The sequence below is a fragment of the Mesorhizobium sp. YR577 genome (assembly GCF_900116595.1).
Taxonomy (GTDB): domain Bacteria; phylum Pseudomonadota; class Alphaproteobacteria; order Rhizobiales; family Rhizobiaceae; genus Mesorhizobium_M.
Genome location: NZ_FPBI01000013.1, coordinates 115344 through 215929, shown reverse-complemented (window position 1 = coordinate 215929; position 100586 = coordinate 115344). Strand labels below are relative to the sequence as shown.

The window sequence follows — 100586 nt, the reverse complement described above, 5'->3', positions numbered from 1 at the left end:
GGCAGTCCAAGTCCAAGGCCGAGCGATTTGGTGGTGAAAAACGGCTGGTAAAGTTCCTTGATCGCTTCGGCCGGGATGCCGTCACCGGAATCGACGACACTGATCCGAAGCATGGCATCGCGCCGTTCGCTTTTGATGAGCAGAAGGCGATCCTTGGCAGGTTTTCCATTCATCGCCTCACAGGCGTTCATGATCAGGTTGAGAAGAACCTGTTGAATCTGGACGGGGTCGGCGTCGATTTCCGGAAGATCGGCAGCAAGCCGCTGGGAAACGGGGACACTTTTCAGGATGAGATCGCTGTGGCAGATCGCCAGACTGACAGTGATGAGATCGTTGACCTGGATGCGGGTTCTGATGGCGCTGTCTTTCTTGAGCAGCGAACGCAAATGCTGGATGACGTGGCCGGCCCGTTTGTCGTCGTCGACGATATCCTGAAGGATCTGCCCGATCTCGATCGCATCGACCGGGTCTCGCGCGATCAGCCGCACGGCTGCCTGCGCGTTGCTCAATATGGCGGTCAGCGGCTGGTTGAGTTCGTGTGCAAGCGCGCCCGACAACGCGCCCACCACCGATACCCTCGTCAGATGCGCCAGTTCCTGACGGTGCCGAACCGCTTCAGACTCTGCTTGCCTCAGCTCTGTAAGATCGCGCCCGACCCCTTGAATTTCGACAGCCCCGCCATCGGCGTCGAGGATCACCCTGTCGGTCCAATGCTGCCATCCTACTGTGCCGTCCGGCCTCTGCACCTCATGCTCATATGACACGGTACGAGCGTGAGCAATGATCGACTTCACATGGCGCAGAACTGCAGCACGAGCGGGCTCCGGAATCAGGTCGACCCATTTTGCGCCAACGAGGTCCCTGCGACTCCGGTTGAAGTATCTGCAATAGGCATCATTGACGAAGGTCAGCGTCGTATCCGGCCGATATCGACAGATCAGCTCCGACTGTGTCTCTACGACATTGCGGTAGCGTTCCTCGCTCTCACGCAGTTCCTCTTCGGCACGCTTGCGGTCGCTGACATTTCTCACGATCCCGGTGAAACGACGCTCGCCATCGCTAACATATTCGGCGAACGAGAGCTCAAGTGGAATGATGCTTCCATCCTTGTGAAGCCCCGGCAGTTCTACCCCTTCCCACGATATGTGCCGCTCGCCATTCCCGAGATATCGATCCACGCTGACCTGGTGAACACGCCGCAAATAGTCGGGCATCAGCATAGTCAGATCGTTACCGAGCATCTCGGAAACGGCGTGACCGAATATTTTTTCGGCTGCCGGATTGGCGAATAGAATGACGCTCTTGCGGTCGATCGTGATTATAGCGTCTGAGGCCGTCTCGGCCAGGACACGGTACCGCTCCTCAGACTCCCGGATTGCATCTTCGCTCCGCTTGCGCTCGGTTATGTCCATGACAACGCCGAGGATATGGTCACGCGGTCCCTTGTCCTTGTAACCGCCTTTGGCCAGAGCCCGGCTCAAAATCCAACGCTCGCTGCCGTCCGACAGGTCGATTGGATATTCGGCGATGCATGGCAACCCCGATGCCAGGGCGTCGGCCATTCGTTTCAGGGCGAGTGGACGATCGGGCGCTCTCAAGCGGCCTATGAACTCATCGCGCGTCAACGAGGCGCGGTCGTCCAGCATGAGCAGTTCCTTGCAGCGATCCGAAGTCCAGACCGTGTCTGATTTCGCATTCCAGTTCCACAATCCGATGTCGGCGCTGGCGACGGCCAGTTCCATACGTTCCTTGCTCTCGGCTGCCAGTTGGCTGGCCAGCTTGCGGCTGCGGATTTCACCGAGGATGAGCAAGGCTGATTGCAGAAGCAGTACCGCCGTAAACGCCAATATGTAGGTCTTGTACTGGCCCCAGACCGAGGGCTCCCTGAACCGGATCTCGGTGCCCTGCGGCAGGTTCGCGGCATTCAACTGCCAGCGCGACATCTGGCGCCAGTCGACAACGAATTTATGCGTTTCGGCTTCGCGTATGGCGCCGCCGGTCGGTTGCTCCCCCGCCAGAATCTTCTGAACCAGCGAGCCAACGGCAAGGCCGACCGCATCGAAGGTATCCATATAGCCGCCGACAATGCCTTGCCCGATGTAGGTGTCGTACACCGAATAGACCGGGGCATCCGCAGCCGAAGCAATCTTGCCTGCGACCTCGCGGGGCACGAACGTCCGGCCGGTACCGTCCTCGAACATCGAGAGGTGAATGATGATCGAATCCGGTGGCAAGGCCGAAACTCTTTCAAGGACGCTCTCCAACGGCAATCCCGCAAGAAAGGTAAGCGACAAACGAGGCTCGAAAGATGCGAGTTTGGTTCGCGCAATTGCTTCCCAGGATTTGTCAAACGAGGCCGATCCTGTAATCACGTAGCCTTGCCGGGCCTTCGGCTGCAGATGCAGCGCCAGTTCGAGCGTTTCGACCGGATCGAGCTTGCTGACGATGCCGAAACTATCGGGCGGGAGAACGAGTGCATTGGCGCGTTCTTCCCGTATGCCGGCGAAGACCAGCTTGGCATTCGGGAAAAGCTTCGCCTTGCGTTGAAGCACAAATTCCAGAGCCGTCGGACCGAGCGCAACGATTACGTCGACGGGGCGGCCCGAGTATTTCGCGTCCAGAAGCGAGGCCATCGCCTCCAGATGGGCTGGTCCAGGAAATCGAGCCGCGTCGAGATATTCCTCATACAAATCCGGGCCGCTGTCCTCATTCGGATGCAGGATGGCTCGAAATCCGCGGCGGATGGCTTCGGTTGCGGGCAACCCCGTATCGCTTGAATAGAGCACGACGACTTCGGATTTCGGCTCGGTACTCACGGCGACCGAACTGGAAATTAGCCAGCAAATGACCGACAATACGCACCCCAAAATACGGGATGTGTGCCATTGAGGGTTCATTGTGGTTCACGTCTAACGGATCGACACATGGCTTACCCCAAAATTCGGGCATTCAAGCAGCCTGAAACTCATCGGCCACTCAAGATCTACATCGCAAAATTCGACGCCAGTGCTAGGTAAAAAATCGAGAATAGACTAAAATTTCCATAAACAAAACCGCCTGTTTTACCTCAATATCTTAGATAACTGGCCGACCTGAATTGCCATCCCACCAAATACAACTTTCGGTTACTGGAGATTTGCAGCGAGGAATGAGCTGATTGCGGCTGATATTCCGTCACGATCAAACGACCGGAAAATGGTGAGGATGATGCGCAGAGCCACGACTGGCGTTCGCGCCCTCTGTATCGCTCTGGCACTGACAGCCTGTGCCGGCCGTCCCGAAGGTGTGCTCAAGCCCGTTGCGACCGGCAGTCTTTCGCCGGCTGCATCCACCGTCACGATGCTGGTCGCTACCAGCAGAAAGCCTTCGGGCGATCCTGGTACACTTTTTTCCGGTGAACGCAGCCCGATGCTCTCACTGACCGACATCGCCATTTCGATACCACCTGGACGTGCATCTGGCACAGTGCAGTGGCCCAAGAAATTGCCAGCCGATCCAGCCAAGGACTTCGCCGTGATCCGGGCTCGTAGCCTTTCGATACCGGAAGCGCGCACCTGGCTTCACGCTTACGACAATGACGGCCATGTGCTGGTCTTTGTGCATGGATTCAACAATCGGTACGAAGACTCCGTTTTCCGCTTCGGGCAGATCGTCCACGATTCCGGCGCCAAGGTCGCGCCGATCCTCTTCACCTGGCCATCGCGCGCCAACGTATTCGACTACAATTACGATAAGGAAAGCACCAATTTTTCGCGAACAGCACTCGAACGCTCGCTAAAAGCGCTGGTCGACGATCCGTCGGTAAAGGATGTGACCGTCATGGCGCACTCCATGGGTACCTGGCTGGCCATGGAGTCTCTGAGACAACTGGCTATCCGCGACGGGCGCATACCCGCCAAGATCCACAATGTCATCCTCGCCTCGCCCGATCTCGATGTCGACGTCTTCGCGCGACAATGGACGGAACTTGGACCTGAAAAACCAAAGTTCACAATCTTCGTTTCACAAGATGACCGGGCACTCGCGGTGTCGCGCATGATCTCCGGCGATGTCGCCCGAGTAGGCCAGATCGACCCTTCCAAGGAACCCTACCGCAGCAAGCTGGAGCAGGCAGGCATCACGGTGATCGACCTCACCAAGGTCAAGACCGAGGATAGCCTGCACCATGGCAAATTCGCGGAGAGCCCCGAGATCGTGCAACTCATCGGCTCCCGGCTGATCGGCGGCCAGAAACTTACCGATTCGAATGTCACCCTGGGTGAGAGCATCGGCGCAGTCGTTGCCGGAACCGTCGATACGGTTGGCAAGGTCGCGGCAACGACCGTGAGTACGCCGATCACAATGATGGAAGGTCGCAGCCGGCCTGCCGCGTCGGAGGAAATCGGGATGATCCTCAAAGGGGATCCCGAAGATCAACCGTAATCATCACCTGCTATTTGCAGACCAATCTCAAATCAAATCCGCGCCTCGCTGAACGTGTCATCGATCCTGACTGAATTGGCGAGCAGGTCCGGCGCCTTCGCGACAAGGCATTGGAATAGAACCTCGGCAATGCCTGCCGCCACCACGCGATCCAGCACTTCAGCGCTGCCGGGCAAGCCTCCACCCGTGGGCAAGAGAATGCGCAGGTCGGCGTGTTTGGCTAATGCCGAGTTTGGCGTTCCCGTAACTGCCACGAGCCTTGCGCCGTTCTGCTTCGCAGTCTGCGAAGCCCACATCGTCGATTTGGTGCCGCCGGAATACGACACCGACAGCGCGACATCGTCAGGTCCCATCAGAGAGGCCAGTGTAACCTGCGTATGATACTCGTCGGCAAAATTGACGGAAAGTCCGAGGCGCACGAGGCGCATGTAAATCGCGCTGCATGTAGCCGCTGATTCACCGGCGCCAAACAAATTGATCGTCCGCGCCTTTACGAGCCACCCCACCAGTGTGTCGATATCTCCGTTGTCGGCGAGGCTTCGTGCCATCGCCTCAGCGCGCATCGAAATCGCTGACATCACCCGCCTTGCAATGTCGCCGGAACTTTCGGCATCGCCATCCTCACGGGGACGGCTTGACTGGCGGGCCTCCTGCATCAGCAGCGCCTTGCGCATCTCCTTGAGCCCGGGATAGCCGAGCTTGCGCGACAGGCGATCGATGCTGGAACGGCTGGCGCCTGACCGTTCCGAAAGATCGGACGACGTCATGATGCCGAGCTCGTAGGCAGGGATGGCCAGCAGGTGATCGACAATGCGCTGCTCGGCGGGAAACAGGTTCACCGCTTCCGCACGTTCCCTGAAGGGCAGTCCTTCCTCGAAGGACATCGGCTTTTCAGCGCTCAAGAACCAACCTCCAACAAAGAAACAAGATGTCCCGTGAGAATCTTGAAAATGTCTCTTGCGGGACGTTTTGTATCATACTAGGTTGCGCCGACGGTATCAAGGCCGTGCCTATCGACAACAAAAGACCATCGGTTCGTTCTGGAGGAAATTCACCATGAGACACTTTGCGTCAAGGGTTTTGACCGCTTGCCTGCTCGCAACCACGCTTGGAGTTATGCCGCAGGCCGCTTCTGCGAAAGATTTGAAATCGGTCGGCGTCACCGTCGTCGATCTTGGCAACCCGTTTTTCGGAGCTATAGCACAGAGCATCGAAGCCCAGGTCAAGGAAATCGCCGGACCTGACGCGAAGACCTTGGTTGTTTCGGGTGACTACGACCTTGGAAAGCAGTCGACGCAATTCGACAACTTCATCCAGGCCGGCGTCGACCTCATCGTCGTATCGGCTGTGGACTCCAAGGCGATCGGCGCGGCGATCAAGCGCGCGGAAGCTGCAGGCATTGTCGTCGTCGCGGTCGACAACACAGCCGACGGCGCGCAGGCAACCATCACCACTGACAACGTGACTGCCGGCAAGCAGGCTTGCCAGTACATTGCAACCAAGCTTGGCGGAAAAGGCAATGTCCTCATCGTCAACGGTCCGCCGGTGTCGGGCGTCATCGACCGCGTCACGGGCTGCAAGGCAGTGTTGGCCGCCAGCCCGGATATCAAGATTCTCTCCGACAACCAGAACGGTATCGGCACCCGCGAAGGCGGCCTCAACATCACGACCGGCCTGCTTACCGCCAATGACGACGTCAATGCGATCTTCACGATCAACGATCCGTCCGCCATCGGGGCCGATCTCGCTGCCAAGCAACTCAACCGCACGGGCATCATCATCACCACGGTCGATGGCTCCCCCGATATCGAATCGGCTTTGAAGGGCAACACGCTCATCGAAGCCTCCTCGGCGCAACTTCCCTCAGCCCTTGCTGCCGCCGCAGTGAAGGCAGGTGTCTCCCTTCTCAAGGGCGAGACGCTTGCCGAACCCTCCATTCTCGTCGCCCCGGAACTGATCACGCGCGAGAATGTCGGGGACTACAAGGGCTGGAACAGCGGCAAGTAGCCAACACCCTCCCAAGCAGTGCCAGCCGGGTTTCCCGGCTGGCACCCCCGTGTTTTCTCAGACGGGCGTCCCGTCTCCTACAAGGATATCATCATGCCGATTGCCTCCCTCGACCGCCTCCTGCAACATGCCTCCGACAACAAATACGCGGTCGGTGCATTCGTCTCGATGAACATCGAAATCATCCAGGCGGCCATCGCTGCCGCTGAAAGGAAAAATTCTCCGGTCGTTATCCGCATCCACCCGGACTCGCGCCAGATAACCAGCTTCGAGACGCTGACAAGCGTCGCCAAGCAACTTGCAGCCAATGCTTCGGTGCCGGTCGGGCTGAGCCTCGATCACGGCAACACGCTTGCCGACACGGTCGATGCCATTCGCGCTGGCTGCACCAGCGTCATGCTGGACGCAGGTGAGGAGCCGCTTGAAGATAATATCCGCCTCGTCAAGCAGGTCGTCGAGGTCGCCAAGCCGCTCGGCATCCTCGTCGAGGCGGCAATCGGCCATATGGAGCACGGTGCCGTGCAGACCGACGACGATCTTGCCAGTGTCGAAGAGGCCGTGCGCCTCGTGCGCGAAAGCGGTGCAACGATCCTCGCTCCTGCAATCGGCAACGTGCACGGCTCGGCGCATGGCGAGACCAAGGCGAAATCCAACCTCGCCATCGACCGCATCCGCGAACTGCGCGAGGCGACCGGGGTGCCGATCTGCATGCACGGCGGCTCGGGGACGCCCCGCGACCAGATGCGGGCTGCGACGAAGGCAGGCGTGGCGCTGGTCATCCTGTTCTCGGACATCATCACCGCCTACAACAGGGAATTGAAGCGTGTGCTCGACGAGAACTCGATCGGCATCGCCATCATCGACGCGCTGGTGCCCGCACAACATGCAGCGCAGGGCGTCATCGAGGAAAAAATGGACGATCTTGGTTCGGCTGGTCAGGCCGGCACCTTTAACGAATGGCTGAGGGCATCGGCAGGCTGATGAGCGCATCGGACGGCCTACTTGTCGGCATCGATATCGGCACGACCAATCTGAAAGTCGTGGCGGCGCGGCCTGGCGGCCGCGTCGAAGCTGTAGTGCGGCGTTCGATGGTCATCGACCGGCCCGCACCGGGTGCGGCGGAATTCAACCTCGATGCGCTTGACCGCGACATCGTCTCGGCGCTGTCGGAACTGGTGAAGCTGCTCACCGATCGCGGCATCGCGACCGGCTCGATCGCCGGTATCGGCATAGCCAGCATCGGCGAGAGTTTCGTCGGCCTCGACGGGCAGGATCGGCGGGTTACACCCTGCCCTACGTGGTATGACCGGCGCACGGCCAATCGCCGCCGCGATTGGGGACTGAGCGAGCATGACTGGTTCGACATTACCGGCATGGTCGACGACGACATATACACGGCCTACCGGATCGCGTGGTGGCGCGACGCTGGAGCTAAGTGGTTCACAAAAGTCCAGACATGGTTGATGGTCGCCGATTATGTGACCTTCAGGCTCTGCGGCAGAAAGGTCACCAGCCCGTCGCTCGGCGCCCGCAGCGGCATGGCCGACCGCCGCAGTGGTGCGTGGTCTGAGAAAATTCTCGATCATGTCGGCTTGAAAGCCGATGCACTTGGCACGCTCTTGCCATCGGCAACTGTGGCTGGTGGGCTTCTCGATGAAATCGCGTCGGCAACGGGCCTCATCGCCGGTACGCCGGTGGTCAATGCCGGGCATGATCATCCCTGCGCCGGCCTGGGTTGCGGATTGGTAAATCCAGGCCGAATGATCGATTCGACAGGCACTTCGGAAGCGCTGAAGACCGTCGTCACTCGCCCGTTGACCTACGATGAAGTCGGCAACGGACGATATGATTGCTATCCGCATGTCGTTCCCGACCGGTCCCTGCTCTCGGGCCACATTCCTTCATCGGGCGGCCTGATCGATTGGCTGGTGAAGATCCTGTCCGGGCCAAATCCTTCGGCTGAAACTGCAGACCTTTTGTGGCGCGACGCGGCTTCGGTTGCACCGGGCGCCGGCGGCATCAAGATCGGTCCGTTTCTGGAAGGCACCGGCGCACCGTGGAACGATCGCGGTAGGCGAGCCGACATTTCGTTCCTTGGTACCCAATCGACCTCTGGCGCCATCCTGCGGGCCGGAGTGGAGGGACTGGCGGGCTGGCTGCGCATCAATCTGGAGCAGTTCGAGGCGATTACCGGGACGCGGCCGGACGTGCTGACGCTGACCGGCGGCGGCGCGCGTAACATGCTGGCCAACGGCATCAAGGCGGCAGTGCTGGAGCGGCGCTTTGTCGTGCCCGATATCGAAGAAGCGGCAGGCGTCGGCGCCGGCCTGGTCGCCGGGCTGGCAACCGGTGTGTTTGCCGACGCGACGCAGGCTGCCGAGCTAGCGGATGTGACCTGGCGCGATGTCGAGATCGATCCACAGCTGGTCGAAGCCTATCGCAAAGTCCGCGCATCCATCACAGCGCATCTCGTGCCGTCACAGTGCGAGGCAAGCCGTGACTGAGGTCGGTTCCTTGCTGGAAATGCGCAACATCGCCAAGACCTTTGGTCCGATCAAGGCGCTGCGTGGCGTGGACCTCAAGGTCCGGCCGGGCGAGATTCATGCGTTGATGGGCGAAAACGGCGCCGGCAAATCGACGCTGATGAAGATCCTGTCCGGCGCTTTGCGGGCCGATACCGGCGGACAGCTGATCTTCGAGGGCAAACCGGTCACTATCGCCGGCCCGACAGACGCGCGTCGACTGGGCATCGCCGTCATCTATCAGGAGCTCTCCCTCGCGCCCAATCTGACCGTCTCGGAAAATGTAGGCCTGGGACGAGAGGCGCGTCAGGCCGGGCTGATCGATCGCAGCGCCATGCGGCGTGAATGTGCAGCCGTCCTGAAACGGCTGGGCGCGCCATTCGGTCCGGACACGAAAGTCTCGGAACTCTCCATCGCCCAAAGGCAGCTCGTCGAGATAGCGCGTGCCCTATCGGTGGACGCGAAAATCCTCGTCATGGACGAGCCGACGACCGCCCTCTCCTCGCGCGAGACGGACAAGCTCTTCGCGCTGGTGCGCCAGCTGCGCGACGAGGGACTGGCCATCATCTACATCTCGCACCGCATGGCCGAGGTCTATGAACTGGCAGACCGATGCTCGGTGCTGCGCGACGGCCGTTATGTCGGCACTCTGAAGCGGGACGAACTTTCGTCCAAGGCGCTGGTCGGCATGATGGTCGGGCGTGAGCTGTCGGACTTCTACAAGAAGGAACACGGAAGCAGCCAGAGCCCGGGCACGCTGATCCTTGCGGTTGAGAATATCTCGGATGGTGTTCGCGTGCAGCGCTGTTCGTTCGAGGTGCGTGCCGGCGAAGTGGTAGGCCTTGCCGGTTTGGTTGGATCGGGCCGCACAGAGCTTGCCCGCCTGATCTATGGTGCGGAGAAGCCGCGCACCGGCACGATCTCAGTTTCCGGCAGCAAGGTTGCGATCACCGGCCCGGCCGATGCGATTGCCGCCGGCATTGTCTATTTGACAGAAGACCGGAAGGGTCAGGGCCTCTTTCTGGATATGAGCATAGACGACAACGTCAATATCGGCGTTATGGCGCGGGACGCAGCGCCGCTCGGCCTCAGACGTTTCAGCATTGCCCGAGAGCGTGTTTCCCGCTCCATGGCGAGGCTCTCGATCAAGGCCAATTCGCCGCGCACCCATGTCGGCAGCCTTTCGGGTGGCAACCAGCAGAAGGTGCTGCTGGCACGCCTCCTCGAAACCTCGCCGAAAGTGCTCATCCTCGACGAGCCAACGCGCGGCATCGACATCGGCGCGAAATCCGACATCTACAAACTGATCGATCAACTCGCGGCCAACGGCGCTGCCGTACTGATGATTTCGAGCGAGTTGCCCGAGATTATCGGCCTTGCCGACCGGGTGCTGGTCATGCGGGACGGCCAAATCGCCGGAGCGCTCCAGGGTGCGGACATAACACAGGAAGCGATCATAGAAATCGCGACCGGAGATGACAGGGTGGATGGACAGGCATGAGCCAGAACAACAATTCTCTTGGGGTCGCGGCTTCGTTGCAGCCTGTCTCGAGCAAAGCGGAGACAACACGCGCTTTGGTTCGCGCGCTCGGCATGCTGCCGGTGCTGCTGGTGCTCTGCCTCGCCTTCGCCATAGCCAGCGACCGTTTCGCCTCGGTCGGCAATCTCATGATTGTGCTCCAGCAGGCGTCGATCAATCTTGTACTTGCCTGCGGCATGACATTCGTCATCCTGACTGCCGGCATTGACTTGTCGATCGGTTCGATTTTGGCAGCATCTGCAATGGCAGCGCTGATCGTCTCGCTCGATCCTACCTATTCCAGCCTCGCCATTCCGGCGGCACTGCTTTGCGGACTCGGCTTCGGTCTCTTGAACGGCATGCTGATAGCGGCTGTGCGCCTGCCTCCCTTCATCGTGACGCTGGGTGCGCTGACGGCCATTCGAGGCGCAGCGCGCTTGATGGGAAAGGATACGACGGTCTTCAATCCCGATCTCAGCTACGCGGTGATCGGCAATGGAAACCTGCTCGGCATCCCTTGGCTGGTCATCATCGCGCTCGCGGTCGTCATTATTTCCTGGTTCGTGTTGAGACGCACCGTGCTCGGCGTTTATATCTATGCTATCGGCGGCAACCCCGATGCCGCTCGGTTGACGGGCATCAAGGTCGACTCCGTCCTCGTCTTCGTCTACGCGGTGTCTGGCCTGCTTGCCGGCCTCGGCGGTGTCCTGGCCTCGGCGCGGCTCTACGCGGCGAACGGCCTTCAGCTTGGTCAAGCCTACGAACTGGATGCGATCGCAGCCGTCATCCTTGGCGGCACTTCTTTTGTCGGCGGCATCGGCTCGGTGTGGGGCACACTGGTCGGCGCCCTGATCATAGCCGTCCTGTCGAACGGGCTGATCCTGACCGGCGTGCCGGATGTCTGGCAGTACATCATCAAGGGACTGATCATCATCGGTGCCGTGGCGCTCGACCGCTTCAGGCTCGAAGGCGGCGCACGAACCTGACGGGGTACGGCCTCGCGCAGCAAGATACCCCCGACACGATGCGTGACCTGTCTCCCGTTCGCCTAATGCTGTCAGGCGGCGGCGATCGCTTCGATTTCGATCAGCCAGGCGGGGTCGTAGGGGCCGGCGATGACGGTCGAAAGCGCGACCATCCGGTCGCCCATGATCTCGAATCGAACCTCGGCGTTTTCATCGCGATACTCGTAGCTCGCCAGGAACACCGTCACCTTGACGAGATCGTCGAGGCTCATCCCTGCCGCTGCGAGCTGCCGTTCGACGTTCCGCCAGGCAAGTCGGGCCTGCGCCTTGAAGTCGCTCGGGCGGGCACCGTCGGCCTCAACAGGAATCTGCCCGCTGATATAGAGCGTGCGGCTGACATTTCTGATCTCAATGCCTTGCGAATAGCGCCGATGCGTCGTCCGCGGTGCATCGGGCGCATCGATCTCGTGTCTGGAAAAATCCTGTTTCATCGGTCCTCGATGTCTCTCATGCAGCACGCGCCCGAATGTGGCAGGCAGCCAGCCTCTGCGCGCCCACCGACACCAGCGGTGGCTGCGTCTCGTGGCATATGCTCTCGGCCAATGGGCAACGGGTCACGAACTTGCAGCCCTTTGGCGGGTTGGCCGGGCTGGGCAGATCGCCTTTAAGCACGATGCGGCGGCGCTGGCGCTGCAAGACGGGGTCAGGCAGCGGCACCGCCGAAAGCAAAGCCTCAGTATATGGATGCACCGGATTTGCGAAGACCGCGGTGGTCGGGCCAGTCTCCACCAGATGGCCGAGATACATCACAGCCACCTTGTCCGCGAAATGCCGCACGACCGACAGGTCATGGCTGATGAAAAGATAAGACAGCCCGAGCCTTTGTTGCAGTTCGAGCAGCAGGTTGAGTATCTGCGAGCGTATAGAAACATCGAGTGCCGAGACCGGCTCGTCCAGTATGAGCAGCTTCGGATTGAGTGCGAGCGCGCGGGCAATCACAATGCGCTGACGCTGGCCGCCGGAAAAGGCATTGGGCTTGCGATCTGCATGCTGCGGATGCAGCCCAATCATCTTCAACAGTTCGGCTACACGCTCCTTCCGCTCGGCTGCCGATCCGACATGCTGGATATGCAACGGCTCGGCGATGCTCTCACCGATGGTGAGCTTGGGGTTCAGCGCGGAAACGGGATCCTGGAAGACAATCTGCACGTCGCGCGACAGCGAACGCCGCGTTGCCGCGAGCCCATGCACGATCGGCTTACCTTCGAATGTGATGCTGCCAGCAGATGGCGTGATCATGCCGAGCACGGCCGCGCCCAGAGTGGACTTGCCGCATCCGGATTCGCCTACCAGCGCGACGCTTTCGCCCCGGCGGATGTCCAGATCGACGCCATCGACTGCCTTGACCCAACCGGCAGGCCGGCCAAGCAACCCGCCCCGAATGGGAAAATGAACCTTGAGATCTCTCACGGAAAGCAGGATGTCGCTCATGCGATCTCTCCCACACGGTCCGCGTGCCAGCAGGCGGCATTGCCCTGGTCGCTCCGTGCCGCAAGCGGCGGCTGGCTTTCGAGGCAGGGCTTGTCGGCCAGTGGGCAACGCGGATTGAAGCGGCAACCGACAGGCCATTGGCCTATGTCGGGGACCAGGCCCTCGATGGTGGGCAGGATGCTTTTGGGTTCGTCGTCGAGCCGCGGGATGGTCGACAGGAGAAGCCGGGTATAGGGATGCTCCTGCCTGGCAAACAGCGCGTCCACCGGCGCCTCCTCGACCACGCGACCGGCATACATTACCGCCACGCGGTCGGCCATGTCAGCCACCACGCCCATGTCGTGGGTGATCAGCAGGATCGCCGTGCCGGTCTCGTCACGCAGGCGCTTCATCAGTTCCAGTATCTGTGCTTGAATGGTCACGTCGAGTGCGGTTGTCGGTTCATCTGCGATGAGCAATCTCGGCTGGCAAATCAGGGCCATGGCGATCATCGCACGCTGGCACATCCCCCCGGAAAGCTCGAAGGGATATTGTCCGAAGCGGATTTCCGGTTCCGGAATGCCAACTTCCTCCAGCATCGCGATTGCCGCCATACGAGCTGCCTTGCCGTTCAGGCCGCGATGAACCACGAGGCTCTCTTCTATCTGATGCCCGATCTTCATCAGGGGATTGAGCGAGGCGACCGGCTCCTGAAAGATCATGGCAAACTCGTTGCCGCGCATGCGCCGCCGCTCGCGTTCGCGCAGCGTCAGCATGTCCTTGCCGCCGAGATTGATCGAGCCACTCGCGACGCGCGCGACTTTCGGCAAGAGCCCCATGACTGAAAACGCTGTCATCGACTTGCCGCAACCGGACTCGCCGACGAGCGAGAGGATTTCGCCCTGGCTGACATGGAAACTGACGCCATCGACCACCGGGTTTCCGCCGATGGTCACGCGCAGGTCGTTTACCCTAAGAAGAGGTGCCGTCATGCGCCCTCCGCCCGCACAGCCGCCCAAGGATGGTTCGGGTGGGCCATGCCGACATTCTCCTTTCCATCACGCAGCACTGCCGAAGGCACGGCGAACTTCACGGGGTAAAGCGTGTCGGCTACGATTTCCACCGGAAACTCCTCGCCGAGCCGAGCAGCAACGTCGGGCCGAGCATTGTCATTCACCTTGATCTGAACGCCGCTGGCATCGATGCGCGGGGCGTGCATGGCTTCTTCCAGCGACATGCCGAAGGCGGCGACGTAGGAGAGTATCTGCGTCACCGCCGGCATGATTTGCCGTCCCCCAGCCGCGCCCAGAGCGAGTTTCGGCCGCCCGTCCTTGAGGACGACGATGGGGCACATATTGGCAAGCGGCTTCACGCCCGGCGCGATCGAGTTCGGCTGGCCCCGCCTTGGATCGAACCACATCATCCCGTTGTTCATCAGAAGGTCGAGCGACGGCAACACCACCTTCGAGCCGAAGCGTGACAAAAGCGTGTTGGTCAGCGAGACCATATTCCCGTTTCGGTCGACCACGCTGACATGGGTGGTGCAGCTCTCGCCGCTGGCATGGCCGAGCGTCTTCAGCCTGCGTTCGGAAGCACGGCGAATGGCCAGCGCAAAGGCAAGTGCGGCGCGACCCGACAATGGCCCCTCGGCAGGGAGTGTCGCATCGAGCTCGCGGAGCGCCTCGAGCATGGTCGGTCCGCCCGAAAGCCCTGGCATGGCGTTGACTTCCAGCCCGCGATACTCAGCCTTGATCGGTGCACGCCATTCCGGCTCGTAAGCGGCAAGTTCCTTGCCGTCTATCTCGCAACCGCCGGCGTTGAGTTCTGCGACCAATGTCCGAGCGATTTCACCCTCGTAGAAATCCCGCGCACCAGCCGCAGCCAGACGTTCCAGCATCGCTGCCTTGCGTGGCATGGGAATGGTGCGCACCTCACCTAGCTCCTGCACGCGCGGTGCTCGACCGTCCTTGAGGAAAAGTGCCGCCGACGCCGGAAAACGCCCCAACCCCTCGGCGTCCATGGCCAGGCACAGAACCGTGTACCAGTCCAGCACAAGACCATTTCGTGCATGTTCGATGGCCGGCTGAAGAGCCTCCGTGAAGCTGATCTTGCCGAAGCGCTGCAACGCTTCGGCAAGACCGGCAACCGCACCAGGAATGCAGATCGAACCATAGCCTATAAGGTTACGGTCCTCCCGTACCTGTGGCCAGTCGAACCAGTCGCCGTCGCGTCCCGGAACGATCGGATAGTCGGCAGGATCGATGTTGCGGGATGCGCGTACATTGAAATCGAGCGTGTCGACTGCGCCCGTGGCACCATCCGCATGCAACAGGAAGCCGCCGCCGCCGATGCCCGACAGCCATGGTTCCACCACGCTGAGGGTCAGCGCGGTGGTTACGGCAGCGTCCATCGCATTTCCACCGCGAGCAAGTACCGCCGCTCCAGCCTCAGCCGCCAGCCAGTTCTGGCAGGCAACCAGCCCCGAAGTGGTGCGCAGTTCGCGCTTGCGGACGTTCCAATGCTCACCCATGATCGCGTCCGAACCTCCGCGTTCCGATAGCCTGTGGGATGGCGCTTTCCACGGCGAAGCGGCCACGGTTTGCGGAAGCAACGTGGTGCTTTGCTATCTCCGCACCGGTCGCCACCCAGGCCGACTGTTCTGCGACTATTGCCTCGAGCAGCTCTTCCAGAAGTGCGATGCGCTGTGCTCGACCCGAGATCCAGTCATGCACGGTCAGCGTGAACAGACCGCCGAAGCGATGCAGCGTGCGCCATTCGCTGAGCCAGTCCTGCAGCACCGCCCGGCCCGACTGATAAGGCCACTTGTCACGGCCCCCGCCTTCGAATTTGAAGAAGATGGCGTCGTCGATTGCCCATTGCACCGGAATCTCGAGGACGCCATCGATCTCATAAGGATGGTCGAAACCGGACAGCGAGGAATCATAGGCCAGCCCGAGCCGCCTCACCTCGCGCAGCATATGCGGCGTCATCTCCCAGGCAGGCGAGCGGAAGCCTACCGGCCTGGCGCCCGTCTGCCGCACGAACAGTTCCATGCTCGCCTCAAGCGCACCGGTGAACTCGTCGTCGGAGACTTCTGAGACGATCTCGTGGAAGTAGCCGTGCAAGCCTATCTCATGGCCACCCTCGAGAATGGCCGGCAGGATTTCCGGATTTGCCTCGACGGCAAACGCGGGCACGTAGAAGCTTGCCTTCACGCCATAGCGGGCGAAGAGATCTAGCAATCTGTAGAGCCCGGTGCGCGGGCCGAAACGGCGGATTTCCAGTGTGCCGAGCCGGTCGGGCACGCTGTCGCGCTGCGCCCACATATAGGGTACCTGCGCATCGACATCGACCGACAGCAGCGTTGCCGAGGTCTTTCCGCCCGGCCATTCATAAGCGGGCAATGGGATTCGGGTTTGCGTCATTGTCGTCCCCTCACAAGGCCTTCTTCTTGGCCTGAAAGACGGCCTGCGATCCGATGGAATTGCCGCCATCCACCGTCAGCGTAGCACCGGTGACATATCCGGCTGCGTCCGAACTGAAGTAGAGGACTGCCGACGCCACGTCTTGCCTGGAAGACGGGCGGCCAAGCGGGATTGAACCCAAGACCGCATCGACATGCTCGTCCGGCAGGCTGCTGACTTCGCTGCCGGCAATGAAGCCGGGTTCAACCGCATTGACGCGAATACCGAATTCGGCGAGTTCGATGGCAAAACCCTTGGTCAGCCTGTCTAGCGCGGTTTTCGAGGTGCAGTAGGGCACCACCGTCGTGCGCATCTTGCGAGCGGCACCCGAGGAGATGTTGACGATCGAGCCGACCTTGCCGGCATCGATCATCTGTTTTGCAAAGAGCTTAGAAAGCAGGAATGGCGCGCGCAGGTTCACGCCCATGATGGCATCCCAGTCTTCGATCGAAATGTCGAGCAGGAAGCCGGATGGGTAGATACCGGCATTGTTGATGAGGATGTCCGGTGCGCCCCACACGTCAGCCACGTGGCCGGCGAAGGACGTCATCGAGGCAGCATCCGTCAAATCCGCAGCAAGGGCGAGATGCCCTGCACCGGGAAGCCCGTCGCGTATCGCCTTGAGGCGGTTCTCATCGCGGTCGGTCAGGCAGAGCGCGGCGCCCTCGGCTGCGAAGGCCGCCGCGATCCAGCCGCCGATGATGCCTGCAGCGCCGGTGACCACTACCTTCTTGCCGTTGAACTCAGTGCCGAAATTCACGAAATGTCTCCTAACGCGAGCGCGGATCGAGGCGGTCACGCATGTGATCGCCGATGAGGTTGATGGCTAGGACGAGCAGGAACAGGGCAACGCCGGGGAATGTGGCGATCCACCAGGCTGTGCCGACATAGTTACGGCCGGTCGAAAGCATCGCGCCCCAGCTCGATGTCGGTGGCTGCACGCCAAGACCGAGGAAGGACAGGCCCGCCTCAAACAGCACCATCAGGCCGAATTCCAGCGTGGCCACCACGATCAACCCTCCAGCGATGTTGGGCAGGATGTGCCGCGAGAGCAGTCTGAACCACCCCGCACCCATGAAACGGGAAAGCCGAACATAGGGCATGTTGGCGATCGATAATGTCTGCCCATAGGCAACGCGGGCATAACGCGGCCAGCGCGTCAGCGCGAGTACGATGACCACATTGGTCAGGCTCGGGCCCAATACCGCAACTGTGATGATGGCAAGCAGGATCGCCGGCACAGAAAGCACGATGTCGACCAGCCGCATAAGCACGGTTTCGACCCAACCGCGATAGAAGGCAGCGATCATGCCGAGCGTGCTTCCGAAAACGCCCGATAGCGCAACCGAGGCGAAAGCCACGAGCAGCGACACGCGCGCGCCATAGATGATGCGGCTCAGAACGTCGCGGCCGAGCTCGTCGGTGCCGAGATAATAGACAATGCCGCGGCTGGAGAAGCCTGGCGCCTTGAGCCGCGCGAGCAGGTTTTGAGCATTAGGATCGACCGGCGAAACGAGCGGCGCGAAGATCGCCATAAGCACCAACCCGGCCAGGATCGCCAGGAAAGGCACCGCGGTCCATGGAAGGCGCCTCGCCTTTACGGGCCGCACCACGGCAGCGGATGAGGAAACCATCAGGCGTTTCCTTCCAGCCGAATGCGCGGGTCGATGATGCTGTAGAGTAGGTCGGCGATCAAGTTGAGCACGATCGCGGTGACGGCGCCGAGCAGAACGACGCCTTGTACAAGCATGAAGTCGCGCGCGTTGATCGCCTGCACGGTCAATTGGCCAAGCCCCGGCCACGCGAAAACGGTCTCGACGATGACCGCCCCTGCCAACAGATTGGCAATCTCAAGGGCTGCCACAGTCACGACCGGGATCGCTGCATTGCGCAGCAGGTGGCGCGCGACGATGCGGTGCATCGGCAAGCCCTTGGCATGACCGGTGCGGACATAGTCCTTCTCGAGCTCGTCAAGCACAGCGGTACGTGCAACCCTGGCGAAGGTCGCCATCGACAGCAGGCCCAGGGCTATCGACGGCATGATGAGGCTCGACCAGCTTCTTGCCCCTGATGGTGGCAGCCAGCCGAGCCAGACCGCGAAGACGATGATCATGAGAATCGCGCTCCAGAAGGTCGGCATCGACTGGCCCGCGAGCACGAAACCCATCATGGCCTTGGCTTCCGGCTTGCCGCGCCGAATGGCCATGGCCACGCCAAGTGGAATGCCGACGCCAAAGGCCACCAGCAGCGCGCCTCCGGCAAGCATCAACGTGTAGGGAAGCCGGCTCAGGATCAACGTCCACACAGGCACGTTCTGGACGTAGGAACGGCCGAAGTCGAACATAATCAGGCCGAAGAGATAATCGAAATACTGAACCGCCAGCGACCTGTCGAAGCCCAGCGAGGTGCGCATCGCTTCGATGTCGGCCTGGGTGGCGTTTTGCGGAACGAGCAGCAGGACGGGGTCTCCCGCTAGCCGTTGCAGAAAGAAGATCAGTGTGATCACGCCCAGCACGGCAACGAAGGCCTGCAGGGCGCGCTTGAGAAAGAATGCCGACAACGCTTGTTGTTCCCCTTGTTATCGTTGAGGCCGGCTGGCGGCCCTACGTTGCGGTCAGTCCTGCCACTTCATGCGATTCAGGAAGAGGCTCTCGTTGGCAGTGGGCTGCCACTCAAGGTTCTTGGCTGCGCCATAGATGATCGCGGCCTGGTAGAGCGGCACCAGCGGCACGTCCTCGGCAACGTGTGTGCTAACCTTGCGATAGGCCTCCAGCCGCACCTTTTCGTCCAGCGTATTGCGTGCCTCGTCCAGCAGCTTGTCGATCTCCGGGCTGGAACCAGAAGCCCAGGAACTTGACGAATGGAGCAAAGGAACGAGCACGCCATCAACGTCCTGGCAGGCGCAGGACCAGCGACCGAAGGAGATGGCAGCCTGGCTCGTCGGCGCACTCTGTGCACGCTTGAGATAGGTGGCCATATCGGTCATCTCGATGTCGACTTTGAGCCCGGCGTCGGTGAGCATCTGGGCTACAGCCTGCACGATGCGCTGATCGAAAGCCGGTGCGGTGGCGAAGCCAACCTGCTTACCGGCGGCGCCGGCTTCGGTGATCAGTTTCTTGGCGTCTTCTGGATTGTAGTCGTAGTTCTTGATGCCTTCGACATAACCGAAATGCGCGGGCATCGCCATTTGCGTTGCCGGCTTGTCGACGCCTCCGAGCAGGCCGTCGACGATCGTCTGCTTGTCGATCGCTTCCGCCACGGCCTGGCGCACGCGCTTGTCGTCGAATGGCGGCAGATTGGGGTTGAGTTTCACATAGCCGATCCGTTCGGTAAGGACGGACAGCGTCTTGGCGCTAGTGGAACTTTCAAGCTGGGCGGCAAGATCGGTATCAAGCCCCACAGCGAGATCGGTGGTGCCGGCCTGAAGGTTGGCGACGCGCGTGGCTGCATCGGGAACGGCCCGGAATTCCACAGTCGGAAACACGCCCTTCTCGCCCCAATAATCATCATTGCGTTCAAGCGCGACCGCAACACCCTTCTGCCAGCTCACGAACTTGTAGGGGCCCGAGCCGATAGGGGCGGCGTTGAAGGCATCGTCGCCTTTCGCCTCGACCACCTGTTGCGGCACGATCGAAAGCTTCACGAGCTGCGCAAGCAGCACCGGATAGGCGCCATCCGTCTTGATCGTCACCTCGTGATCGCCGGTCGCCTCGGCCGAGACGATCTTGTTGAACTGGCCGAGTTGCGGGCTGGCAAAGGCCGGTTTGATGATACGGTTGACGCTGAAAGCGACATCCTTGGCAGTCAGTGGCGTGCCATCGTGGAATTTCACATCGTCGCGGATCTTGAAGGTCACTTCTGTATCGGAGCGATAGCTCCATTCAGTAGCAATCTGCGGCACGATCTTGCCCGCGTCGTCGCGCGTCAGAAGATTGTCGAAGATGTTGCGGTAGACGTAGTAGCTGTCCGGATTCCACTGCTTCTGGGGATCGAGCGAGGAAGGCTCGTTGGTCAGGTCGACTACGAACTGATCCTTCGCCTGCGCCGGCTGAAGCGCCAGCGGAGAGCAGGCCAGGACTATGCCTGCCAGAAGCGAGCGGAACGGATGGCTGACTGTTTTCATCCTCGCAAGGTCCTTGACTTGTCGGTTGCGGATTTGTGTTGAGAGCCACTGGACTTGCCCTTGCCGGCAGAGCGGCGGGCGGACTTGCCGCCCACCATGGCCTCGGACTCCAGGAAGCGGTCAAGCAGATAGGTTTCCAGGGCGGTGTTGGCAGTGGCGAGATGCTCAAGTGCATCGGCCTTGCGCCCTTCGACGATCGCCTCCACCAGCCGCGAGCGGTTGGCGGGGATAAGCCTGACGCGCCCGCTGACTTCGAAGAAATTGACGAGACGCACTGCACGGTCCCACAGATCGGAAAGCCAGCCGTGGACAATCGGCATTGCGAGCCTGCCCGCGAGCAATTCGAGGATATCTCGCTCACAGCGACGGATAGTCGGGACAATGTCGGTACCCAGCGCCTGGCGCTGGGTAAGCGCGATATGCATCTCGGCAAACCCCTTTAGCCGCTGCCGATCGCTGTCATCGAGCATCGCCGAGCAGATAAGCGGCTCCAGCTGGCGCCGCGCGGCGCTGAGCTCACGGATTTCACCGGCCGAGACTGGCGTGACCGACCACCCGCTGCGCGCGCTGGAGGAGACAAGGCCGCTCGCCTTGAGTTTCGCCAGCGCCGAGCGTACCGCGCCACGCCCCAATGCGAATTCTTCGGCAAGCGCTGCCTCCGACAGGCGTTCGCCAGGCGCCAGCACGCAGGTCACAATTGCGTTGCGCAATGCGGCTTCCGCAATCTCCGCTTTTCCGGTCACGGGCAATGGAGATGCGTATGTATCGTTATCCAGCATGCGAAACTAACCTCTTAGTTTTTTATTTTGATATCTCTGGATGAAAAGGAAAGGGTTCATTTTCTCTCTTTCCTTCCACCAGGAGAAATTTATCTCACCATCGGATGCCCAGCGGAATGAACAGCAAGGCAAATGCCGGAATTGCGGCGATCCTGGCATTTCTTTCGCGGGGACGGAAAGGTCGGAATGGCTTTTCAATGTGGCTGCAAGTTTTAGAAAAACGGGCTGTTGCACTGTCATGAAGCCCATGTCAGGATTGAGACTTGATATTGCAATACAAGCATCTGAGATGTCAGATTGCAAGGTCAAACTTGAGCACATGCTCACTCCGGAAGGTGGTCAACTTTTAAAGTCGGGGGAACCGACGCGTCTGTTGGAAGAAAGATAAACCGATGCGCCTGAAGAATCTTGTACTTGCCGCGATGCTCGCGGCTTCATCGCTCACAGCATCACCATCCCTGGCCGCGGCCAAGGATCTGCTGGTGGTGGATTTCATTGCCGAGCCGAGTTCGCTCGACCCGCACGTGCAGTGGAACACCGATAGTTTCAATGTCTACCGCAATATCTTCGATAATCTGCTGACGCGCGACGATCAGGGCCAGATCGCGCCGCAGATCGCGACCGAGTGGAAATACCTGTCTGACACCGAGGTCGAGTTCAAGATCCGCGATGGCGTGAAATTCCATGACGGCAAGCCTCTTACGGCCGAGGACGTCGCGTTCAGCATCAAGCGTATTACCGACCCGGCCTTCGCAAGCCCCCAGCTCGGCCAGTTCAACCAGATCGCCGAAGCGGTGGCGAAAGATCCCACCACGGTGGTGGTGACGACCAAGGGGCCTTACCCTGTTCTGCTCGCACAGCTGACCAAGTTGTCGATCGTGCCCAAGCACGTGGTGGAATCCGTCAGCAAGGACGAGTTCAATCTCAAGCCGGTTGGCAGCGGTCCTTACAAGTTCGAAAACTGGAACCGTGGCGTCGAAGTGGTGGTGGCCCGCAACGACGACTACTGGGGTCAGAAGGGCGCATTCCCGAAAGTGGCCTTCCGCGCTGTGCCGGACGGCTCGACGCGCATCGCCAACCTGCAGTCCGGTACCACCGACCTTGCCAGCAACTTCAACAACGACCTCGCTGCACAGCTGGAATCTTCCGGCCAGGGCAAGGTGTTGCCGGTCAAGGGCGAACGCATCGCCTATTTCTCGCTCAACGTGAACAAGCCGCCGCTCAACGACAAGCGGGTCCGCCTTGCCATCGCACACGCCATCGACAAGCAGGGTATCACCGAAGGCATTCTCGGCGGTTTCGACACACCGTTAGACGAACTGACTTCGCCGGTTTCTTTCGGTTTCGTCGAAGGCATCAAGGCGCCTGAATACAACCCCGAAAAGGCCAAGGAAATCCTGGCCGAGGTGGGCGAAGCGGCCAAGGCCGAGATCACGCTCCTGACCACCCCGGTCTATGACCAGCGCGTGGTTCAGGCGATACAGCAGATGCTGACGGATGTCGGCCTCAATGTGAAGATCGAGTCCACGGACATGGGCAACTGGATGCAGCGTATGCAATCCGGCCCCGACACCATCCCCTCTTCTTCATTCGGCCGTTGGAGCTGCGGCTGCCAGGATGCCGACGGCATTCTCTATCCGCTTCTGCATTCGTCCAGCAATTGGGCAAACATCAAGGACGAGCGGATCGACAAGGCGCTGGATGAGGCGCGTTCCACAATCGACCAAGCCAAGCGATTGGAACTCTACAAGACGGTCCATCAGATCGTCGCCGACGAGAACTACGTCATCCCGCTTTACCAGGCTTCCGTGATCTACGGCGCGGCAAAGGAAGTCGAGTTCTCACCCTTGCCGAACGAAAACCTGTTCCTGAACCGTATCGGCTGGTCGGGCAACTAAAGCATTCACAACACTTGCGAACCGGGCGCTTCAGCGCCCGGTTTTGCCGTTTGAGGAGGAGCGCAGATTTATGAAGGGCCAGTCCGTGATTACCGTCATTGAAAACACCAATGTCGTCGATGTCAGCTCAGCTACCATCCTTCCCGACCGTCATGTCGTTCTGGAAGACGGGTTGATCAAGGCAATCGACGAGGGCAAGGCGCCGGCCAGCCTGGAGGCCCAACGCATTCCGGCCAATGGCGGCTTCGTCATTCCTGGACTGATCGACGCCCACGTTCACGTGACCGCTTACACGGCCAATCTCGGCGAGTTACCGCAGCAATCGCCGATGTACGTTGCCGCCCGCTCCGCGCAGGTGCTCCGCAGCATGATGAAGCGCGGCTTCACCACCGTGCGCGATGTCGGCGGGGCGGACTTCGGCATAGCTCGGGCGGTCGAGGAAGGGTTGTTCGCGGGGCCTCGCATCCTCTATGGCGGCAAGGCGCTGTCCCCTAGCGGCGGCCATGGCGACCATCGCGCGATGGGTGTCGACCGCGTCGACGAGGCCTATGCGCAGGTGAGCCTTGGTCGCCGCTGCGACGGCCTGGACGAAGTCCGCCGCGCTGCTCGCGACGAGATCCGCCGCGGCGCCCATCACATCAAGATCATGGCGAATGGTGGCATTTCCTCGCCCACCGACCGCATCAACTCAGATCAGTTCTCGGAAGACGAAATCGCGGCCATAGTCAACGAAGCAGCCATGGCCGACCTCTACGTCGTCTCGCACACCTACACGGCCCGTTCGGTGGCACGCGCAGTGCGCAACGGCGTGCGCTCTATCGAGCATGGCAACCTGCTCGATGAAGAGACTGTCGCACTGATGAAAGAAGCCGGCAGCTTTCTGACGCCGACACTGTCCTGCTTTCGCGCTCTTGCGGAGGTCGGGGCCGAAAGCGGCTTCCCGAAGGACCGGATGGACAAGATCAAGCTTGTGCTGGATTCAGGCATTCGCGCGGTGGAACTCGCCTACCGCGCCGGCGTGCCCATGGCCTACGGCACGGACCTCATCGGCCCCATGCACGACCGTCAGCTTCACGAATTCCAACTGCGCTCGGATGTCGTGCCACCAGCCGACCTCCTCCGGTCTGCAACAAGCACGGCGGCAGAGTTGGTCCGGCGGGAGAGCGAGATCGGCCATGTACGCCCGGGTTATCGCGCAGACCTCAACCTTCTTTCCGCCAATCCACTAGACAAGGGCGTCCTAGAGAACTTCGCCTCGTATCTGCGCCATACCATCAAGGGTGGCGTGGTCCAGGATTGATGCGGCCGACCGTCAGCTCCGGTGGAAAGCGATCTTGCATTCCGCCGCCACCTGCCGGTCCCATTCCGCCTTGTCGAGCTCTGCGAGTGGCAGGATCGTTGTGGCGCGCCGCGTAAAGGGAAAACGCCGCGCATCCGTCGAGGCATAACCGCCGCTGTCCACCACGAACACGCCCTGTTCAGCGAGTGGGGTGAACGACGTGCGGAAGTGGTTGCTCGACTTCACGTGGATGATCGCCTTGCTTTCCAGATTGATGCCCTGGCTGCGGAAGGCCTGCGTATCGTAGGCCTGGATGCGTTCGGTGACGACCGCGATATGCCCCGCCTCGCCCACGCGCAGCACAGCGCCCAAGCCGCCCTCAAGCAACTCACCATGCAGATTTGCACCTTCATTACGGTAGTGAACGTCCTCGACACGCTCCACCACGACGTCGGCGACGAAAGGCTTGCCGTCCCGCATCGCCCCCATTGGCACGCGACCGCGATTGCCAACGCCGATCGATTTGGCAGTCAAGACGGCGTCGCCGTCGACCATGAAACCAGCGGCAAACGGCAGCGCTTGCGCGGCGAGCGCGGCAAAAATGTCGGCGACATTGGCAACCCCGCCCGAGCCGGGATTGTCGCCGGCATCGCCGATGACGACGCGTCCCTGGGCAGCGCGCGCAAAAATCTCCGCCGCCGCTTCCTCGAAGGACGGCGCGGGCTGGGTGACCGCCTCTCGCCGCTGCCAGACCGCTTCCGCCATGTCCCGATAGGCCTGCCGCATGGCATCCTCGTCTGTTCCAGTCACCAGAACCGAACTGCCGACCTCGTCTGAATCGACATAGGGAAAACCACCCATGACGACGACGTCGGCAAGGCCCGGCCGCTGTTCGACTTCGTTCGCCAGCGACACCAGTTCAGAAAAAGGAAAGGCGTCGCTGGTCTGGGCGCTCATAGGGGCCGCGACCGGCAACCGGAAACGCCGCGTGCGCCAGGGCGTGGGATCAAGCGTGAGCTGCATGAGCTTCTTGCCGCGTGCATGGGTGTCGGCGTGCGGATAGAGCTTCCCGCCAATCACGACATCGACCACGTGAGGCAATTCCGGCTCGACATTGGCGTGGAAATCCAGCGGCACGGCAATGCGGACATTCGGCCCCACCACCGCCCGCACCTTCCGGGCCAGGTCGGTTTCCGGCGCAGCCACACCCTCGACCACCAGCGCACCGTGCAGAAGTAATGCCACCACGTCGACCGGGCCGCTGGTGGCGATTTCCTCGAGCGAGGCTATGATCTCCTTCACCAGCCGATGGTAGCCCGCGTTGTCCAGCGTCCCGCCTGGCAGGCAACCGGTACAGACGCCATAGGCAATGTCGTACCCTGCCTCATCGAGCGCCTGCGTGACGCCGCCGAGCCAATTGCTGGTGGAACCGAATTCGCGGCGCACATCCTCACCACGGAAATACTGAGCCGACAGGAAGCCTTCGTAAGATGCCTTGACGGGCGTGAATGCATTGGCTTCGTGGAAAAGCTGAATGACGGCGGCGCGGGGCATGGCGGAGCTCTTTCTTGCAATACTCAGATTTCGCGGCTGTCCTGCCAGCGCAGATAGGGCAGGATAAGGCGTGCTGTGCGGCTGACAAAGGGATGGTACGGCACAGGCTTGAGCGGTGTCGGACGCAGTGCCAGCTGTTCATCAGGAACGTCGCAGACCGCATCCGCAAGCACTTCGGCCATGGCACAGGCAAGCGCAAGCCCTCGCCCGTTGCAGCCGATCCATGTAGTGAGACCATCTGGCGTGCGGTGCAGGTGTGGCAGACGGTCGACCGTCATCGCAATGCGTCCACCCCAGAAGTCCGTCATGGTTGCCGCGGCGAGATCCTGCCTGAATGCGATCAGCTTCCGATAGATGAGACGCGGCAGGCGTTTGCCGGCAGCAAACTGCAGGGCGAGTGCTCCGCCGGAAACGATACGGCCCTCGCGGTCCTTGCGCATGTAACGCAAATCCTGCCGCGTATCGGAAAAGGCCTCGTCGCCGGGAAGCACCGTCTCGGCCAGCTTGCCCAGCGGCGCGGTCGCCGCCTGGTAGGAGGTGACCGGCACGATGGTCTGCGCGAGACCCGGCCAAAGGTTACCGGTATAGGCGGCGGTGGCGAGCGCTACCCGCGGTGCGCGCACCCGTCCGTCGGGTGTTGTGACGCTCCAGAGCCCGCCCTCGCGGGAAAGGGCAAGGGCCGGGCTGCGTTCGTAAACTGCAACGCGTTCTGTGGAAGCAGCGCGAGCAAGACCAAGCGCGAAGGCATAGGGATTGATGTGTCCACCGCTGCGATGCTCCCAGCCGCCGAAATAGGCTTGCGAGCCTATGCGCGCAGCCATGGCTTCCTTGTTGAGCGGACCCGCGAGGGCGCCGACCACCGCCCATTGCTCGGCCATTTTGCGTGCGCGCAGCTCACGCCCCGGCGAATGCGCCGGCTGCAACCATCCGGTTCGGCGTGCATCGCATTCGATGCCATGTTTTTCGATCAGCCCGAAGAGGCGGTCGGCCGCTCCCGCTAGCAGATCCAGGAACGGTTGCCCCAGCGTCTTGCGGATCGCATCGGGTCCGTGGCGGGTTAGTGCCGCGATCACCTGTCCGTTGGCGCGGCCAGATGCGCCGGCGCCAATCGTGGCGGCTTCGAGCACCACGACGCCGCGGCCACGCCGGCTGAGCTCCAGCGCTGTCGTGAGCCCGGCAATGCCGCCGCCGATGACAACAACGTCGGCATCCCGCACACCTTCGAGCTTGGGGGCAGAAAAGCGCTCGGCCGAGAGACGCTGCCAGAGCGGTGATGCCGGGTCTCTCGGCCAGGAGTTCATGATGCCTGCGCTTCCTCGATCAGAACGCCCGTAGCTTTATGGATAGCGGCCAGAGCCTCCCCCGGAACCGGACGGTCGAAAGCAATCGTAATCCGGCCCGGAGCACCCTCGGACACCGGCAAGGCAGGCCAGTTTCCGCCCATGAATGGCTCAAGTGCAGCACCTTGCGGGACCACAGCTGCCGTTATGCTCCGCGCTCTATTGGCATGCTGCAAGGCATGCGGCGACCACAGCAGTTCCGGCGTATGGTGCTGGCAGTACAGGCACTGGAGACCCGGTGTCAGATCAGGCGAGAGACGAATGACCGAGAAGCCAAGCTCTCCCTCAGGAACGGCCCGGGAAAAACGCCGTACCGGATCGGCTGCAAGGCCGCGCTGGGAGAGTTGCGTTGCCGTTTGCTCGATGTCGCTCGTGCCGAGAGCAATACCCTTGAGCCCCGGACCCGACTTGAGAAGCCTGCCCCATGCATCGCTGGCCGGCGTCTGCGAAACGATGCCCATCAGCTCGATATAGACTTGCGGCAGAACAATGCAGGTATTGGCCGTGCCGGAAGCCGCGCTGTGGCGGGTAATCGGCGTTGCCGTAAAACCCGCGTTAAGACAGGCTTTACGCGCCGCTTCCAAATCCGGGACGAGCACGACGAAATGATCGACGCCAAGCAGCATGCGGACCTTAACCCTTCAGGCTCGCGACGGTGCGAACGAAATCATCTCTCGCGTCAGCCTTCGCCTGCTCGTCCGCTCGTGCACGCGGGAACCCTTCCGGCAACTGGCCCAGCGTTTCTGCGAAAATATCGCGGCGGTATCTTTGGCGCCGCGCAAGCGGAAGCGTCAGGAGATACGCGTTGAGCGTATCCATTGCGCCAGCATCGAAGACGTCGTCCCAAGCCGCCCTCTCCGGACCAAAATCAACCACCCGCTCCTCGGTTGTCCATGCCGCACGCAAAGCCAGGGTGGCTGCTTCATCGACGGCATCCGCGACGATCACCACACCGTAGTTCTGCCGCGCGCCATCGATCGTCACGAAGCCGTTGAGCACGTCCGACAGGACCGAGGCGGGATCGCGCTCTCGCGGATTGCCCCAGCCGCCAGCGCCCGGTGTGCGGAAAGTGACGATGTCACCTGCGCCGACGTCCAGCACGTCGATCTTGCCAAGCCAACGTTCACCAGGGCTTCCTTCGTTGACCACAAGGCTGCCGGGCAGGCCCGGCCGTCCGCCGTTCCGCCCCCACGGGCGGAAAAGCAGACGCTCCATGCCGCGGCCGAGAACATTGGTCCCATCCTTCAGGATGCGGAATGACAGTTCCATTCCGCATCCGCCACGCCATCTGCCGGCACCGCCCGAATCCGGACGCAGGCCATAGCGCAGAATCTCAATGTCGAGTTCGGCTTCCACGGTCTCGACCGGATTGTTGGCAAGATTGGAAATGCCGGAGTCGCGGCCGTCGATTCCGTCCACGCCTTGCCGTGCACCGGTTCCGCCGATCATCGGCTCGACCACCTGAACGTTGCGGCCGCCCCTGTCGTTTGGCTCGGCGACGACCACCGGAATGACCGTACCGGAAGACGCAGCCGGCATAGCCGCAGGCAAAGCCAGACCCAGAGCACCATTGAGAACGTCGTTGACGCGAATGGCAGCAGCATGCCGCACCCCTGTTGCGGCCGGCTCGTCCGGATTGACGATCGTCCCGGCCGGTGCGGTGATGCTGACGGGACGCAGAAGTCCGGCATTGAGTGGCGCCGTGGGATCCAGCGTATGGATCATCGCTAGAATCCGCAGCGTCAGCCAGGCATGCGGGCGCCCGCGCGACGGTATGTTCATCGCGGCGGCGACCTGCGGGTCCGATCCGGTGAAGTCGAGATGGATCGTTCCGTCCCCTATCGTCAGGGCGAGCGAGAGCCGCACCGGCAAGGCACTGACGGCATCATCGTCGAGGTAATCCACGAAGCGGTATGTTCCGGCAGGTATCCGGCCCAACACGTCGCGCGCTTTCTTCTCGGCATAGGCGGTCAATTCCGCCTGGGCGTCCAGCAAGGTCTGCGCGCCATGCTGTGCGATTATCTGCCTGATGCGACGGCTGCCCGTATCGAGCGCGGCAAGCATCGCACGTATGTCACCCATATTCGCGTCGGGAGTCCGGCTGTTCGCGTTGAGAAAGAGGGCAACATCCCCATTCAACTCGCCCCCACGCATGAGCTTGACCGGAGGGATGCGTAACCCCTCCTGATAAATCTCATGGTTGGTGGGCGAGATCGACGACGGCACGCGGCCGCCAATGTCGGAGCAATGCACGAAGCACCAGCCATAGGCGACGATGCGGTCATCGTGAAAATAGGGCGCGATCAGCTGCAGATCGGGAAGGTGGGTGGCCAGGCCATGCGAATAATAGGGATCGTTTGTCAGTATGACGTCGCCCGGCTCGAGGTCGCCAACGGCCTCGATGGTGGGTGCACATTCCAGACCGACAAAACCGGAAACACCTATGGAACGCGGATAGGCGAAGAACCGACCATCCAACCCGGCAAGGGCACATGCGAAGTCAGCAGTCTCCTTGACATAGAGCGTGCGGCCCGTGCGTTGCAGGGTGACGCACATCTCCTCGGTGACGGCGGCAACCTTGTTGTTCAGTATCTCGAGCGTGACTGGATCGAGCTTCATCGACGTGCCTTCTCAAGATGCAGGTTGCCGAGAGCATCCACGCGGCCCGACCAGCCTGGCAGCACGACCACCGTGGTATCCTCCTGCTCCACCACGGCCGGACCCGAGAAACGCAGATCTGCCTGAAGCGCGGCGCGGTCGAGGACCGACGCTTCGATCCATGCACCTTTGTGAAAAATAGAACGGGCGCCCTTCACGGAAGCGGATGAGCCGGACACTGCAATGGGCCGATCGGGCATTTGTGGTGTGATGCCGATCGCTGCAAGCCTCACGGTGCCGAGTTCGATCGCGGCAGCGGCATCGCGAAAGCCGTATATACGCTCATGTTCTTCGTGGAATGCATCTGCAAGCCGGGTGGCATCAAGATCGGCACCAGGCAAACCGACCCGAAGTTCGTAAGCCTGTCCGGCGTAGCGCATATCGGCTGAATGTTCGAAACTGCGGGCCTGGCCTGCCCCTTCCGCGTCGAGCCAATCCGTTCCGTCACGGGTCAGGGATTGAAATGTCTCTGCCAGGCGTAGCGATGCGACCCCTTCGAGCGGTAGCCGCAGGCTGCGGACGAAATCCCGCCTGAGATCCGCGGCGGCTGCCCCCTGCGCACAGAATGTTCCTGCGGCCAGGGGGATGACGATGTGGGAGAGGCCGATCTCTTCCGCCAGCAAGCTTGCATGCGTGGGTCCTGCACCGCCGAACGGCATCAGGACAAAATCGCGCGGGTCCAGGCCTCGCTGCGCCAGAACCTTGTAGATGGAACTCGCCATCCCGGTCGTCGCCAAAGCGAGCGCGCCTTCCGCGGTCCTGGATGCGATCTCGGAAGCCGAACCGTCAAAGCCGAGTCGGCGTCCTGTCTCGGTGAGTGCCGCCTGTGCCGCATCGGAATCGAGAGACATTCGGCCGCCGAGAAAACCGGCAGGATTGATATAACCGAGTGCAACATAGCAGTCCGTTACAGTCGGCTCGGTACCGCCAAGCCCATAGGAAACCGGGCCGGGCTTTGCCCCGGCACTGCGTGGGCCGACCTTGATGATGCCGTGCGGATCGGCCCAGATGACCGATCCCCCACCGGCACCGATGGCGCTGACATCCACGACGGGAAGCACAAGCGGCAATCCCCCGACATATGTCTGGGTGGCGAGAGCCGGCGAGCCGGCCTTGGCAACAGCGATGTCGGACGACGTGCCACCCATGTCGAATGTGATGATGTCGGTCAAACCGACCTTCTGTGCGAGCCGGACAGCCGCCATCACCCCCGAGGCTGGACCCGAAAGGATAGTCTCGACGGGCCGCTCCATAGCCGAGGCAACATTGAGCGAGCCGCCATTGGATGCCGTCACGACTATCGGCGCCGTTATGCCCTCGGAGGCGAGACCATGGCGCAGATTTTCGAGATAGCGCTTGATGAGGGGCTGGACATAGGCATTCAGGCAGGCGACTAGCGTACGTTCATACTCACGGATCTCCGGCCAGATCGCAGCGGCAGACGAGACCGGCACGCCGGCTGCGAGAGAAAGCCGCGCTGCGATATCCGCCTCGGCTTGCGGCGCGGTATAGCCGTTGATCACAACAAGGGCTGCCGCCTCGACGTCGAGTGCCGAAAGCTGCGCCGCCACCTTTTCGATTTCCGCTTCGCTCGGCTCAAGCGTCATCTGCCCTTTCGCAGAGAACCGAGCCGCGATTTCGATTACCCGCGACCGCGGCACAAGCGGAACTTCCTTCGATGCGTGGAGATCGAAGGATGAAGGCATGCGTGAGCGCGCAATCTCCAGCACGTCGCGATAGCCTTGCGTGACAACAAGGCCGATACGCGCGCCCTTGCGCTGTATGATTGCGTTCAAGCCGATCGTGGTGCCGTGCATAAGGGCGGAAATGTCCTGGGGCTTCAGGCCAGCCTGACCCAGAAGTGCCTTCAATCCGACGATGAAGGCCCGAGACGGATCGTCCGGTGTCGATGGTTCCTTGTAGAAGACAAGCCGTCCGTTCCGCGGATCGGACAGCACGAAATCGGTGAACGTGCCGCCGACGTCGATCCCTATCCGCACAGCTGTCGACGATATGGGTGTGACCGACTCGGCCAACGGAGCACGCGTCGAGTTCAACGGAGAGCTCCGACCGGACAACTGGCTTGCATTGTGAATCTTGCCTGCGAAGGGTTTTAGGGTGATTGTAGCGCTACAATAGTTCTGACTTTCTAGAAGTCAACGCGCCGGAAAGATAGCCTCGCCTTTGCAAAAGACGGCCTGATTCTGGAAGAAATGCTCGCAATTGACGGAGAGAAGAGAACATGGCTTCTAGCGACGGCTTCCGGCGGATGGTGACGATGCGCGAGGTGGCGGAGGCGGCGGATGTATCGCCGATGACGGTATCCAATACCTTCCGCTATCCGGACCGTGTGCAGGAAGACACTCGCCAGCGCGTTGAGGACGTCGCGAGACAGCTCGGCTATGTGCCCAACATGTCAGCCGGGCATCTGGCGGCGGGAACGAGCCGCCTGATCGGCAGCACGATCCCTTCGGTAAAGAACTCCAGTTTCTATCAATATATCAGCGGTCTGGAGGAAGCGGCTGATGCTGCAGGAAAGAAGCTCGTCTTCATGCTGGTGGAATCGCCGGAGCAGGAATTCGAAGCGGTGCACGCCCTCATCGGACTGCGCGTATCCGGCCTGATCCTGATCGGCAATGAACACACGCAAGCCACGGTCGACCTGCTGCGACGGTCGGGTATCCCTCTGGTCGAGACCTGGCTGCTGCACGATCCGATCGACAAGGCAATCGGCTACGATATCGCCGCTGCGGTCCGGGCTGCTTGCCGGCATCATATAAAGGCCGGGCGACGGCGGATCGGTCTCGTCAGCCACGACGACCCGGCCTCGCGGCGGTTTCGCGAACGCCCGCCTGTCTTTCGTGCGGAAATGCACGCGGCGGGATTGCGCGACGACCTTATCGTGGATGTGGCCGAACCGCATGGATTTGAGGCCGGAAGCGAAGCACTGGATAGTCTTCTAAGTCTTGACAGCGAACTGGACGCAGTGATCTGCCCGACGGACATCGTCGCAGCCGGTATCATATTCGAATGCAATCGCCGCAGTATCGCAGTACCTCAGAAAATCGGCATAATCGGTTGGGGTGATTACGAAATTGCCTCGGCAATTGCGCCGAAACTGACGACGGTAAAGCCCAACCCAAAGGAAATCGGTTCAGGCGCCGTCGAGTTGCTTTTCCGGCAGGATGCTCAGTTGCCAGGACAGAGTGTGGACACCGGTTTTGACCTGATCGAGCGGGAGACCGCGTTATAGGAACTCACCGCGATATCGGGATCAACGGCAACTCGGTATCGTTGGCGTTGAACCCTAATACTCAAAACGCGACGCCGAGCTTTGCCTTGAAGCCGTGTTCTTGTGCACCTGAGCCGTATTGACCGGTGTAGGAGGCACTGATGCTGGCGTTGTCGGAAAGCTTGAGGTCGAGCCCTGCTTCGATAAGGGCGGCATTCCGGGCGATGGGAGTGCCGGCCACGGTGAAGGCATTGCTACCGGCAAAGGCCGCTGTGGAAAGCGGGGTAACGTCGCCGAAGGCGTGCCGCCACCCGAGCATGCCCTTTGCCGTTACTTCGACCGAACCGAGGCTGAAGGCCGATGCGGCATGCACACCCAGCGTGGTGAAAGTGACATCCGTGGTCTGGCTGGCGCCGGTCAGCGCTGCGGCAGCACCCTGCTCGGCAAAGCCTCGGCTGTTGAGGTTGACATAGGCGAGGTTGGCGAAAGGTTCGAAGCTGAACGCTCCAGTCTCGATGCCATAACCGAGCTCGCCGAAGAGCTGCGTCGTGCCGGCGCGGTAGTCGCCCTTGAGCTGATCGCTAAAGCCGGCAAACGCGACATCGCGACGGGTCTCGATGTCGTGCCGGCTACGGGCAAGGCCGGTGCGCAAGGCGAGCGCGCCCCACTGTGTGCCGCCATAGACGCCAATATGGTAGTTGTCGCTGTCGCCGGAAGAAGCACGGTCCTTGACGTCGAAGCTGGTGCGGCTGTAGCCGGCGAGCAAGCCAAGCCGCCAGTCACCCAGCATCGCATCGCCGCCGACGAGCAGGCCGCCGGTCGAGTGGTCGAGCCGGGCGGCATTGCCGTCGCTGCCGGCATGGCCCCAGGCGCCGAAGGCATTGCCCCAGACGGCAAGGCCGTGGCCGGAGGATGCGGGTGCCAAGTGCTGGCCGTCCGGCCCATAGGCCAGAACCGGGACTGGTGCTGCACCGACGCTTTCGAAGGCCGCGCGGATGCGGTCGTTGGCGGCATTGCGGATATGGACGGTATCCTCGATCAGCGCGGTCTTGGCCGAGGCATGAACCTCGCCCGAGAGACCGTCGAAGGCGGCACGCGCCTGCCCCGCGTCGAGCACGAGCAAGGCGTTGTAAAGCGCCAGCGATGCACCGCTCTGCTGCAAGCTGTCGAGCGCACCGGCGGTTGCAAGCTGGTTGCGGGTATCGGCAACCGTTCCGAACAGCGGCGGCCCCCCCGGCTCTTCCGGTTCCTCAGGCTCTTCCGGGCTTGTGCTCTTGATCTTGACGGTCAGATCCACCGTCTTGGCCTTGCGGTCGAGCGTCAGGTCGAGGAAGGCGGACTGGGTGAGCGGCGCGGCGAATGTTCCGCTGACGCCGTCATCGGCATTCAGGATCCGATATGTCTGGCCGTTCTGGTAGCTGACCTTAGGGTCAAGCGCCATCACCGAGACATTGCTGCCGGCAACTGTTGCCTTGCCGCTCACGTCGATACGGTCGGAGGTGCCCGTGCCGGCAATCTCGACCTGATAGGTCGAGCCGGCAGCCAGAGTGAGATCGCCATTGACCTTCAAAGTGCCGATCGAATTGCCCGGCGCGATAATGCCGCCGCTCTGGACAAGCATCGTTCCCAATGTGCCTGAGCCACCGAGGTAGCCGCCGGCGTCGACGGTGATCTGAGACGAAGAGGCGACCGAACCGTTGACGATCAGCCGACCCTCGGAGACGATGGTGTCGCCGGTATAGCTGCTGGTACCCAAAAGGGTCAGCGTGCCGGCGCCGACCTTGACGAGGGAGCCGCCTGTCAGGCCGCACCCGCACATGGGATCCTCATCAGCTATCTCGCCGGCGAACTCAGTCGAGGCGCCGCTGCCGCCGACGATGAGACGGTTTTCGCCAAGGAAGAACGTGCCGGTGCTGGTACCGGCGATCGAGCCGGCGGTGACGACGCCATCGCCATCGGCGCCATACGTGCTGCTGAAGTCGAAGAAGCCGCCATTCGCGATGAGAGCCGCGTTGCCGGCTGTAGCATGATCGCCGAAGTAGACGCCGTATGAAGCGTCCGTCGCGGTGATGGTCGCGTTGCCGGCGCTGCTCGCGCCGACGAAAACGACCATGCCATTGTTGGTGATGGCCACATTTCCAGCGCTGCTCGTGTCGTAGAAGCCAAGCGCACCATTGTTGGCGATGATCGCATTGCCAGCACTGCTCGTGTCGATAAAGAAGACGCCTCCATCGTTAGTGATGACCGCGTTTCCGGCGCTGCTCGTGCGCCCGAAGAAGACCACGTCACTGTTGACGATGGCCGCATTACCGGCGCTGCTGGTGTCGTAGAACATGATCCAGCCATTGTTTGTGATGGTGGCCGTACTCGCCGACGTGTGATTGTGGAAGGAGATCCCGTCGTCATTCTTAATTGTCGTAACACCGGTGAAGTCAGCGTTGACGATATCGATGATGCCATTATTGACGATCGAGCCGAGGATTGTTGTCTTCAGGCCACCCGGACCGCTCAGCGAACCGCCGACCGTCGTGCCCAGAACTAGCGTGCCATCCGAGACCGTCGTGCCACCCTGATAGCTGTTGATGCCTGTGAGGATGAGGGCTCCTTCGCCGACGACATCGAGGCCGCCGACGCCGTCGATACCAGCGTCGAGCGTCAGATTCGTCCAGTAGGCGGGGGCAAAGCTGCCGCCCGAAGCGCCGAGCGAGATGGCCCGGTCCGTTTCGATGTCGGCGAGCGTCCCCAGCGTGCCGCCATTGAGGATTAGCCGGCCGGTGGCTGCGCCGAGATTAGCGTCATCGGATATCGCGATCTTGCCCTGCGAAATGGTCGTGCCGCCGGAATAGCCGTTGGTGCCCGAAAGCTCCATCGTGCCCTCACCGGTCTTGGTCAGCGTGCCCGACCCGGAAATCATATTGGCAACCGTGAAAGTGTCCGAACGGTCGAAGACAAGCTGGCTGTTGTTGACGATGTCGCCCGAACCAAGCTCACCCGTCGTTCCGCCATCGCCGACCTGCAGCACCCCAGCCTTGATTGTCGTGGTGCCGCCATAGGTGTTGGCGCCGGTCAGGATCAGCGCGCCAGAGCCGGTCTTGGTGAGTGTGCCGCCGGCTCCGGCAGTGTCACTGACCACGCCGCTCAACGTCAGGTCAGCGTCAGTATCGACCGTAAGGTGCCCATTGACGGCACGTTGCAGAATTATGTCGTTGTCAAGCGTTACCGCCTTGTTCGCGCCCAAGGTTGCGTTTGGCCCAAGGGCTGTCAGTGTGCTGCCCGAAAGCGCCTTGTCGTTGCCGACAATCAGTGTTGCATTCCGCAAAAGCGTGGCGCCGCCATAGGTGTTCGCGCCGTTGAGAACCAGTGTCCCGCCTTCGATGCCAACGTGCCCGCCACTGATCGTGCCGTTCATGGTCAAGGTTCCGGTGCCCTGTTTCGTCAGGACACCAATGCTGCCGCTGTTCACATTGCCGTCGAAACTGGTGTTGATGCTTTGGTCGACGGTGAGGATGCCGTTGCCCAAGTTTACCGTTCCACTGCTGGTTCCTTGCAGAGAGGAGACGGCCTGCGAGTAGTTGCCCATGGCGAAAGTGCCATTGACGGCTAGCCCGCCACTGCCGGCTGCATTGTTCTGCCCCAGCAGCACCGTTCCGGCGGTGACGGTCGTACCGCCGGTATAAGTGTTGGCGCCCGACAGCGTCAGGGTGCCAGCGCCATCCTTTGTGAGCGTGCCGGACCCTGAAATCGTATTGGTAACGGTGAAATCGTCCGAGCGGTTGTAGACAAGCGCGCTGTTGTTGACGATATCACCCGAGCCAAGCTGGCCGGTCGTTCCACCATCGCCGACCTGCAGGACGCCTGCCGAGATTGTTGTTGTTCCGTCGAAACCCGTGAGGTTCCGGGTGATGATGATCCCATCGAGCGCTGCCGATGAGATGCCCGTCCAATAAGTGCCGGAATCAAAATTTGAGAAGGCAGTCGGAACCAATACATACTCGGTCGACGAGGACAGCCCCAGGCTGAAGAATGAGTTTAAGTTACCGCCGCTGTCGTCATCGGCGACCAATACATTGGACAGGGGGGCGGCAGGGTCAAAGCTGCCGGAATAAAGCACCAAGAATGGGTCACTAAGCGATTGGGCGCCCATTCGAAAATCAGTCGCACCATCGCCCAACGTCTTGAAGAAGAGTGTATTATATCGGATAGCGGATCCTGTGGTACCCGGGCGGTTGAATACTGCGCCGCCGGTCGTATCGCCCTCAAAGCGGATGTTTGTCTGCGCAAGGGTTGGGACAGAAAACAGACCGGAAAATGCAACGGTGCAGAAAAGCATCCGCATGCGGCGCCTGCTGACTGACGCATCGCAAATTATGGGCCGGTTCAGCCCTCCGGCCAGTTGGGGACGCTGCCCCGAAAGTCCCGCATTCCCTGCTATCCGCCGCCGCGGACGGCTCTCCCCGTCAGATACCATCGATAAAATCCCCTAAGCCCGCTTCAACCCATACAACTGATTTGGCGTCCGGCACAGCGGAAAAACAACCTTTCCGCGATTACTGCACATTGCCGGGAATTGAACCGTTTGTGGCTCAGGCTAATCTTGCGTTACTCGCGAAACTCGCGGTCAGTCGAGACAAACCGCACCGCCTCATCACGATCAGGCAATAGGCTGCGCGTAATAGACCCCGATTCGCTTGCCACCGATCTGCTCCACGGTGATATCGAGATCGTAGATTTCGGCCAGGACGTCCGGGCGGATCATTGCCTCGGGCGAAACCCTGATGGATCACCTTGCCGTCGCGCATGGCGACAAATGTGGTCGGAGTAGCAGGAGGCGAAATTGATGTCGTGCAATACCAGAACGACGGTCTTGCCAAGCTCGTCCACGGCGCGGCGCAGAAGCTTCATCATCGAAACCGCATGCTTCATGTCGAGATTGTTGAGCGGCTCGTCCAGCAGCATGAAGTCCGTGTCCTGGCACAGCACCATTGCCACGAAAGCGCGCTGGCGCTGGCCACCGGACAATTCGTCCAGGAAACGGTCGGCCAAGGTTTCGAGCCCGCGATAGGTGATCGCACGCTCGACGTGGTCGCGGTCCTCGACTGTTGGCCGGCCCTTAGAATGCGGATAGCGGCCGATGGTTGCAAGTTCACGCACGGTAAGCCGCGACGAAACGGAATTGTCCTGGTGCAGTATCGAAAGTGTACGTCCCAGCACGTCGCCTGCAGTGCCCTTCACATCCCAATCCGCCCACGACGATCCGGCCTCGATCCATTGGCAGAAGCCGGCTCACCATCGACAGCAGCGTCGATTTTCCAGCACCGTTCGGGCCGATGATCGAGGTGATGCCGCGCCTGGGCAGGTTCAGCGCGACATCGTCGACGACGACCGACTGGCCATATGCTTTGACTACATTCTCGATCTCGATCATCGCTTGGTCCTCAAAAGCAGAAGAATGAAAGTGATCCCACCCAGGAATTCTATGATGACACTGAGCGCGGTATTGAAGGCGAACAGGCGCTCCAGGACGGTCTGTCCGGCAACCAGGCATATGATCGCCAGGAGAATCGCCATGGGAAGGACAATGCTGTGCCTGGATGTGCCGGCAAGCTGATAGGCGAGATTGGCGACAAGTAGCCCGAAGAAGGTAACGGGGCCAGCCGTCTGGTTTGACAGGGCCCGTGATATACACGCGTCCCAGATCGTTATTGCGACGGCTGCGCTGGCCTTGATGACCGTTGAGAAGGCCAACGATGATAAATTCGAGCCATGGTACCGAAAAGCCGAGGCGTTTTGGGACTCGCGCTTGGAGTAATTATCGCGCAACGGCTCAGCGCAGGCCTCTCACCTTGATCAGAATATCTTCGGAAAGCGCCGAGACAAGCGCCCGGTCGGCACCCTTGCTCGGAATGAGGACGAACTCCACATCTTCCAACTGCGGCAGATGGCCGGAAGATATCTCCTTCAGGCCCGAGGGAGACATGCTCTGCGGCTGCACCAACACCCCCATGCCGGCGCGAGCGGCGGCGGTCAGCCCGCTGAGGCTTCCGCATGTGCAGACGATGCGCCACGGCATGTGATGCCGTTCCAGCACCTCCAGGGCGATGCTCCGCGTGACGCTCGGCGGCGGAAAGGCGATCAACGGCAAGGTCGCAAGCGACAGGACACGGTCTGGATCGCGGGCGAGCCAGACAAGCGGCTCCCGATAGACGAGCCGGCCGCGGGTGTCGCCGAGCCGGCGTTTCGCCAGGACAAGGTCGAGTTCGCCATTGTCCTGCATCTGGTAGAGCGCACCGCTGAGCCCGACAGTCAGCTCAAGGTCAACAGAAGGGTGAGACTGGATGAAGTCTTCCAGCACCGCCGGCAGGCGGCTGGTCACGAAGTCTTCCGACACGCCGAGCCTTAAGGTGCCGCGCAATTTTGTTGCGGTAAAGAGCGCCTGCACCTGGCCTTCTATCGACAGTATGGTCCTGGCGTGACCAAGCAGGGCCTCACCGTCAGGCGTCAGCACCACCTTGTGCGTATCCCGTGCCAGCAGCTGCCTGCCAATCGCCGTTTCCAGCTTGCGGATGTGCTGGCTGACGGTGGACTGCCCGAGTCCCAGCCTCTCTGCTGCGAACGTGAAGCTTCCCATCTGCTGAACGGTTACGAAGCTGCGAAGTTGGGCCAGGTCGAGCATAGATATCTCAAATCGCGATAACTGTTATTTCTTGTATCTCATTTCGTAATGATGGAAAAGAAGGTCATCCTTAGCTTTTGGAAGATCTCATGCGCCGCTTTCTGCCGGATACCTTTCTGATCCTGCTCTTGTGCACCGTCGGACTTGCCTCGGTTGTACCGGCAAGCGGGACGTTCGCGGCGTGGTTTGCGATCGCGACCAACCTGGCCATAGCGCTTCTTTTCTTCCTTCATGGTGCCAGGCTTTCGCGCGACGTGGTCGTTGCCGGCCTGCTGCACTGGCGCCTGCATCTCGTCATCCTCCTGACGACGTTCGGCCTGTTCCCTTTGCTAGGCCTGGCGCTAGGCTATCTGCCCTCCTCGATCCTGCCGCAGCCGCTTTACTTTGGCATTCTTTTCCTTTGCGTCCTGCCATCGACGGTGCAATCCTCGATCGCATTTACTTCGATGGCCGGCGGCAATGTCCCGGCAGCCATCTGCTCGGCATCCGCTTCCAACATCTTCGGCATGTTCCTGACCCCATTGCTCGTCGGGCTGCTTTTTTCCATGGGCGGACGCGGCGGGTTCTCATGGGATGCGGTGAGCCAGATCCTGGTGCAACTGCTCCTGCCCTTCGCGCTCGGCCAGATCCTCGAACCGAAGATCGGCAACTGGATACGCTCAAAAAAGAAGCTGCTGATGCCCGTCGATCGTGGCTCGATCCTGATGGTCGTCTATCTTGCCTTCAGCACGGCAGTGGTCGAGGGGCTGTGGCACATGTTCTCGCTGCGTGACATCGCCGTGGTGGTTGTCGCCGACATGGTGCTGCTCGGCCTGGTGCTTCTGTTCACGACCTATGGCAGCAGGCTCCTCGGCTTCAACAAGGCGGACCAGATCACGATCACCTTCTGTGGCTCGAAAAAGAGCCTCGCGAGCGGCGTGCCGATGGCCAATGTCATCTTTGCTGGCCAGGGCGTCGGCGCGATCGTTCTGCCGCTGATGCTTTTCCACCAGATACAGCTCATGACGTGCGCCATGATCGCCCAGAAATACGCCAAGGCAGCCCATCGATCTGCCCTGCCGCAAGCCGAGCCAGCGGTCTCAACGGTTTAGAGACCGATCACCGAGTCTCAGCGGTAACTGAGAAAAGCGGCTGGCCGGTCATCTTCTGGGGCCGTTCTATTCCCATAAGTGCGAGAATGGTCGGCGCGACGTCGGCAAGAATGCCTTCGTTCAAGCGCAGCACGTCGCTCCGCCCGAACAGAATGACGGGAACCGGATTGAGCGTGTGGGCTGTGTGGGGCGCACCGTTCTCCGGATCGATCATCGTTTCGCAATTGCCGTGGTCTGCGATGACCAGCAGGAATCCGCCCGCACGCTCGACACTCTGGCAAATCACACCCAGAGCGGCGTCGACGGTCTCCACCGCCGTTATGGCCGCTTCGAGGCTGCCGGTGTGCCCAACCATGTCTGGATTGGCGAAGTTCACGACAATGAAGTCGTATTCGCCGCCATCTATCGCTGCCACTACCTTGTCCGTGAGTTCCGGCGCGGACATCGATGGTTGCAGATCGTAGGTAGCTACCTTGGGCGACGGCACCATCAGGCGTTTTTCACCGGCATGGGGTGTTTCGCGCCCACCGTTGAGAAAATAGGTGACATGCGGATACTTTTCCGTCTCCGCCAGATGAAGCTGACTTCTGCCTGTCTTGGCGATCGTCTCGCTCAATCCGTCGTCGAGCGATTGAGGCAGAAAAAGCGTCTTCATCACCGCATTGAGTTCAGTTCCATAGGACGCCATGCCGATTGCCATCGCGATCCCGGGCTGGTTGTTCTTGCCCTGGAAGCCGCACGAGTCTGGGATGAGAAGCGCTGACAGGATTTCCCGAACCCGGTCGGACCGAAAATTGGCGCACAGGATAGCGTCCCCTTCGCCAAGACCGGCATAGTCGCCGATGACGCTCGGCAGTATGAACTCGTCTGTTTCGCCGCGCTGAGCAGCTATCTCGACTGCCTGCTGGGGGGAGGAAGCAGCAACGCCCTCACCGTCTACAATTGCCGCATATGCAAGTGAAATTCGCTCCCAGCGATTGTCGCGGTCCATGGCGTAGAATCGGCCGCTGACGGTCGCAATCGACGCGTCAGCCGGAAGAGCCTCGGCGAGTTGCCGAAGGAAGTCCCCAGCCTGTCCCGGCTGCGTGTCGCGTCCGTCCGTCCAGGCGTGTATGACCGAACGTATCCCAAGACTGGAAAGCGCTCGGGCGAGTGCCGCGATGTGATCCTGATGCGAGTGAACGCCGCCCGGGGAAACCAGCCCAAGGATATGGCAAGCGCCGCCCGTCCGAGCCAAAACTTCCGGCAGGCCGGTTTCAGCAATGAGTTTGCGCAAGGTGCCGTCCGCTACTGCAGCGTCAATGCGAGGCAGATCCTGCATGACGATACGCCCGGCACCAATGTTCAGGTGGCCGACCTCGGAATTGCCCATTTGCGCTTCCGGCAAGCCGACGGCTGGACCATGCGTCGTCAGGAAGGAATGTGGATGACGTGACCACAAACCATCGAAATTTGGGGTCCTCGCTTGCAAGACGGCGTTGCCGTGCACTTCCTCGCGCCAGCCCCATCCATCCATGATCATGAGAACAGTCGGTTTTTTGTTGGTCAATGTCTGTCTCTGCTGCTTGAAGCTTTCAATCCCTCCAAGCGCAATAACCACCGCAACTGTGGTTGTCATCCACAAAAGGGCGGTTCGCGCCGTTAGTGGCAAAGCTGCATATGCTGTTCCAATATCTGGATCGGCTCATTGGCGAGCGCGAGACCTTCGCTTCCACCTCATCTGCAATCGTAATTTTCGCTACCTAAACGATGGGCATTTTAAGGCAAGGCATCCGCTCACCAGCGAGCCTTCCGCGCATTCGCGGCCTCAATCCGAAACCATCGAGGTGACACCGCTGTTCGATGTGAGATCAGTCCCGCTCGCCCGACGGAAGATGCACACCTGCTGCATCTTCGCGACGGATCCTTGCAAAGCCGAAAGTGGCGATAAAAGGCAAGGCGGCGGCCAAGGCAAAGACGATTGAGAAGTGCTCATGCGTCAGCTTGGCACCGCCGATGAGTGCAAGCGCTGCCGCGCACCATGCCACCGCCATGCCCATGGCAAGCTGGTGGATTATGCCGCCAAGGCTGGATGCGGCACCGAGACGTTCCTGGCCGACCTCGGCGTAGGTGATGATGTTCAGCGTGTTGTACTGGATTGTCTGCACCGCACCGATCGCGATGATGTGACAGCAAAGCAGCCACAGCGGCATGTGACTGCCCTGAAAAGCGAGGCCCAGAATCAGAAGCGCTCCGAGCAGCGCGCTTCCCGCCAACGTTCCGCGAAAGCCAAGGTGCCGCACAAGACGGCCGTTGAAAGGCTTCGCAGCCAGAGAACCCAGAATTGCCATGGCGACAATCGTTCCCGATGTGCCCGGACCGTATCCCAGGACGAAATGCAGATAGAGCGGCAACAGGAAGGGAACTGCATTGAATCCCATCCGGCTGAGCCCGCCCACAACGCTGCCTGCCCGAAAGCTACGGCTTGAAAACAAGGTGATGTCCAGAAGCGCGTTTGCCGCCTTTCGTCTGGCATGCAGCCAATAGCCGATTAAAAGGACAATTGCGGCAACGGCCGGCACGACCACAAATCCACGCGAGGTGGCTGGCGCGTCAAGCATCTCGATTGCGATCTGCATAAGCATGACGCCGGGCGAAAGAATCAGGAAACCGCGCAGATCGAAACGCGCGCGCCGCGCGACCGCAACATCCGCCGGCACGATGATGAGCGCGGCCACCAAGCCGCCGACGACGATCGGTATGTTGACCACAAAAAGCCAGCGCCAATCCAAATGCGCGCTGATTAAGCCGCCGACCAGAGGACCGAGCAACGGACCAAACAATACGGGCGCGGTCATCAGGCCCATTGCAGCAATCAATTCATGGCGTTCGAAGCTGCGCAGCATGATCAGGCGGCCAACGGGCGTCATCATCGCGCCGCCCATGCCCTGCACGACGCGAAATGCGATCAGCGCCTCAAAACCCGGCGCAAGCGCGCATCCTACGGAACCCGCAGCATAAGTTGCGAGCGCCACAAGGAATATACGCCGCGTGCCAAAGCGGTTCGCCAGCCATCCGCTCGTCGGCATGAACAGCACCACGCCCAGCACATAGGCGGTAACCAGAAGCGAGAGCCGCAGGGGCTCTACACCAAGATCGTTCGCGATGACCGGAACGGAAATGATCAGCGCCGAGGTGTCGAACTGTTCGATGAAGAAGGCCAGCGCGACGATCAGAGGAACAATCCAGCGGCGGGAGTTCGCAGGTGCCGCTTTGGCGAGCGGATATGTCATTTTAAGCCTAATAAATAGGCAGTCTTATAAAAAGACCGCAATTTGTGCAAAAGTCGATTGACTGGATAGGAGATTCCATTAAACAATACAACTATCGTTTTTTATCTCATTTAGTGAGACGACTTTGGATAATTCAGACGCATCTCGCACCCTCGGACGGGCGCTCAGCGTGCTGCACGTCATCGCTGCAGACTCCCCCGAGCCAAAGAAGCTTGCCGAGGTGACGCAGTGCGTGGGCCTGCCCCGTGCCACCGTGTACCGGCTTTTGAACTGGCTCGCGGCCGAGGGTTTGATCGAGGCCACGGCCGCCGGTTATGTGATCGGCTCGACATGTTGGTCTCTCGGGCTGGCGGCAGAGCGACGCTTCAACATCGTCGATGTCGTGCGTCCGTCTCTGCAGCGCATCGCCGATGAGACGCATGACGTTGGGCTGTTCTCGGTGCGCATTGGTGCGTTAACGCGTTGCACCGCGCGGGTGGAGGGTGACTATCCGGTACTGCCGACCTCGGTAAGGCAAGGCTCCGTCCGGCCGCTGGGCGTAGGCGCACATTCCCTCGCCCAGCTCGCAGCCCTCGATGACGAGGAGATTTCGGCCGTTCTGGCTCAGACTATTACCGAGCGAGCGAGCGACTACCCCACCAACACCGACGGCTATCTCCTGGCGAAGGTCGCAGAGACCCGCCGGCAGGGCTTTGCCATTGCCGAAGGCGATATTGTTGCAGGCTGGGGAGGCCTTGCGCTTCCAGTGCGCGATCGATGGTCGAAAGTCATCGGGGCAATCAGTTTTGTAGCAGTTTCCGAGCGCCTTCTCCCTGCCAGACGCGGTTTTTTGCTGGAGCTGCTCGACGAGGAGCGGCGCCGGATCGAGACCGCGCTCGGCAAATCCGACCAACCAGCGCCGCCCTCGGCCATCTCAAATGAACACAAAGAGGTCGAACTCGATGTCGGCCCGTGAACCGCTTGGCGCGGCCGACGCCCTGATGCCCGGAGTATCCCGCTCCGTTTGAATAACACCCATTCTCTACCGCTTCACCTGCCTCCCCGGATGAAGCGGACGCAAGGATAAATGACATGATGGTTTCACCGCAGGCGAGCTTTTCGCCACCGCCAAATTCCGTACCTATTGCCGAAACACGCGAAGCCATCGTGCGCTTCGAAGGCGTGGAGAAGGCATTCAACTCCACCAACGGTCCTGTCATCGCCGTCCGCGACCTCAACCTTTCCGTCTATCGCGGCGAAATCCTCACGGTGGTCGGTCCGTCCGGCTGCGGCAAATCCACGATCCTGAACATGACCGCAGGGCTTTTCGCGCCGACGAACGGAACTGTGCGCTATGCCGGGGATAAGGTCGACGGCCCGAACCGCAAAACGGGCTACATGACGCAGAAGGATCACCTGCTGCCCTGGCGCACGGTCGAGGACAATATTTCCGTGCCGCTGGAAATACGCGGGTGGGACAGGAAGAAACGCGCCAACCGCATTGCCGAGCTTACCCAGCTCGTCGGCCTTGCAGGATTCGAGAAGGCCTATCCTTCCCAGCTCTCGGGAGGAATGCGCAAACGCACCGCGCTCGCGCGGCTGCTGGCCTACGACCCCGAAACACTGCTGCTCGACGAACCATTTGCAGCACTCGATCCGCAATTGCGCGCCAAGATGCAGTCCGAACTCGTGCGCCTGTGCCGGACCATGGCGAAGACCGTGATCTTCGTCACCCACGATCTCGACGAGGCTGTCGCGCTTGGCGACCGCTGCGCGGTCTTCACCCCCCGCCCCGGAACCATCCGGGAGATCGTGGATGTGCCGCTGCCAAGCGATCGTAACATTCTGCGCCTGCGCAACAACGAGACCTTCACGAAGCTCGCCGCCCGCTTGTGGGACATTATCGTTCCCGAAGAAGGAGAAGGCCTGTGAACCGTAATCTGCGACTTTTTGGGCTGCGCCTTCTCATCGTGCTGGTCACATGCGTGTTGTGGGAACTGAGCTCCGGCACCTTGTTCAACCCGTTCTTCATCTCCAGCCCAACAGAGGTCTGGGGCAATTTCTGGGGCTGGCTGTCCAGCGGTGCGCTGCTTCTTCATGCCGGCATTACAGCCACTGAGGCGTTTACGGGCTTTCTGCTGGGGTCGCTGGCTGGCATCGTGGTCGGCATCTCGCTCGCACGCGCACCGCTGCTTGCGGAGGTGCTCGATCCCTTCATCATGGCTTTCTACAGCCTGCCGAAAGTCGCGCTGGCGCCGCTATTCATCCTGTGGTTCGGGATCGGGATGGAGATGAAGCTCATCCTGGTGGCGACGACCGTCTTCTTCCTTGTCTTCATCAACACCTTCACCGGCGTGCGGCAGGTGGAGAAGGAATTGATCTCGATCCTCAGCCTGATGGGCGCAGGCGAAAGGCACATCCTCTCCAAAGTGGTGATCCCTTCCGCCGTCACCTGGGTGTTCGCCGGCCTGCGCATTTCGGTTCCCTACGCCCTCATCGGAGCAATCGTTGGCGAGATGATGGCCTCGAACCGCGGCCTGGGCTACCTGCTCGCCGACTCGGCAGGACAGTTCAACACCGGCGGTGTTTTCGCGGCGCTAGGGGCGATCGTGATCCTCGCTTTCATTCTCAACTACGTCGTCAGTATTGTCGAAAAGCTCGCTATGCCTTGGCAGTCGAGTAGCGAGCTGCGGGAGGTGGCGGTCTGACAAGACTGCCAATCGGCCAAGAAGAATGGGCAAAGCCCACATGTCTCCACGCAGTCAATTCTCCAGAAGCGGAACAAAAAATGAATCGCAGAAAATTCCTCGTTGGCACCTCGGGGCTTCTCGCCACGACCGTGCTTCCCCTTCCGTCATTCGCGCAGGCGGCGACGAAAATCAAGATCGTCCAGTCGACCTATGGCTTCCTTTTCGTGCCGGCGATGGTCGCGCAGGAAATGAGCTTTTTTGCCCAGAACGGCCTGGATGCGGAATTTACCGTCAACCTGGGCGGCACCGAAGCGCTTGCCGCCGCTCTTTCGGGCGATGTCGACATCGCAGTTGAAGCTTCGTCAAGCGCCATGCGTTCTCGCGAACGCGGCACGGAGGCGAAAATCTTCGGCTGCTCCTGCACCCGCTACGCATCCAATGTCGTGATCTCGAAGGCGCTTGCCGAAAAGAAGGGTATCGACGAGAAGAGTTCAGTCGAACATAAGATCGAAGCGCTCCGCGGCGCGCGTATAGCAGTCATCGGCTTGGGCAGCGGCACTCATCAGCTGCTGCTGTATCTGCTGGGCCGTGGCGGCCTCAACCCAGACAGGGATCTCGAGATTCTCGGCATCGGACAGGTCAGCGGCGTTCTCGCCTCATTCGAACAGGGCAGGATCGACGGCTTCGTCGCCTCCAGCCCCAACAGCGACCTCGCCGTGCTCAACTACAACGGCATGATGCTGTTCAACATGTCCGAGGGATCCATCCCCGAACTGAACGACTATCCTTACATCAGCTACATCACGCGCGAGAGCTGGCTGAAGGAGAATCCGGAAACAGCGGCCAAATTCCGCAAGGCCATCGATGCATCGCTTGTTGCGATACACGATCCTCAGCAGGCTGATAAGATACGCGACGTCATACATGCCAAATATCACGAGAAGACCGACAAGGCGCTTTTCGACACTGTTTGGTCTGCAATGTCCCAGGCTTGGCCGCAAGACAGCCGGATCACGCGCGAGATGGGCGAGAAGGCGCTGGGCTTCCTCAACAAGGTCAGCCCCGAGCCTTTCCCGACCACGCTGCTGGACTCCGCGTTCCACTATGCATGAACTGGAGTGCTGGCGGGTTTGATCCCGCCAGTATCCCCTCAACACCGAGACTGAGACTGGATCCAAGAGAATGTCGTCCGAGACGATTAGCCGAGAAGATTTTGCCGTGCTCATTGCCCGGGCCGGGCTGAAACTTGATGAAAGCCAGTTCGAGGCAATGCGCCAGTCCTATAAACACGTTCGCGCGTTAACAGATCTGCTGCGTGTCCCGCGCACCCGCAGCGTGGAGGGCGCTCATGTCTTTCACGTGCCACGGCCTGACAGCCGGAGCTGAAACGCACAGGACTCGCCTGCGCGGCGGGTTAGCGGCAATATACAATCGAAAGAACAGACTTATGTCGGAAATCTGGGAACTCGGCCTGGCGAAGGCCGCTCGGCTGATCGCGCAAGGCGAGCTTTCGCCTATGGAAGTGGTGGATCACTATCTCGAAAGGGCCAATGCACTCAATCCAGCGGTGCAATGCTATGTTCGGATCGAGGAGGAGACTGCCCGCGCCGATGCCCGCACTGCTGAAGCCGAGATCGTCGCCGGGCGATACAAAGGCGGGCTTCACGGCATACCTTATGCGCTGAAGGACATCATCGACGTCGCGGGGCTGCCGACGACGAATGGATCACGCCTCACGCTTGACGATATAGCACCCACTGACTCTGCTGTGGTCGAAAGACTGCGCGCGGCAGGCGCTATCTTGCTGGGCAAGGCCGAAACCCAGGAATTTGCCATCGGAGGGCCGGATTTCAGCCTCCCGCACGGCCCGGCACGCAATCCATGGAATCTCGACCATTTCACCGGCGGTTCTTCCAGCGGTTCCGGCGCGGCGGTTGCTGCAGCAACCGTGCCCCTGGCGATAGGAACCGATACGGGCGGCTCCATCCGCACACCCTCCGCCTATTGCGGCCTTGCAGGGATGAAGCCGACATATGGCCGCGTCAGCCGCCAGGGCATGACCCAGCAGGCCTATTCTCTCGAAATGGCCGGGCCGATGACCTGGACGGTCGAGGACAATGCGATCGCTCTGGAAGCGCTTGCCGGTTATGATCCGTTCGATCCCTCCTCGGTGGAAGTCGAAGCTCAGAAGTGGTCCGAGGCGCCGGGCAAGGGCGTTCGCGGACTGAAGATCGGATTGGTGCGGAATTTTCACGAAGAGGAGCCGGACGGTTTCTCTGACGAAATCGTAGCCGCGTTCGAGACGGCCGCACAAGTATTGAAGGACGCCGGAGCCCAGATTGTCGATGTGAAGCTCACCCCGCTTCGGCACTACTTCGCCGCACAGCGCGTCATCATGTATGGAGAAGCGGCCGCCGTTCATGAACATGACTTCAAGAACAACCTTCATCTCTACGGTCCTTACGCCATCGAGCGGTTTCTGCCTGGCTTCCTTCTGACGGCGACTGACTATGTCCAGGCGGTCCGGCGGCGGGGAGAATTGACACGCGAGTTGAGTGAGGCATTTCGCGAAGTCGACCTGCTGCTGGTCGTTGGAGCGGTGGGCGCTGCACCTCCCCTCGAAGGGATTGAGCCCGGGACGCTGCTGAACGGCACGCTCTCGGCGAATGCGCCCTTCAACCTCACCGGGTCACCTGCGATGATTGTTCCCACCGGCCTGAACCCATCCGGCCTGCCGCTGGCGGTCCAGATCGTCGGCCGGCATTTCGACGAGTTCACCGTCTACCGTGCGGCGCATGTCATAGAGATCGGTCTGGCCAGCCGGGAACTGCGGCCGCAAACGGCAATGCTCCCCCGTGCGCAGAAAGTTTGACGAGCGCAGTCTCTTATGCGCCACGGCGTTGGTGCATAGAAAGACCCTGGCCGATTCAGACTGGCTCGCTCTCGCGAGGTGAAGTCGTGAGGCCATGACGGTGAGTTCGCCAGTCCCGGCCTTGACCGAGCCACCGCTGATCGCCGCATTGAGATAGAGTAGGCCTCTGTCTGCCGCGCGGGCGGCAAAGGCCTGGGCCTCGGCCGGCGCGACGGTCGCCGAGGAAATGATGCGGCGCCCGGTTTCATGGCGGCGACAGCACCGCTCTCGCCGAAAAGCACGGTTTCCGTCTGGGCAGCGTTCACCACCGCCACCACGATGTCAGCATCTTCGACAGCGGCGGCGGGAGTGGAAAAAGGCATGCCGCCGCTTGCCTCGAGGCTCGCCCGTGCCTATTCGCTGACGTCGCAGCCGGCAACGCTGTAACCGGCGCGGACTAGCGAGCGGGCCATGCCGAGTCCCATGGAACCAAGGCCAATGACGGCGATATGAGTTTGACCGGACATCAGCGGTTCCTTTCGAATCTGCGGATCAGCAGCATTAACAATATTATCAGGCCGAAGACGATCTGCCTGAAGGCTTCCGGCATCTGGAGGACGGAGAGAATGGACGACAGAAGCGTAATGAACAGCGCACCGACCACCGTGCCGGCATAGCTGCCGCGCCCGCCAAGGATCGAGGTGCCGCTGATAACGACCGCCGTGATGACCGGCCGCAGATAGGCATCGCCCATGCCCTGATAGGCCTGGTTGGCATAGCCGGAGAGCAGGATGGCGCCGATGGCGGTGAAGATACCGGCGGCTACGAAGGTGAGCGTGGTGACGAACCGCACGCGGATGCCGGAGAGATAGACGGCCTTTTCCGAACTAAGCGACGGTAAACACGCGGTAAAATCCACCCAAAAATAGTCAAATCCGTATAATTGACCGTAATTTTGGCCGGGCATAGGGTCCGGCTCGTCGGCGCTTGGGGAATAGGCGAGCGGCACCGCAATTTTTGCAACTGATGTGAACTGCAACCGGCAGCATGGCTGTTTTCGGCAACGGCGGAGCCATGCGCGAAGCCTTTTGCCGGTTTATGTTCGCCAGACGGGGAAGACCAAGTGAGTAGCATTCGCCGCAGCCGACAGGACGCCGCCCAAAACGACAGCACGCAGAGACTTCCCACCGCCAGGAAACACAATACCGAAGCCCCGGCAAACTCTCTGCACGGACGCTACCGCGCGATCCTGCTTGCCGGTACGGCCCTGGTCGCGCCTATTGCGCTGGTAGCGATGAACCAACCGGCGCTGGCGCAGTTCATCGGGAGCAACGGCGGGAATGGTGGCAACGGCGGCGGCAATGGCACTTCTGCTGGCGGTGGCGGAGCCGGCGGCAACTATGGAGATGGTAGCGCGGCCGCGCCTGGCGGCGGAGGCGGATCCACCGGCGGTCAAGGGTCCCGCGGGGGCGGCGGCGGCGGCTCAGACAGCGGCGGTGGTGGTGGTGGTGGCTATATAACTGGCGCCGGCGGCGGCGGTGGTGGCGCCGGCGGCGCCGGAATGGTCCTCGGCACCGATCTGAATAACAGCAATGCCATCACCGGCGGCAATGGCGGCAACGGTGGTAGCGGAAGTTACGGTTTTGTCCCCTCCGGCTCCTATGGCGGCGGCGGCGGCGGTGGCGGCGGCGGTTCCGGAATAATCGCCACGACCGGCGCCAACCTCATCAATTCCGGCACGATCACCGGCGGCGATGGTGGCGGTGGTGGGAGCGTGAACGGTATCTATCCGTATACCAACCTGTCGGAGAACGGAGCCGGTGGCAGAGGTGGCAATGGCATCAGCGCCATGGGTTCCGCAGGGTTGGCAATCACCAACACAGGCACGATCAAGGGCGGCGGCGGCGGCACCGATTTCCAGAATTTCCAGCCCTACCGACCACAGCCCGGCGGCTTCGGCATTATCGGCCAGAACCTGACGATCATCAACAGCGGCACGATCGCCGGCGGCGTCCAGGGAGGAGCCGGCGGGTCGAACGGCGCGGTCTCCACCGCCATCATCATCACCGGCGGCGTGAACGGTATCAAGGCGCTCGCCGGCAGCAACATCGGCTCGATCGAGCTTGGCGGCAACACGACGCTGGCAGGCACGTTCAACAACACGATCCAGGTCAATGGCGGCGTCACGATGTCGGTGAGCGGCTCGACCACTGCCGATGATGTGTCCGGCATTACCACGCTGACGAATTATGGCACGACCGCGATAGCTGCAGGGCGCGCACTGAGCGCCCAGACGATCAACAATAGCACTGGCACGATCAGCGTCGGCGCCGGCGCGACGCTGCGCGGCACGGGCAACACGCTTAACAACAATGCGACCATCAATGTCGATGCGGGCGGCAACCTCATCGAGGCCGGTGCAATCAACAACCAGGGCGGCGGCACCATCAATTTCAGCGGCCCGACCGGGACGGCAACGCTGTCCGCCGGTGGCGGCATCAACAACGATGGGCAGATAAAGGTGATGGGCGGCGATGTGTCCGTCACCGGTAACCTGAGCAACCAGAACAACGGCACGCTGACGCTGACCGGCGGCAACATGACCGGCATAGGCACGCTGACCAACAGCGGCACGGCGACGTTGAACGTTGCTTCCGGCTACAATCTCGGCGTTGACACCCTCTCGGTGACGGGCGGCAGCGTCACCGGTACAGGCACAATCACCGCGACAACCGTCTTCAACATCCAAAGCGGCACGATCGCTACAGCGCTAGCGGGCAGCGGCGCTTTCAACAAGATCGGCTCGGGCACCGCAACACTGAGCAGCACCAACACTTATTCCGGAGGCACCAACATCAACGGCGGCACGCTTGCTGTCTCGACCGGCGCCAACCTTGGCTCCGGTGCGCTGAGCTTCAACAGCGGTACGCTGCAGGCAACGTCATCCTTGACCACCAGCCTGGATGCTACCCTCGATACAGGCGGCGGCACGCTTTCCGTATCGACGGGAACCACGCTGACCTATAACGGCCTGCTCAGCGGCGCGGGCGCGCTTAGCGTCGCCGGCGGCGGTAAGGTCTCGCTCGGCGGCGCAAACACCTATCTCGGCGGCACCACGCTGATCGGTGGCACGCTGTCGGTGCTCAACGATTCGAGCCTCGGCGACACGGCAGGTACGCTGACGCTTCAGGGCGGCACGCTGGAGACGCGCAATTCGTCGGTGGCGATGCGCGATGTCGTGCTGAACGGGACGGGCGGCGACTTGGCTCAGGCTGCGGGAGCAACCCTTATCCACTCCGGCCAGTTCACTGGGATCGGCGCGCTTACCGTAAGCGGACCCGGTACGCTGAAACTCACCAACAGCGCCAACAGCTATTCCGGTGGGACAACGCTGGCCGGCGGCACGCTCGAGGTCACCGGCGACGATACACTGGGCAGTGGCGGGCTGACCTTTGTAGGCGGCGCGCTGGCCACCACGGACAGCTTCACCATGAACCGCGCGGTCACGCTGTCGGGCGCGGGAACGATCGCATCCGTCGAAGGCACGACGCTTTCCTATGCCGGTGCGATCAACGGCGTTGGCGGCCTCACCGTCGCCGGCGGCGGTACGCTCGCCCTTCTCGCAACCAACGGCTATCAGGGCGGCACGACGATTTCCGCCGACGCGACCCTGTCGGTGCTGTCCAACGACAACCTGGGTGCGTCAACCGGCAGCCTCAATTTCGACGGCGGGACGCTCAGCGTGGGATCGTCCTTCAACATGAGCCGCAGCGGCACCATCGGTACCGGCGGCGGCACCGTGGCACTCAACGGCACCACTTTGACCTCTCTGGCTGGATTCAGCGGTTCGGGCGCCCTGACTGTGGAAGGTACCGGCACACTGGTGCTGGCCGGTGCCAACACCCATAGCGGCGGCACGACGATCACCGATGCCACGCTGCAGATCGGCAATGGCAGCGCCAGCGGTTCGCTGGCGGGCGCAGTGACCAACGACGGCAAGCTCGTCTTCGACAGAACCGGAACCATCACGCTCGACGGGGCGATCGACGGCAGTGGCAGCCTCGAACAGAACGGGGCGGGCACGGCGATCCTCACCGGGAGCAACAGCTACAGCGGCGGCACCAGGATATCGGACGGAACGCTGCAGATTGGTGACGGTGGCAATTTCGGCTCGCTCTCGGGCGATGTCGACAACGGCGGCACGCTTGTGTTCAATCGCTTCAACAACAGCACTTTCGACGGCGTCGTCAGCGGCACGGGCACGGTTTCCAAGGCAGGTGCCGGTAAATTGACGCTGACCGGCACCAACACCTATTCCGGCCTCACCACCATCAGCGGCGGCACGCTTGAGGTCGGCGATGGCGCCACTTCCGGCAGCCTCGGCAGGGGTGACGTCAGCAACGGCGGTACACTTGCCTTCAACCGTTCCGACATCGTCACCGTCAACAATGAAATCACAGGCATCGGCAAGCTTAACCAAACCGGCACCGGCACAACCATCCTGACTGGCACCAGCACCTATACCGGCGCAACGACCGTTTCCGCCGGCACCCTCCTTGTCAACGGCTCGATCGCCTCGTCTTCCGGCATCACCATCGACGCCGGCGCCACCATCGGCGGCAGCGGCACGCTTGCCTCGACCACAGTCAACGGCACGTTTGCTGCCGGCAACAGCCCCGGCACGCTCACCGTCGACGGCGACCTGGTGCTCAATTCCGGCTCGACCAGCGTCTTCGAACTCGGCACGGATGGTGTTGCTGGTGGCCCTACCAACGATCTTGTCATCGTCGACGGTGACCTGACACTGGGCGGCACGCTGGAAACACCCAACGCGGTGACCGGCTACTATCGCCTTTTTAACGTCGGGGGCGGCATCACCGGCTCGTTCGACGATTTGCCCACCGACGCCATCATCAGCACCGCCGTTGCCAACCAGGTCAACCTGCTGCTGCGTAATGACGGCCAGTTGCTGCAGTTCTGGGATGGCTCCGACCTCACCGGCAACGGCACCGTAGACGGCGGCTCTGGCACATGGAACGCAGCCAACGGCAATTGGACCGGCGCTCCCGGCGAAGCCGGCATCAATGACAGCTGGCGCGGCGAGGTCGGCGTATTCGCCGGCACCGCCGGAACCGTCACGCTCGACGGCACCCTCGCCTTCCAGGGGTTGCAGTTCTCGACGGATGGTTATGCGCTTTCGGGCGGCGTGCTCGAGCTCAAGGGCGACCCCCATGGCAACGTGGACGCCAGCTTCATCAACACCGACGCCGGCGTAACGGCGACAATCGCATCGGAATTCCAGGCCTCGTGGAGAGAGGGTCTCGACAAGCTCGGCCTCGGCACCCTGATACTGACCGGCGACAGCAGCTTCATCGGCAAGACGACCATTTCGAGCGGCATCCTGCAGCTCGGCGATGGCGGCACCACGGGTTCGCTCTATGGCGATATCGTCAACAACAGCGTTCTCAAATTCGATAGGTCCGACGATGACCTGGTTCTCGGCGGCGTCATTTCGGGCACCGGTTCGGTCGAGCAGGCTGGCACCGGCACCACCACGCTGACCGCCGAGAACACCTATAGCGGCGGAACCACGATCAGCTCCGGAACGCTTCAGCTCGGCGATGGCGGCACCAGCGGTTCCATTGCCGGCGACGTCGTTAACAACGGTACGCTCGCCCTGAATCGCATCGACGCTGAACTCGTCTTGGACGGCGTGATTTCTGGAACCGGCGCACTGGTGCAGAAGGGTGCCAATGGCGCCGCCACGCTGACCGGTAACAATACCTACACCGGTGGTACAACGATCGAGGCGACGAGCAGGCTGATCCTCGGCGATGGTGGCACCAGCGGCTCGATCGCCGGCGATGTCGTCAACAACGGCCTTCTGGTGTTCCAGCGCTCCGACGACGTAACCTTCGACGGCGACATTTCCGGCAACGGCGCCTTGACCAAGGTCGGCACAAACAAGCTGACCCTGACCGGAGACAGCAGTTATACCGGGCGAACGGCCGTCGTTGCCGGCACGCTCAGGCTTGAAAGCGACACCGCTGCCGGAGCCAGCGAAATCTACTTGGCGACCAACGATTCCGTTCTCGACTACGACGCCGGCATCGACGTCGCCAACGATGTCACCATCGCCGAGGATGTGGGCAAGCTTCAGGTTAATTCCGGGACCGCGACGCAATCCGGCGTGATCTGGGGCTATCTTGCAGGCATGGAGAAACTTGGCGCCGGCACGCTGGTCGTCAAGGAAGTCTACGTCGACAACGAAACCAAGGTGTCGGAGGGCGCGCTGAAAGCCGGTGCCGACAACGCCCTCAGCGCCGACAGCGACCACATCATTGTCAGCGGTGCCAAGCTGAACCTCGACGGCTACGACCAGACGATCGCCTCGCTGGCGGGAGCCGGCGACGTCAGCCTCGGTTCCGGCACTTTGACCACAGGCGGCAACAACGGTTCGACGATATTTTCCGGCAGGACTACCGGGACCGGCGGACTGACGAAGTACGGAACCGGCATCTTCACGCTCAGCGGCACCAATAGCTATACTGGCGCCACGACCATATACGCCGGCACCCTCAAGGCAGGCGCGACCAACAGCTTTGCGGCCGGCAGTGCCTTCAGCATCGCGGAGAGCGTGAAGCTCGACCTCGGGGGCTACAACCAGACCATCGGATCGCTCACAGGTACGGGCGAAGTCGCCTTGGGTGCCGGCTCGCTCACCACTGGCGGCAACAACACTTCGACCACCTATGCGGGCGTCATCGGCGGCAGCGGCGGCCTGACCAAGTCAGGATCGGGGACCTTCACCCTCTCAGGTTCCAGCACCTATACCGGCGCCACCAAGGTGGATGCTGGCACACTGAAAGCCGGGGCGGAGAACACCTTCGCCGCAGGCAGCGCCTTCAGCATTGCTTCAGGTACAACGCTCGACTTCGACGGCTACGACCAAATCATCGGATCGCTTGCGGGCGCCGGCAAAGTGACGCTCGGTGCCGGCACGCTGAGCGCCGGCAATGCCAGCGACACCAGCTTCTCCGGTGTCATCTCCGGTGGCGGCAGCCTCATCAAGCAGGGAGCCGGCAGCCTCACCTTGACCGGCATAAACACTTACACCGGCACCACCTCCGTCACGGCTGGCCGGTTGCAGGTCGACGGCAGGCTCGCCGGCACTGCCGTCACCGTCGAAAGCAGCGCGACGCTCAGCGGCTCAGGTTCCATCGATGGGGCCGTCACGGTTTCCGATGGCGGCTATCTCGCACCCGGTTCGAACCACGGTCCGTTGACCCTGGGCTCGCTGTTTTTGGCGAACGGTGCCTATCTCGACTACGAGCTTGGCTTGACCAGTGATCGTATCGACGTTGTTGGCGACCTGACACTCGACGGGACCATCAATGTCAGCGGCGATAACGACTTCGGCGCAGGCATCTATCGTCTGTTCAACTATGGCGGCGCACTGACAGACAACGGGCTGGCCATTGGCACCGTCCCCGCAGCCTTCCAAGCTGGCGACCTGACCGTGCAGACCGCGGTCGCTTCGCAAATCAACCTGGTCAACACGGGCGGCACCACCCTGTCGTTCTGGGACGGCGGCTCAGCCGCAAACCTCAACAACGGCACGGTTGATGGCGGCGACGGGGGGTGGAGCGCTACCGGCGGAAACTGGACCAAGCAGGACGGCGCTTTCAATGCGCCGATGACGCCCCAACCCGGCTACGCCATCTTCCAGGGTCAGGCCGGCACCGTGACGGTCGATGGCAGCCTCGGCGAAATTGCTGTCACCGGCATGCAGTTTGCAAGCGACGGCTACAGGGTCGAGGGCGATTCGATCACGCTCGCGGATGCGGCCACAACCATTCGCGTCGGAGACGGCACCACCTCCAGCACCCGCACCGAGGCCACGATCGCATCCGAACTCACAGGCGCCGGCACGCTGGTCAAAGATGACCACGGTACCCTCACACTGACAGGTAACAACAGCTATACCGGCGGCACGGTCATCAAGGGCGGCAAGCTCACGGTTTCTTCCGACGTCAATCTCGGTGCAATTTCCGGCGGCCTTGCCTTTGCCGGCGGCACGCTTCGCAACGCAGCGGCAATGACCACTGCGCGCGACATCGACATGCGCTCCGCAGGCGGCACGCTGGAGACGCAGGCAGATTTCACTGCATCCGGAACTATTTCTGGCCAGGGCAAACTCACGAAGTCCGGCATAGCGACACTGACGCTGACCGGCACCAATACCTATACTGGCAGCACCAGGATCGATGCGGGAACGCTTCAGCTCGGCAATGGCGGCACGACTGGCTCCATTGCCGGCGATGTGGACAATGTCGGCGCACTCGCCTTCAACCGATCGAACCTCCTGACCTTTGCAGGTTCAATCTCGGGCAGCGGCGCGGTCGAGCAGACCGGTTCCGGCAAGACCGTGCTCGCTGGCACCAACAGTTACGCAGGCGGCACGACTATAGCGTCCGGAACGCTTGCCGGCACGGCATCGAGCTTCGGAACCGGAGCCATCCTCAACAATGCTGCACTCGTCATCGACCAGAGCACCGACGCCAGCTTCGCCAACGCCATCAACGGCACCGGCGACTTCGCCAAGACCGGCAGCGGCACGCTGACACTGACCGGCACAAGCCTGCTCGCGGGGGATACCACGGTCAGTGCCGGACGGCTTGCCGTCAATGGCTCGCTGACCAATTCCAGTGTCACGGTGGAATCGGGCGCGAGCCTGGGTGGCACAGGCACCGTCGGCAAGGTTACGGCGCTATCGGGCTCGACGGTTGCGACCGGCAATTCCATCGGTACGCTCAACGTTGCCGGCGACGCACGCTTCGCCACCGGCTCCACCTTCCAGGTCGACGTCGATGACACCGGCAAATCAGACCGGCTCGCCGTCTCGGGCAGGACAACGCTTTCAGGCGGTACCGTGCAGGTTCTTGCGGGAAGCGGCAACTACGGGCCATCCATGCAATACACCATCCTGACGGCCGCCTCGGGAATCTTCGGCCAGTTCGCCTCGGTCACCACCAACCTTGCGTTCCTGACACCGACACTATCCTACATAGCCGACTCGATCGGGCTGAAGCTCGACCGCAACGCCATCTCATTCGCCGACGTCGCGCTTACCCGCAACCAGATCGCTACCGGTGGTGCGGCCGAAAAACTGGGCAACCAGCACGCTCTCTATAAGGCTATCGTTAATCTCGATGAGGATGCGGCCCGCAAGGCCCTCGACGCTCTGTCCGGCGAGGTCCATGCGTCGGTCAATGGCATGCTCGCCGAAGACAGCAATATCCTCGCGAACACAGCAAATGGCCGAATAAGGGCTGCTTTCGGAGATACCGCAATCACCCTCCCGGTCATGGCATATGGTCCGGACGGTCCCGTGCTCGGGAAAGCAACGACAGATCGCCTCGCCGTCTGGGGTCAGGCATACGGTTCGTGGGGCAACACCCACAGCGACGGCAACGCGGCGGCGTTTAACAGCAGCACCGGCGGCTTCCTCGGCGGGGTCGACACAGGCATCGGCGACAATCTCCGCCTCGGTGTCATTGGCGGCTACAGCCACAGTTCCTTCGATGCGGAAGCCCGGGCTTCGTCGGGCAGCATCAGCGCCTATCAATTTGGCGTGTTCGGCGGCGGCCAGTGGGGCAACCTCGGCCTGCGCGGCGGTGCCGCATACAGCTGGAACAACATCGAGACCAGTCGCGCGGTCGCCTTCCCCGGCTTTTCGGACAGTCTCAATGCGCAGTACGATGCCGGCACGACACAGGTCTTCGGTGAAGTCGGTTACCGCCTGCATGCAGGCGGCTCGACATTCGAACCATTCGCCGGTCTCAATTATGTCGCCGTCAGGACCGACGGCTTCAGCGAAAAGGGTGGCAAGGCGGCTTTGACGGGCTCCGACTCGACGAGCGAGACGACTTTCGCAACGCTCGGCGTGCGTGCCAGCGCCGACATAATCATGCAAGACTTCAACGCCACTCTACACGGCATGGTTGGCTGGCGGCACGCCTTCGGCGACTTTACGTCGCTGAGTTCGCTCGCCTTCGCTGGCGGCAGTGCCTTCACTATAGCCGGCGTGCCGATCGCGCGAAACAGCGCGATCGTTGAAGGCGGGCTCGATTTCGCGCTGTCGCCTGCCGCCAAATTCGGTCTTTCCTATGCCGGCCAATTCGGCAACGGGGCCATCGACCAAAGCTTCAAAGCCAATCTCGCAGTAAGCTTCTGAAGACGTGAACCTAGGAGATGCTTCCAGATGCATTCTACTCGCCGTTGATTTCCTCGCATCCCTCTCGCTCACGTTCAAGCGCATGCCAAACCGCATTCGCACAACGTTTCTAGATCCGGCAGAAAGGGCATAAAGGATCGCGACATACGCCGACCAAATTCCATAACGTCTCGTCGGACCGTCGTTCCGGACGGCACTCCGTCCAACTTTCGAAAGGTACAAACGATCGCGCTGGTCGGCTTGCCCGATCCTCGCTTCATCTGGCGCATAGGTCGTGGCTTGACAGCCAACCGCCATTCAATAGAACGTGGGCGCCACAAGCCAGCATGATGCTTCGGATATGAAGCGAAGAATGGATGGGGGAATTTGAGGATTAATGGCGAAAGAGCTTCGACGCGCGGCCAAACCGCTGACCGAACGCAGTACACAGGCGCCTTCTCTGGAAGGCGGCAGCGCCACTGATGACACGAAGCCTCCACACTATCGCTCGCTGAATCTCGTCACGAGGAGCGCCCATCGCGAGTTGTTGATAGCATTGCAAAACCGCATAGCCGACAAGGAACTGACGGTCGCAATGTCGACCTATCTGCGCTGCCTGTGGGAAAAGGACGGTGTTACCCAGCGTGAACTGGCAAAGGCCGCCCAGCTCGTGGAGGGCACCACCACCGATACGCTGAAGAAAATGGAGAACAGCGGACTTATCGTTCGGGTCCGAAACAAACAGGACGTTCGCAAGATCAATATCTACCTCACCGTCCCGGCTCGCCGCCTCTACGAGCAAGTCAGGGACATCCATATGGAGATCGACGCTATTGCCCTTCGCGGACTGTCAGACGAGGACATCTCCACATTCAGGAAGGTCATCGACAAGATGACCGAGAACCTTGCCGCGGACAACATGTCCATGTGACCCATCCGGTGATCTGGAATCCTGAGATTTACCTGCTTAACGGCCGCCCAGTTGCGCCAGCGGGTGTAGCCAATTCGGCCAGCCGATCGGATCGTTTCAAGCGGTCAAGCATCGCTGCGCGAATATGGCGATCAATGCCGAGGTTCTTTCGGCCCAGCTCCTGTTCGCTGTGATTGCCGAACGTGACGGGTGGCCAGACGCCCTCTTCCAGATCGAGGCATGCTGGCTACTGGCATGCCGCTACTCGCTAGAAAACTGCCGCAGCAGCATCCAGTTGCATGGCGGCATCGGCTTCAGCGCTGAATGCGACGCCCATCTCTATCTGCTGCGCGTGCATCTTTTGGAGAATCTCGGCGCAACCAACACGCAACGTCAGCAGACGATCTTGAAGCGGGCGGGCTTAAGCTAAACTGAGGCTTGTTACGCCTCGAAGGAATACTACCCGTCATTTTCAGCGCCGCTACCTGCGCAATTGGCTTGCCTCAGCCCTTTCGGCACACCGATTTTCGGGAACACTCGCGTTCTCACATTTACGTGCAATCCGACAACCGTGACAACGGACGTGCGAATTCCCATATCAGCCAGATTGCGGACATCACGCGGTCATCGTTTGCGTCTATGATCCGCATATCAAAAATTTGGAGGTGCCGTATGGGACATAGACGCGAACCCACGCTCGATGAGATCTTGAACGAACCAATCATCCGCAAGGTTATGAAAAGTGACGGATACACCCCTGACGATATTCGCCTTTTGATGCGGCAGGCGAGTGTCAAGGCAAGCAGAAATGGCGTGACATATCTGATGCTGCCTTCCGTCACCGATGATGCGGGACTTCAGCATATGCCCGCTTCAAAGACGCTGAATGCCTGTTGTCAACAGCCTTCAGCTTGAGCGTCTTTCAGGAGAACAGATTTCCGTTCAGTGACCGGCGTTTAGACACAAGCGTGTGTGCCCGCTTCAACCAAGCCGGCAACGTCGAGCAAGACATTCATCAATGTCTCGGCGCCGGCCGCACATTGATCGATTGTGCTGCTTTCCAGAGGACTGTGCCGCATCGGCGCCGAGCCTCTTAAGTGTGACAGGTGCGTTCATCAACCTATTCCTCCGTTTGGCTTTCATCTCTGATCAGGCTTTTGCCGACACTTCCCGGCAGGTCATAAGCGTGACCTCGCCGTCGAGGATCGGCTGGGCGATACCGAAGAACCGGGCAACGACATCGGAATTGTTGTGCCGATCCATGGCGCCCTGATCGGCAAACCGTTCATAGGTGGTGAAGACACAAGGGTCGGCGGGATCTTGCGAGATGAAGAAGCCCAAGATGTCGGGCTCGTTGGTGCGCACATGTTAGGCTGGGGCCACCTGAATTCACTTTAGATAACACTCTACAGCAGACCGATAGCAATCGGTTTCTTTGCAAATGGCCGTGCAATCTTAGAACCCACGACCGCACGGCGGACCCTTATCTTTCAGTTGATCCTGCGTCCGGCATCAACGTAAAAACTATGGATCGAGGGTTCGGTCCGTCAGCCGCCGCCGCGCGTGAATGATATGGAGCTCCATTGCCGCCCTCGCCCACACTGCGTCACGCTTGCGGATCGCCTCCACGATGTCCGTATGTTCGGAGACAACCTTGCGTGCGCGGTCGGTCGATCCCGTGCGGGTTATCGACAAGGATATTCCCATGAAATCGCTGAGTACGACGCCGTTGCCTTCGAGTGCGCCGCGAAAGAACTCGTTTCCTGTCGCGTCGAGTATGGCCAGATGGAAGGCGCGGTCGCTTTCTGCGTCAAAGGTGCCATGCCCGATCTGCTGCGCAAAATGTTCGTGCGCCCGCGCAATGTCCGACAAATCCTTCTCGGTTCGGCGTTCAGCCGCCAATGCTGCGGCCTCGCCTTCGATCGAAAGCCGCAATTCCTGGTAGCGGAGGAAGCGCGATACGTCGGTCAGGCTTGCGACATCGGTCAGATTGTCCGACGGACGGCTCAGCACATAGGTGCCACTGCCGCGCCGCGCTTCCACCAAACCGTCGACGCGAAGCCGCGCCAGCGCCTGGCGCACCACTGGCCGCGACACGCCAAAGAGTTCGCTGAGGTCGTTCTCGCCAGGCAGGCGGCTGCCTGGAGCGAACGCGCCGCTCAGGATTTCGTCTAGGATGCGTCCGTAGACCTGGTCGGCGAAACTTGACGGCCTTGCCTCAAAAACCATCGAAATCATCTCAACCTTCTCGCCTCGCCGAATCTACTATCACGGATTTCGTTGGGCCTAAATTCTCCCGCCGGGCAGCATGATCAAACTCTAGCGATGGATCCGCAGCTTCTGCCGGCGCTCAAAACGGGTCTGGAAGTAGGGAACCTCGTGCGCGGTACCAAGTGCGTAGGCGGTGCCGTCGTCGGGGCTGATCTCGCGCACGTTGCGGCGGCTTGGATATTTCAGGATTTCCTCGATAACGATATCGACGCCGAGCCCCGGAGCGTCGGGCACCTTCATATGCCCGTCCACGACTCTCAGTGATGGCGTGATGACATCGTCGCGGCCTTCCCAGTCGAATTCCAGACGTTCCAGCATCAGCGCGTTGGGGATCGTCGCCATCACGTGCAGTGCCGCAAATTCTGCGACCGGGCCCAGCGATCCCGAATGTGGTGCGAGCGTTATGTAATGGCCTTCGGCCATCGCCGCCATCTTGCGCATCTGGGTGATGCCGCCGGCGCGGCCGGTGTCAGGCTGGATGACATCGACGAGACCGCGCTCGATATAGGGCTGGATACCCCAGATGGTGCTAACGCGCTCGCCCGCCGCAAGCGGAACATTGACGGCGTCCCTGACGCGGGCGAGCGCATCGAGATCTTCCGGTGCCACCGGATCCTCATAGAACAGGAGATCCAAGCTCTCCAGTTCCCGGCCAACGGCAATCGCATCCTGCGTCGTCATCCAGGAGGGGCCATGCGCGTCGACCATCAGATCGACCTTGGGCCCGATATGATCGCGGATGGAGGTGACTAGGTCGAGATCGACCGTGCCGCTGAAGCCGACCTTGATGCCGGTGTAGCCGAGCGCCAGCAAGCGATCCGCCTTGCCGGTGTCGTGGGCGTGGCCGTAGACGCGAACCCGGTCGCGGAACTTGCCGCCGAGCAGGTTCCAAACCGGCTGTCCAAGCGCCTTGCCCTTGATGTCCCACAGCGCCATCTCGATGCCGGTCAGTGCACCGCCGCCGACCGTTCCCAGCATGCCATGCCCCATCATGGAAGCCAGCAGCTTGTGCCAAAGGCGATCGATATGCGCCGGGTCCTCGCCAATGAGCAGCGGCGTGAGATCCTTGACCGCCGTCTCGATGACGCGGGGCCATCCGGAACACTCGCCGACGCCGTGGATGCCCTCGTCGGTAAGGATGCGCACGAACAGCCAGTTGCGCGACCCGCCGAAGTTTCCGCCCTCATATTGTCCGGCCGACGCTTCGCTCTTGGTCGGCCCGCCGACCTGCATCAGATAGGTTTCGACGGCTGTGATCTTCATCTACGCGGCTCCATCCATTATGCGCGGTTCTTCCGCCGAGCCGCCATATTGCTGGCTCGCTTCCAGAAGCAGCCTGGAATAGGGGTGCTCAAGCGTACCGGCGCGCAGCCTGTCAGCGTCGAGCTCTTCGACAATCTGACCGGCCTGCATCACGCCCACGCGGTCGCACATGTGCGCGATTACCGCGAGGTCATGGCTGACCAGCAGATAGGTCAGTCCCCGCTTCTCGCGCAGTTCGTTGAGCAGGTTCAGGATTTCCGCCTGAACCGACACGTCGAGAGCAGATGTAGGCTCGTCGAGCAGCAGCACCTGCGGCTCCAGTATGAGCGCCCGCGCAATGGCGACACGCTGCCGCTGACCGCCAGAGAGCTGATGCGGGAAACGGTAGCGCAGTTCGGGATGGAGCCCGACCGATGTCAGCGCCTCGAACACCGCTTCACGCGAACGCGGCAGGCCCTGGTTACGCAGCGGCTCTAGCAACTGCGCGCCGGTGGTCTTACGCGGATGCAGCGAGCCGTAGGGGTCCTGGAACACCATCTGCACCGAACGGTAGAATCCCCGGGGACGGACAGGGCTGAGGACCTTGCCGCCGATCTCGATCTCGCCGCGATAGTCGGGGTTGAGGCCGGAGATGGCGCGCAATACCGTCGACTTTCCGCAGCCGGACTCGCCGACTAGGCCGTAGCTACCGCCGCTCTCGACCGAAAAGCTCACGCGTTTGACCACCGCTTGAGGCGGCGACCCTAGACGCACAACGAGATTGCGGACGTCGATCATGAGGTCGGCTCCGCCGCGTTTATCCAGGACGGGTCCCGCTTCAGGGTCGGCAGGCGCGACACCTTGTGGTCGATGGAAGGTAGGGACGCCAGCAGCCCGCGCGTGTAGGGGTGCCTGGCTTCTCCAAGCTGTGACGCTGCCAGCGTTTCGACGATGCGCCCGGCATACATGATGATGACGCGATCGCAGAAACGGCGGACCAGATTGAGGTCGTGGCTGATCAGGATCAGGCCGAGATCGCGGCGGGTCACCAGTTCGTCGAGCAAGCTCAACACCTCGAGGCGAACGGTCACGTCGAGGGCGGAAGTCGGCTCGTCGGCAATCATGACTTCGGGCTCGGCAATCAGCATCATCGCGATCATGACACGCTGGCCCATGCCGCCGGAGATCTCGTGCGGATAGAGCCTGGCGACGCGTTCCGGGTCGCGGATCTTCACCGCGTTGAGCATTTCGAGAACCCGTACCCGTGCCGCCGTCTTGCCCCCAGCGGCTGGGTAATGCTGGAGGTAGGTTTCGGCGATCTGCTCGCCGACGCGCATGACCGGATTGAGCGAATATTTTGGGTCCTGCAGGATGAGGCCGATGCGGCGGCCGCGCACATGCACCATGTCCCTGTTGCTGGCGCTCAGCAGGTCGATCTCCTGAAACCGCAAGCGGTCAGCAACGACGCGCGCGGTCGGCGGCAGCAGGCGCATGATGGCGCGCCCGACCGTCGACTTGCCTGAGCCTGACTCGCCGACGATGCCAAGCTTTTCGCGGCCAAGCGTGAAGCTTACGCCGCGAACGGCTTTTATCTTGCCGCCACCGAAACCTACTTCGAGGTTGGCGGCCTCGATCAGGGGCGCGGTCATTCGCCACCTCGCGCATCGAGGACATCGAGGACATCGCGAAGAGCGTCGCCGAACAGGTTGAAGGCAAGGCTGACAAGGGCGATGGCAATGCCGGGGGCGGCAATGACCCACGGACTTTCGATCATGAACTCTCGGCCGCTGGACGCCATGGCTCCCCATTCGGGCGAAGGCGGCACGGCACCCAGGCCGAGGAAGCCGAGACCGGCGGCGGTCAAGATGACGCTCGCCATGTTGAGAGTGATGCGCACGATCACCGAAGGCACGCACATCGGCAGGATATGCCGCAAGATGATGGACCAGGCCGATGCACCCTGCAGCCGGACCACGGCGATGAAGTCCGCTTTGCGCAGGCTGAGCGTCTCGGCGCGCGCCAGACGTGCGATCGGGGGCCAGGCGGTCAGCGAAATGGCGATGATCGCATTGGTGATGCCGGGCCCGAGCGCTGCGGCAAAGCCGAGCGCCAGAACCAGGCCGGGGAACGACAGGAAGACGTCGGTGACGCGCATCAGAATCTCGTCCACCCAGCCGCCAAAATAGCCGGCGCAGGTGCCGATCAGCAGGCCGATGGGCGCCACGATCACGGCGACCAGTATGATGATGTAGAGCGTCGTGCGCGCGCCATAGACGATGCGCGAAAAGACATCGCGGCCGAACTCGTCGGTGCCCAGAAGATGTTCCCATGAGGGCGCAGCCAGCCGGTTCGCCATGTTCTGCACGATCGGGTCGTAGCTGGTCAGAAGCGGCGCACAGATGGCGACCACGATCAGCAGCACGATGATGGCCAGGCCCACAAGTCCGAGCGGATGCCCGCAAAAGCGTTGCCAGCTCTTGTAGAGCTGTTGCACGGTAGCCTGGGTGCGGCCGCGCGGGTTCGGCTGCAACAGCCACCCGCGCACGCCGACCTGTCTTTCCAGTACATGCTCGCTCATGACCTTACCGTGTCCGTGGATCGAGGATGCGATAGAGCGCATCGGAGACCAGATTGATGATCAGGAAGAGCACGCCGATCATCAGAACCGAGCCCATCACGATATTGATGTCGTTCATCTGGATGCCGCGCGTGAGATACTGGCCCACCCCCGGCCAGGCGAAGACGGTTTCGATGAGGACCGCCCCGTCGAGCAATCCGCCGAAAGTGAGTGCGATGATGGTGAGCAGCTGCACGCGAATGTTCTTGAACGCGTGGCGCCATATCACCTGCCGCGGCAACAGTCCCTTGGCCTGCGCGGTGATGACATATTCCTGCGAGAGCTGTTCTAGCATGAAGCTGCGGGTCATGCGGCTGATATAGGCAACCGAATAGTAGCCCAGGATCGTTCCGGGCAGGACGATATGGTTGAGCGCATTCCAGAAAACGTCCCAGTTGCGGGTGAGCGCCGCGTCCAGGAGCAGGAAACCCGTCACTGGTGTGACGAGCCCTTCGTAGAAGACATCGACGCGGCCGGAGGCGGCGAACCAGTCGAGCTTGGCATAGAAGAAGAGCAGCGCCATCAAGGCCAGCCAGAAGCTCGGGATGGAATGGCCTGCCAGGCCGATCAGGCGTGCGGCAAGGTCGATTATGGTTCCGCGCTTGACCGCCGCGATGATGCCGAGCGGCACACCCAACCCAACACCAACCAGGAGCGCCACGATCGCGAGTTCGAACGTCGCTGGAAAGACCATCAGAAGGTCGGTGACAACCTTCTGACCGGTGGTTGTGGAGACGCCGAGGTCGCCGCGCAGGGCCTTGCCAACATATGTCAGAAACTGCTCCCAGACCGGTCGATCCAGACCGAGTTCCACGAACACCCGGTCGTAGACTTCCTTGCTGACCTCCGGCCCGGTGATGGCGATCACCGGGTCGTTGGGAAGCAGGCGGCCCATGGCAAAGGTCAGCCCCAGCAGGCCAAGCAGCGTCGTCGCAATGGCGAAGGCGCGGCCGGCGAAGCGCCGCAGCAACTGGGCGCCGCGCGACGGCTCGGCATCGTCGAAGCCGTCATCGGCATTGAGCGGCGCGTCCCGCCCGTCTGTGCTGGCGGCGATCATTCTTTGGTTACGTCGTGCCAGCGGGTCGACCATGTCGTATGACCGGCATAGCCCTTCACGTTCTTCAGCATCACATAGGGGTCAATGCGCTGGAAGAAGATCACCAAGCCCGGGTCCATCTCGCTGTAGATGTCGTCCATCTGCTTGAAGACATCGGCCCGCTTCGTGGCGTCACCTTCGCGCATCGACTCATCCACCAGCTTGTTGAGGTCCTCGTTCTGCTGACCGACGCGCCACAGATAGTAGCTGCCTAGCCGTGCCTCGTCCCGGTTGTCGGGATTGTAGGCGTATTGCGTCGCAACCGCGAACGGATCAGGCAAACGCGCGCCGGAATTGCCGACCAGCACCTCGAACTTGCGTTCGCGGAAGGCCGGGGTGAACTCGCCGGGAATAAGGTTCAGGTCGATACCGGACTTACGGGCGCTGGCCTGGAGCGCTTCTGCGAACGGCCGAAGCGCATCGCTCGACGGGTTGAGCGTCTTCTTCAATCCGTTCGGATAACCCGCCTCAGCCAACAGCTTCTTGGCCAGTTCCGGATCGTAGGTATTGCGGCCAAGCGGATCCGCCGGGGCGCCTATCATGCCCTTAGGCACCATCGACTGCCAAGGGGAGCCGAGATACTTCATGATGTTGTCCTGGATCGCTGTCCAGTCGAAGGCATGCTGGAAGGCGCGGCGCACTTTCGGCTTCTGGAGATCGGGATCCTTCGTGTTCAGGGCGATGTAGTAGAATCCCAGCCCAGGCACCTTGTCGATCACCACGTCAGGGCTCTTGGAAAGTGCCTCAAGATCGCCGCTGGACATGTAGTGCCCAACGTCGACGTCTCCCTTTTCCATCTGCAGACGCAGATTGCCGGATTCGGGAATGTGCATGACTGCAACGCGCTTCATCGCCGGCGCACCGCCCCAGTAGTCCTTGCGAGCGTCGAACATGGCAAGATTGTTCGGGCGCAACTGGCTCAGCACGAATGGCCCGCTGCCGGCGGTGTTGGCGGCAAGCCAGCCGGAGCCGAAATCGCCATTCGCCTCGTGCTCAAGCGCGGTCTTCTTATCGATTATGCCGACAGAGGAACCGGCCAGAGAGGCGAGCACCAGGTCGGTATTCACTTGCGTTGGCAGCTCGATAACGAGCGTGTGAGGATCGCTCACGCGAACCAGCTGGTCGACATTGTCCTTGGTGAAGCCCCACAGCGCCAAGTCGGTGGACCCGACCTGCCCCATCTTGATAATGCGCTGGATGGACCAGGCGGCGTCCTCGGCGGTCACCGGGTTGCCGCTAGAGAAGGTCGCGTCCGGGCGCAACTTCATGGTGATCGTCTTCTTGTCGTCGGAGACGGACCACTCCGTTGCCAGCATCGGCTCCAGTTTGTCGATGCTGGCAGGTTTCGTCTGGACGAGATTGTCATAAGCGTTGGACATCAGCTCGGAGACGGTGCGCGCATTGTTCGCCGCCGGATCCAGCGTGCGGATGCCGCCGAGATTGGTGCCTATCACCAGCATGTTCGGAGGCGACTTGGCGAGTGCATCGGCGCTTGCAAAGGCTGCTGCCGATGCAAGAAGTGCTGCGGCTATCAGACGTCTCATCGTGCATCTTCCTCCCGTTGGGCGCCGAACCAGGACTTGTCGGTCGGCGGATTGTCAAAAGCGTTCACGGATAGCCGAGCGAACCGTCCGGCTTCTGGGGCAGCTTCCGCTGCCAATGAAGGTAGTGGTCTTTCTCGAGGTACTTCTCGTCGATCTCGACACCCCAGCCCGCGCGGTCCGGCCGCAGTTCGAGATAGCCGTCCTTCGGCAGATACGGGTCCTTCACATAGGGCGCTTCCGTCGGCAGCCGGTACTCGAGGATCTTGAAGTTCGGAGTCACTGCGGCAAAGTGCAGGTTCACCGCGGTGGCGAGCGGTCCCATCGGATTGTGAGGGGCGATCGGCACAAAATGCGCTTCGGCGATTGCAGCGATCTTCCGCATTTCGAGCAGGCCGCCCACGACACAGACGTCCGGCTGCGCGATGTCGCAGCCGCGCACCTGAAACAGTTTGAGGAATTCGTAGCGGCTGTAGAGGCTCTCGCCGGTGGCCAGCGGACACTTGATCTTTGACCGGATTGCGCCCCAGGCCTCGAAATTCTCCGGCCTGATCGGCTCCTCGAAGAACAGTGGATCGTAAGGCGCCAGCGCATTGCCGAGCTGGATAGCCTGCCAGGGTTCATAGATTTTGGCATGCGCGTCAAAGGCGAACTCGAAATTCGAGGGCGCCATTTCGCGCAGGCGTCGAAAGTATTCGGCGCTGGTGCGAACCACCTCGCCCCACCGCTCTGCATGAAAGTCGACCCGGTAAGGGCTAAGCTTGAAAGCCGTTAGGCCGTATTTCTCATTCTCTGCATTGACCGTATCGATCGCAATCGCTGGATCCGGTGCCGTGTAGACACCGAGATAGACGCGCACCCGGTCGCGCAGTTCGCCGCCCAGCAGCCGGTAGACCGGTACATCGAGCGCCTTGGCGGAAATGTCCCACAGGCAATGGTCGATGGCCGAAAAGGCGGAAAGGTGCATGGCGCCGCCGGGAAACCGCGCCTGCTGCTGCAGCTTCAGCATCAGGTACTCGATTCGCCGAGGGTCCTCGCCGTTAATCTGCTCGAAGAAGTAATCGAGGATCGGGATGAGCCCCTTGTCAGGCCCGTGATTGTAGCACTCGCCCCAACCTGTGATGCCGGCATCCGTGTCGATCGCGACGACGACGCGAGGGCGATTGGCATCGCGCGCCATGAAGCTGCGCAATCGAACGATTTTCATGCCACACGATCCTCCCAGGTAGCGATTGAAAGCTAGCCATGCCTTCTCAAGTTGTCAATTATGTTTTCATCTTTGCTTGACTGATTTAGAAGATGTTGTTCATATGATTGATAAATCGGCTTCAATTGACCCGCAGGCTGGTACCTGAACGGGTTGAAACATGTTCCTCACCGGTTTGAAGGAGACGCTGCATGAGCATCGAACGGGTTCGGGCATCGCTCGGCGGAATATCCGGCATTCATGTCACCCCCTATCACGCTGACGGCTCGCTGAACGAGGACTTGCTTGCCAAGGTGGTACGACGCCAGACTGACGCGGGCATTCACAACATCGTTTCAGGGGGCAACACCGGCGAGTTCTTCAGCCTTACCTTCGACGAGGTCGTCCGCCTTCAAGCCGTTGCTTTCGCTGCCATGGAAGGGTCGAAGTCGGTTCGCACCGCAGCTGTCGGCCGGTCGTTGCGCGAGGCTCTTGCCACGGCGAAGTTGGCCATCAATGCCGGTGCCGAAGCGTTGATGTCCCACCATCCACTCGATCCTTTTGCGGCGCCGCAGGCGCAGGCTGACTATTTCGTTGCCATTGCCGAAGAAACAGCCGTGCCGGTCGTCGCCTATCTGCGCTCCGACGCCATCCCGGTCAGCGAAGTGGTGCGTATTGCCCTGCACCCGAACATTGCCGGGATCAAATTCGCCACACCCAATCTGATGCATATGGCTGAATGCATCAGGGCCACGAGCGACTGTGCGGCGGTCTGGGTCTGCGGGCTGGCCGAGGGTTGGGCTCCGGCCTTTTACGCCAACGGCGCAAAGGGGTTCACGTCGGGCCTGGTCAATGTCGATCCGGAGCGGTCGCTGGCCATCTGGACCGCGCTGGAAGCCGGCCGTTACGACGAGGCGCGCGGGCTGATTGCGCCGATAGCGCCATTCGAGGCTATGCGCACGAAGTTCAACAACGGCGCGAATGTGACAGTGATCAAGGAGTCTTTGTCGCTGGGCGGATGGGATGTCGGCCCGGTTCGCCTGCCAGGGTTGCCCGAGCTTTCCGCCAAGGATCGCGAGGAGCTCGGACGAATTCTTGCCAGCATCGGCCACCCGGTGCAAACGGCTCGCGCCGCCGAATAGTCAAAAGCAGACCGCCCGCGCCGAGCGCGAGCGGAGCTTTGCTATGGCTAACAGCCTGCGCGCTCTCAGGCAGGCGGCAGAGTCTCCTTCATTGACGGACGCTCCGAGACCTTCCCAAACCAGCGAGCAAGCTGCGGATGGGAACTTCTCCAGTCTTTGTCGGCAAAGCGGAAATCGAGATAGCCCAGCGCACAGGCGGCCGCGATCGCGCCGGCGTGAAAATTACCCGAAACATCCGCAAACCATTTGCCTTCCAGCGCATTGAGCCCCGAATCCACCTTGGCCATCTGGCCTCGATACCAATCCTCCCAAAAGAGAGCCTCAGGCCGCATCACTTTCTCGTACCGGCATAGCAGACAGGCATCGAGGATAGAGTCGGCCAGAGCTTCGAGTGTAAGCACCGCGAAGCGACGCGCATCCTGCGGATAGAGCGAACCCTCCGGAGAAGCGAGCGAGTCGACATAAGTGCAGATCACGCGGCTGTCGAAGACCGGCGTGTCGTCCGCAAGCAGTGCGCACGGCACCTTACCGGATGCGTTGTGCTGGACGATAGTCTGGTCCCGGTCGACCGGTCCCGCCGCTGAAGGTAATTTTTCGATCCGATCCGCCAACCCTCTTTCGTGTGCGCAAACCATGACTTTGCGCACATAGGGCGAAGCAGGCGAGAAGAAGAGTCTGATCGTCACGCGGTATTCCTCCGGTTCTGGTTTCGGGCACGGGCCCGCTTGGGGCGCGGGTCCACTGTCGGGACGCGCAGGAAATCTCCGGGAAATTGCTCAAGCTGCGTGTGCAGGTGTTCGAGAGCGAAGGTTATATGCTCGCGCATGATTGCGGCCGCGCGTTCGCCCTGCCCCTGCGACAGCGCGCGCGCAATGCGATGGTGATCGTCATGCGACCGCCGGATCACGTAAAAATCCCGCCACATGATCACGCGGTCGGAGGCAAGCGGCACATTGTGCAGGCTCTCGACGAACGTCCTGATCCACGGGTTCGCCGCGAGGTTCATGATTGCCGTGTGGAAGCAGACATTCATGCGCCGGTAAGGCACCAGATTTTCCGGCGGCAGTGAGTCCGACGACAAAAGACGATCGCCCTCTTCGACCAGTTCGAAAAGGTTTCGCTCGGCAGCCTCGGACATGTTGGAGGCTGCGAGCCTGCATGCCGTCGCTTCCAATTCGGCCCGGACCTGAAACGCGCCCGCAACATCGGCGAAGGAGAATTCGCGGACGTAAAAACCCCGGTTGCTTTCGTATGAGACAAGCCCGCTTTGCGCGAGCGCGGTAAGCGCCGTCCTGAGCGGCGTGCGCGAAATTCCCAGCATCTCGGCAAGCTTGTCCTGGTGCAGTTTTTCGCCGGGGCGAAGGTCACCGCTGAGGATCGCTTCGCGCATCCGTTCGATGGCCACTTCAGTGCTCGTATGCAGATCCGACAATGGCAAGCCCTCCTCCGATTTGTACAGAATGTATCCAAAATGGCTTCTATCTGCAATTTCTATTTGCAGTTTTCACTGGAATGTGTTCATTGCGTCCGCAACGGAGAGGGAGGAACCTCTGAACATGTCGAAGGTTTGTTTGGTCACCGGCGCTGCCGGCGGCATCGGGAAAGCTGTTGTCTCGCGCCTGGCACAGGACGGTTACGCCGTGCTGGCCGCGGACCTGTCAGAGGCGGCGGCAGAAGCCGCCATCGAAGGTCTCCCCGGCGACGGTCACCGCGCCATTGTGCTGGACGTGACGAGCGAGCTGGCGGTGGCGGCAGCCTTCGCCGAGGCCGAAATGCGCGGCACTCCTGTCGACAAGGTCGTGGCCGCCGCCGGTATCCTGCTCTTTGCGGCAAATGGCGAACGGCCACTACTTACCGACATTACGCTCAAGGACTGGGAACTCACACACGCCGTCAATTCCACCGGCACCTTCCTGCAGCTGCGCGAATTTCTGCGCAGCGCCAGTCGCCGACAGATCGAGAATGGCCGCTTCGTCGGCTTCAGTTCAGTGGCAGCACAGCTCGGCGGCTATCGTTCCAGCGTGGCCTACATCACTTCGAAGAGCGCGGTCCTTGGGCTCATCAAGGCGGGTGCGCGCGAAGCGGCATCGCTGGGCGTGACCGTCAATGCCGTTGCTCCCGGCCTGATCGACGCGCCGATGCTGCGCCAGTCTCTGCCGCCGGAAAACGACGCTACCGCGGCAGCCAATATCCCGCTGCAGCGCATCGGCACGCCGCAGGAGGTTGCCGGCGCCGTTTCGTTCCTGCTCGGCCCCGATGCGAGTTATATCACCGGCGCCGTCATCGACGTCAACGGCGGCTACAGGATGCAATAGGGCACCAAAAGCAGGGGAGGAAACAATGGTAAAGCTTGTCGAAAGGCTCACCCGGCTGCTGGCCTGGCTCGCGGGCCTCGCCGTGCTGCTGATGATGTTCCACGTCATGATCGACGTTCTGGGCAAGTACCTCTTCAGCGCGCCCCTGCCGGGTACTGCCGAAGTCGTTGCCGCCTACTACATGATCGGCGCAGTGTTTCTGCCCCTCGCCTGGGTCGAGTTGTCGGGCGGCTCGATCGTCGTCGAGGTGATCTACGAGAAGGTTCCGGAGCGGGCGCAGAAGGTCATGCTGATCCTCGCCGACATCGTCTCGGCGGTCTATTACAGCGTGCTGGCGTGGTTTTCCTGGGGCGTGGCAAAACACGCCTACAAGGTCAATGAATCCGTTGACGGCATATGGCGCATCACCACCTGGCCCGCCAAATTCCTTTTGCCTTTCGGCTTCTGCCTCGTCGTCGTCGTGCTTGTCATGCGCGTATTCATGGGAGAGCGCAACCGCATGACAACCACCCATTCCGCCGTCGAGATTTGAGGGGAAACCGACATGGAACGTCTTGAGATCGGCTTCGTCGGTATCTTCGCCATCCTCGCCCTGATCGGCATTCGTGTACCGATAGGCGTCGCCATGGGCGCGACCGCTTTCTTCGGCATCTGGGCAATGATGGGTCTCGGGGCGGCCATCGGCATATCGAAGGCGATCCCGTTCAATCTTATCGGCGATTGGAATCTTTCCGCCATTCCGATGTTCCTGTTCATGGGGTTCGTGGCGGTCGAAGCCGGGCTGACGCGTGGCCTGTTCGGCGCGGCGCGCATTTTCCTCGCCCGCATACCTGGCGGTCTCGCTTCCTCGACGGTCTTTGCCTCCGCGCTTTTCGGCGCGGCAAGCGGCTCGAGCGTGGCAACGTCCGCAGCCTTCTCGCGCATCGCCATCCCGGAGATGCTGAACAGCAAATACAATCCCGGCTTGGCAACCGGTTCCGTGGCAGCAGCAGGAACGCTTGCGGCGCTGATACCACCCTCGGTGTTGATGATCGTCTACTGCCTGCTGGTCGACAGTTCGATCAACACGCTTTTCATAGCAGGCGTAGTGCCCGGCATCCTGACCGCCATAGCCTTTATCGTGATGATCACCGTGCGCTGCATGATCAACCCCAGCCTTGCGCCGCGCTATATCGACACGACTTCAGCCGCCGAGAAATGGGCTCTGATCCGCGATGCCTGGCCGTTGCCTGTGGTCACTTTCGTGGTCATGGGCGGCATCTTCACCGGAGCTTTCACCGCAACGGAGTCGGGCGCCGTCGGGGCTTTTCTGGCCTGCGTGATTGCAGCGGTCCGCGGCAAGCTGAATGCTCCAATGCTGAAGCGTGCACTCGTCGATACTGCCTCGGGTACATCGGCTATTTTCATGATTGTTCTGGGAGCGGCCCTCTTTGCCCGCTTTGTGGCGCTAGCCACCATACCGACCTGGGTGATGGGGTTCTTCGACGGCTACGAGACAATGACCATTGTCATCCTTGTTTGCATCATCTTGGTGGTGATGGGCACGTTCATGGAGGAAATCTCCATCATGCTGCTCACCATGCCGGTGCTGGTGCCGCTGCTCAACAGCCACAGCGTCGATCTCACCTGGTTCGGCATCCTGGTCATCAAGCTGATGACGATCGGGCTCATCAGCCCACCTGTGGGCATGAATGTATTCGTCATCAAATCCGCGCTCGGGGACCGGGTGACGCTCAACCAGATATTCGCAGGCGTGACCTGGTTCATCGTCGTCGACCTGTTTGTGCTCGCCGCGCTAATTGCCTTCCCGCAGATCAGCCTTTGGCTTCCCGGAATGATGGGCAGGTAGTCGCTTTGCAACAGGGTCTGCGCACCGATTAGCACTCGCGCAGGTCGTCAACTGCGCGGAAAGCGCAAACATGGGAGAGAGGAATGAAACGACTTTTAGCAACCATCGCAGCCGTGCCGCTGCTGGCGACCACCGCGATGGCCACCGACTATCAGGCGACCAACTGGATGGCGCCCTCGCATATCCTGAACGGCGTAGCCTACGAGCCCTTCGTCAAGGAAATCACCGAAGCAACCGGTGGCGATGTAAAGTTCGAGATCTATTCCTCGGGTTCGCTGGTTCCCGCACCGACAACACTGCAGGCGGTCGGTGACGGCGTTGCACAATTGGGCATCGTCGCCGCCTCCTATACACCTTCGGAACTGCCGCTGTCGGGCCTGATCAACGACCTCGCATTTCTGACAAGGGACGATTACGCCGCCGCTTTCGCGCTGACCGAGATCGGGCTGATGAATCCAGAACTGGTCGCCGAATACGGCAAGCACAACACCGTATTCGTGGGCGGCTATTCGACACCGATCTACAACTTTTTCTGCATGAAGCCGATTTCAGATCCGGCTTCGGTCCGCGGGCTGAAGATCCGCACCGCCGGAACCGCGCAGAACGAATGGATCGCCTTCCTTGGCGCGACCCCTGTTGCCGTGCCAATGACCGATGTCTACACCGGACTGGAACGCGGCTCGCTCGATTGCACCTTGTCTGATCCGACAAACCTCGAATTCGGGTACAAATTCTGGGAAATCGCGAAAGTCGTGAACCGGCTCCCGCAAGGGTCTTCGCTTGGCGCGACCTATGTCTACAACAAGGACTTCTGGGCAGGCCTCGCTCCGAAAGACCGACGCGCGATCCTCGACCTGACCGGCCTTGCGCTGGCGCGGGCGCAGGTGGCCTATCATCAAGGCGTGGAATCGGCCCTGAAGGGTTCGGCCGAACGCGGCATCGCGATCATGGACCCCGATCCGGCGATGGAAGCCAAACTGAAAGAGTTTCAGGATGGAATGCTTGCCGGTCTGGCCAAGCGCACGATGGACGCACGCGGCATTGCCGACCCGAGTCCGATCATCAAGCAGTATATCGATCTGACGGCAAAATGGTCTGGACTGCTTGAAGGGATCGACCGCAACGATCCCCAGGCGCTGGCAAAGCTGGTGAATGAGCAGATCTATTCCAAGCTCGACGAAAATACCTTCGGGCTTAACTGACCTTTCGGCCGGCGTGGGATCTTGCCGCGCCGGCCTTCCCTCTCTTTTTCGGCCGCATCCACGGAACAGCCTGTCTATCAGACCAGAGTGATTCAATGTCTTCGCAGCCTCTCCCCACCGCAATCGTTACAGGTGCTGGTTCCGGCATCGGCCGCGCCATCGCCCACCGCCTGGCTTCCGAGGGATACGCCATCGTCGTCGCCGACCGGGCTGCCGCTCCGGCTGACGAAACAGTTCGGCAGTTGCAAGAGAATGGACATGAGGCGCGGGCCGTAGTGCTGGACATCACCGATCCAGTCGCGACCCAGTCACTAATCGAAGGGGCGGCGGACCTGCAGGTGCTGGTCAACAATGCCGGCATCTTCAACGTCATTCCCTTCGACACGCTGACGGCTGATGACTTCCGCCGGATGTACGAGGTCAATCTGATCGCCATGTTCACCCTATGCCAGCAGGCGGCACGAGTGCTGCCCGAGGGAGGACGGATCATCAATCTTGCCTCGCGCGCGGCGTTCGGCGCGCGCCACTATGCCCACTACGTCGCTTCCAAGGCAGGCGTTGCCGGCTTCACCAAGGCACTGGCGCTGGAACTGGCGGGACGGCAAATCACCGTCAACGCCATCGCCCCCGGTGTGATCGAAACCGACATGCTGCTGGAACGGCCAGATGGGTTGACCGAGATGCGCGCCCAGCAACCGACCGGCAGGTTGGGCAAGCCCGAGCACATCGCCCATGCCGCCGCCTTTTTCGCAAGCCCTCTGGCCGAATACGTCACCGGGCAAGTTCTGATCGTCGACGGCGGCCGCTCGGTCGGCGGCACTGCCGCATTCTAAGAAGAGGACGCCATGACGCTGCAACCTTCAACCATGGACGGCAAGACCGTCGTCGTGACCGGCGCGGGCCAAGGCATAGGTCTGGCCATTGCCGAGGCCCTCCTCGCCGCTGGCGCTCACCTCGTAGCCGTGGACCGCGAACCCGCAGGTATCGCAATACTGGCCGCCGCCAATGCCCGCGTCATTCCCGTGACGGGCGACGTGACTGATCCCGCACTGCCCGATGCGATCTCCGCCGCGATCGACAAGGCCAGGCTTTCGCTCGATGTGCTGATCAACAATGCAGGTGTCGCGCGCGGGGCCAACGCTCTTGGCACTTCAGATGAGGATTTCGAGCGCTATTTCCAGATCAATGTGCTGGGCCTATTCCGGCTGTCGCGTTGGGCCGTTGGCATCATGATGAAAAAGGGTAGCGGCGCCATCGTCAACACGGCGTCGATCTTCGGGCAGATCGGCGCCTTCAACAGTTGTGGCTATTCCACCTCCAAGGCCGCCGTGATTGGGCTCACGCGGCAGATGGCGACCGATTTCGGTCCCTCGGGCATCCGGGTCAATGCCGTGGCGCCGGGTCTGATCGAGACGCCGCTGACCGCAGAGCGTATCCGAACCGAGACTTGGCGACGCCATATGATGATCGATGGCGCGCCGCTGCGCCGTGTCGGCACACCGCAGGATGTGGCCCGCGCGGTGCGCTTCCTGGCTTCCGACGAGGCCAGTTTCATCACCGGCCAGGTGCTGGCCGTCGATGGCGGCTGGGCCATGGGACGCTACCCGCGCGAAGAGCCGATCCACGCCGATGCCTGACCTGCCCGCATCTTGCGACCTGTTGGTGATCGGATCCGGCGCCGCGGGAATGGCCGCGGCGATTTCTGCCAGGCATCACGGGCTCAACCCCGTGATCATCGAAAAAGCCGATGTTTTCGGCGGATCGACTGCCGTGTCGGGCGGCGCCATATGGGTTCCCTGCAATCCGCTGATGCAGGCTGCCGGGATGCCTGACAGCCGCGAGGCGGCGAGAACCTACATCCGGGGTGAAACAGGCAACCATTTCAATGCCGAGCTGGTCGAGGCCTTTCTCGAAAAGGGGCCGGAGGCGATCGACTTCTTCCATAACAAGACCGCTTTGAAGATGTCTCACCGGCCAGTCTCGCCAGACTATCATCCCGATGCGGATGGTGCGACCGAGGGCGGCCGCGTGCTCGACGCTTATGACTATGACGGACGTCGGCTGGGCGAAAACCTGCATCGCATACGCCCGCCGATCGCTGATTTCACCATTCTCGGCGGTTTGCCGCTCGGCAGGCCTGACATCTATCATTTCCTGCACCTGACGCGTTCTGCCAAATCCGCGGCCTATGCGACGAAGACCGTCCTTCGCTACATTCGAGACCGGCTTACCTGGGGCCGCAACACCCGCCTGGTCATGGGGGCTGCAGTAGCCGGACGGCTTGCTGAAACCATCTTTGAACTCGGCATCCCGCTTTTCACCGGCCATGAGTTGGTAAAGCTTGTCCAGGACGCCAGCGGCCGCATCACCGGCGCTGAGGTCGATGGTCCCAGGGGCATCGTAGGTGTTTCGGCTACGCGAGGCGTGGTGCTTGCCGCCGGCGGCTTTCCGCACGATACGGCGCGCCGCAAACAGCATTTCGAGCATGTCCGCAAGGGCCTGCCGCACTACTCCATGTCACCTTCGACCGGCACCGGCGGCACGATTGCGGCGGCAGAAGCGGCAGGCGCTGCCTTCATAGAGTCAAATACCAATGGCGGTTTCTGGACGCCGGTTTCGCTGCTCCCTAATCCGGATGGATCGAAGCGACCCTTCCCGCACCTTTTCCTCGATCGCGCCAAGCCCGGGGTCATCGCAGTCGGGCATGACGCGCGCCGCTTCGTCAACGAGGCGTCGAGCTATCATGATTTCGTTCAAGGCCTCATTGCCAAGCTTTTGGAGGAAGGTCAGCAGTCGGCATGGCTGATTGCTGATCATCGCGCATTGCGTCGGTACGGATTGGGCGCCGTACATGCCTTCCCAGCCATGATCGGGAGGCACCTGAAAAACGGTTACCTCAAGCGCGGCGCAACGCCTGGTCACCTCGCACGCGAATGCGGTATCGACGCCGCGCAGCTGGAGCGGACGATCGCAGCCACCAATGCCGCTGCAGCAGGCGGCAAGGATCCGCAATTCGGCAAGGGCACGACGAGCTATCAGCGCTATCTCGGCGACGCCGAGAACAAGCCCAATCCTTGCGTCAGACCGCTTGAAGCGCCTTTCTACGCGATCGAGATTTTTCCCGGAGACATTGGCACGACGATGGGGCTGGATATTACCGCCAGGGGCGAGGTCAAGCGGCAAGACGGTCATGTCGTTCCCGGTCTCTATGCCTGCGGCAATGACATAAATTCGATCATGTCAGGCTCATATCCAGGTCCCGGCATCACGCTCGGCCCTGCGCTGACCTTCGGCTATATCGTCGGCAAGACAGCAGCCACCGCCTGACGTGGTGCCCAGATAGGAATTCCGCGCGATCGCGATCCGCTTCTAGCCTCATTGCCCGGTGCACCTGATCGATCATGGAAACCGCAACTCCGCTACCTTAGTGCGTGCGCTCGATGCATTTGGAAGCAATCATTCGCCCGATCGGAATGGCCGACGTGGCGGCGGGCGAAGGCGCGTTGCCGACATGAAGGCTGCGCTGCGTTTCGGCAAACAGGAAATCATGCACGGCCTCGCCGGATGACGTGACCGCTTGCGCGCGAATTCCGGCCGGGTAAGGCATCAGGTCCGCAAGTTCGAGCTTCGGACAATACTTCCTGCATTCTTCCAGATAGCCGCGCTTCCAAAGCGAGTTGGCGAGTTCGTGCATCGCATGACGCCGATGCCGCGCTACTAGTTTCCAAAAGCCCGGGAAGGTTAGCATCCCGGCAGCGTCGCGGGCATTGATGGAAAATTTCGGATAACCCTCGCGGGACAGGCCGAGCACCGCGTTGGGTCCAAGCGTCACCGATCCATCGATCATGCGCGTGAGATGGATTCCGAGGAATGGCAGATCGGGGTCCGGCACCGGATAAATGAGATGGTTCACGATCCGGTTGAGCCGGGGCGGCAACCGGAAATATTCGCCGCGAAACGGCACGATCTTGTAGGAGATATCCGCGCCCGCCATGCGCGCCAGCCGGTCTGACTGGAGTCCGGCGCAACAGACGAGTTGACGCGCCTGCCAGGTCTCGCCCTGCGAGCCGACCTCGACGACGGAGCCGGTCTCATTGATCCAGTCCACCGCTTTGCCGAAATGGATGGTCGCGCCTGCAGCCTGCAGAAGCGACAGCATTTTCCGGCAAATTTCCCGATAGTCGACGATTGCCGTTTCCGGGCTGTGCAAAGCGCCAACGCCGGCGATATGCGGCTCCAATTCCTTGAGCTCGCCTTCTCCCACCCGCCGCAGATTGAGACCGTTCGAAGTTGCCCGTTCATGCAGCGCATCGGCGTGGGTCATTTCGAGCGCGTTGGTGGCGACGATCAGCTTGCCGCAGGTGTCGTAGCGTATCGCATGTTCGTCGCAGAATTCCTTGGTCGCGCGCGCGCCTTCGATACAGAGCCGCGCCTTCAGGCTGCCCGGCGTGTAATAGATGCCGGCATGGATGACGCCGCTATTGTGCCCTGTCTGGTGCTTGCCGACCGTATCTTCCTTCTCCAACAGAAGCAGGCTGGCCTGCGGGCGAAGCGCCAAAAGCTCCCTTGCCGTGGCGAGCCCGACGATACCAGCGCCGATCACGCAGAAATCGTAGATCAAGATGGCCTCCTGACGCGAGGACGGAATGCGCCTGGCGTCACTTCAGGGTCCGCTCCCACAGATCGAACAGAACCTTCCAGACATGTTCGGAGGCGGCCGGCGCGTAAGCGCCACGCTCGGGGAAACAGAAACCATGGCGCGTCTCGGGCAGAACCTCTACCCGATGCTTCACCCCGGCTTCTTCCATGATCTTCGTCAGCTGGGCTATGACCTCCGGCGGTGCTGCATTGTCGTGCTCGGCAAAGCCGTAATAAAGCTCGGCCTTGACCTTGCCGATAAAATTATGCGGCGACTGCTCCAGCTCGTTCACCATTCTGACGCCATAAAGCGAAGCCGCACTTTTCACGCGATCGGGAAAATGCTCGGCAGCCCAGGTGATGAATGGTCCGCCCATGCAATAGCCGACGAGACCGATCGGCCCATCCTTGGCCTGGCCCTGTCCATCGGCAAAGCCGATGACGGCACCGGTATCATCGAGTATCTGCGCCCTGTTCATGGCATGGCTGATGCAGGCCCGAACGACCTGCGACATGGTCTCCTCGCGTCGCGGCAGATCGAAACGGACGGTGCCGATTCGATAGTAGAGGTCCGGCAGCACGACGAAATAACCCTGTTTGGCGATCTTGCGCGCCATGTTCCACAGCTCGGGGCGAATGCCCGGCGCATCCATGTAAAAAATGACGGTCGGCCACTGGCCGTCCTTATGCGGACAGACGACAAAGGCCGGCATTTTGCCGTGATGCGTGCTGATCAGAACTTCCTGCTCGAACATCGTTTAGGCACCTCCTGGAGCTAGGCTCCAAATCTACAATTATGGCTACTCAGTCAACGATCCTGGCAGCATGCTGCTTGCGCCCGTCATGGTCGACATATTCAAGTTCGACCTCCCGCCCGATCCAGCTTCCTTCCGGCTCAGTTCCGACGAGGTTCGTGACGATCAACGGCCCCTCTTCCAGCCGCACGGTCGTCGCATTGTAGGGCGGTGGAAAATCGTCGAAATACTTCCGGTGGAAGACCACCCACGAGACGATCTTGCCCCTGCCCGAGACCGCTTTCCATTCTGCCTCCATCGATAGGCATTTCGCGCATATCGGCGCTGGCGGATAGCGGAAAGTGTCGCATTGGCTGCACACCATCAGCTCCAGGCGTTCGCGCTCGATGCTTTCCCACATCGGTATGTCATTGATGCTCTTGATCGGCTGCGTCTTGCCCAAGGCTACCTCCCGTAGATGATCGATACGGCCTTGCCGGCCACGTCGGAGCTGTAGTGCACAAAACGGCAGTCGGGCACCTGCCGATCGCCGCAGATGCCCCGGACCTGCCGAACCGCTTCCACCTGATGCGCCCAACCCTGCATGTAACTTTCAGAGAGATGCCCGCCGCCGGTATTGACCGGCAGCTTGCGGCCGAGCGCTATCCCCTCCTCGCGCAGGAATTTTCCCGAACCGCCCGGCGGGCAATAGCCGTAGCCTTCGAGCGCCAGGGGTATGTGGCAGGAAAAGCTGTCATAGACCTGGAGGCTGTCCATGTCCTCAGGCCCGACCCCCGCCATATCGAAGACCTGCTCGGCCACGCGCTGCTGGGCGGGTAGGTAGTACTCCGTCAGGCGCGGCTCGAGGCTGGTCGCGCCGGTATTGAGATCGTAGCGGCCGACACCATGGATCATGACCGGGTTTGGCGTGATCTTTCGCGCCCGCTCGGCCGACGCGATGATCAGGGCCACCCCACCATCGTTGATGAGGCAATAATCGAAGATGTGCAGCGGCTCGCAGATGAATTCCGATGCAAGATAGTCCTCGACCGTGATGCGCTTCTGCATCAGCGCATTCGGGTTGAGGCAGGCGCCAATGCGCTGCGCGACCGCCACCTCGCCGAGTTCGGCCGATGTCAGACCGGTTTCCTCCATGTAGCGGCGGAACATCATCGCATAGAGCGCACCCTGGGACGTGAAGCCCCATGGCGCGTGATAGACGTAAGACAGGAAGGATGCGCCGCCGGCTGCATTGCTACCGCCATAGTTGACCTTTCCGGAGCGCTGGTTGTTGCCGTAGACCAAGGCCACGACTTCGGCCATGCCGGACTTGATGGCCATGCAGGCCTGGATGACACCGAGCATGGCATCCGCCTGGCCACCCCAGCGCGCATCGATGCCGAGCACCTCGCCCATACGCTCATAAGGCGTCGTCGGGCCGACGATAAGCCCGTCGACCTCGTCGCGTGATATCCCGGCATCCTCAAGTGCCCGAACGAAGGCCAGGGCCCCGAGGCCGATGGAATCGTATTTGACCTTGCCCTCGCGCACGGCCGCGTAATCTTCGCGCCAATCGGTATGGCCGACACCCACCACCCCGGCCACTTTTGAAAGTCCAGTCGTCACGTCGCCTCCCGTCTCGCTGTCCGCCGCAATCTGCGATTTGCGGCGACTGTCATCGAAGGCTGCATCTGCGTCAAACGACGAAAAATCGTCCGCACGATGCGCATGGCTCAAAACAGGGTTCAGATGAAAATAGGCGCGCAAGTGGACCGCGCGCGGTATCTTTATCTCGCTATTTCAAGAACTTATCAATGAGTTTTTCGTAGCGCGCCGTCTCGTTGTAGCGATCCATGAAATCGTCCGGCGGCCCTTGCTCGGCAACAGGCGACCCGCGCGAAGTCTGGTAGGATTTCCAGGCAGCCGCGAGCGCCGCAGGCAACACATGATGTCCCTGAAGACACACCCGCACGCCGAGCGATGCAAGGTCTGCGGACGCAAGTTCGCCCCGCGCGGCGCCAAGCACCAACGGCAGCTTCGTGGCGTTGCGGACGGCTTCGACTTCGTCGATTCTGCGGATGCCAGTCAGAAAAATCCCGGAGGCACCGGCACCTGTATAGGCGCTGGCTCGCTCCACCAGATCGTCGATCTCGCCTTGCCTGACCATGGTCCGCGCAAGGATGGCGAAATCCGGATTGCGGCGGGCGGCGACGGCGGCAGCGATTTTCCCCGTCGCCTCCTCCACTGACAGCAGCGTCGGTTCGGTGACGCCGAAGGGATAGGGCAGAACCGTATCTTCCAGCGAAATCCCCGCCACCCCGGCAAGCTCCAGTTCCTCCACGCATCGCATGACATTCAGCGCATTGCCGAACCCATGGTCCGCGTCGACCATCAGGGGTATTGGTGCATTTCGGCAAATGCGCCGGCACAGCCCCGCCAGCTCGTCCAGCGTCAACAGCGCATGGTCCGGCGCTCCGAGAATAACAATTGCTGCCACCGAGCCGCCGAGAACCGCCAGTTCAAATCCAGCATCCCCGGCCATGCGCGCCGTCAGCGGATCGAAGACGGAGGCCGGGTTCACGCACCTGTCACCTTCAAGAATGGCGCGGAAACGAGCGTCTGCCATGTTCAGGCAGTATACAGAGGCGCGCCGGTCGCGGCCTGCGCCTTGTCGAGCGTCACGCCATCGGCGAGTTCCAGAACCTTGAAACGCCCGTCGACTATCTCGAACACACCAAGCTCGGTGTAGACGCGATCGACAGCGCCCGGCGCCGTCAGCGGATATTTGCAGCGCTCGACCAGTTTCGGTTCCCCGTCACGCGACATGTGCTGCATCAGAATCCACACCCGCTTTGCCCCGACGCCGAGATCCATGGCCCCACCGACCGCCGGCAGAAGCTCGTCGGAACTTGTTGTCCAGTTGGCAAGGTCGCCGTTTTGCGCCACCTCGAAAGCGCCAAGGACGCAAAGATCGATATGGCCGCCCCGGATCATGGCAAAGCTGTCGCCGTGGTGGAACAGCGAAGCTCCGGGGACGAGCGTCACCGCCTTCTTGCTGGCATTCACAAGCCAGGGATCGGGAGCCTCCGATACGGGCGCCGGGCCCATTCCGAGAATGCCGTTCTCGGAATGGAAAACGACCTCCCGGTCGTCCTCGATCATGTTGGAGACACGGGTTGGCATGCCGACCCCAAGATTGACGTACCAGCCCTCCTGAATGTCGCGCGCCAAACGGCTGGCGACGGCATCCCGATCCGTCTTGTCGGCATCCGCACGAACCGGGCCTGGGTTCTGCTGTTGGTTCATGTGCCCTCCTTCATGCCTGCTGTTGGGCCGCGAGAAGATTTTCCACGCGGCTTGCAATTTGAACGACACGGTTCACGAAAATCCCGGGCGTGACAACGGAATTCGGGTCCAGCGGATCGGCGGACACGGCGTTCGCCTGGACGATCGTCAGCTTTGCGGCCATTGCCATGATCGGATTGAAGTTGCGGCCGGAGCCCCGATATTCGAGGTTGCCCCAGCGGTCGGCCTTCCAGGCCTCGACAAGGGCGACATCGGCATGAAGCGCCCGCTCCAGAACATAGGTGCGCCCGTCGAAGTCGCGGTGTTCCTTGCCCTCGGCAAGCGGCGTTCCGACGGCGGTCGGCGTGTAGAAGGCCGGAACGCCCGCACCTGCGCAGCGTATCCGCTCGGCGAGCGTTCCCTGCGGTACCAGCTCAAGCTCGATCTTTCCGGCCAGATACAGTTCCCGAAAGACCGTCGATCCCTTCGGAAAGGAGCAGACGATCTTGCGGACCAGACCGAGATCCATCAGCCGCGGTATTCCGGTCTCGGCGCTCCACCCCGCATTGTTGGCGACGATGGTCAGATCCCGCACGCCCAGCTCCGACAAGGCATCGATGAGGGCATCGGGTTGTCCGACGGCGCCGAAGCCGCCGATCATGACGATCGAGCCGTCGGCAATGCCCTCCAGCGCTGCGGCCAGCGAGGCGACGCGCTTGTCGATCATGCGGAATGCCTTTCGTCGCTGAGACCCAGAGCCTTGTCCGGGCTGAACTGGACCGAAACCCTGTCGCCATCGTTGAAATGGGTATCAGCGGCTTGATGCACCTGGATTCGGCTTCCCTTCAACTGCACCGCGTAGCGCACGACGTTGCCGAGAAAGCCCGACGAGATGATCGTGCCTTCCAGCGTGTTGAAGCCTTCGGGTGCCGTCCCGCCGGGTGCTGCGAGGCGGATCGCCTCCGGCCGGATCGAAACGGCGATCTTGCTGTTAACGCCGACGGCATGGGGAAACCAGTTCTTGACGGTTTCGCCGCTGTCGAGCTGGATCGAGCGATAGTGTCCCGACGATGCTGCTTCCGTGAGCCTGGCCGGCAGAAGATTGGTCGCGCCGACGAACCCCGCGACGAAGGCGTTTTTCGGCCGATTGTAGATGTCGCGCGGCGGCCCCATCTGCTCCAGCACGCCGGAATTGATCACCGCGATGATGTCAGACATTTCCAGAGCTTCATGCTGGTCATGCGTCACATAGATGGTCGTGATGCCGATCTGCTTCTGCAGGCGCTTCAGCTCGTTGCGCATCTCGTCACGCAGCAAGGCGTCGAGATTCGACAACGGTTCGTCCAGGAGCAGCAGGCCCGGATGGCGGACAATCGCACGCGCCAGCGCCACGCGCTGCTGCTGGCCACCGGAAAGCTGCGTGGCGGAACGATTTTCATAGCCGGCAAGACCGACCGTCGTCAGAGCCTCGCGCACCATTTCCGATATTTTGGCCGCTCCGAGTTTCAACTCGCGGCGCACCCTCAACGGAAATGCCACATTCTCGAAGACGGTCATATGCGGCCAGATCGCGTAGGACTGGAAGACCATGCCGATATTGCGCTGGTTGAGGGCGAGATTGGAGTCCGACGCCGCGTCGAAGAAGGTCGTCGACCCGAGCGCCAGCCGTCCTTCGTCCGGCACCTCGAGCCCGGCGATGCAGCGCAGCGTCGTGGTCTTACCGCAGCCGGATGGCCCGAGAAGCGTGAAGAAGGTCCCAGCCTTCAGCGAGAAGCTGATGGGCTTGATCCCGCCGCCGGGAAATTTTGCGTTGTTGGACCAATAGGTCTTGCTGAGGTTGGTGACCTCTAGAGTCGAATTGTTCAATGCGGTCACAACGCACCTTCTGATTTGGAATCTTTTCGTGTGAGCATGATCAGGACGCCTGCACAGCATGACATCAGGATCGTCCAGATGATGCCCAGGGCAGCGACCTCGCCCGGTTGACCGTTCGTCCATTGATCGAACATGGCAACGGCGATCGTCTTCGAATTGGCGCTGGCAAGAAGCACGGCGATCGAGAGTTCCTTGGAGGCCAGCAGGAAAATGAACAGCCAGCCCGCAATCATCGCCGGAGACAGCAGCGGCAGCACGACACGCCGAAAGATCGAGAGCTGCGTCGCGCCGGAAATACCGGCCGCCTCCTCGAGCTCGCGATGGATCTGCATCACCCCCGGCTGGGCGTAACGCATACCGTAAGGCATGTAGCGAATGATGAATGCGATCGCGATCAGCCAGATCGAGCCGTAGAGCCCGAAGGGCGTGCGCAGCGCAAGCTGGATCATTGCCACACCGAGCACGATACCGGGGAAGATGATGGGCATGCTGGCCAGTTGCTCGATCAGTTGCGAGCCCGGCCATTTGCGCACTGAAAACCAGGCGCCCAGCGCTGTGAGGGCGGTAACGACGGTGGCGACAATCGCGGCGATCAGGATCGTGTTCAGCGCAAGATGCAGATAATAGGGATCGCTCAAAACGACGATGTAATTCTTCAGCGTCAACGTGTGCAGCGCCTTGAGCTCGAACGCCCGGACGAAGGGCGTGATGGAATTCCAGAGCATGGCGATCAGGGGCAGCACCAGCACGACCAGGAAGTTGAGCAGGATCACTGTGCCGCCGACCCAGCGATACCGTCCGAGGTCGAAAGGCCGAGGCCGGAAACCCTTGCCGGTCACGCTGGCGTAGCGGTCGGCGTTCTTGGTGATGCGGCCGTAGAAATAAAGCAGCACGGACACGAAGACAATCAGGATGACGGCGAAGGCGCTGGAGTGCCCCAGGTCGGGCGGCACGCGTGTCATCGCCAGATAGACGTCAGATGTCAGCAACTTCACGTTGCCGGGCGTTCCCAGAAGGACAGGCACATCGAAGGCTTCGATGTTGCGGATGAAGATGAAGATCGACAGCCCGACAAGAGCAGGCTTGGCGAGCGGCAGTGAGACGCGGCGAACCGTGTCGAAGACCGATGCGCCGGACATGCGGGCTGCTTCCTCAAGGTCGGCGTTCTGCCGCTTGAATGTCGCGCCGCAAAGCAGAAAGACCAGAGGAACCCAGAGCAGCCCTTCGACCAGAACCATGCCGGGGATGGAGTAGATGTTGACGAGCACGTCGCGGGAGCCCGTCAACGCACGCCAGGTGGCGTTGATCGGTCCGGCGCGCCCGAGCAGGAACACCCACGCACTTACGTAAAGGATGGCAGGCGTTCCCAGCGAAATCACCGTCGTCGCATAGGCGAGGCTTTTCATAGGCGCGTTGGTGCGCTCCACGATCCAGGCCACGCTTGCGCCGAGGATCAGCGAGAAGGCCGTCGCCAATGCTGCAAAAACGATCGAGTTGAAGCCGCTGCGATAGAGCGCCGGATCGGCCAGCAGGTGACTAAAGTTTACAAGGGAATATCCAGCGTCGGGATTCGCATAGTCGACCAGGCTCGTCTGTATGAGCATGACGGCCGGTGGAAGCACGAAGATGGCAAGCACTACCGTCAGCAACACGACCGGCAGATAAAGGCGCGCACCCCTGCCTCGCCAGGTTCCGGTCTGGCGGGTTACTACCCGCCGGACGCCGTTGTCGATCGCCACTTGGCTCATTTGAACAGCTCGTCGTAGACCTTGATCCACTCTTTCAGGTGCTGTGCGACCGCTTCAGGGGTAAGCGCGTAGGAGTCCGGATTGCTGTCCTTGTTGCGGATGGCCGGATTGGCCGGGATATATCCAGCTTTAAGCAGAACCTCCTGCCCTTCGTCGGAGAGAACGTAGTCTATGAAAAGCTTGCCCGCATTCGGATGGGGCGCCTGCTTCATGAGAAAGATCGGATCGGATGTTCCGGTGACCATCGGCTTGAGCGCGACCCATTTGACCGGCGCCCCCTGTTCGGCGCTGATGTCGCTGTGGTGGCTGAACGTCGCGAGAGCGAGCGGATATTCGCCGACGATGACCTGATCGAGCACGACGCGCTGGTTTGCCGGAACATTGATGATTTTCTGCTTCGAAAGGGCGCGGAGATATTCCATGCCTTTCTCCTCGCCCATCACGCCGAGCACGGTGCCGATGAAGCCGGGAGGGCCGCCCTGGGTCATCGAGGTTGCCCACGCGATCTTGCCCGTGAACTCCGGCTTCAGCAAATCCTCGTAGGTCTTGGGAGCATCGGCCTCGTCGATCAATTCGGTATTGTAGGCCGGAACCAGGAAGTTGACGACATGGGCGACCCACTTGCCGTTCGGGTCCTTTAGCTCGGCGGGATAGTTTGCCGCTGAATCTGGAATATAGTCCGCAACCTGACCGGCGCTGATAAGGGCCCCGACCGTTCCGCCGCCGTGATGGACGTCAGCCTGCAGCTTGTTGACCTTGATCTCGTCATTGATCCTCATGAGGAGATCGGCGACCTTGCCGGTCACCGCCTCGACCTTCACGCCTGGATACTTTGCCTCGAAAGCAGCCGCCAGCGGCCGCACCGCCTGGTCCTGGACCAGAGACGTGTACCAGACGACCTTGCCTTCCTTCTTCGCGGCGTCGATGAGCGCCTGATCGGCAGCGCTGGCGGAACTTGCCACGAGCATTGCCAGGATTGCGGCTGCAGCCAACTTCATTGTCTTCACGATGTCCTCCTCCCTTGATATGGTTTGTTTATTCGCCGACGTAAATCGGCTTTCGTTTTTCGGCGAAAGCCACTCTCCCCTCGATACGATCCTTCGTGTCGCGCATGATGCCGAAGGTGATGCGTTCCATTTCCAGCCCTTCCGACAGAGGAAGGTTCGCACCCTGATGGACCAGGGCCTTCACAGCGCGCACGGCGAGTGGTGCGTTGGCGGCGATCTCTTCTGCCAGAGCAAGTGCCTCATCCATGAGCGCTGCCGGCTCGACGATCTTCGACACGAGGCCGATCCGCAGTGCCTCGGCGGCATCGATGCGGCCGCCGCCGAGCAGCATCGGCATGGCATTCGTCAGGCCCACCAGGCGCGGCAGGCGTTGGGTGCCACCGCCTCCGGGAATGCTGCCGACCCTGACTTCCGAAAGACCGAAACTGGCTGTGGAAACGGCTATCCGAATATCGCACGCCATCGCCATTTCCAGACCGCCGGCGACCGCAATGCCATTGATTGCGCAAATGACAGGCTGCGGGATCGAAAGCACCCTGGTGGTCGATTCCGTATCCTGTTTCGAACCGGCACCGAACGCCTGCTGGGCAAAGCTCGTCTTGGGAGGCATTGTCTTTTTGAGATCGGAACCGGTGCAGAAGGCTCTTTCGCCAGTGCCTGTCAGAATGACCACACGCACCGCATTATCCGAACCGATGCGCCCGAACACCTCGCGCAGTTCGGTTCTCGTCTCCGGATCGATGGAATTCAGCGCTTCCGGCCGATTCAGGGTCACGATGGCGATGTGACCTCTGATTTCACTCTCAACAGGCATTCAGTCCTCCCGCATGCGACGCCCGTGTCTCCGGGGTCATGCCGGGCGACCCTGCTTTACCGTCGCCGAGGCGTCAAACGAGGTTTTTTGCCCGACGGGTTGAGTTTCAGTCGACACGTCAAAAAGACCCGCGCGGCGGCCAGGACAATTCTCTTTGATGCATCAGCTCCTTAGCCCGCTCGTACGTTGTGGCGCTGACGGAGCACAGTGCATCAAAATCGTGCGACTGCCGTTCAAGCGACCGCCGCGAAAAAATCCCGCAGACACTCAGCGACCGGATCAGGGGTTAACGCCTGCATGACATGGCCGCTTTCGACGACCGCAAACCGTGCGTCCGGCACCTGTGCCGAATAGGCCTGAACCATCTCCGGCGTGCGCGTCTGGTCATGGCGCCCGGCCAGAAAGAGCGCCGGGCAGGCGATCCCCGAGAGGTCACTCGCCATGTCCATCGTTGCGACCATCCGGTAGAGTGCCGCAAAGCTCTCGGGATCATTTCCGAGCTTGCGGCAGCGCACCGCGTTGACGCGTTCGGCATTGTCCCGCAGCAGCAGTGGGAACGCTCGGTCCCAGCTGCTGTCACCGACCGTCCGCACGCCGAGTTCGATCAGCCGATCGCCGGCAGCGATCGTCTCGTCGCGTTTTCCGGCCGCAACACCCAGAGCCGGAGACAGCGCCGCAAGCGCGACAAATCGGGCCGGCTGGCGGATGATGGCGCGGATCGCGATCGCGGCACCGACGGCGCAGCCGGCAATCGAGAGGCCGTCTTTCCAGCCGATGCGATCCAGCAGAGCTAGCAGGTCGGATGCGAGATCGTCGATGCCGACCTCGCCGCGGATCTTTTCCGACAGCCCTGCGCCGCGCGTGTCGTAAGTCAGGATCTGATAGTCCGGCGCGAGATGGTCGGCGACCTCCGTCCAGCTTTCAAGCGTTCCGCCCATCTCGTGGACCAGGACGAGGCGACGCGTACCCGCCCCGGACAGGCTGTATCTCAGGGCAACCCCGTTCACATCCGCAAAGTCGATCATTCCCGCCGCCCTTCAGGCCTTGAAAGTGGTTGCACGCATGGAGGGCCGAGCGCTCATGTTTTCGTACCAGGCGGCAAGTGACGGACGGCCGTGCCGCCATGCATCGTCCTCGAAGCGGAAATCGATATAGGCGAGAGCGCAGGCGACAGTCAGTTGACCGAGTTCGACAGGCATCTGCATCCAGCCGCCGGCATTCGTTTCAAGCGCGTCCAGACCCCATCCGACCTTGATACGAAATGCACCGCAGAGATCGTTCTCGACACCGTTTGTGCGATTGCGTTCGACCAGGCGCTTGAGCAGCAGATCGAGCATGGAGTGCGCCGTCGCATGTCGTGTCAATATATCCAGACGACCAGACGTACCGTTGAGCAGCCACGAGGCGTCGGCAAGCGAGGCGAGATAATCGCAGATGACGAAGGAATCATGCACGATGCGGCCATCGTCCGTGACCAGAGTGGGAATCTGGCCGAACGGATTCGGATTGATGGGATCGCGCTCCAGCTTTCGAATGGCGACCGAAATGTTCTCCCGTTCTATCCGATCCGTAAGACCCAGCTCGTGGGCCACAAGCATGACCTTGCGCACATAGGGCGACCGCTCAGAACCGATCAACCGCATGAATGCCTTCCTCCGTCGTACAAATTATCGTTGAGTTCTTCTCAACCCATGCTAAGGCAAGAGCCCTGAAAGAAAAGAATTTTGTTCGCCGTTGAGCGAGAATTTCTCACAGGGAGGATTACACCATGGCATGGAGACTTCCGCCGCTGAACGCGATCCGTGCCTTCGAAGTCGCCGCGCGCCATTCAAGCTTCACGAAAGCCGCCGACGAACTTTTCGTCACGCCGGGCGCAGTGAGCCGTCAGGTGCGCGGCCTTGAAGAACATCTTGGCCGGCCGCTCTTCGACCGCAATTACCGCGAGGTCGCCCTGACCGACGCCAGCCGCACCTATGCCGGCGAATTGTTCGATGCCTTCGCCCAGATCGACAAGGCGACGCGCACTTTCGCAGCACACACCGAACAGCGAAAGCTGAGGGTCTACGCACCGGTGACGTTCGCGCTGCGCTGGTTGATGCCGCGCCTCGGCTCCTACCACATGCTGTTTCCCGATCAGGGCATCAGCATTGCCAGCCAGGGCCTTGCGCCGGTCGATCTCGATGCGCTCGATCTCGATGTGGCGATCCGGCTGGCAGGCAGCACGCCCAATACGGTTGCCGAGAAGCTCTTCGAAGTGAAGCTGGTGCCGGTTTGCAGCCCGGAGTTCGTCGAGCGGCATAAGATGTCGCGCGTCAGCGATCTCGCCGACTTGCCGCTTCTCCATTCGGTGCGGCGGCGGGAGGACTGGCAGCGCTGGCTTCAGTTTGCCGGCTCCGAAAGGCTGGCGGCGGCGACGAACGTATTTTTCGAAAGCTCGTCGCTGGCCTACCAGGCTGCCCTGAGCGGGCTTGGAGTGGCGATCGCCATGCACGCGCTGGTCGAGGACGATATCGCGGCGGGCCGTCTCGTCGTTCCTTTCCCACAGAGCTATGCCGACGGCACGACGTTCCACGTCGTTTACCCTTCCACGGCCCAGACGGATGACGCGGTTCTCGGCTTTTCCGAATGGATCAAGGGCGAGGCGGCGAAGAGTTCAGCCCGGCTCAAATGACAACCTCCACGAGGTAAGGCCCCTTCATGGCGAGACCTTCCCGCACGGCGGCGACGAAGCCATCGATGTCCGTCACGCGCCGGCCATCGACTCCCATGCCCTTGGCGAGGCTCACCCAGTCCAGCGCCGGATTGCCGATATCGAGCATGCTGAGCGCGGTCGGCCCCGGATTGGGCAGGCCGACATTTGACAGTTCGTCGCGAAGAATCTTGTAGGACCGATTGGCCCAGACAAGCGTCAGCACGTTCAACTGTTCCCGCGCCTGCGTCCACAAGGCCTGAAGCGTATACATGCCGCTGCCGTCGGCCTGAAGATTGATCACCTTGCGGTCCGGGCAGGCGACGGCCGCACCGGTGGCAAGCGGAATGCCGATGCCGATCGCACCGCCGGGAAGATGGAGCCAGTCATGCGGCGGCGCGCCTGCAGTTGCCTTGTAGAGGCTCCGGCCGACGGTGATGGATTCGTCGGCCACGATCGCACCTTCGGGAAGGAGCGCGCCGAGTGCTGCGGCGATCGAATCGGGCGTGATCGCGCCGCTCGGCAGTTCCGGGCGGTCCAAGGACTGGAGCGGCAGATCCTCGAGCGAGGCGCCGGTTTCGGCGAGCAGCGCTTCCAGGCAATCCTCGATATCGTCGTGAACGCTCGCGAGATGGATGATGTTGCAACCTGGTGCCGTCGTCACGCTCGGGACGTTGGGATGGGCGAAGAAGGCGACCGGCGGCTCCTCGCCGACCAGGATGAGTTGGCGGACGTCTTCCAGCGCCTTGATCTGCTGGCTGGCTGGATTGGGCAGGCGCTCGACGATGGCAGTTCCGACGCCGCGCTCGACGCGAGGGTTCCGTCCTATCGTGGCGATGCGCGCGCCCGTCTTGTGCGCCACCGCAGCGGCAAGTGCGAGCGGTCGACGGCGCGTTGCCTCGTTGCCGGCGAGGATCATCGCCCTGCCCTCGGCAAGGGCAGCGGCGGCTTCCCTGATCTTTTCGGACGAAACCTTGGCGCGCCGCGGCGGTTCGATAGCTGCCGCAACCTGCCCACCTTCGCCCCAGGCGGCATCCGCCGGCACGATGAGGGTGGCGACCTGCCCCATGCCCGTGCGTGCCGATGCCAGCGCCTCCGCGCCGTCCTGACTCAACGTCTGGGACGAGGATGCGGTGTGGATGCTGGCGGAGACAGCGCTGGCAATCGACCGGATATCCGAGGTCAGGGGCGCATCGTATTGGAGGTGGTAGGTGGCGTGCTCGCCGACGATGTTGAGGACGGGACTATGGGCCCGTCGCGCATTGTGCAGATTGGCAAGACCGTTTCCGAGCCCTGGCCCAAGGTGAAGCAGTGTCGCCGCCGGCTTGCCGGCCATGCGGGCATAACCGTCTGCAGCGCCGGTAACGCCGCCTTCGAACAGACACAGCACGCAGCGCATGCCCGGCACCCTGTCGAGCGCGGCAACGAGATGCAGTTCGGATGTGCCCGGATTGGCAAAACAAACCTCGACGCCGCTCTTCACAAGCGTTTCGATCAGACTTTCGGCGCCGTTCATCTCGGACCTCCCCTAAACCATGCGCAGGAAAACACTCCCGCCGCCGCAGATGCGTCGGACACGTTCCGGAGCCGAAGGATCGACCACCGTCGACCGCAGTGCCGGACGATGCCTTTTCCGCACAATTGGGCCGAGAAGGTCAAACGAGTAATTCGCAAGAGCCGGTTGCGAATTACTCGGTTGACCCGAAGGACCCAAGCCGCGCTCATTCCGGCCCATCGACAAACAGACTGCGGAGGAGAACCAGTGGAAACCACGGACGCACCCCTGGCCGAAAACGAGATCAGGAAACAGCTTTATCGGTTCTTTCTGGCGCTCGACGAACGCCAGTTCGACACGATGACCCAAATCATGACACCGGATGGACTCTGGCGTCGCGCCGGCATTGAGATTCGCGGCGGCGGCATGCTCCTTGAAGTCATGGGAAAGAGAGGCGCGGACCGTCACACCCGGCACATCCTCTCCAATATGATCATCGACATGGAGACGGCTGAGGCGGCAACGGCTCGCTTCTACTCCACTGCCTGGGTCTATGTCGGAGCCCCCGACGAAAAGGGCGTCTGCCCGATCGACATCCCGAGCAGCATCGGCGTCTACACCGCAAAATTCGCTCGCACGGAAAAGGGCTGGCAGATGGCCGATCTGCGCTCGAAGCCTGCCTTCAAGCAGCAGAAGTGAGAGACCGATGAAGTATGCAAGCTATACCGTCGATGGACGGGCATCATGGGGCGCGATCGATGGCGATATGGTCCTGGATTTCGGCGCAGCAATGCCCGAGTATCCGACGCTCGTCGATGCGATTGGAGCCGGGCTGAGTTCCGGCCTCGACCTGCCGAGCGGCGCCGCCAAACTGGCCCTCTCTTCGGTCACGCTCGGCCTTCCGATCCCCAATCCGCCAAAAATCCTCTGCGTCGGCCGCAACTATGTCGATCATGTCGCGGAAGGCGCCAACAAGGAACTGCCCAAGCATCCCGGCCTGTTTGCGCGCACTGTGACGTCACTCACCTCGCACGACGGATCGATCGTCCGGCCGAAAGCATCCGACAATCTCGATTTCGAAGGCGAACTCGCGATCATCGTCGGAAAGAAGGGGCGCTCGATCTCGCGCGAGGACGCCCTTGACTATGTGTTCGGCTATACCTGCTTCAACGATGCGACACTGCGCGATTTCCAGGAGCGTTATTCAGCACTCGTCGGCAAGAACTTTCCCTCGACCGGCGGCTTCGGCCCGTGGATCGTGACGGCGGACGAGATCCCGGATCCGAATGCCGATCTGGAGCTGACGACCCGGCTGAATGGGCAGGTCATGCAGCATTCTACGACCGGAAAGATGATCTTCGACGTGCCGACGATTCTCGCCTTCATCTCCGTGTTCACATTACTGGAGCCGGGCGACATTATCCTGACCGGAACGCCGGAAGGCATCGGCCGGGCACGCAATCCACCGGTCTGGATGAAGCCGGGCGACACTATCGAGGTGGAGATCGAACGCATCGGCACGCTTCGGAACATGATTGTCGACGAACCATGACGACATAGCCGGCTAACAAAGAGACTGTCGGGAGAAGCTCCCGGCGGTTTCTTCGTTTTCAGAATGCAGCGTGCGAGACGAACTTGATCGTCTGATAGGCCTCGACCGCCTCCAGGCCGCCTTCCGACCCGTAGCCCGAATCCTTGACGCCGCCGAACGGTGTTTCCGGCAGGCCCAGCCCGTGATGGTTCATGGACAGCATGCCGGTCTCGACCTCATTTGAAATCCTCTGCGCCTTTTCCGCCGAGGACGTGTAGGCATAGGCTGCGAGCCCGTAGTTCAGCCGGTTCGCCTCGGCGATGGCATCGTCCAGGCTGCGGAAACTGCGCATCAGCGCAAGCGGGCCGAAAGGCTCTTCGTTCATGGCAGCCGCGTCCGTAGAGATGTCCGCAATTACGGTCGGTTCGAAGAAGTTGCCCTTGTTGGCCATACGCCGCCCGCCGGTCTTGATCTCGGCGTTGTTTGCCTTGGCATCCGCGATCAGACGCTCCATCGCTTCGATGCGACGCGGATTGGCAAGCGGGCCCATCGTCGTCACAGTGCTCATTCCATCGCCGACGCTGACGGCCTGCGCCTTGGCCGTGAAGCGCTCCACGAAGGTCTCGTAAATGTCCTCCTCGACGAGAAACCGCGTCGGTGAAATGCAGACCTGACCGGCATTGCGATATTTGGCGCCGGCAAGCCGCTCAATCGCCTTGTCGAGATTGGCGTCGGCGCAGACAATTGCCGGCGCGTGGCCACCCAGTTCGAAAGTTCCTCTTTTCATGTGGCGGCCGGCCAGTTGTGCCAGACCCTTGCCGACAGGGGTCGACCCGGTAAAGGAGACCTTGCGGATAAGGGGATGTGCGATGAGGTGGCCCGAAATTCTGGCGGGATTGCCGAAGACAAGCGACACGACGCCGGCCGGCAAGCCTGCATCCTCGAAGCATTTGACCAGTGCTGCGACGGAAAACGGTGTTTCCTCCGCGCCCTTCAGGACGATCGTGCATCCCGCTGCCAGGGCAGCGGAAATCTTTCGCGTGCTCTGCGCTATCGGGAAGTTCCATGGCGTGAAGGCGGCGGTCGGCCCCACGGGTTCCTTCCTGACGGTTTGCGTCACGCCACGCGCGCGACTTGGAATTTCACGGCCATAGGCCCGCCGCGCCTCTTCCGCGAACCATTCGATGAGGGCGACGGAATTTCTGATCTCCATGCGGGCTTCCGCCAGCGGCTTGCCCTGCTCGCGCGTCAGCACCGGGGCGATTTCCTCGATCCGTTCGGAAAGCTTTCTGGCGGCTGCCTTCAATATGTTGCCGCGCTCATAAGCCGATACGTTGCGCCAGCTAGAGAATGCGCGCGATGCCGCTTCTACCGCGCGATCGAGATCCGCAATTTCTGCGACGGCGACACTGCCGAAATTTTCGTTAGAAGCCGGGTTCTGCACGTCCAGGGTTTCTTTGCCCTCGCCATCGGTCCAGTGTCCGTCAATAAACAGCTTGGCTGTCGTCGACATGTCTAACTCCCTTTGTGATGTGCTGTTCAGCCCGTGACGGACTTGCCCATGCGAGCCGTATCGCCCTGCCTTGGCTCCGGCGCCTCGATGACGCCTTTTCGCAGTAGCTCGGTGATTTCATCGAGCGAATAGCCGCCGACCTCACGCAGGATGGCGACGCTGTCTTCACCGAAATCCGGGGCTGCGCTAAATGGCGGCGACCCTTCTTCAAGCTGAAAGGGAGTTCCCTTAAGCGGCAGCCCATCAGGCGCGCGCTCGATAGCGCCGGCCCACTCCTGCGCAGCCAGAACCTCTTCACCCCGCCGGGACAGGGCAGCGGCCAGGCCTATCCCTTGGAGTTCGGCAACGGCGTTAGCCGACGCCCGAGCCGCGATCCAGCTGGCAAGTGAGCGGCGAATATCGCGGCTGCTTCCCGTCAAGGACGCGAGCTTCTCGACCTCGTCGAAACCGACGGAGACGGCAATCCACTTGCCATCGGCCGAAAGAAGGCAGTCCTGAAAGGCAAACGCTTCGTCGGCATTGCCCCTGCGCGGCGTATCGGCCTCGGAGAAGCTTTCGCCGATCATGAAGCTGGTCAGTTCCCGCTGTGACAGGTCGAGATGGACGCCGCCGCCCCGCTGCTTCCGTTCGACGATAGCGGTGCAGATCATGCCGGCGGCGAAGATGGCGACGACCTGATCCGGATAGTTCAGGTCCACGCCGCTAACCATCGGATCGCCGCCTTCATATCCCGTCAGCCATGCCATGCCGGCAACGCCCTCCAGGGTCGATCCATAGGACACGTCCATGGCGTCGGGACCGGTTTCCCCCTGACTGGAAACAGAGGCCAGGATGATGTTCGGGTTCGCCTTGCAGAGCGCCCCATAGTCAATGCCAAGCTTCTCCAGGACGCCGCGGCGAAAATTCTCGACGACGATATCGCTCCGGCCGACCAGGCGCAGGAAGCACTCCCGCCCTTCCGCCATTTTGAGATTGACGGCGAGCGCCCGCTTGCGCCGGTTGGTGGCACGGTAGTGCGGCGACGGCTTGTCACCGTCTTCCGGCTGCATCGACACCCAGACGCGAAACGGATCGCGATAGGTCGGCGATTCGATCTTGATGACGTCAGCGCCGAGGTCGGCCAGTATGGCCGATGTCGCCGCGCCCGCGGTGATGATCCCGAGATCGAGGACCCGGATTCCCGACAGAACGCTCATGGCGCCGGGACCGGACCGGGCATGAACACCCGATCGCCCCAGCTGACCGGCACGCGCGGCACCTTGACGGGACCGTCGGCGCCGTCGATCGTGTGAAACACTCTGCGCTCCAGATATTGCGGACATTCTATGATTTCGGCAGGCGAAAGCACGGGACCCATAGGGATTCGATGGGCCCTTGCGAAAGCAATGATTTCAGCGCGCGTCATGCTGAGAAACCGCTCCTCCGCGAGATCGGCGATCAGGGCCCCCTGCCGCTTTCGGTTGGCACGAATGTTCAATTCGGGAACGTCGAGAAGCGGATTTCCGATCAGCTTTTTCACGGCCTCCCAGTCGGCTGCGCGATAGACGAACGCGACCCAGCCATCCCTACAGCGCAGGACCTGCCACTCCGAGTCGCGGCCTTTGCGCGAAGGCGGGATGTCCCCTTCATGGGCGACCACAAGGCTTTTCCAGTTCAGCCAGGTAGCAACGTCGAGGAGCGAGACCCGCGCCCGGCCGCCCCGGCCTCCTGCCAGCAGCGCCGCCATCGCCGTGTAGGCGGAAAGGCCGGCCGCGTAGTCGAGCTGCGATCCCGCCAGCCGCAGGGGTTCGCGACCGGGATCGCCGACGATATCGAGCAGCCCTGCCGAGGCCATCAAAGTGAAGGCGCTGGCCTGTCGTGGGTCGACGCCTTCCGGCAGAAG

At 61.3% G+C, this 100586-nt stretch carries 83 protein-coding genes and 3 pseudogenes (1 of these 86 only partly in view); 32 read left to right on the top strand and 54 right to left on the bottom strand.

Annotation, left to right across the window (positions count from 1 at the left end; genetic code table 11):
• The coding region (locus BM413_RS20035; RefSeq protein WP_175544373.1) for a sensor histidine kinase at positions 1–2855 on the bottom strand (2855 nt) is incomplete at its 3' end.
• 349 nt (positions 2856–3204) lie between these two features.
• Between BM413_RS20035 and BM413_RS20030 the strand changes: the two genes are divergently transcribed.
• Positions 3205–4422 carry an alpha/beta hydrolase gene (locus BM413_RS20030; RefSeq protein ID WP_244537936.1) on the top strand — a complete coding sequence of 406 codons (1218 nt, stop codon included), beginning with the start codon at positions 3205–3207 and terminating at the stop codon, positions 4420–4422.
• Positions 4423–4454: 32 nt separating this feature from the next.
• Here the strand turns inward: BM413_RS20030 and BM413_RS20025 are convergent, their stop codons facing one another.
• The gene (locus BM413_RS20025) at positions 4455–5324 is read right to left on the bottom strand and encodes a MurR/RpiR family transcriptional regulator (protein ID WP_139238618.1); all 870 of its coding nucleotides are present in this window, start codon (positions 5322–5324) and stop codon (positions 4455–4457) included.
• 214 nt (positions 5325–5538) lie between these two features.
• Between BM413_RS20025 and BM413_RS20020 the strand changes: the two genes are divergently transcribed.
• The 5 genes from BM413_RS20020 to BM413_RS20000 all read left to right on the top strand — a co-directional run bounded on the left by BM413_RS20020 (position 5539) and on the right by BM413_RS20000 (position 11456).
• Complete coding sequence (locus BM413_RS20020) at positions 5539–6429, top strand: ABC transporter substrate-binding protein (protein WP_244537940.1); 891 nt, start codon at positions 5539–5541, stop codon at positions 6427–6429.
• 93 nt (positions 6430–6522) lie between these two features.
• Positions 6523–7410 (top strand): class II fructose-bisphosphate aldolase, encoded by an 888-nt coding sequence (locus BM413_RS20015; protein WP_091916279.1) that lies wholly within the window; start codon positions 6523–6525, stop codon positions 7408–7410.
• Complete coding sequence (locus BM413_RS20010) at positions 7386–8933, top strand: FGGY-family carbohydrate kinase (RefSeq protein ID WP_091916278.1); 1548 nt, start codon at positions 7386–7388, stop codon at positions 8931–8933. Before BM413_RS20015 ends, BM413_RS20010 begins: the two co-directional genes overlap by 25 nt.
• Positions 8934–8952: 19 nt before the next feature.
• Entirely contained in the window at positions 8953–10452 is a 1500-nt protein-coding gene (locus tag BM413_RS20005; RefSeq protein ID WP_244537939.1) for a sugar ABC transporter ATP-binding protein, read from the top strand.
• Positions 10449–11456, top strand: coding sequence for an ABC transporter permease subunit (locus BM413_RS20000; RefSeq protein WP_091916276.1), 1008 nt, complete (start codon positions 10449–10451; stop codon positions 11454–11456). Before BM413_RS20005 ends, BM413_RS20000 begins: the two co-directional genes overlap by 4 nt.
• Positions 11457–11527: 71 nt before the next feature.
• On the opposite strand, the gene BM413_RS19995 is transcribed toward BM413_RS20000, so the two are convergent.
• The 10 genes from BM413_RS19995 to BM413_RS19950 are packed head-to-tail and all read right to left on the bottom strand — an operon-like array spanning position 11528 to position 21271.
• Positions 11528–11926 (bottom strand): RidA family protein, encoded by a 399-nt coding sequence (locus BM413_RS19995; RefSeq protein ID WP_091916274.1) that lies wholly within the window; start codon positions 11924–11926, stop codon positions 11528–11530.
• Positions 11927–11942: 16 nt separating this feature from the next.
• Entirely contained in the window at positions 11943–12926 is a 984-nt protein-coding gene (locus tag BM413_RS19990) for an ABC transporter ATP-binding protein (protein WP_091916272.1), read from the bottom strand.
• Complete coding sequence (locus BM413_RS19985; RefSeq protein WP_091916299.1) at positions 12923–13897, bottom strand: ABC transporter ATP-binding protein; 975 nt, start codon at positions 13895–13897, stop codon at positions 12923–12925. The genes BM413_RS19990 and BM413_RS19985 overlap by 4 nt, the downstream gene beginning before the upstream one ends.
• Positions 13894–15435, bottom strand: a complete 1542-nt coding sequence (locus BM413_RS19980) for a gamma-glutamyltransferase family protein (RefSeq protein WP_091916270.1) — start codon at positions 15433–15435, stop codon at positions 13894–13896. Before BM413_RS19980 ends, BM413_RS19985 begins: the two co-directional genes overlap by 4 nt.
• Positions 15428–16330: a polysaccharide deacetylase family protein gene (locus tag BM413_RS19975; RefSeq protein WP_091916268.1), complete on the bottom strand. Its 903-nt coding sequence runs from the start codon at positions 16328–16330 to the stop codon at positions 15428–15430. The genes BM413_RS19980 and BM413_RS19975 overlap by 8 nt, the downstream gene beginning before the upstream one ends.
• A gap of 10 nt (positions 16331–16340) precedes the next feature.
• Positions 16341–17129, bottom strand: a complete 789-nt coding sequence (locus BM413_RS19970; RefSeq protein ID WP_091916267.1) for an SDR family NAD(P)-dependent oxidoreductase — start codon at positions 17127–17129, stop codon at positions 16341–16343.
• A 10-nt stretch (positions 17130–17139) separates the two neighbouring features.
• Positions 17140–18003 (bottom strand): ABC transporter permease, encoded by an 864-nt coding sequence (locus BM413_RS19965; protein ID WP_091916266.1) that lies wholly within the window; start codon positions 18001–18003, stop codon positions 17140–17142.
• Complete coding sequence (locus BM413_RS19960; protein WP_091916265.1) at positions 18003–18929, bottom strand: ABC transporter permease; 927 nt, start codon at positions 18927–18929, stop codon at positions 18003–18005. Before BM413_RS19960 ends, BM413_RS19965 begins: the two co-directional genes overlap by 1 nt.
• Before the next feature lie 54 nt (positions 18930–18983).
• Positions 18984–20492, bottom strand: coding sequence for an ABC transporter substrate-binding protein (locus BM413_RS19955; protein WP_091916264.1), 1509 nt, complete (start codon positions 20490–20492; stop codon positions 18984–18986).
• Positions 20489–21271, bottom strand: coding sequence for a GntR family transcriptional regulator (locus tag BM413_RS19950; protein ID WP_091916262.1), 783 nt, complete (start codon positions 21269–21271; stop codon positions 20489–20491). The genes BM413_RS19955 and BM413_RS19950 overlap by 4 nt, the downstream gene beginning before the upstream one ends.
• 392 nt (positions 21272–21663) lie before the next feature.
• Here BM413_RS19950 and BM413_RS19945 point away from each other — a divergent pair, with 392 nt between their 5' ends.
• Both BM413_RS19945 and BM413_RS19940 read left to right on the top strand, forming a co-directional pair.
• Complete coding sequence (locus tag BM413_RS19945) at positions 21664–23169, top strand: ABC transporter substrate-binding protein (RefSeq protein WP_091916256.1); 1506 nt, start codon at positions 21664–21666, stop codon at positions 23167–23169.
• Positions 23170–23239: 70 nt separating this feature from the next.
• Positions 23240–24469 carry a metal-dependent hydrolase family protein gene (locus tag BM413_RS19940; RefSeq protein WP_091916254.1) on the top strand — a complete coding sequence of 410 codons (1230 nt, stop codon included), beginning with the start codon at positions 23240–23242 and terminating at the stop codon, positions 24467–24469.
• Positions 24470–24481: 12 nt separating this feature from the next.
• Here BM413_RS19940 and BM413_RS19935 read toward each other — a convergent pair whose 3' ends face one another.
• Genes BM413_RS19935 through BM413_RS19915 form a run of 5 tightly spaced genes read right to left on the bottom strand, consistent with a single transcriptional unit; the run spans position 24482 to position 32057 of the window.
• Positions 24482–26002, bottom strand: coding sequence for a M81 family metallopeptidase (locus BM413_RS19935; RefSeq protein WP_091916252.1), 1521 nt, complete (start codon positions 26000–26002; stop codon positions 24482–24484).
• Positions 26003–26025: 23 nt separating this feature from the next.
• Positions 26026–27303, bottom strand: a complete 1278-nt coding sequence (locus tag BM413_RS19930) for an NAD(P)/FAD-dependent oxidoreductase (RefSeq protein ID WP_091916245.1) — start codon at positions 27301–27303, stop codon at positions 26026–26028.
• Positions 27300–27968, bottom strand: a complete 669-nt coding sequence (locus tag BM413_RS19925) for a VOC family protein (protein WP_091916244.1) — start codon at positions 27966–27968, stop codon at positions 27300–27302. The genes BM413_RS19930 and BM413_RS19925 overlap by 4 nt, the downstream gene beginning before the upstream one ends.
• Before the next feature lie 7 nt (positions 27969–27975).
• Positions 27976–29961 (bottom strand): hydantoinase B/oxoprolinase family protein, encoded by a 1986-nt coding sequence (locus BM413_RS19920; RefSeq protein ID WP_091916242.1) that lies wholly within the window; start codon positions 29959–29961, stop codon positions 27976–27978.
• Positions 29958–32057, bottom strand: coding sequence for a hydantoinase/oxoprolinase family protein (locus tag BM413_RS19915; RefSeq protein ID WP_244537935.1), 2100 nt, complete (start codon positions 32055–32057; stop codon positions 29958–29960). The genes BM413_RS19920 and BM413_RS19915 overlap by 4 nt, the downstream gene beginning before the upstream one ends.
• Positions 32058–32242: 185 nt before the next feature.
• Here BM413_RS19915 and BM413_RS19910 point away from each other — a divergent pair, with 185 nt between their 5' ends.
• Positions 32243–33253: a LacI family DNA-binding transcriptional regulator gene (locus BM413_RS19910; RefSeq protein ID WP_091916233.1), complete on the top strand. Its 1011-nt coding sequence runs from the start codon at positions 32243–32245 to the stop codon at positions 33251–33253.
• A 61-nt stretch (positions 33254–33314) separates the two neighbouring features.
• Here BM413_RS19910 and BM413_RS19905 read toward each other — a convergent pair whose 3' ends face one another.
• The 4 genes and pseudogenes from BM413_RS19905 to BM413_RS19890 form a co-directional block, all read right to left on the bottom strand.
• Positions 33315–37217: an autotransporter domain-containing protein gene (locus tag BM413_RS19905; protein WP_210188942.1), complete on the bottom strand. Its 3903-nt coding sequence runs from the start codon at positions 37215–37217 to the stop codon at positions 33315–33317.
• Positions 37218–37883: 666 nt separating this feature from the next.
• A pseudogene (locus BM413_RS19900) lies at positions 37884–38657 on the bottom strand (ABC transporter ATP-binding protein).
• Positions 38654–38977 carry an iron chelate uptake ABC transporter family permease subunit gene (locus tag BM413_RS19895; protein WP_280141845.1) on the bottom strand — a complete coding sequence of 108 codons (324 nt, stop codon included), beginning with the start codon at positions 38975–38977 and terminating at the stop codon, positions 38654–38656. Before BM413_RS19895 ends, BM413_RS19900 begins: the two are co-directional and overlap by 4 nt.
• Before the next feature lie 79 nt (positions 38978–39056).
• Positions 39057–39905 (bottom strand): LysR family transcriptional regulator, encoded by an 849-nt coding sequence (locus tag BM413_RS19890; RefSeq protein WP_091916231.1) that lies wholly within the window; start codon positions 39903–39905, stop codon positions 39057–39059.
• Positions 39906–39994: 89 nt separating this feature from the next.
• Here BM413_RS19890 and BM413_RS19885 point away from each other — a divergent pair, with 89 nt between their 5' ends.
• Positions 39995–40996, top strand: a complete 1002-nt coding sequence (locus BM413_RS19885) for a bile acid:sodium symporter family protein (protein ID WP_091916230.1) — start codon at positions 39995–39997, stop codon at positions 40994–40996.
• 7 nt (positions 40997–41003) lie between these two features.
• On the opposite strand, the gene gpmI is transcribed toward BM413_RS19885, so the two are convergent.
• Both gpmI and BM413_RS19875 read right to left on the bottom strand, forming a co-directional pair.
• Positions 41004–42545, bottom strand: a complete 1542-nt coding sequence (gene gpmI, locus BM413_RS19880) for a 2,3-bisphosphoglycerate-independent phosphoglycerate mutase (RefSeq protein WP_091916229.1) — start codon at positions 42543–42545, stop codon at positions 41004–41006.
• A 301-nt stretch (positions 42546–42846) separates the two neighbouring features.
• Complete coding sequence (locus tag BM413_RS19875) at positions 42847–44268, bottom strand: MFS transporter (protein ID WP_091916224.1); 1422 nt, start codon at positions 44266–44268, stop codon at positions 42847–42849.
• 124 nt (positions 44269–44392) lie between these two features.
• On the opposite strand from BM413_RS19875, the gene BM413_RS19870 reads away from it, so the two are divergent.
• The 6 genes from BM413_RS19870 (at position 44393) to BM413_RS33650 (ending at position 49809) form a co-directional block, all read left to right on the top strand.
• Complete coding sequence (locus BM413_RS19870; RefSeq protein ID WP_091916222.1) at positions 44393–45223, top strand: IclR family transcriptional regulator; 831 nt, start codon at positions 44393–44395, stop codon at positions 45221–45223.
• Between the two features lie 116 nt (positions 45224–45339).
• A complete protein-coding gene (locus BM413_RS19865; protein WP_244537934.1) occupies positions 45340–46179 on the top strand; it encodes an ABC transporter ATP-binding protein in 840 nt (279 codons plus the stop codon).
• Positions 46176–46955, top strand: a complete 780-nt coding sequence (locus tag BM413_RS19860) for an ABC transporter permease (RefSeq protein ID WP_244537933.1) — start codon at positions 46176–46178, stop codon at positions 46953–46955. The genes BM413_RS19865 and BM413_RS19860 overlap by 4 nt, the downstream gene beginning before the upstream one ends.
• Positions 46956–47035: 80 nt before the next feature.
• Positions 47036–48049: an ABC transporter substrate-binding protein gene (locus BM413_RS19855; RefSeq protein WP_091916216.1), complete on the top strand. Its 1014-nt coding sequence runs from the start codon at positions 47036–47038 to the stop codon at positions 48047–48049.
• A 70-nt stretch (positions 48050–48119) separates the two neighbouring features.
• Complete coding sequence (locus BM413_RS33175; protein WP_175544369.1) at positions 48120–48323, top strand: hypothetical protein; 204 nt, start codon at positions 48120–48122, stop codon at positions 48321–48323.
• A gap of 61 nt (positions 48324–48384) precedes the next feature.
• The gene (locus BM413_RS33650) at positions 48385–49809 is read left to right on the top strand and encodes an amidase (RefSeq protein WP_175544368.1); all 1425 of its coding nucleotides are present in this window, start codon (positions 48385–48387) and stop codon (positions 49807–49809) included.
• Positions 49810–49956: 147 nt separating this feature from the next.
• Here BM413_RS33650 and BM413_RS34010 read toward each other — a convergent pair.
• Positions 49957–50037 (bottom strand): annotated as a pseudogene (locus BM413_RS34010) (hypothetical protein); the annotation flags it as partial.
• 18 nt (positions 50038–50055) lie between these two features.
• On the opposite strand from BM413_RS34010, the gene BM413_RS33645 reads away from it, so the two are divergent.
• On the top strand, positions 50056–50235 hold the full coding sequence (locus tag BM413_RS33645; RefSeq protein WP_175544358.1) for a hypothetical protein: 180 nt from the start codon (positions 50056–50058) through the stop codon (positions 50233–50235).
• Here the strand turns inward: BM413_RS33645 and BM413_RS34105 are convergent.
• Entirely contained in the window at positions 50202–50315 is a 114-nt protein-coding gene (locus BM413_RS34105; RefSeq protein ID WP_091916213.1) for an NAD(P)-binding domain-containing protein, read from the bottom strand. The genes BM413_RS33645 and BM413_RS34105 overlap by 34 nt on opposite strands.
• Positions 50315–50707, bottom strand: coding sequence for an ABC transporter permease (locus BM413_RS19835; protein ID WP_244537932.1), 393 nt, complete (start codon positions 50705–50707; stop codon positions 50315–50317). The genes BM413_RS34105 and BM413_RS19835 overlap by 1 nt, the downstream gene beginning before the upstream one ends.
• A 204-nt stretch (positions 50708–50911) precedes the next feature.
• On the opposite strand from BM413_RS19835, the gene BM413_RS33165 reads away from it, so the two are divergent.
• The 4 genes and pseudogenes from BM413_RS33165 (at position 50912) to BM413_RS19815 (ending at position 61829) form a co-directional block, all read left to right on the top strand.
• Positions 50912–60025 carry an autotransporter-associated beta strand repeat-containing protein gene (locus BM413_RS33165; protein ID WP_175544367.1) on the top strand — a complete coding sequence of 3038 codons (9114 nt, stop codon included), beginning with the start codon at positions 50912–50914 and terminating at the stop codon, positions 60023–60025.
• Between the two features lie 376 nt (positions 60026–60401).
• On the top strand, positions 60402–60935 hold the full coding sequence (locus tag BM413_RS19825) for a MarR family winged helix-turn-helix transcriptional regulator (protein ID WP_091916211.1): 534 nt from the start codon (positions 60402–60404) through the stop codon (positions 60933–60935).
• Positions 60936–61014: 79 nt separating this feature from the next.
• Positions 61015–61344 (top strand): annotated as a pseudogene (locus BM413_RS19820) (acyl-CoA dehydrogenase family protein); the annotation flags it as partial.
• A gap of 242 nt (positions 61345–61586) precedes the next feature.
• Positions 61587–61829 carry a hypothetical protein gene (locus tag BM413_RS19815; protein WP_091916208.1) on the top strand — a complete coding sequence of 81 codons (243 nt, stop codon included), beginning with the start codon at positions 61587–61589 and terminating at the stop codon, positions 61827–61829.
• Between the two features lie 234 nt (positions 61830–62063).
• Here the strand turns inward: BM413_RS19815 and BM413_RS19810 are convergent, their stop codons facing one another.
• From BM413_RS19810 to BM413_RS19770, 9 genes are all read right to left on the bottom strand, one after another.
• Positions 62064–62279 carry a putative quinol monooxygenase gene (locus tag BM413_RS19810; protein WP_139238616.1) on the bottom strand — a complete coding sequence of 72 codons (216 nt, stop codon included), beginning with the start codon at positions 62277–62279 and terminating at the stop codon, positions 62064–62066.
• A gap of 159 nt (positions 62280–62438) precedes the next feature.
• A complete protein-coding gene (locus BM413_RS19805; protein WP_091916207.1) occupies positions 62439–63152 on the bottom strand; it encodes a FadR/GntR family transcriptional regulator in 714 nt (237 codons plus the stop codon).
• 81 nt (positions 63153–63233) lie between these two features.
• Positions 63234–64448 (bottom strand): mandelate racemase/muconate lactonizing enzyme family protein, encoded by a 1215-nt coding sequence (locus BM413_RS19800; protein ID WP_091916206.1) that lies wholly within the window; start codon positions 64446–64448, stop codon positions 63234–63236.
• A complete protein-coding gene (locus BM413_RS19795) occupies positions 64449–65225 on the bottom strand; it encodes an ABC transporter ATP-binding protein (RefSeq protein WP_091916205.1) in 777 nt (258 codons plus the stop codon). It lies immediately after the preceding gene.
• Positions 65222–66076: an ABC transporter ATP-binding protein gene (locus BM413_RS19790; RefSeq protein ID WP_091916204.1), complete on the bottom strand. Its 855-nt coding sequence runs from the start codon at positions 66074–66076 to the stop codon at positions 65222–65224. The genes BM413_RS19795 and BM413_RS19790 overlap by 4 nt, the downstream gene beginning before the upstream one ends.
• Positions 66073–67005, bottom strand: coding sequence for a nickel transporter permease (nikC, locus tag BM413_RS19785; protein WP_091916203.1), 933 nt, complete (start codon positions 67003–67005; stop codon positions 66073–66075). The genes BM413_RS19790 and nikC overlap by 4 nt, the downstream gene beginning before the upstream one ends.
• Before the next feature lie 4 nt (positions 67006–67009).
• A complete protein-coding gene (locus BM413_RS19780) occupies positions 67010–68101 on the bottom strand; it encodes an ABC transporter permease (RefSeq protein ID WP_091916201.1) in 1092 nt (363 codons plus the stop codon).
• Entirely contained in the window at positions 68098–69684 is a 1587-nt protein-coding gene (locus tag BM413_RS19775) for an ABC transporter substrate-binding protein (protein WP_091916199.1), read from the bottom strand. The genes BM413_RS19780 and BM413_RS19775 overlap by 4 nt, the downstream gene beginning before the upstream one ends.
• Before the next feature lie 64 nt (positions 69685–69748).
• Positions 69749–70888, bottom strand: coding sequence for a mandelate racemase/muconate lactonizing enzyme family protein (locus BM413_RS19770; protein WP_091916197.1), 1140 nt, complete (start codon positions 70886–70888; stop codon positions 69749–69751).
• Positions 70889–71079: 191 nt separating this feature from the next.
• Between BM413_RS19770 and BM413_RS19765 the strand changes: the two genes are divergently transcribed.
• Positions 71080–72009: a dihydrodipicolinate synthase family protein gene (locus BM413_RS19765; protein ID WP_091916195.1), complete on the top strand. Its 930-nt coding sequence runs from the start codon at positions 71080–71082 to the stop codon at positions 72007–72009.
• A gap of 65 nt (positions 72010–72074) precedes the next feature.
• Here BM413_RS19765 and BM413_RS19760 read toward each other — a convergent pair whose 3' ends face one another.
• A complete protein-coding gene (locus BM413_RS19760; protein WP_244537930.1) occupies positions 72075–72695 on the bottom strand; it encodes a glutathione S-transferase in 621 nt (206 codons plus the stop codon).
• A complete protein-coding gene (locus BM413_RS19755) occupies positions 72692–73441 on the bottom strand; it encodes a GntR family transcriptional regulator (RefSeq protein ID WP_091916193.1) in 750 nt (249 codons plus the stop codon). The genes BM413_RS19760 and BM413_RS19755 overlap by 4 nt, the downstream gene beginning before the upstream one ends.
• Positions 73442–73565: 124 nt before the next feature.
• On the opposite strand from BM413_RS19755, the gene BM413_RS19750 reads away from it, so the two are divergent.
• The 7 genes from BM413_RS19750 (at position 73566) to BM413_RS19720 (ending at position 80702) form a co-directional block, all read left to right on the top strand.
• Positions 73566–74324 (top strand): SDR family oxidoreductase, encoded by a 759-nt coding sequence (locus tag BM413_RS19750; protein WP_091916191.1) that lies wholly within the window; start codon positions 73566–73568, stop codon positions 74322–74324.
• A 25-nt stretch (positions 74325–74349) separates the two neighbouring features.
• Positions 74350–74856, top strand: a complete 507-nt coding sequence (locus BM413_RS19745) for a TRAP transporter small permease subunit (RefSeq protein WP_091916190.1) — start codon at positions 74350–74352, stop codon at positions 74854–74856.
• A 12-nt stretch (positions 74857–74868) separates the two neighbouring features.
• Complete coding sequence (locus BM413_RS19740) at positions 74869–76173, top strand: TRAP transporter large permease (protein ID WP_091916189.1); 1305 nt, start codon at positions 74869–74871, stop codon at positions 76171–76173.
• A gap of 83 nt (positions 76174–76256) precedes the next feature.
• Positions 76257–77375, top strand: a complete 1119-nt coding sequence (locus BM413_RS19735) for a C4-dicarboxylate TRAP transporter substrate-binding protein (RefSeq protein ID WP_091916188.1) — start codon at positions 76257–76259, stop codon at positions 77373–77375.
• Positions 77376–77470: 95 nt separating this feature from the next.
• Complete coding sequence (locus tag BM413_RS19730; protein WP_091916187.1) at positions 77471–78208, top strand: SDR family NAD(P)-dependent oxidoreductase; 738 nt, start codon at positions 77471–77473, stop codon at positions 78206–78208.
• Between the two features lie 12 nt (positions 78209–78220).
• Entirely contained in the window at positions 78221–79012 is a 792-nt protein-coding gene (locus BM413_RS19725; protein WP_091916186.1) for an SDR family NAD(P)-dependent oxidoreductase, read from the top strand.
• A complete protein-coding gene (locus BM413_RS19720) occupies positions 78954–80702 on the top strand; it encodes an FAD-dependent oxidoreductase (protein WP_348272915.1) in 1749 nt (582 codons plus the stop codon). The genes BM413_RS19725 and BM413_RS19720 overlap by 59 nt, the downstream gene beginning before the upstream one ends.
• 97 nt (positions 80703–80799) lie before the next feature.
• On the opposite strand, the gene lhgO is transcribed toward BM413_RS19720, so the two are convergent.
• From lhgO to BM413_RS19655, 13 genes are all read right to left on the bottom strand, one after another.
• On the bottom strand, positions 80800–81999 hold the full coding sequence (gene lhgO, locus BM413_RS19715; protein ID WP_210188944.1) for an L-2-hydroxyglutarate oxidase: 1200 nt from the start codon (positions 81997–81999) through the stop codon (positions 80800–80802).
• Positions 82000–82033: 34 nt separating this feature from the next.
• Positions 82034–82768, bottom strand: a complete 735-nt coding sequence (locus BM413_RS19710; RefSeq protein ID WP_091916183.1) for a dienelactone hydrolase family protein — start codon at positions 82766–82768, stop codon at positions 82034–82036.
• Positions 82769–82817: 49 nt separating this feature from the next.
• On the bottom strand, positions 82818–83210 hold the full coding sequence (locus BM413_RS19705; RefSeq protein ID WP_091916181.1) for a Zn-ribbon domain-containing OB-fold protein: 393 nt from the start codon (positions 83208–83210) through the stop codon (positions 82818–82820).
• 2 nt (positions 83211–83212) lie between these two features.
• Positions 83213–84373, bottom strand: a complete 1161-nt coding sequence (locus tag BM413_RS19700) for a thiolase family protein (RefSeq protein WP_244537928.1) — start codon at positions 84371–84373, stop codon at positions 83213–83215.
• 169 nt (positions 84374–84542) lie between these two features.
• A complete protein-coding gene (locus BM413_RS19695) occupies positions 84543–85373 on the bottom strand; it encodes an isocitrate lyase/PEP mutase family protein (protein ID WP_091916177.1) in 831 nt (276 codons plus the stop codon).
• Positions 85374–85375: 2 nt separating this feature from the next.
• Positions 85376–86053: a 3-oxoacid CoA-transferase subunit B gene (locus BM413_RS19690; protein WP_091916176.1), complete on the bottom strand. Its 678-nt coding sequence runs from the start codon at positions 86051–86053 to the stop codon at positions 85376–85378.
• Between the two features lie 10 nt (positions 86054–86063).
• Positions 86064–86756, bottom strand: a complete 693-nt coding sequence (locus BM413_RS19685; RefSeq protein ID WP_210188943.1) for a 3-oxoacid CoA-transferase subunit A — start codon at positions 86754–86756, stop codon at positions 86064–86066.
• The gene (locus BM413_RS19680) at positions 86756–87907 is read right to left on the bottom strand and encodes an ABC transporter ATP-binding protein (protein WP_175544365.1); all 1152 of its coding nucleotides are present in this window, start codon (positions 87905–87907) and stop codon (positions 86756–86758) included. Before BM413_RS19680 ends, BM413_RS19685 begins: the two co-directional genes overlap by 1 nt.
• Positions 87904–89655 (bottom strand): ABC transporter permease, encoded by a 1752-nt coding sequence (locus BM413_RS19675; RefSeq protein ID WP_091916170.1) that lies wholly within the window; start codon positions 89653–89655, stop codon positions 87904–87906. The genes BM413_RS19680 and BM413_RS19675 overlap by 4 nt, the downstream gene beginning before the upstream one ends.
• Positions 89652–90653 (bottom strand): ABC transporter substrate-binding protein, encoded by a 1002-nt coding sequence (locus BM413_RS19670; RefSeq protein WP_091916168.1) that lies wholly within the window; start codon positions 90651–90653, stop codon positions 89652–89654. The genes BM413_RS19675 and BM413_RS19670 overlap by 4 nt, the downstream gene beginning before the upstream one ends.
• A gap of 37 nt (positions 90654–90690) precedes the next feature.
• Entirely contained in the window at positions 90691–91476 is a 786-nt protein-coding gene (locus BM413_RS19665; protein WP_091916166.1) for an enoyl-CoA hydratase/isomerase family protein, read from the bottom strand.
• Positions 91477–91709: 233 nt separating this feature from the next.
• Positions 91710–92501 carry an alpha/beta fold hydrolase gene (locus BM413_RS19660; protein WP_091916164.1) on the bottom strand — a complete coding sequence of 264 codons (792 nt, stop codon included), beginning with the start codon at positions 92499–92501 and terminating at the stop codon, positions 91710–91712.
• Between the two features lie 12 nt (positions 92502–92513).
• Positions 92514–93119: a glutathione S-transferase family protein gene (locus tag BM413_RS19655; RefSeq protein ID WP_091916162.1), complete on the bottom strand. Its 606-nt coding sequence runs from the start codon at positions 93117–93119 to the stop codon at positions 92514–92516.
• Between the two features lie 125 nt (positions 93120–93244).
• Between BM413_RS19655 and gcvA the strand changes: the two genes are divergently transcribed.
• Positions 93245–94147, top strand: coding sequence for a transcriptional regulator GcvA (gene gcvA / locus BM413_RS19650; protein ID WP_091916160.1), 903 nt, complete (start codon positions 93245–93247; stop codon positions 94145–94147).
• Here gcvA and BM413_RS19645 read toward each other — a convergent pair.
• A complete protein-coding gene (locus BM413_RS19645) occupies positions 94140–95681 on the bottom strand; it encodes an acetolactate synthase large subunit (protein ID WP_091916158.1) in 1542 nt (513 codons plus the stop codon). The two genes, gcvA and BM413_RS19645, sit on opposite strands and share 8 nt — an antisense overlap.
• Before the next feature lie 246 nt (positions 95682–95927).
• On the opposite strand from BM413_RS19645, the gene BM413_RS33160 reads away from it, so the two are divergent.
• Both BM413_RS33160 and BM413_RS19635 read left to right on the top strand, forming a co-directional pair.
• Positions 95928–96359 carry a nuclear transport factor 2 family protein gene (locus BM413_RS33160; RefSeq protein ID WP_175544364.1) on the top strand — a complete coding sequence of 144 codons (432 nt, stop codon included), beginning with the start codon at positions 95928–95930 and terminating at the stop codon, positions 96357–96359.
• A gap of 7 nt (positions 96360–96366) precedes the next feature.
• Positions 96367–97212, top strand: coding sequence for a fumarylacetoacetate hydrolase family protein (locus BM413_RS19635; protein ID WP_091916156.1), 846 nt, complete (start codon positions 96367–96369; stop codon positions 97210–97212).
• 58 nt (positions 97213–97270) lie between these two features.
• On the opposite strand, the gene BM413_RS19630 is transcribed toward BM413_RS19635, so the two are convergent.
• The 3 genes in view from BM413_RS19630 to BM413_RS19620 are tightly spaced (at most 26 nt apart) and all read right to left on the bottom strand, a layout consistent with a single transcriptional unit that may run on beyond the window.
• Complete coding sequence (locus tag BM413_RS19630) at positions 97271–98704, bottom strand: NAD-dependent succinate-semialdehyde dehydrogenase (protein ID WP_091916154.1); 1434 nt, start codon at positions 98702–98704, stop codon at positions 97271–97273.
• Positions 98705–98730: 26 nt separating this feature from the next.
• Positions 98731–99900 (bottom strand): CaiB/BaiF CoA transferase family protein, encoded by a 1170-nt coding sequence (locus BM413_RS19625; protein WP_175544363.1) that lies wholly within the window; start codon positions 99898–99900, stop codon positions 98731–98733.
• Positions 99897–100586, bottom strand: partial view of a CoA transferase gene (locus BM413_RS19620; RefSeq protein WP_175544362.1) — the 3' portion only. 228 nt of this gene lie beyond the right edge of the window; 690 of the gene's 918 nt are visible here — the last part of the coding sequence; the start codon falls outside the window, past its right edge; the stop codon is at positions 99897–99899. The genes BM413_RS19625 and BM413_RS19620 overlap by 4 nt, the downstream gene beginning before the upstream one ends.

Excerpts from the sequence above, each read along its gene's own strand:
- BM413_RS20030 (WP_244537936.1), top strand. The coding sequence starts at position 3,205 with ATGATGCGCAGAGCCACGACTGGCGTTCGCGCCCTCTGTATCGCTCTG.
- BM413_RS20020 (WP_244537940.1), top strand. The coding sequence starts at position 5,539 with ATGCCGCAGGCCGCTTCTGCGAAAGATTTGAAATCGGTCGGCGTCACC.
- BM413_RS20015 (WP_091916279.1), top strand. The coding sequence starts at position 6,523 with ATGCCGATTGCCTCCCTCGACCGCCTCCTGCAACATGCCTCCGACAAC.
- BM413_RS20010 (WP_091916278.1), top strand. The coding sequence starts at position 7,386 with ATGGCTGAGGGCATCGGCAGGCTGATGAGCGCATCGGACGGCCTACTT.
- BM413_RS20005 (WP_244537939.1), top strand. The coding sequence starts at position 8,953 with ATGCGCAACATCGCCAAGACCTTTGGTCCGATCAAGGCGCTGCGTGGC.
- BM413_RS20000 (WP_091916276.1), top strand. The coding sequence starts at position 10,449 with ATGAGCCAGAACAACAATTCTCTTGGGGTCGCGGCTTCGTTGCAGCCT.
- BM413_RS19995 (WP_091916274.1), bottom strand. The coding sequence starts at position 11,926 with ATGAAACAGGATTTTTCCAGACACGAGATCGATGCGCCCGATGCACCG.
- BM413_RS19990 (WP_091916272.1), bottom strand. The coding sequence starts at position 12,926 with ATGAGCGACATCCTGCTTTCCGTGAGAGATCTCAAGGTTCATTTTCCC.
- BM413_RS19985 (WP_091916299.1), bottom strand. The coding sequence starts at position 13,897 with ATGACGGCACCTCTTCTTAGGGTAAACGACCTGCGCGTGACCATCGGC.
- BM413_RS19980 (WP_091916270.1), bottom strand. The coding sequence starts at position 15,435 with ATGGGTGAGCATTGGAACGTCCGCAAGCGCGAACTGCGCACCACTTCG.
- BM413_RS19975 (WP_091916268.1), bottom strand. The coding sequence starts at position 16,330 with ATGACGCAAACCCGAATCCCATTGCCCGCTTATGAATGGCCGGGCGGA.
- BM413_RS19965 (WP_091916266.1), bottom strand. The coding sequence starts at position 18,003 with ATGGTTTCCTCATCCGCTGCCGTGGTGCGGCCCGTAAAGGCGAGGCGC.
- BM413_RS19955 (WP_091916264.1), bottom strand. The coding sequence starts at position 20,492 with ATGAAAACAGTCAGCCATCCGTTCCGCTCGCTTCTGGCAGGCATAGTC.
- BM413_RS19950 (WP_091916262.1), bottom strand. The coding sequence starts at position 21,271 with ATGCTGGATAACGATACATACGCATCTCCATTGCCCGTGACCGGAAAA.
- BM413_RS19945 (WP_091916256.1), top strand. The coding sequence starts at position 21,664 with ATGCGCCTGAAGAATCTTGTACTTGCCGCGATGCTCGCGGCTTCATCG.
- BM413_RS19940 (WP_091916254.1), top strand. The coding sequence starts at position 23,240 with ATGAAGGGCCAGTCCGTGATTACCGTCATTGAAAACACCAATGTCGTC.
- BM413_RS19935 (WP_091916252.1), bottom strand. The coding sequence starts at position 26,002 with ATGCCCCGCGCCGCCGTCATTCAGCTTTTCCACGAAGCCAATGCATTC.
- BM413_RS19930 (WP_091916245.1), bottom strand. The coding sequence starts at position 27,303 with ATGAACTCCTGGCCGAGAGACCCGGCATCACCGCTCTGGCAGCGTCTC.
- BM413_RS19925 (WP_091916244.1), bottom strand. The coding sequence starts at position 27,968 with ATGCTGCTTGGCGTCGATCATTTCGTCGTGCTCGTCCCGGATTTGGAA.
- BM413_RS19920 (WP_091916242.1), bottom strand. The coding sequence starts at position 29,961 with ATGAAGCTCGATCCAGTCACGCTCGAGATACTGAACAACAAGGTTGCC.
- BM413_RS19910 (WP_091916233.1), top strand. The coding sequence starts at position 32,243 with ATGGCTTCTAGCGACGGCTTCCGGCGGATGGTGACGATGCGCGAGGTG.
- BM413_RS19890 (WP_091916231.1), bottom strand. The coding sequence starts at position 39,905 with ATGCTCGACCTGGCCCAACTTCGCAGCTTCGTAACCGTTCAGCAGATG.
- BM413_RS19885 (WP_091916230.1), top strand. The coding sequence starts at position 39,995 with ATGCGCCGCTTTCTGCCGGATACCTTTCTGATCCTGCTCTTGTGCACC.
- BM413_RS19875 (WP_091916224.1), bottom strand. The coding sequence starts at position 44,268 with ATGACATATCCGCTCGCCAAAGCGGCACCTGCGAACTCCCGCCGCTGG.
- BM413_RS19865 (WP_244537934.1), top strand. The coding sequence starts at position 45,340 with ATGATGGTTTCACCGCAGGCGAGCTTTTCGCCACCGCCAAATTCCGTA.
- BM413_RS19855 (WP_091916216.1), top strand. The coding sequence starts at position 47,036 with ATGAATCGCAGAAAATTCCTCGTTGGCACCTCGGGGCTTCTCGCCACG.
- BM413_RS33175 (WP_175544369.1), top strand. The coding sequence starts at position 48,120 with ATGTCGTCCGAGACGATTAGCCGAGAAGATTTTGCCGTGCTCATTGCC.
- BM413_RS33650 (WP_175544368.1), top strand. The coding sequence starts at position 48,385 with ATGTCGGAAATCTGGGAACTCGGCCTGGCGAAGGCCGCTCGGCTGATC.
- BM413_RS33645 (WP_175544358.1), top strand. The coding sequence starts at position 50,056 with ATGGCGGCGACAGCACCGCTCTCGCCGAAAAGCACGGTTTCCGTCTGG.
- BM413_RS34105 (WP_091916213.1), bottom strand. The coding sequence starts at position 50,315 with ATGTCCGGTCAAACTCATATCGCCGTCATTGGCCTTGGTTCCATGGGA.
- BM413_RS19825 (WP_091916211.1), top strand. The coding sequence starts at position 60,402 with ATGGCGAAAGAGCTTCGACGCGCGGCCAAACCGCTGACCGAACGCAGT.
- BM413_RS19815 (WP_091916208.1), top strand. The coding sequence starts at position 61,587 with ATGGGACATAGACGCGAACCCACGCTCGATGAGATCTTGAACGAACCA.
- BM413_RS19805 (WP_091916207.1), bottom strand. The coding sequence starts at position 63,152 with ATGATTTCGATGGTTTTTGAGGCAAGGCCGTCAAGTTTCGCCGACCAG.
- BM413_RS19800 (WP_091916206.1), bottom strand. The coding sequence starts at position 64,448 with ATGAAGATCACAGCCGTCGAAACCTATCTGATGCAGGTCGGCGGGCCG.
- BM413_RS19795 (WP_091916205.1), bottom strand. The coding sequence starts at position 65,225 with ATGATCGACGTCCGCAATCTCGTTGTGCGTCTAGGGTCGCCGCCTCAA.
- BM413_RS19790 (WP_091916204.1), bottom strand. The coding sequence starts at position 66,076 with ATGACCGCGCCCCTGATCGAGGCCGCCAACCTCGAAGTAGGTTTCGGT.
- nikC (WP_091916203.1), bottom strand. The coding sequence starts at position 67,005 with ATGAGCGAGCATGTACTGGAAAGACAGGTCGGCGTGCGCGGGTGGCTG.
- BM413_RS19780 (WP_091916201.1), bottom strand. The coding sequence starts at position 68,101 with ATGATCGCCGCCAGCACAGACGGGCGGGACGCGCCGCTCAATGCCGAT.
- BM413_RS19775 (WP_091916199.1), bottom strand. The coding sequence starts at position 69,684 with ATGAGACGTCTGATAGCCGCAGCACTTCTTGCATCGGCAGCAGCCTTT.
- BM413_RS19770 (WP_091916197.1), bottom strand. The coding sequence starts at position 70,888 with ATGAAAATCGTTCGATTGCGCAGCTTCATGGCGCGCGATGCCAATCGC.
- BM413_RS19765 (WP_091916195.1), top strand. The coding sequence starts at position 71,080 with ATGAGCATCGAACGGGTTCGGGCATCGCTCGGCGGAATATCCGGCATT.
- BM413_RS19750 (WP_091916191.1), top strand. The coding sequence starts at position 73,566 with ATGTCGAAGGTTTGTTTGGTCACCGGCGCTGCCGGCGGCATCGGGAAA.
- BM413_RS19745 (WP_091916190.1), top strand. The coding sequence starts at position 74,350 with ATGGTAAAGCTTGTCGAAAGGCTCACCCGGCTGCTGGCCTGGCTCGCG.
- BM413_RS19740 (WP_091916189.1), top strand. The coding sequence starts at position 74,869 with ATGGAACGTCTTGAGATCGGCTTCGTCGGTATCTTCGCCATCCTCGCC.
- BM413_RS19735 (WP_091916188.1), top strand. The coding sequence starts at position 76,257 with ATGAAACGACTTTTAGCAACCATCGCAGCCGTGCCGCTGCTGGCGACC.
- BM413_RS19730 (WP_091916187.1), top strand. The coding sequence starts at position 77,471 with ATGTCTTCGCAGCCTCTCCCCACCGCAATCGTTACAGGTGCTGGTTCC.
- BM413_RS19725 (WP_091916186.1), top strand. The coding sequence starts at position 78,221 with ATGACGCTGCAACCTTCAACCATGGACGGCAAGACCGTCGTCGTGACC.
- BM413_RS19720 (WP_348272915.1), top strand. The coding sequence starts at position 78,954 with ATGGCGGCTGGGCCATGGGACGCTACCCGCGCGAAGAGCCGATCCACG.
- BM413_RS19710 (WP_091916183.1), bottom strand. The coding sequence starts at position 82,768 with ATGTTCGAGCAGGAAGTTCTGATCAGCACGCATCACGGCAAAATGCCG.
- BM413_RS19695 (WP_091916177.1), bottom strand. The coding sequence starts at position 85,373 with ATGGCAGACGCTCGTTTCCGCGCCATTCTTGAAGGTGACAGGTGCGTG.
- BM413_RS19690 (WP_091916176.1), bottom strand. The coding sequence starts at position 86,053 with ATGAACCAACAGCAGAACCCAGGCCCGGTTCGTGCGGATGCCGACAAG.
- BM413_RS19675 (WP_091916170.1), bottom strand. The coding sequence starts at position 89,655 with ATGAGCCAAGTGGCGATCGACAACGGCGTCCGGCGGGTAGTAACCCGC.
- BM413_RS19670 (WP_091916168.1), bottom strand. The coding sequence starts at position 90,653 with ATGAAGTTGGCTGCAGCCGCAATCCTGGCAATGCTCGTGGCAAGTTCC.
- BM413_RS19665 (WP_091916166.1), bottom strand. The coding sequence starts at position 91,476 with ATGCCTGTTGAGAGTGAAATCAGAGGTCACATCGCCATCGTGACCCTG.
- BM413_RS19660 (WP_091916164.1), bottom strand. The coding sequence starts at position 92,501 with ATGATCGACTTTGCGGATGTGAACGGGGTTGCCCTGAGATACAGCCTG.
- BM413_RS19655 (WP_091916162.1), bottom strand. The coding sequence starts at position 93,119 with ATGCGGTTGATCGGTTCTGAGCGGTCGCCCTATGTGCGCAAGGTCATG.
- gcvA (WP_091916160.1), top strand. The coding sequence starts at position 93,245 with ATGGCATGGAGACTTCCGCCGCTGAACGCGATCCGTGCCTTCGAAGTC.
- BM413_RS19645 (WP_091916158.1), bottom strand. The coding sequence starts at position 95,681 with ATGAACGGCGCCGAAAGTCTGATCGAAACGCTTGTGAAGAGCGGCGTC.
- BM413_RS19635 (WP_091916156.1), top strand. The coding sequence starts at position 96,367 with ATGAAGTATGCAAGCTATACCGTCGATGGACGGGCATCATGGGGCGCG.
- BM413_RS19630 (WP_091916154.1), bottom strand. The coding sequence starts at position 98,704 with ATGTCGACGACAGCCAAGCTGTTTATTGACGGACACTGGACCGATGGC.
- BM413_RS19625 (WP_175544363.1), bottom strand. The coding sequence starts at position 99,900 with ATGAGCGTTCTGTCGGGAATCCGGGTCCTCGATCTCGGGATCATCACC.